At 55.0% G+C, this 115,343-nt stretch carries 106 protein-coding genes (2 of these 106 cut by a window edge); 50 read left to right on the forward strand and 56 right to left on the reverse strand.

Annotated elements, in window-relative coordinates:
• From FQ179_RS14580 to FQ179_RS14620, 9 genes are all read left to right on the forward strand, one after another.
• Nucleotides 1-509 carry the 3' portion of a branched-chain amino acid ABC transporter permease gene (locus tag FQ179_RS14580; RefSeq protein ID WP_149398035.1) on the forward strand. The gene continues 397 nt to the left of window position 1, outside the view, so 509 of the gene's 906 nt are visible here — the last part of the coding sequence; its start codon lies beyond the left edge, outside the window; it ends in the stop codon at nucleotides 507-509.
• Nucleotides 509-1,447, forward strand: coding sequence for a branched-chain amino acid ABC transporter permease (locus tag FQ179_RS14585; protein ID WP_149398036.1), 939 nt, complete (start codon nucleotides 509-511; stop codon nucleotides 1,445-1,447). Before FQ179_RS14580 ends, FQ179_RS14585 begins: the two co-directional genes overlap by 1 nt.
• A gap of 2 nt (nucleotides 1,448-1,449) precedes the next feature.
• Complete coding sequence (locus FQ179_RS14590; RefSeq protein WP_149398037.1) at nucleotides 1,450-2,190, forward strand: ABC transporter ATP-binding protein; 741 nt, start codon at nucleotides 1,450-1,452, stop codon at nucleotides 2,188-2,190.
• 3 nt (nucleotides 2,191-2,193) lie between these two features.
• Nucleotides 2,194-2,919 carry an ABC transporter ATP-binding protein gene (locus FQ179_RS14595; protein WP_149398038.1) on the forward strand — a complete coding sequence of 242 codons (726 nt, stop codon included), beginning with the start codon at nucleotides 2,194-2,196 and terminating at the stop codon, nucleotides 2,917-2,919.
• A 20-nt stretch (nucleotides 2,920-2,939) separates the two neighbouring features.
• Nucleotides 2,940-3,692, forward strand: coding sequence for a glucose 1-dehydrogenase (locus tag FQ179_RS14600; RefSeq protein ID WP_149398039.1), 753 nt, complete (start codon nucleotides 2,940-2,942; stop codon nucleotides 3,690-3,692).
• A gap of 247 nt (nucleotides 3,693-3,939) precedes the next feature.
• On the forward strand, nucleotides 3,940-5,241 hold the full coding sequence (locus tag FQ179_RS14605) for an ABC transporter substrate-binding protein (RefSeq protein ID WP_149398040.1): 1,302 nt from the start codon (nucleotides 3,940-3,942) through the stop codon (nucleotides 5,239-5,241).
• 219 nt (nucleotides 5,242-5,460) lie between these two features.
• On the forward strand, nucleotides 5,461-6,105 hold the full coding sequence (locus FQ179_RS14610; protein WP_149398041.1) for an FMN-binding negative transcriptional regulator: 645 nt from the start codon (nucleotides 5,461-5,463) through the stop codon (nucleotides 6,103-6,105).
• A gap of 451 nt (nucleotides 6,106-6,556) precedes the next feature.
• On the forward strand, nucleotides 6,557-8,761 hold the full coding sequence (locus FQ179_RS14615) for a TonB-dependent siderophore receptor (RefSeq protein ID WP_149398352.1): 2,205 nt from the start codon (nucleotides 6,557-6,559) through the stop codon (nucleotides 8,759-8,761).
• Nucleotides 8,762-8,862: 101 nt separating this feature from the next.
• Complete coding sequence (locus tag FQ179_RS14620; protein ID WP_149398353.1) at nucleotides 8,863-9,582, forward strand: tetratricopeptide repeat protein; 720 nt, start codon at nucleotides 8,863-8,865, stop codon at nucleotides 9,580-9,582.
• A gap of 99 nt (nucleotides 9,583-9,681) precedes the next feature.
• Here the strand turns inward: FQ179_RS14620 and FQ179_RS14625 are convergent, their stop codons facing one another.
• A complete protein-coding gene (locus FQ179_RS14625; protein WP_149398042.1) occupies nucleotides 9,682-10,728 on the reverse strand; it encodes a serine hydrolase in 1,047 nt (348 codons plus the stop codon).
• A 180-nt stretch (nucleotides 10,729-10,908) separates the two neighbouring features.
• Between FQ179_RS14625 and FQ179_RS14630 the strand changes: the two genes are divergently transcribed.
• The 14 genes from FQ179_RS14630 to FQ179_RS14695 all read left to right on the forward strand — a co-directional run bounded on the left by FQ179_RS14630 (nucleotide 10,909) and on the right by FQ179_RS14695 (nucleotide 25,740).
• A complete protein-coding gene (locus FQ179_RS14630) occupies nucleotides 10,909-12,468 on the forward strand; it encodes an ABC transporter substrate-binding protein (protein WP_255475002.1) in 1,560 nt (519 codons plus the stop codon).
• Nucleotides 12,469-12,483: 15 nt separating this feature from the next.
• Nucleotides 12,484-13,401 carry an ABC transporter permease gene (locus FQ179_RS14635; RefSeq protein WP_149398043.1) on the forward strand — a complete coding sequence of 306 codons (918 nt, stop codon included), beginning with the start codon at nucleotides 12,484-12,486 and terminating at the stop codon, nucleotides 13,399-13,401.
• Between the two features lie 3 nt (nucleotides 13,402-13,404).
• The gene (locus FQ179_RS14640; protein ID WP_149398044.1) at nucleotides 13,405-14,316 is read left to right on the forward strand and encodes an ABC transporter permease; all 912 of its coding nucleotides are present in this window, start codon (nucleotides 13,405-13,407) and stop codon (nucleotides 14,314-14,316) included.
• Complete coding sequence (locus FQ179_RS14645) at nucleotides 14,313-15,308, forward strand: ABC transporter ATP-binding protein (protein ID WP_188074622.1); 996 nt, start codon at nucleotides 14,313-14,315, stop codon at nucleotides 15,306-15,308. Before FQ179_RS14640 ends, FQ179_RS14645 begins: the two co-directional genes overlap by 4 nt.
• A complete protein-coding gene (locus FQ179_RS14650) occupies nucleotides 15,305-16,282 on the forward strand; it encodes an ABC transporter ATP-binding protein (RefSeq protein ID WP_149398045.1) in 978 nt (325 codons plus the stop codon). Before FQ179_RS14645 ends, FQ179_RS14650 begins: the two co-directional genes overlap by 4 nt.
• On the forward strand, nucleotides 16,279-17,661 hold the full coding sequence (locus FQ179_RS14655; RefSeq protein WP_149398046.1) for a M20 family metallopeptidase: 1,383 nt from the start codon (nucleotides 16,279-16,281) through the stop codon (nucleotides 17,659-17,661). Before FQ179_RS14650 ends, FQ179_RS14655 begins: the two co-directional genes overlap by 4 nt.
• 111 nt (nucleotides 17,662-17,772) lie before the next feature.
• The gene (locus FQ179_RS14660; protein ID WP_255475003.1) at nucleotides 17,773-18,450 is read left to right on the forward strand and encodes a GntR family transcriptional regulator; all 678 of its coding nucleotides are present in this window, start codon (nucleotides 17,773-17,775) and stop codon (nucleotides 18,448-18,450) included.
• A 39-nt stretch (nucleotides 18,451-18,489) separates the two neighbouring features.
• Nucleotides 18,490-20,202, forward strand: a complete 1,713-nt coding sequence (gene ilvD / locus FQ179_RS14665) for a dihydroxy-acid dehydratase (protein ID WP_149398048.1) — start codon at nucleotides 18,490-18,492, stop codon at nucleotides 20,200-20,202.
• Nucleotides 20,199-21,137: an NAD(P)-dependent oxidoreductase gene (locus FQ179_RS14670; protein WP_149398049.1), complete on the forward strand. Its 939-nt coding sequence runs from the start codon at nucleotides 20,199-20,201 to the stop codon at nucleotides 21,135-21,137. The genes ilvD and FQ179_RS14670 overlap by 4 nt, the downstream gene beginning before the upstream one ends.
• Nucleotides 21,134-21,925, forward strand: coding sequence for a hydroxypyruvate isomerase family protein (locus FQ179_RS14675; RefSeq protein ID WP_149398050.1), 792 nt, complete (start codon nucleotides 21,134-21,136; stop codon nucleotides 21,923-21,925). The genes FQ179_RS14670 and FQ179_RS14675 overlap by 4 nt, the downstream gene beginning before the upstream one ends.
• Complete coding sequence (locus FQ179_RS14680) at nucleotides 21,922-22,914, forward strand: SDR family oxidoreductase (protein WP_149398051.1); 993 nt, start codon at nucleotides 21,922-21,924, stop codon at nucleotides 22,912-22,914. The genes FQ179_RS14675 and FQ179_RS14680 overlap by 4 nt, the downstream gene beginning before the upstream one ends.
• 21 nt (nucleotides 22,915-22,935) lie before the next feature.
• Nucleotides 22,936-23,964, forward strand: a complete 1,029-nt coding sequence (locus FQ179_RS14685; RefSeq protein WP_149398052.1) for a TRAP transporter substrate-binding protein — start codon at nucleotides 22,936-22,938, stop codon at nucleotides 23,962-23,964.
• The gene (locus tag FQ179_RS14690; RefSeq protein WP_149398053.1) at nucleotides 23,964-24,455 is read left to right on the forward strand and encodes a TRAP transporter small permease; all 492 of its coding nucleotides are present in this window, start codon (nucleotides 23,964-23,966) and stop codon (nucleotides 24,453-24,455) included. The genes FQ179_RS14685 and FQ179_RS14690 overlap by 1 nt, the downstream gene beginning before the upstream one ends.
• Nucleotides 24,448-25,740 carry a TRAP transporter large permease gene (locus FQ179_RS14695; RefSeq protein ID WP_149398054.1) on the forward strand — a complete coding sequence of 431 codons (1,293 nt, stop codon included), beginning with the start codon at nucleotides 24,448-24,450 and terminating at the stop codon, nucleotides 25,738-25,740. The genes FQ179_RS14690 and FQ179_RS14695 overlap by 8 nt, the downstream gene beginning before the upstream one ends.
• Nucleotides 25,741-25,815: 75 nt before the next feature.
• Here FQ179_RS14695 and FQ179_RS14700 read toward each other — a convergent pair whose 3' ends face one another.
• The 9 genes from FQ179_RS14700 to FQ179_RS14740 all read right to left on the reverse strand — a co-directional run bounded on the left by FQ179_RS14700 (nucleotide 25,816) and on the right by FQ179_RS14740 (nucleotide 34,672).
• Nucleotides 25,816-26,799, reverse strand: a complete 984-nt coding sequence (locus FQ179_RS14700) for an aldo/keto reductase (protein ID WP_149398055.1) — start codon at nucleotides 26,797-26,799, stop codon at nucleotides 25,816-25,818.
• 157 nt (nucleotides 26,800-26,956) lie between these two features.
• The gene (locus tag FQ179_RS14705; protein WP_149398056.1) at nucleotides 26,957-28,333 is read right to left on the reverse strand and encodes a type II toxin-antitoxin system HipA family toxin; all 1,377 of its coding nucleotides are present in this window, start codon (nucleotides 28,331-28,333) and stop codon (nucleotides 26,957-26,959) included.
• 18 nt (nucleotides 28,334-28,351) lie between these two features.
• A complete protein-coding gene (locus FQ179_RS14710; RefSeq protein WP_149398057.1) occupies nucleotides 28,352-28,669 on the reverse strand; it encodes a helix-turn-helix transcriptional regulator in 318 nt (105 codons plus the stop codon).
• 275 nt (nucleotides 28,670-28,944) lie between these two features.
• The gene (locus tag FQ179_RS14715) at nucleotides 28,945-29,622 is read right to left on the reverse strand and encodes a type 1 glutamine amidotransferase domain-containing protein (protein WP_149398058.1); all 678 of its coding nucleotides are present in this window, start codon (nucleotides 29,620-29,622) and stop codon (nucleotides 28,945-28,947) included.
• A 206-nt stretch (nucleotides 29,623-29,828) separates the two neighbouring features.
• Nucleotides 29,829-30,533 carry a Crp/Fnr family transcriptional regulator gene (locus FQ179_RS14720; protein ID WP_149398059.1) on the reverse strand — a complete coding sequence of 235 codons (705 nt, stop codon included), beginning with the start codon at nucleotides 30,531-30,533 and terminating at the stop codon, nucleotides 29,829-29,831.
• 60 nt (nucleotides 30,534-30,593) lie between these two features.
• Nucleotides 30,594-32,486 carry a cation-translocating P-type ATPase gene (locus FQ179_RS14725; RefSeq protein ID WP_149398060.1) on the reverse strand — a complete coding sequence of 631 codons (1,893 nt, stop codon included), beginning with the start codon at nucleotides 32,484-32,486 and terminating at the stop codon, nucleotides 30,594-30,596.
• Nucleotides 32,487-32,543: 57 nt separating this feature from the next.
• Nucleotides 32,544-32,789: a heavy-metal-associated domain-containing protein gene (locus FQ179_RS14730; RefSeq protein ID WP_149398061.1), complete on the reverse strand. Its 246-nt coding sequence runs from the start codon at nucleotides 32,787-32,789 to the stop codon at nucleotides 32,544-32,546.
• A 510-nt stretch (nucleotides 32,790-33,299) separates the two neighbouring features.
• Nucleotides 33,300-33,971 (reverse strand): GntR family transcriptional regulator, encoded by a 672-nt coding sequence (locus tag FQ179_RS14735; RefSeq protein ID WP_149398062.1) that lies wholly within the window; start codon nucleotides 33,969-33,971, stop codon nucleotides 33,300-33,302.
• Nucleotides 33,968-34,672 (reverse strand): MBL fold metallo-hydrolase, encoded by a 705-nt coding sequence (locus FQ179_RS14740; RefSeq protein WP_149398063.1) that lies wholly within the window; start codon nucleotides 34,670-34,672, stop codon nucleotides 33,968-33,970. Before FQ179_RS14740 ends, FQ179_RS14735 begins: the two co-directional genes overlap by 4 nt.
• Nucleotides 34,673-34,890: 218 nt before the next feature.
• Here FQ179_RS14740 and FQ179_RS14745 point away from each other — a divergent pair, with 218 nt between their 5' ends.
• From FQ179_RS14745 to FQ179_RS14780, 8 genes are all read left to right on the forward strand, one after another.
• Complete coding sequence (locus FQ179_RS14745; protein ID WP_149398064.1) at nucleotides 34,891-35,862, forward strand: TRAP transporter substrate-binding protein; 972 nt, start codon at nucleotides 34,891-34,893, stop codon at nucleotides 35,860-35,862.
• A 44-nt stretch (nucleotides 35,863-35,906) separates the two neighbouring features.
• Nucleotides 35,907-36,464 carry a TRAP transporter small permease gene (locus tag FQ179_RS14750; RefSeq protein WP_255475004.1) on the forward strand — a complete coding sequence of 186 codons (558 nt, stop codon included), beginning with the start codon at nucleotides 35,907-35,909 and terminating at the stop codon, nucleotides 36,462-36,464.
• Complete coding sequence (locus FQ179_RS14755) at nucleotides 36,461-37,765, forward strand: TRAP transporter large permease (protein WP_149398065.1); 1,305 nt, start codon at nucleotides 36,461-36,463, stop codon at nucleotides 37,763-37,765. The genes FQ179_RS14750 and FQ179_RS14755 overlap by 4 nt, the downstream gene beginning before the upstream one ends.
• Before the next feature lie 202 nt (nucleotides 37,766-37,967).
• The gene (locus FQ179_RS14760) at nucleotides 37,968-38,714 is read left to right on the forward strand and encodes a class II aldolase/adducin family protein (RefSeq protein WP_255475006.1); all 747 of its coding nucleotides are present in this window, start codon (nucleotides 37,968-37,970) and stop codon (nucleotides 38,712-38,714) included.
• Between the two features lie 48 nt (nucleotides 38,715-38,762).
• Nucleotides 38,763-39,773, forward strand: coding sequence for a TRAP transporter substrate-binding protein (locus tag FQ179_RS14765; protein WP_149398067.1), 1,011 nt, complete (start codon nucleotides 38,763-38,765; stop codon nucleotides 39,771-39,773).
• 19 nt (nucleotides 39,774-39,792) lie between these two features.
• The gene (locus FQ179_RS14770; RefSeq protein WP_149398068.1) at nucleotides 39,793-40,317 is read left to right on the forward strand and encodes a TRAP transporter small permease; all 525 of its coding nucleotides are present in this window, start codon (nucleotides 39,793-39,795) and stop codon (nucleotides 40,315-40,317) included.
• Nucleotides 40,314-41,594: a TRAP transporter large permease gene (locus FQ179_RS14775; protein WP_149398069.1), complete on the forward strand. Its 1,281-nt coding sequence runs from the start codon at nucleotides 40,314-40,316 to the stop codon at nucleotides 41,592-41,594. Before FQ179_RS14770 ends, FQ179_RS14775 begins: the two co-directional genes overlap by 4 nt.
• Before the next feature lie 10 nt (nucleotides 41,595-41,604).
• Nucleotides 41,605-42,513: an amidohydrolase gene (locus FQ179_RS14780; RefSeq protein ID WP_149398070.1), complete on the forward strand. Its 909-nt coding sequence runs from the start codon at nucleotides 41,605-41,607 to the stop codon at nucleotides 42,511-42,513.
• Between the two features lie 57 nt (nucleotides 42,514-42,570).
• Here FQ179_RS14780 and FQ179_RS14785 read toward each other — a convergent pair whose 3' ends face one another.
• The 10 genes from FQ179_RS14785 to FQ179_RS14830 all read right to left on the reverse strand — a co-directional run bounded on the left by FQ179_RS14785 (nucleotide 42,571) and on the right by FQ179_RS14830 (nucleotide 54,946).
• Nucleotides 42,571-42,909 (reverse strand): c-type cytochrome, encoded by a 339-nt coding sequence (locus FQ179_RS14785; RefSeq protein WP_149398071.1) that lies wholly within the window; start codon nucleotides 42,907-42,909, stop codon nucleotides 42,571-42,573.
• Complete coding sequence (locus FQ179_RS14790) at nucleotides 42,906-44,828, reverse strand: glycosyl hydrolase (protein WP_149398072.1); 1,923 nt, start codon at nucleotides 44,826-44,828, stop codon at nucleotides 42,906-42,908. The genes FQ179_RS14785 and FQ179_RS14790 overlap by 4 nt, the downstream gene beginning before the upstream one ends.
• Nucleotides 44,825-45,943 carry an Mrp/NBP35 family ATP-binding protein gene (locus tag FQ179_RS14795; RefSeq protein WP_223146269.1) on the reverse strand — a complete coding sequence of 373 codons (1,119 nt, stop codon included), beginning with the start codon at nucleotides 45,941-45,943 and terminating at the stop codon, nucleotides 44,825-44,827. The genes FQ179_RS14790 and FQ179_RS14795 overlap by 4 nt, the downstream gene beginning before the upstream one ends.
• Nucleotides 45,944-45,964: 21 nt before the next feature.
• Nucleotides 45,965-46,870, reverse strand: coding sequence for an ethylbenzene dehydrogenase-related protein (locus FQ179_RS14800; RefSeq protein WP_149398073.1), 906 nt, complete (start codon nucleotides 46,868-46,870; stop codon nucleotides 45,965-45,967).
• 10 nt (nucleotides 46,871-46,880) lie between these two features.
• Nucleotides 46,881-47,600, reverse strand: coding sequence for a molecular chaperone TorD family protein (locus FQ179_RS14805; protein WP_188074623.1), 720 nt, complete (start codon nucleotides 47,598-47,600; stop codon nucleotides 46,881-46,883).
• Nucleotides 47,601-47,634: 34 nt separating this feature from the next.
• Entirely contained in the window at nucleotides 47,635-48,615 is a 981-nt protein-coding gene (locus FQ179_RS14810) for a 4Fe-4S dicluster domain-containing protein (protein ID WP_149398075.1), read from the reverse strand.
• Between the two features lie 33 nt (nucleotides 48,616-48,648).
• Nucleotides 48,649-51,408, reverse strand: coding sequence for a molybdopterin-dependent oxidoreductase (locus tag FQ179_RS14815; RefSeq protein WP_149398076.1), 2,760 nt, complete (start codon nucleotides 51,406-51,408; stop codon nucleotides 48,649-48,651).
• A gap of 381 nt (nucleotides 51,409-51,789) precedes the next feature.
• Nucleotides 51,790-52,617: a phosphosulfolactate synthase gene (locus FQ179_RS14820; protein ID WP_149398077.1), complete on the reverse strand. Its 828-nt coding sequence runs from the start codon at nucleotides 52,615-52,617 to the stop codon at nucleotides 51,790-51,792.
• Nucleotides 52,614-53,966, reverse strand: coding sequence for a lyase family protein (locus FQ179_RS14825; protein WP_149398078.1), 1,353 nt, complete (start codon nucleotides 53,964-53,966; stop codon nucleotides 52,614-52,616). Before FQ179_RS14825 ends, FQ179_RS14820 begins: the two co-directional genes overlap by 4 nt.
• A gap of 5 nt (nucleotides 53,967-53,971) precedes the next feature.
• Nucleotides 53,972-54,946, reverse strand: coding sequence for a tripartite tricarboxylate transporter substrate binding protein (locus tag FQ179_RS14830; protein WP_149398079.1), 975 nt, complete (start codon nucleotides 54,944-54,946; stop codon nucleotides 53,972-53,974).
• A 102-nt stretch (nucleotides 54,947-55,048) separates the two neighbouring features.
• On the opposite strand from FQ179_RS14830, the gene FQ179_RS14835 reads away from it, so the two are divergent.
• Nucleotides 55,049-55,990: a LysR family transcriptional regulator gene (locus FQ179_RS14835; RefSeq protein WP_149398080.1), complete on the forward strand. Its 942-nt coding sequence runs from the start codon at nucleotides 55,049-55,051 to the stop codon at nucleotides 55,988-55,990.
• 253 nt (nucleotides 55,991-56,243) lie between these two features.
• Here FQ179_RS14835 and FQ179_RS14840 read toward each other — a convergent pair whose 3' ends face one another.
• Nucleotides 56,244-56,600: a DUF4148 domain-containing protein gene (locus FQ179_RS14840; RefSeq protein ID WP_149398358.1), complete on the reverse strand. Its 357-nt coding sequence runs from the start codon at nucleotides 56,598-56,600 to the stop codon at nucleotides 56,244-56,246.
• A gap of 559 nt (nucleotides 56,601-57,159) precedes the next feature.
• On the opposite strand from FQ179_RS14840, the gene FQ179_RS14845 reads away from it, so the two are divergent.
• Together FQ179_RS14845 and FQ179_RS14850 are read left to right on the forward strand one after the other, a co-directional pair.
• Nucleotides 57,160-58,185 (forward strand): LysR family transcriptional regulator, encoded by a 1,026-nt coding sequence (locus tag FQ179_RS14845; protein ID WP_149398081.1) that lies wholly within the window; start codon nucleotides 57,160-57,162, stop codon nucleotides 58,183-58,185.
• Nucleotides 58,186-58,388: 203 nt separating this feature from the next.
• Nucleotides 58,389-59,300, forward strand: coding sequence for a YihY/virulence factor BrkB family protein (locus tag FQ179_RS14850; RefSeq protein ID WP_149398082.1), 912 nt, complete (start codon nucleotides 58,389-58,391; stop codon nucleotides 59,298-59,300).
• Between the two features lie 135 nt (nucleotides 59,301-59,435).
• Here the strand turns inward: FQ179_RS14850 and FQ179_RS14855 are convergent, their stop codons facing one another.
• The 3 genes from FQ179_RS14855 to FQ179_RS14865 all read right to left on the reverse strand — a co-directional run bounded on the left by FQ179_RS14855 (nucleotide 59,436) and on the right by FQ179_RS14865 (nucleotide 62,383).
• Nucleotides 59,436-60,128, reverse strand: coding sequence for a dienelactone hydrolase family protein (locus FQ179_RS14855; protein WP_149398083.1), 693 nt, complete (start codon nucleotides 60,126-60,128; stop codon nucleotides 59,436-59,438).
• A gap of 109 nt (nucleotides 60,129-60,237) precedes the next feature.
• On the reverse strand, nucleotides 60,238-61,395 hold the full coding sequence (locus tag FQ179_RS14860) for an acyl-CoA dehydrogenase family protein (protein WP_149398084.1): 1,158 nt from the start codon (nucleotides 61,393-61,395) through the stop codon (nucleotides 60,238-60,240).
• A 1-nt stretch (nucleotide 61,396) separates the two neighbouring features.
• Entirely contained in the window at nucleotides 61,397-62,383 is a 987-nt protein-coding gene (locus FQ179_RS14865; protein ID WP_149398085.1) for an MDR family oxidoreductase, read from the reverse strand.
• A 252-nt stretch (nucleotides 62,384-62,635) separates the two neighbouring features.
• Between FQ179_RS14865 and FQ179_RS14870 the strand changes: the two genes are divergently transcribed.
• From FQ179_RS14870 to FQ179_RS14905, 8 genes are all read left to right on the forward strand, one after another.
• Nucleotides 62,636-63,463, forward strand: a complete 828-nt coding sequence (locus FQ179_RS14870) for an aspartate dehydrogenase (protein ID WP_149398086.1) — start codon at nucleotides 62,636-62,638, stop codon at nucleotides 63,461-63,463.
• Between the two features lie 211 nt (nucleotides 63,464-63,674).
• Complete coding sequence (locus FQ179_RS14875) at nucleotides 63,675-64,241, forward strand: carboxymuconolactone decarboxylase family protein (protein ID WP_149398087.1); 567 nt, start codon at nucleotides 63,675-63,677, stop codon at nucleotides 64,239-64,241.
• 55 nt (nucleotides 64,242-64,296) lie between these two features.
• On the forward strand, nucleotides 64,297-65,421 hold the full coding sequence (locus FQ179_RS14880) for an acyl-CoA dehydrogenase family protein (protein WP_149398088.1): 1,125 nt from the start codon (nucleotides 64,297-64,299) through the stop codon (nucleotides 65,419-65,421).
• Complete coding sequence (locus FQ179_RS14885) at nucleotides 65,421-65,585, forward strand: rubredoxin (RefSeq protein ID WP_149398089.1); 165 nt, start codon at nucleotides 65,421-65,423, stop codon at nucleotides 65,583-65,585. The genes FQ179_RS14880 and FQ179_RS14885 overlap by 1 nt, the downstream gene beginning before the upstream one ends.
• Before the next feature lie 2 nt (nucleotides 65,586-65,587).
• Nucleotides 65,588-66,433, forward strand: a complete 846-nt coding sequence (locus tag FQ179_RS14890; RefSeq protein WP_149398090.1) for an ABC transporter ATP-binding protein — start codon at nucleotides 65,588-65,590, stop codon at nucleotides 66,431-66,433.
• A gap of 31 nt (nucleotides 66,434-66,464) precedes the next feature.
• Nucleotides 66,465-67,667, forward strand: a complete 1,203-nt coding sequence (locus tag FQ179_RS14895) for an ABC transporter substrate-binding protein (RefSeq protein ID WP_149398091.1) — start codon at nucleotides 66,465-66,467, stop codon at nucleotides 67,665-67,667.
• A gap of 3 nt (nucleotides 67,668-67,670) precedes the next feature.
• A complete protein-coding gene (locus tag FQ179_RS14900) occupies nucleotides 67,671-68,516 on the forward strand; it encodes an ABC transporter permease (protein ID WP_149398092.1) in 846 nt (281 codons plus the stop codon).
• 192 nt (nucleotides 68,517-68,708) lie between these two features.
• A complete protein-coding gene (locus FQ179_RS14905) occupies nucleotides 68,709-69,635 on the forward strand; it encodes a mechanosensitive ion channel family protein (RefSeq protein ID WP_255475007.1) in 927 nt (308 codons plus the stop codon).
• 71 nt (nucleotides 69,636-69,706) lie between these two features.
• Here FQ179_RS14905 and FQ179_RS14910 read toward each other — a convergent pair whose 3' ends face one another.
• From FQ179_RS14910 to FQ179_RS14980, 15 genes are all read right to left on the reverse strand, one after another.
• Nucleotides 69,707-70,561 carry a putative RNA methyltransferase gene (locus FQ179_RS14910; protein ID WP_149398093.1) on the reverse strand — a complete coding sequence of 285 codons (855 nt, stop codon included), beginning with the start codon at nucleotides 70,559-70,561 and terminating at the stop codon, nucleotides 69,707-69,709.
• 59 nt (nucleotides 70,562-70,620) lie between these two features.
• Nucleotides 70,621-70,908, reverse strand: coding sequence for a DUF1330 domain-containing protein (locus FQ179_RS14915; RefSeq protein WP_149398094.1), 288 nt, complete (start codon nucleotides 70,906-70,908; stop codon nucleotides 70,621-70,623).
• 37 nt (nucleotides 70,909-70,945) lie between these two features.
• Nucleotides 70,946-71,416, reverse strand: a complete 471-nt coding sequence (locus FQ179_RS14920) for an acyl dehydratase (protein WP_149398095.1) — start codon at nucleotides 71,414-71,416, stop codon at nucleotides 70,946-70,948.
• A 192-nt stretch (nucleotides 71,417-71,608) separates the two neighbouring features.
• Nucleotides 71,609-72,886, reverse strand: a complete 1,278-nt coding sequence (locus FQ179_RS14925) for an MFS transporter (protein ID WP_149398096.1) — start codon at nucleotides 72,884-72,886, stop codon at nucleotides 71,609-71,611.
• An 8-nt stretch (nucleotides 72,887-72,894) separates the two neighbouring features.
• The gene (locus FQ179_RS14930) at nucleotides 72,895-73,353 is read right to left on the reverse strand and encodes a MaoC family dehydratase (protein ID WP_149398097.1); all 459 of its coding nucleotides are present in this window, start codon (nucleotides 73,351-73,353) and stop codon (nucleotides 72,895-72,897) included.
• A gap of 52 nt (nucleotides 73,354-73,405) precedes the next feature.
• Nucleotides 73,406-74,572 (reverse strand): acyl-CoA dehydrogenase family protein, encoded by a 1,167-nt coding sequence (locus FQ179_RS14935; RefSeq protein ID WP_149398098.1) that lies wholly within the window; start codon nucleotides 74,570-74,572, stop codon nucleotides 73,406-73,408.
• A gap of 234 nt (nucleotides 74,573-74,806) precedes the next feature.
• Complete coding sequence (dctP, locus tag FQ179_RS14940; RefSeq protein ID WP_149398099.1) at nucleotides 74,807-75,835, reverse strand: TRAP transporter substrate-binding protein DctP; 1,029 nt, start codon at nucleotides 75,833-75,835, stop codon at nucleotides 74,807-74,809.
• A gap of 71 nt (nucleotides 75,836-75,906) precedes the next feature.
• A complete protein-coding gene (locus tag FQ179_RS14945; RefSeq protein WP_149398100.1) occupies nucleotides 75,907-77,193 on the reverse strand; it encodes a TRAP transporter large permease in 1,287 nt (428 codons plus the stop codon).
• Nucleotides 77,193-77,744 carry a TRAP transporter small permease gene (locus FQ179_RS14950; RefSeq protein WP_149398101.1) on the reverse strand — a complete coding sequence of 184 codons (552 nt, stop codon included), beginning with the start codon at nucleotides 77,742-77,744 and terminating at the stop codon, nucleotides 77,193-77,195. The genes FQ179_RS14945 and FQ179_RS14950 overlap by 1 nt, the downstream gene beginning before the upstream one ends.
• A 64-nt stretch (nucleotides 77,745-77,808) precedes the next feature.
• Nucleotides 77,809-78,552 carry an IclR family transcriptional regulator gene (locus tag FQ179_RS14955; protein ID WP_149398102.1) on the reverse strand — a complete coding sequence of 248 codons (744 nt, stop codon included), beginning with the start codon at nucleotides 78,550-78,552 and terminating at the stop codon, nucleotides 77,809-77,811.
• 139 nt (nucleotides 78,553-78,691) lie between these two features.
• A complete protein-coding gene (locus FQ179_RS14960) occupies nucleotides 78,692-79,966 on the reverse strand; it encodes an acetyl-CoA hydrolase/transferase family protein (protein ID WP_255475008.1) in 1,275 nt (424 codons plus the stop codon).
• Nucleotides 79,967-80,003: 37 nt separating this feature from the next.
• The gene (locus FQ179_RS14965) at nucleotides 80,004-81,119 is read right to left on the reverse strand and encodes a CaiB/BaiF CoA-transferase family protein (RefSeq protein WP_149398103.1); all 1,116 of its coding nucleotides are present in this window, start codon (nucleotides 81,117-81,119) and stop codon (nucleotides 80,004-80,006) included.
• On the reverse strand, nucleotides 81,116-82,342 hold the full coding sequence (locus tag FQ179_RS14970; protein WP_149398104.1) for a CaiB/BaiF CoA-transferase family protein: 1,227 nt from the start codon (nucleotides 82,340-82,342) through the stop codon (nucleotides 81,116-81,118). Before FQ179_RS14970 ends, FQ179_RS14965 begins: the two co-directional genes overlap by 4 nt.
• A gap of 126 nt (nucleotides 82,343-82,468) precedes the next feature.
• Nucleotides 82,469-83,362 carry a CoA ester lyase gene (locus FQ179_RS14975; protein ID WP_149398105.1) on the reverse strand — a complete coding sequence of 298 codons (894 nt, stop codon included), beginning with the start codon at nucleotides 83,360-83,362 and terminating at the stop codon, nucleotides 82,469-82,471.
• Between the two features lie 75 nt (nucleotides 83,363-83,437).
• On the reverse strand, nucleotides 83,438-84,115 hold the full coding sequence (locus FQ179_RS14980) for a nitroreductase (protein ID WP_255475009.1): 678 nt from the start codon (nucleotides 84,113-84,115) through the stop codon (nucleotides 83,438-83,440).
• Nucleotides 84,116-84,483: 368 nt separating this feature from the next.
• Here FQ179_RS14980 and FQ179_RS14985 point away from each other — a divergent pair, with 368 nt between their 5' ends.
• Together FQ179_RS14985 and FQ179_RS14990 are read left to right on the forward strand one after the other, a co-directional pair.
• A complete protein-coding gene (locus tag FQ179_RS14985) occupies nucleotides 84,484-87,255 on the forward strand; it encodes an ATP-binding protein (protein ID WP_149398107.1) in 2,772 nt (923 codons plus the stop codon).
• Nucleotides 87,256-87,380: 125 nt separating this feature from the next.
• Nucleotides 87,381-88,592: an ABC transporter substrate-binding protein gene (locus tag FQ179_RS14990; protein WP_149398108.1), complete on the forward strand. Its 1,212-nt coding sequence runs from the start codon at nucleotides 87,381-87,383 to the stop codon at nucleotides 88,590-88,592.
• Between the two features lie 79 nt (nucleotides 88,593-88,671).
• Here the strand turns inward: FQ179_RS14990 and FQ179_RS14995 are convergent, their stop codons facing one another.
• From FQ179_RS14995 to FQ179_RS15005, 3 genes are all read right to left on the reverse strand, one after another.
• Nucleotides 88,672-89,256 (reverse strand): cysteine dioxygenase, encoded by a 585-nt coding sequence (locus tag FQ179_RS14995; RefSeq protein ID WP_149398361.1) that lies wholly within the window; start codon nucleotides 89,254-89,256, stop codon nucleotides 88,672-88,674.
• A gap of 157 nt (nucleotides 89,257-89,413) precedes the next feature.
• Nucleotides 89,414-90,133 carry an enoyl-CoA hydratase/isomerase family protein gene (locus FQ179_RS15000; RefSeq protein WP_149398109.1) on the reverse strand — a complete coding sequence of 240 codons (720 nt, stop codon included), beginning with the start codon at nucleotides 90,131-90,133 and terminating at the stop codon, nucleotides 89,414-89,416.
• Between the two features lie 6 nt (nucleotides 90,134-90,139).
• Nucleotides 90,140-91,303: a CaiB/BaiF CoA-transferase family protein gene (locus tag FQ179_RS15005; RefSeq protein ID WP_149398110.1), complete on the reverse strand. Its 1,164-nt coding sequence runs from the start codon at nucleotides 91,301-91,303 to the stop codon at nucleotides 90,140-90,142.
• 419 nt (nucleotides 91,304-91,722) lie between these two features.
• Here FQ179_RS15005 and FQ179_RS15010 point away from each other — a divergent pair, with 419 nt between their 5' ends.
• Nucleotides 91,723-92,499: a molecular chaperone gene (locus tag FQ179_RS15010; protein WP_149398111.1), complete on the forward strand. Its 777-nt coding sequence runs from the start codon at nucleotides 91,723-91,725 to the stop codon at nucleotides 92,497-92,499.
• Between the two features lie 91 nt (nucleotides 92,500-92,590).
• On the opposite strand, the gene FQ179_RS15015 is transcribed toward FQ179_RS15010, so the two are convergent.
• Together FQ179_RS15015 and glcC are read right to left on the reverse strand one after the other, a co-directional pair.
• Entirely contained in the window at nucleotides 92,591-92,890 is a 300-nt protein-coding gene (locus FQ179_RS15015; protein WP_149398112.1) for a hypothetical protein, read from the reverse strand.
• Between the two features lie 476 nt (nucleotides 92,891-93,366).
• Nucleotides 93,367-94,125 carry a transcriptional regulator GlcC gene (glcC, locus tag FQ179_RS15020; RefSeq protein WP_149398113.1) on the reverse strand — a complete coding sequence of 253 codons (759 nt, stop codon included), beginning with the start codon at nucleotides 94,123-94,125 and terminating at the stop codon, nucleotides 93,367-93,369.
• 344 nt (nucleotides 94,126-94,469) lie between these two features.
• Between glcC and glcD the strand changes: the two genes are divergently transcribed.
• From glcD to FQ179_RS15040, 4 genes are all read left to right on the forward strand, one after another.
• A complete protein-coding gene (gene glcD, locus FQ179_RS15025; RefSeq protein ID WP_149398114.1) occupies nucleotides 94,470-95,969 on the forward strand; it encodes a glycolate oxidase subunit GlcD in 1,500 nt (499 codons plus the stop codon).
• Nucleotides 95,970-95,971: 2 nt separating this feature from the next.
• The gene (gene glcE / locus FQ179_RS15030; RefSeq protein WP_149398115.1) at nucleotides 95,972-97,042 is read left to right on the forward strand and encodes a glycolate oxidase subunit GlcE; all 1,071 of its coding nucleotides are present in this window, start codon (nucleotides 95,972-95,974) and stop codon (nucleotides 97,040-97,042) included.
• Nucleotides 97,043-97,051: 9 nt separating this feature from the next.
• On the forward strand, nucleotides 97,052-98,281 hold the full coding sequence (gene glcF / locus FQ179_RS15035) for a glycolate oxidase subunit GlcF (protein WP_149398116.1): 1,230 nt from the start codon (nucleotides 97,052-97,054) through the stop codon (nucleotides 98,279-98,281).
• A gap of 89 nt (nucleotides 98,282-98,370) precedes the next feature.
• Nucleotides 98,371-99,519 (forward strand): ABC transporter substrate-binding protein, encoded by a 1,149-nt coding sequence (locus tag FQ179_RS15040; protein WP_149398117.1) that lies wholly within the window; start codon nucleotides 98,371-98,373, stop codon nucleotides 99,517-99,519.
• A 130-nt stretch (nucleotides 99,520-99,649) separates the two neighbouring features.
• On the opposite strand, the gene fghA is transcribed toward FQ179_RS15040, so the two are convergent.
• The 11 genes from fghA to FQ179_RS15095 all read right to left on the reverse strand — a co-directional run bounded on the left by fghA (nucleotide 99,650) and on the right by FQ179_RS15095 (nucleotide 112,231).
• Nucleotides 99,650-100,516 (reverse strand): S-formylglutathione hydrolase, encoded by an 867-nt coding sequence (fghA, locus tag FQ179_RS15045; protein WP_149398118.1) that lies wholly within the window; start codon nucleotides 100,514-100,516, stop codon nucleotides 99,650-99,652.
• A 141-nt stretch (nucleotides 100,517-100,657) separates the two neighbouring features.
• Nucleotides 100,658-101,764, reverse strand: coding sequence for an S-(hydroxymethyl)glutathione dehydrogenase/class III alcohol dehydrogenase (locus tag FQ179_RS15050; RefSeq protein WP_149398119.1), 1,107 nt, complete (start codon nucleotides 101,762-101,764; stop codon nucleotides 100,658-100,660).
• A gap of 74 nt (nucleotides 101,765-101,838) precedes the next feature.
• Nucleotides 101,839-103,068, reverse strand: coding sequence for a cardiolipin synthase ClsB (clsB, locus tag FQ179_RS15055; RefSeq protein WP_149398120.1), 1,230 nt, complete (start codon nucleotides 103,066-103,068; stop codon nucleotides 101,839-101,841).
• Between the two features lie 60 nt (nucleotides 103,069-103,128).
• A complete protein-coding gene (locus tag FQ179_RS15060; RefSeq protein WP_149398121.1) occupies nucleotides 103,129-103,992 on the reverse strand; it encodes an alpha/beta hydrolase in 864 nt (287 codons plus the stop codon).
• A 224-nt stretch (nucleotides 103,993-104,216) separates the two neighbouring features.
• On the reverse strand, nucleotides 104,217-105,071 hold the full coding sequence (locus FQ179_RS15065; RefSeq protein WP_149398122.1) for an endonuclease/exonuclease/phosphatase family protein: 855 nt from the start codon (nucleotides 105,069-105,071) through the stop codon (nucleotides 104,217-104,219).
• Nucleotides 105,072-105,093: 22 nt separating this feature from the next.
• Nucleotides 105,094-106,884 carry an aspartate--tRNA ligase gene (gene aspS / locus FQ179_RS15070; RefSeq protein ID WP_149398362.1) on the reverse strand — a complete coding sequence of 597 codons (1,791 nt, stop codon included), beginning with the start codon at nucleotides 106,882-106,884 and terminating at the stop codon, nucleotides 105,094-105,096.
• Nucleotides 106,885-107,041: 157 nt separating this feature from the next.
• Entirely contained in the window at nucleotides 107,042-107,344 is a 303-nt protein-coding gene (locus FQ179_RS15075; protein WP_149398123.1) for an FmdB family zinc ribbon protein, read from the reverse strand.
• 149 nt (nucleotides 107,345-107,493) lie between these two features.
• The gene (locus FQ179_RS15080; RefSeq protein WP_149398124.1) at nucleotides 107,494-108,774 is read right to left on the reverse strand and encodes a putative Na+/H+ antiporter; all 1,281 of its coding nucleotides are present in this window, start codon (nucleotides 108,772-108,774) and stop codon (nucleotides 107,494-107,496) included.
• Nucleotides 108,775-108,831: 57 nt separating this feature from the next.
• Nucleotides 108,832-109,794: a 4-hydroxybenzoate octaprenyltransferase gene (gene ubiA, locus FQ179_RS15085; protein ID WP_149398125.1), complete on the reverse strand. Its 963-nt coding sequence runs from the start codon at nucleotides 109,792-109,794 to the stop codon at nucleotides 108,832-108,834.
• A 54-nt stretch (nucleotides 109,795-109,848) separates the two neighbouring features.
• Nucleotides 109,849-111,048: a PLP-dependent aminotransferase family protein gene (locus FQ179_RS15090; protein WP_149398126.1), complete on the reverse strand. Its 1,200-nt coding sequence runs from the start codon at nucleotides 111,046-111,048 to the stop codon at nucleotides 109,849-109,851.
• A gap of 271 nt (nucleotides 111,049-111,319) precedes the next feature.
• The gene (locus tag FQ179_RS15095; protein WP_149398127.1) at nucleotides 111,320-112,231 is read right to left on the reverse strand and encodes a LysR family transcriptional regulator; all 912 of its coding nucleotides are present in this window, start codon (nucleotides 112,229-112,231) and stop codon (nucleotides 111,320-111,322) included.
• Nucleotides 112,232-112,689: 458 nt separating this feature from the next.
• Between FQ179_RS15095 and FQ179_RS15100 the strand changes: the two genes are divergently transcribed.
• Complete coding sequence (locus tag FQ179_RS15100; protein ID WP_149398128.1) at nucleotides 112,690-114,855, forward strand: malate synthase G; 2,166 nt, start codon at nucleotides 112,690-112,692, stop codon at nucleotides 114,853-114,855.
• Between the two features lie 162 nt (nucleotides 114,856-115,017).
• Here the strand turns inward: FQ179_RS15100 and FQ179_RS15105 are convergent, their stop codons facing one another.
• Nucleotides 115,018-115,343 carry the 3' end of an acetylornithine transaminase gene (locus tag FQ179_RS15105; RefSeq protein WP_149398129.1) on the reverse strand. The gene runs 865 nt beyond the window's last position, so the window shows 326 of its 1,191 coding nt (coding positions 866-1,191); its start codon lies beyond the right edge, outside the window — the gene reads right to left on this strand; its stop codon occupies nucleotides 115,018-115,020.

Below are 115,343 nucleotides of genomic sequence, written 5' to 3' on the forward strand. Positions count from 1 at the left end.
TGGTCAGTCGTCTGGGCAATATCGAATTGGGCGATATCACCTATACAACATACCAACTCGTCGTGGTGCCCGTGACGGCGCTGGTGGCCTATGTCGCGCTGGAGTACTTCTTGAAGCGCACTAATCTGGGCAAACAGACAGTCGCGATTACGCATAATCGCGAGGTGGCTACAGCATTGGGCATCAATGCACGCAAAATCGGATTCATCACCTTTGTCATTGGCGCGGTATTAGGCGTGCTGGGCGGAGCCATGGCGTCGCCCACCACCTCTCTGGTGCCGGGCGCAGGCACAGACATGATTGTGTTGTCTTTTGCCGTAGTGGCCACCGCAGGCCTGGGCCAGGTGACGGGGGCACTGATCGCCGCCTTGCTTATTGGCATCGTACGGTCCATTTCCGTGTATATGGCACCTGAGCTAGAGGTGGCCGTACCGTACATCATCATGGTGCTGGTGCTCATCATTCGGCCTCACGGCCTGTTCACTGTTGCACAAGCGAGGACGATCTGATGTTAGTGCCGGTACTTTCGCTTGCCAGTGCGGCGCTTGCCTTAATCTGTGGCCTGCTACTTCCCTGGACTATCACGCCTATTGTCATCGGCCTGACTTACGCCATCGCCGCTTTAGGCGTATCGGTAATGGTGCGTGCCGGGCAAGTGTCGTTTGGTCATGCCATGTATGCATGCATCTCGGCATATACGGTCGCCTTCCTCGCACGCGCCTTTCCGCAACTGGACGCCATCGTGCTGATTGTGGCGGGTGCAGCAGCCAGTTTGGTATGCAGTGCCATCATCGGTGTGTTCATCGTGCGCTACCGCGGTATTTTCTTTGGCATGCTCAATCTGGCGCTCAGCATGGTGTTGTATGCACTACTGGGCAAGCTCTATCACCTGACGGGCGGCACAGATGGCATACGCCTGAACCGCCCCGAGATTCTAGGTATGGTTCTGGAGCGCGGCCCCTTCGAAATCGCCTTGCTCGTCCTCACACTGCTGCTTTCGCTGGTACTGGCCTGGTGGGTGCAACGCTATTTTCGCTCAGGTAGTGGCGAGGCTCTTTCTGGAATTAAAACCAACGAAACCCGACTCGAGTACTTGGGTTTTTCGGCCTGGTATGTAATGTGGAAAGGCTACCTGCTGTCAGCCGTAGTCGTAGGTTTTTCTGGAAGTTTACTGGCGCTGATGCAGGGCTTGGTCACGCCTGATATTGGTGCCTGGCTAAGGTCGGGCGAATTTGTATTCATCACTATCCTGGGTGGCGCAGGGCATGCGGCCGGCGCATTCTTGGGTGCATTCGGGTTCGAGGCCGTGAAGCTGGTGTCGGCTGCATGGTTCCCTGGGCTGTGGCAGTTTCTGCTCGGCTTTACGCTGGTTGTCGTTATCTTCATCTTCCCTACTGGCTTCGTCGGGCAACTCATGCGGCGCAAACGCACACAGGCGGGGGCATAGCAATGGCAGCGCTAATCCGTACTGAAGGACTGCATCTCACATTTGGCGGTGTGGTCGCGGCCGATCACATTGATTTCGAACTGCACACCGGCGAGCGTCTGGCCGTAATCGGCCAGAACGGCGCAGGCAAAACAACCTTTATCAATATCTGCACGGGTTATCTGAAGCCTGAGGCAGGCCGCGTGCTGCTCGAAGGCGTCGACATTACCGGCATGGCACCGCGCAAGATCGTCCGGCTAGGCGTAGGACGTTCGTTTCAGTTGCCGCAGCTGTTCACTGAGCACACGGTGCGTCAATGCATACAAATTGCTGCCGCTCGTCAAAACAAGGACTTAAGCTGGTTCCGCCCTCTGGCTAGCACAGTCGACGCGCATGAGGTTGAAGAAACACTTGAGCTGGTCGGGCTTCACGCCGATGCCGAGGAGTTATCCAGCGATCTGCCCGAAGGCAAGCGCAAGCTGCTGGATGTGGCGATGGCACTTGCCTTGCGTCCCAAGCTGTTAATTATGGATGAACCCACCAGCGGGGTGGCATCCGAGGACAAGCACGGGCTTATGCAAACGGTAATGCACGCGTTGGACCAGCGCAAGGTTACAAGCTGGTTTGTAGAACACGATGTCGAGATCGTTGCTCGCTACGCCACGCGCGTGGCGGCATGGATCGCAGGGGCCGTGGTTGCCGACGGTACGCCCGAACAAGTGCTTAACAATCCGCAAGTTAAGAGCGAAGTGCTGGGGACTTGATTCATGCTGACGATAACTGATTTAAATGTGGACCTGGCTGGAAATCACATCTTGCGCAACATTAACGCAAGCTTTGGTGCTGCGCAGACGATTGCAATCGTGGGGCGCAACGGGGCTGGCAAGACCACCTTGTTGCGCAGCATCATGGGGCTGACGGGCGTGAAGTCTGGCGTGATCATGTTGAACGATATTGACCTTACGCGCCGGCCAGCACATATTCGCGCCGCCTACAACATTGGCTACTCGCCTGAAGATCGCGTTATTTTCCCAACCATGACGGTCGAAGAAAACTTGCGGCTGCCCTGCATTACGCAAAAGCAATCACGCAAAGAAATCGATGAGCGCCTTGCCGTCGTGTTGAAGGTAGTGCCCCAGATCGAACCAATGCTCAAACGCTCAGGAGCGGCCTTATCAGGCGGCCAGGGCAAGATGGTGGCACTTGGACGCGCCCTCATGGTGGGTACGCGCATGCTGCTGCTTGACGAACCGTTCCAGGGCCTGGCGCCTAAACTCAGCATGGACTACACGCAGGCGCTAAGCCGACTGAAAGTATTGCAGCCCGAATTATGCATCGTGATTACCGAATCGAACATAAAGCTATTAGGCAATATTCCGGATCAGACGTGGACCATAGAACGCGGCTCCATCGATGCCCAGGCAATTACCATGAAGGAAGATGCACTACCAAGACCATCATCAACTTTCACGGCGAGTAATCAACCGTCATGACACGCAAAGGGGAATAGTTAATGGATCAACTCAAAGGCAAGGTCGCTATTGTTACTGGCGGCGGTAGCGGTTTCGGCGAGGGTATTGTTCGTCTGTTTGCAAAAGAAGGCGCAAAAGTCGTCATTGCAGACATCAACGAGCAGGCGGCATCCCGTGTGGCATCCAGCGTTGGCAGTAGCGCGCTCGTCATGAAAACTGACGTCACCAGCCGTGCTGATATTGACAAGCTGGTTGCTGCAACGCTTGAGAACTTCGGCTCCGTAGACATTGTGGTGAACAATGCCGCCATCACTCACAAAAACCAACCTATGCTGGACGTGGACGAAGCGATGTTCGATCGCGTGTTCAACACCAATGTAAAGTCCATTTATCTGATGACGCAGGCGACGGTACCTGTTATGCGCAAACAGGGCAAAGGGGTGATCCTTAACATTGGATCGACAGCGGGAATTCGGCCGCGCCCGGGCTTGTCTTGGTATAACGCGTCAAAGGGTGCGGTTAATGTACTGTCCAAGTCCATGGCCGTAGAGCTGGCTCCTGAGAATATTCGCGTCAATTCAATCTGCCCGGTCATGGGCGTAACCGGCATGTTCGAGTTGTTTATGGGCTTACCTGATACGCCCGAGAATCGTGCCAAATTCCAGTCAACCATACCCATGGGAAGATTCTGTCAGCCATCAGACGTGGCAGCTGCGGCGCTCTATCTGGCTAGCGATGCAGCAGAATTCATTACCGGTGTCGAGCTTCCGGTGGACGGCGGCAGAACAATTTAAGCGTATCGGTTCAAGGCGGTTCACCGCGTCAACATGCAGCAAGGGGGCTTGACCACGTATGCGCCCTCGTTAATGACTACAAGGAGAGGAGGACAAGTTCGTTTATCCATCTATATGTTGATGGGCAAAACCTCCACGCTGGATCCAGCAAACGAAGGATTCGATCACTTGGCATCGGGTAACGGTTTAAGCGACGCGCTTGTTTTCGATTGATGTACACATATAAAACCAAATGAGGAGACACATTATGTTGATGACTAAAATCAGTTCCCTGCTAGGTGCTGTGGCACTGGCTGGGGCAAGTATGACGACGATGGCGGCGGAAAAGCCGCAAACGTTGCAGGTAGGTATTTCGACGTATCTGTCGGGGCCCGCCTCAGTGTTTGGGGTGCCAGCGCGTGATGCTGCTGATCTACTGATTGCCGATATGAATGCCAATGGAGGGATCGACGGCGTTAAGATCGTGCCAACCTATATCGACGAAGGCGGCGGCAGTGAAAAGCTGTTGTCTGAATACCGTCGTTTGGCGGCAGGGGGCACGGATGTAATGCTCTCAGCCATCTCCAGCGGGCATTGCAATATCGTTGCACCGGTTGCCGAAGACCTGAAGATGCTCAATATTCTTTGGGATTGCGGTACCGAAAAAGTACTGGAACAGAAGCAGCTAAAGTACGTGGTTCGTACGGAAGCCAATGCAACCACCGAAATGGTGGCGACGGTGCTGTATCTACTCAAGCAAAAGCCAGACTTCAAGACGCTGGCTATCGTCAACCAGGACTATGCCTGGGGCCGCGACTCACGAGAAATTTTTGTTGCAGCGCTCAAGAAGTTCAAGCCGGACGTAAAGATCGTTGCCGAGATGTACCCCAAGTTTGGCGCGTCAGACTTTTCAACCGAGATCAGCCGTCTGCAGGCACTGCGCCCAGATGTGATCCTGTCGACGTCCTGGGGCGGCGATTTGGATAACTTTGTGCGCCAGTCGGCACAGCGCAATCTGTTCAAAAACTCACTTTTCGTGCTGCCTCTGGCAGAAAGTTCACTGGAACGTCTGGGTAACAGCCTGCCTGATGGTGTAATTATCGGTGCTCGCGGCGACCATTACTTTCTGCATCCTGAGACCAAAGACGATCCTGCACACAAGGCGTTCGTGAAAAAATTCCACGACAAGACGGGCGCATATCCGATCTACTCGGTCTATCACATGGTGCAGGCGCTGTATGGCTTGAAGGCGGGCTATGACAAGGCCATTGCCGACAACAAGGGAGAGTGGCCCAGCACCGAACAGGTGGCAGCTGCAATGCATGACATCGACTTTAAGGGCTTTGGCCGCGAACTGCACCTGCACCGCAAAGACGGCCAGGCACTGGAGGCGCAACTGCTGGGCATCACCAAAACCAGTAGCGACTACCCCTTCAAAGTGCTGGGTAACATGATGATCGTACCCGCAGAGTTGGTGACGCCACCTGAGGGCGAGGCATCACTCGATTGGATCGCGAAGAACGTCGATGCCAAGTTGTTGGACAGCGATCAGCTAACCACCTTTAAATAGCAAGATCTTAGACAGGCGCGGCGCAATTCGCGCCTGTCCGAAGAAACAAGCTGCACTCAGAAAGGTTTGCATACCGCAGTGCCGTACAAGCGTAGACTTTATGCGTCTTACGTGATTAGTCATATCGCTATTCGGTAACCGATAGAACGATTCTTCCAGAAGAGACACATCGACTTAACGTCACCATCAACTTCACATCGATTGTATGGAAGGAACACCATGTACACCCCCGCCCATTTCCAGGAAACAAACCCTGACGAAATCACTGCCCTCATCGACGCGGCGCCCTTGGCCTGTATCGTGGCCCAGACGGCAGAGGGGCTAGTTGCCAATCATTTCCCGCTTTTGATCGGCAGCGACGGTGCACTCATTGGTCACCTTGCACTCGCCAATGACATGCACCGATTGGTTGCTAATGGCCAGGAGGTGCTGGTAATTTTTCAAGGCGACGATGCCTATGTTTCTCCTAACTTTTATCCGAGCAAGCAGGAGCATCATCGACACGTTCCCACATGGAATTATCAGGTTGTCCATATATACGGTGACATTACTTTTCAGCACGATGAACGCGCCAAACGCACAGCGGTCGCACTATTGACGCGCAAACACGAACGGCGTGTAAACGGCGATCAGGCTTGGAAAATGACCGACGCCCCTGCCCAGTATATTGACGAAATGCTGTCCAATATTGTGGCCTTCCGTATTGATATACGCCGGACGCTCGCCAAATCAAAGCTTAGCCAGAACCGGGAAGCGCGCGATTACGTTGGCGCCATCGACGGTTTGCGGGCCAGCGGGCATGACGCGATGGCGGAAGCAATGGCGCAACGCCTTTCCCATTCGGAAGACGCCGATCGCTCGTAACCAACAGCGCAGCCTGCCGTTCGGGAAGCCGACTTCGCGCCATTGTTCGGCGGGCTTAAATCGATCGTTGGCGGCAATATGCCAGCCAAATAGAGTGCTGCCGACTATATCTCCTTATATTTAAAGACGGGCTTGGCAGGCTAAAAATGTCGCCCTGCCCGCGACCACAACTGGCATCAGGCGATCCGAAAATAACAACATTACAACGCGTCACGCACATTGGCTGCGCTTGTGCGCCGCATTCAAGTAACAATCAACACGCGTATAACGAATGAGAATAATTGTTGTTTTTATACAATTATTTTAATATTCAAGTGATTTTGGAAATGCTGGACTATACAATTCATCACCAATAACAATCATTCGCATCTCCATTCTCAGGAACTTTCTCGTGTCCGATCAACACTCTTTAAGCTCATCCAGCAACTTACGGGTAGGCGGCAGCCTTGCCATGGCCTTGGCTACGCCCTCTTTACTCTTGGGCGCTTCAGTGTTTGCGCAGACTCCCTCTACAGACCAGGCCAGCCAATTGGCGCCTATTAAGGTGCGTGGCGAATCGAACAATACCTACGACGTGAAGCAATCTGCCTCGCAGAAATTTACCGCGCCCTTGCTCGACACGCCAAAGTCCGTACAGATCATTCCTCAGGAAGTAATCCAGGACCAGGCCGCATCGTCGCTAACGGATGTGCTTCGCAATACGCCCGGTATAACCTTTGGCGCAGGCGAAGGTGGCAACCCCTTGGGTGATCGCCCATTCATCCGTGGTTTCGACGCGCAAGGCAGCACGTTTGTAGATGGCATGCGAGATATCGGCGCCACCTCACGTGAAGTGTTCAACCTTGAGCAGGTAGAAGTGATCAAGGGCTCAGACGGCGTATACGGTGGCCGTGGCGGTGCGGGCGGCAGCATTAACCTGATTAGCAAGACAGCCAAGCTGGATAATTTTTCAAATGCCAGCCTGGGCATTGGCACAGACAACTACTATCGCGGTACCGTCGATGGCAACTGGATGCTATCGGATACGTCGGCGTTCCGGCTAAATGGTATGTATCACAAGGCAGATGTCGCCGGGCGCGATGTTGTAGACAACAAGCGTTGGGGTATTGCGCCTACCCTCAGTTTTGGCTTGGGCACGCCTACCCGCGTCAGCTTAAGCTACTACCATCTGAATACCGACGATACTCCTGACGGCGGCATTCCGTATAAATTTGAAAAGCCACGCGTCAATGTAATGGGGCCGGTCGACGTAGATCGCGACAATTTCTACGGCCTGACCAGCGATTACCGTAAAACAACGAGCGACATGGTCACGCTGGGCGTTGAGCATGACTTTAACGACACGCTGACGTTACGCAACACCACCCGCTACACGCACTCTGACCAGCGCTACGTGTGGACGCAGCCCGACGATTCCAAAGGCAATGTCGCCAATGGCCTGGTCTGGCGTCGTGCAAACACGCGTGACAGTGCTGTTAAGAGCGTCGCCAACCAAACTGAACTGGTAGGCAAGGCAGTTACGGGCTCCCTCAAGCACAGCTTTAACGTGGGTGTTGAACTGTCGCAAGAAAAAGGTCACAAAGACAGCCTGGATATCGCTCGTGGCACAGGCAGTGGTGCAGACAACGTCTGCAATTTCGGGGCAGGTGCAGCGTCGAGCTATAACTGCACCAGCCTGTACAACCCCAATCCGCGTGACCCATGGGTCAATACCGGCACGGGTGGCCCAACGGGTAATCGGGCTGAAACCGAAATCATCACCAAATCCATCTACGCCTTTGATACGGTTGAGTTCAACAAGCAATGGCAGGCAGGTCTGGGGTTACGTGTAGACGATTACTCCACAAAATTTATTAACACGCCCGCCAATGGTTCCACAACCGTGCGCCGTCACGACACACTTGTTAATTATCAGCTTGGCCTGGTCTACAAGCCTGTAGAGAACGGCAGCATTTATGTGTCGTACGCCACTTCGTCCACACCGTCCAACTCAGACCTGGGTGAAGGCGGTGGCAATAGTTTGGCACCAGGACGCGGCGGCGCAGGGGCTAACGCTAACGACATGGCGCCCGAAAAGAACAAGACCTTCGAAATCGGCACCAAGTGGGATTTGTTCAACGACAACATGACGTTTACCGCTGCCATTTTCCGCACCGAAACCACCAACGCGCGTATCACGTTGCCTGACAACAGCTACGCCATGGCGGGCAAGAAGCAGGTAGATGGCCTGGAGCTGGGCCTTTCGGGCGCGATCACGCCCAAGTGGCATGTGTTTGGGGGCTATACGTACCTGCACAGCAACCTGAAAGACAATGGCCCAGGCAACGCTTCAGCCAACGACGGCAACAACTTCCCGAACACGCCGCGTCATAGCTTCAGCCTTTGGTCGACATATCAGCCAATTTCAAAGCTTACGTTGGGCGCGGGTGCCTATTTTGTAGATAGTCAGTTTGGCGACACGGCCAACAAACTTGAAATACCTTCGTACTGGCGTTTCGATGCAATGGCGGCCTATAAGTTCAGCAAGAACGTGAGCGCACAGCTGAACATACTGAACCTGACCAACAAAACGTACTACGACAAAGCCTACCCGGCTCATTATGCAAATATTGCTCCCGGGCGTAGTGCAATTCTTAACTTGAACCTTGCGTATTAAACGCTCAAGTTAGCGCACCTCTTACAGGAGTGAGCATGCCGGGGCCGGCACATCGTGCAGGCACCCGGCTTTTTCTTTCGATCAACAACACGCACCCAGACATGAAAGAAATTCCCATACGAGATTTCAACAGCACAACGCCTGAACAGTTTCTGGAAATACTGAAAGGCCCTGCTGACGAGGCGGCGCGGTGGCTACATACCGCCGCTGAGCGCGGCATCGTCGAGGCCCAGGTGCATTACGGCCAGATATTGCTGGATGGCACGGGCGTGGGCAAGAACCCGGAACATGCGTTTCAATGGTTTAAATTGGCCGCCAACGAAGGCCATGTGATGGCCATGAATATGCTGGGTCGTTGCTACGAGAATGGCTGGGGTACACAACCTGATATGTTGCTGGCCAATTATTGGTTCAAGCTTGCCGCTGCGGCCGGACTGGATTGGGGTATGTACAACTATGCCACGTCACTGGCGCTGGGGCGCGGTACTGAAATGAACCGCGGGCAAGCGCTGGCGTTGCTGCGTGAGGCGGCAGCCATGGGGCATGTTAAGTCATGGAATCTGTTGGGTGGGTTTTATGAGGATGGCTGGGAGGTAGACATAGACATGGATTGTGCGCTGGACTGCTACCACCGCGCAGCCATAGGGGGTGATTTTCGCGGCCAGTTCAACTACGCCCGGTTATTGATAGCACGAGGCAGACCAGAAGAAGCCTCAAGCTGGATGAAGCGTGCATACCAGCATGCAACTGCTGCTTTCCAGGCAAAGATGCGACAGTTTCTGGCGGAAAGCAGCAACCCTGAGCTCAGAGCGCTTTTATAAAAGACACCCAAACTCACCTGCGGGTCGCCACCATCCGGCCATATATGGAATACCGCTCACCAGACGGAAAGCTGGCTGAACGAACGTGCACGAGTGCGTTCAGGCCTGCTTGGCAGCCTCTAGTATCTGCGCAAACAAAGCATCAGCGTGCGCTGAATCCAGCCAGCGCACGATCACCACCAGCTGATGCTCAGGCTCGACCCAAGTAAAGGAACTACCCGCTCCTATACCGAAAAAACTGCTGGCAGGCAGGCTGGGGAAAATCTTGCGTTCATGGTTAAGCCAGATCAGATAACCGTAGTACGGTGCAATATCGCAAGGCTGGCGCATTTGCGCGATCCATTCTGATGAAAGCACACGTTTGCCGCCCGCCATGCCATCGTCGAGCAGCATTTGCCCAACCAAAGACTGGTCGCGTGCGCTGACTGACATCCCGCCACCCCAATGGGTGCCGCCCGTTACCGATTGAACACGCTTTCCGGCTATATCGACCCAGGCATTGTCATACCCCACCCATTGCCAGTTTTCGCTGGCGCCCACTGGTCGCATAATGGCCTCGCGGAACACGTCGGGAAGCGAACGCTGAAATAGATGCAGCAGCGCAAACGCCAACTGATTGATGCGCACATCGTTGTATTCCCAATAACTACCTGCGGCCTGCAGCGGCCGCGCATCGCCTTTTTTGCCAGCCGGCGGCTCGCCGAAGGTGACAGCGCGGTAGTGATCTGCCTGATCAGGGATATCCCAGAGTGTGCCTTGCCACTCACTGGTCTGCTGCAGCAGATGCTTCCAGGTAATGCGGGCATTGTTGCCCTCGTCAAAACCTATGCCAGGCAGGCGCTTGCCTATTAGCTCATTTACATCAGGCAGCAGCCCGCGATCGAAGGCGACCCCAGCCAGCAGGGCAAGATACATTTTGGCGACACTATATGTAAGGTCTGCCCGGTCTGGCTCGCCCCAAGCCACCAGCTCCTTGCCCTCGCGCAAAATAACACCTGAGGCAGGCCCACGTGAATGAATGGGCCCGTAAAGACGGTTCCAAGGGGGAGGATCGTTCAGGTGTACACCGAATTTTCCTGTGGCATCGCGATCCCAGCTTGATTCATGTGCCTGCGCGAAAGAAATGGCCTGAGCTAGTGTTGTCATGCTTGATTCTTGTCTCTCGTCTATCTGTCGTTTAATGGTATACAAAATTATTATGCATAACCATAATAGGCAAGTCCATCTTGTTATGGCAAGATAGATTTTGAATTTGCCGCAGAGCACATCATTTACAACAGGCCAAAATGGTATACAAGGCCGCCTACCGCTACACGGAGGAAGACAATGAAGACATTGCTACATAAGATGGCCGCCGGCCAGCGAGGCGTCTTGCGCACACTGGCTACCAGCATGGTTATGGCTGGGCTGCTGGGTGCCAGCGTACCTGCCCTCGCCAACAAAGCTGACGACACGCTACGCATGGCCTATGACCAGGCACCCGAAAGCGTGGACCCTTATTTCAACAACGTGCGCATTGGCGTAATCATTGCAGCCAATGTATGGGATACCCTTCTGTACCGCGACCCGCTCACCAATGAATACAAAGGGCAGCTGGCCGAAAGCTGGAAGCAGATCGACGATCGCACCCTGGAGTTCAAGCTTCGCCACGATATTAAATTTCACAATGGCGAGCCTTTCAACGCCGATTCTGTGGTGTACACGCTCAATTTTGTATCTGACCCGGCCAACAAGGCCACGACACAGCAGAACGTAAGCTGGATAGATCGCGCCGAGAAAATCGACGATTACACCGTGCGCATCATCAGCAAGGAGCCCTTTCCGGCAGCCAAGGAATTTCTTTCGACCACAGTGGCCATCCATCCTGCCAAGTATTACAAGGAAGTCGGCCCCAAGGGCATGAGCGCCAAGCCCGTGGGCACTGGCCCCTACAAGGTTATTGAATACCTTCCGGGCAAGTCGATTACGCTGGAACGCAATGCCGATTACTTCAAGGACTCGCCCAAGAATCAGCCCACGATAGGCAAAGTCGTTATCCGCTTTATCCCTGATCGCCAGACCCAGATGGCAGAGGTAATTTCTGGCGGCGAAGACTTTATTATGCACGTGCCCAAAGATCAGGCCGAGCAGTTAAAGACCATGCCTAATCTTCAGGTAAAGAGCGGCAACACGATGCGCATTGTTTTCATGCAGCTGAATATTCGCCCCGACACGCCTACCCCGCAATTAAAGGACGAGCGCGTACGCAAGGCTATTGCACACGCTATCGACCGCAAAGCCATTATTAAAAATATCGTGGGTGAAGGCGCCGAACTGCTTGAAACCATCTGCACGCCATCACAAACAGGCTGTACCCATGAGGGTGCACCGACCTATGATTATGACCCCGCACTCTCCAAAAAACTGCTTGCCGAGGCCGGCTATCCGAACGGATTCGAGGCCAGCATTGTCGCCTATCGCGAACGCAATCAAACCGAAGCGCTCATTAACTATCTGCGCGCTGTAGGTATCGACGCCAAGCTCAACTTCCTGCAGTACGCCGCCATGCGCGACATGATACGGGCGGGTAAGGCATCGATGACGCATCAGACTTGGGGCTCGAATTTGGTAAATGATGTGTCGGCTTCCACACCCGTGTATTTTGGCGGCGGCGCGGATGACGTCACAGAAGACAAGGACGTTCAGGCTCTGTTGGAAAAGGGTGCCGTAACCATCGACGAAGGCAAGCGTAAAGACATCTACAAACAGGCACTCACCCGGATTGCCGACAAAGCGTATGCAATCCCGTTATGGTCCTTGCCGGTGTATTACGTTGCGAGCGGCGATGTGAAGTTCAAACCTTACCCTGATGAGCTTGTCAGGTTCTGGGACATGGGCTGGAAATAGCAACAGGCAGGCAACATGCCAATATATATGCTCAAGCGTTTGGGATTGTCAGTGCTGGTGGCGCTGACAGTTTCCATCATCGCCTATCTGTTGCTGCATTTATCTGGAGACCCAGCCATTGCGCTGGCCGGTGAGGGCGCGCGCCAGGCAGACATTGACATGATACGCAAGACTTACGGACTGGATCGGCCAGTGGTCGTCCAGTACGCTGATTGGCTCTGGCATATTGTGCGCGGAGATTTTGGCACCTCGGTCTATTTCAAGACCGAGGTCGGCCCGCTTATTCTGGAAAAGCTTGCAACAACCGTCAAGCTCGGGATCTTTGCACTGGCGTTTTCTCTGTTCATTTCGATTCCGCTGGGTGTATTGGCCGCTATTTATAAAAACTCATGGATAGACCGCCTGTGTCTGGCCGTGGCGGTATTGGGCCAGGCTCTGCCCAATTTTTTCTTTGCGCTGCTGCTCATTATGCTGTTGGCCGTCACGTGGCGCGTTCTGCCCGTTTCGGGCAGTGGTACATGGAAGCACTTCGTCATGCCCGCCATTGCCTTGGGCTACTACGTGGCACCTGCCTTTATGCGCCTTATCAGGGCCGGCATGATTGAGGTGCTGAGCGCCGACTATATTCGTACGGCCCGGGCCAAAGGTTTGCCCGCCTCAAAGATTATCTTTAAACACGCCTTGCGCAATGCCATTGTGCCGGTCGTGGCCCTGGCGGCTGTCCAGTTGGGATACCTGCTTGGCGGATCAGTGGTCATCGAAACCATATTCGCGCTGGACGGGTTGGGCTATCTGGCCTACCAAAGCATCACCTTCAAGGACTACCCGGTCATGCAATCCATTGTGCTGCTGCTATCAGTCATCTACGTAGTGCTGACGCTCGCTGCAGACCTGGCCAACGCATGGCTAGACCCTCGAATACGGGTATCGTAATTTATGGCCAGCCTACCTCCTGTTACCTCGCCAGCCACGCTTGAAGTATCGCCGGTATTTTATGGACGCCGCCCCCTATGGCGACGCGTGCTAGCCAACCGCGCCTTGTCTGTGGGTGGCGGACTGCTACTGCTGATTATCCTGCTTGCCTTGCTCGCCCCCTGGATTGCGCCCCATGATCCCTATACACAAGATCTGGCCTACCGGAACGTGCCGCCCTTCTGGTATGACAAGGGAACCTGGCTGCATCCACTAGGTACGGACCAATTGGGCAGAGACTATCTGTCAAGAATGCTGTTCGGGGCTCGCATCTCACTAACCATAGGCGCCAGTGTCGCATTGATTTCCGGGCTCATCGGCACATCCATGGGCCTGCTGGCCGGCTATTTCGGTGGCAAGACAGACATGGCGGTTTCCTTTCTGGTTACGACCCGCCTGGCCATGCCTGTAATCCTGGTTGCCTTGGCCACGGTGGCTATTTTGGGTGGCTCTCTTGGCGTCGTGATTGTGGTGTTGGGCCTGTTGAAATGGGATCGCTTCGCCGTCGTCATGCGCGGCGCGACGCAGCAGGTGCGCACGCAAGAATATGTGGCGGCCGCTCAAGCCGCAGGGGCTTCTACATTGCGCATCATCATGACCGAGGTGTTGCCCAATGTCATTCCGCATCTTATCGTCATCGCCACGCTGGAAGCGGCCAGCGCGATCCTGCTCGAAGCGGCGCTGTCCTTTCTTGGCCTGGGTGTGCAACCACCTCTTCCTTCGTGGGGCCTGATGATTTCCGAGGCCAAGGCTTATATGTTCTTCTCCTTCTGGCTGATTGCCATTCCAGGGACTGCATTGGCCGTGCTCATTTTTGCCATCAACCTGGCGGGGGATGGTCTACATCATTTTCTGACACCCGAGGAGCGTGCATGACGTTGGGTAAAGACGATCCCGTATTGAGCGTGGAAGGACTTGAAGTGGATATCCCCACGACAGGCGGCATACTGCATGCCGTACGCGATATCTCATTTGAAGTCAGGCGAGGTGAAACGCTATGCCTGGTCGGTGAATCGGGTTGCGGCAAGTCACTGACCTCGCTGGCGCTCATGGGTCTGCTGCCGCGCCAGGCAAAACGCACGACGCGACGCTTTATGTTTCAGGGGCTGGACATGAGCACTGCCAGCCAACGCCAAATCAATACGCTGCGCGGCAACAAGATGGCTATGATTTTCCAGGAGCCCATGACGGCGCTCAACCCCGCCTACACCATTGGCGACCAGCTGACGGAACACTATATCGTCCATCGCAAGGCGACTCAGACACAGGCGCGCGCCAGAGCGGTTGAACTGCTTGAAAAAGTCGGGATTGCTTCGGCTGCAAGCCGGCTGGGCCAGTATCCGCATCAATTGTCAGGGGGTCTGCGCCAGCGTGTCATGATTGCAATGGCGTTAATGTGCGGGCCCGAGCTGTTAATCGCAGACGAGCCCAGCACGGCGCTGGATGTGACCATTCAGGCGCAGATACTACGCCTGCTGGCAGACCTGCAGGCTGAACTAGGCATTGCGATGATACTAATCACCCACGACCTGGGCATCGTCGCCAGAATAGCGGACCGCGTCGCCATTATGTACGCAGGAGAAATCGTGGAGGAAGGTGAAGCGGTCGATATCTTCAAACAACCTCACCACCCTTACACGCGTGGTCTCATGAGCTGTATACCGGTGCCCGGCAAGACCGAGCCTGGCGGCAGGCTCGGCACCATCCCGGGCACCGTCCCCTCAATGGTCGGCCCCCAACATGGCTGCGCCTTTCGCGACCGCTGCAGTTATGTGCAGCCTCAATGCGCCAGCACCATTCCTATTCACAGCAACGCATCGGGCCAGCGCTGGCGGTGTATTCATGAGCAGTTGGAGACACTGACATGAGCCCCATTCTTTCCACGCATGGCCTGATGCGCGAGTTTTCGATAGGTGGCGGCATGTTCAGGCCACGCAAGACACTGCATGCCGTAAACGGCGTCGATCTTTCGGTGAACCGCGGAGAAGTGCTGGGTATCGTGGGTGAGTCAGGCTGCGGAAAATCCACGCTGGCGCGCATGATGCTAGGCCTCATACCACCCACGCACGGCACCATGAAACTGGATGGAAAAGACATCGCCGGCATGAGCCGCCGAGCCATGTCCCGGCGTGTACAACCTGTATTTCAGGACCCCTATTCATCCTTGAACCCACGGCGCACGGTAGCGCAGATCGTCGCGCTCCCACTGGAAGTTCATGGCATAGGCACGCGTGACCAGCAACGCAGACAGGTCATGGAAATGCTTGAACGCGTCGGGCTGAGTGCACGCCATGCCGGCAGTACACCGGGGCAATTATCTGGCGGACAGCGCCAGCGCGTGGCCATTGCACGCGCTCTGGTCATGCGCCCTGACGTGGTCATTTGTGATGAACCGACCTCGGCACTGGATGTCTCCGTGCAGGCGCAGATCCTGAATCTATTGCTAGACTTGCGCAAGCAGTTCGATCTGACCTATGTTTTTATCAGCCACAATCTGGCCGTGGTCGAGCACATCGCCACTCACGTTGCCGTGATGTACCTGGGGCAAGTCGTGGAGTACAACCTTACCCGCGAACTCTTCCGCGAACCCCGCCATCCCTACACGCAAGCACTGCTGGCTTCTGTACTGACACCCGAGACGGGCCAAGGCCTGCCTGACATCGGGCTCGGGCTGTCTTTTCCCGACCCTATCAATCCGCCCCCGGGTTGTACCTTCCATCCGCGCTGCCCGCAGCGCCTCGCTTATTGCGACCACGTGATACCCCAGCCTGTCACCCGGGACGGGGCCATGGTCGCGTGCCACCTATACCCTGAAACGATTGAAGAAGGACAACCGTCATGACCCGCGAACGTGCCCTTTCCCAGGCTGGTGCCTGCTTTGATGCAGGAGAATTCAGGACGACGTTGGCACGGCGCATCGCCATGCCAACAGAAAGCCAGAACCCCCAGCGCAAACAAGTGCTTGCCGACTATCTGGAAGCGGAAATCAAACCTGCATTTGAATCCATGGGGTTTCGCTGCCAGACACTCACGCACCCCGACGCGCTTGCACCTTTTCTTTATGCTGAACGGTTAGAAGGAGAGGCCCTGCCGACTGCGCTGGGCTACGGCCATGGCGACGTCATTCGCGGGCTGGAGACAGAATGGAAGAATGGCCTGAGCCCGTGGGCACTGACCGAATCAGAAGGCATGTGGTTTGGCCGGGGCATCGCCGATAACAAAGGGCAGCACACGGTCAATATGGAGGCCCTACGCATCGTGCTGCAAACTCGGGGCAAGCTGGGCTTCAACGCCAAGTTTCTGATAGAAATGGGCGAGGAAACAGGCTCACCAGGCTTGCGTCAGATTTGCGCCGAGCACCGCGACATGCTTCAGGCCGACCTGCTGCTGGCTTCAGATGGGCCGCGCTTGAGCGCGCAACGCCCAACCATATTTCTCGGCTCTCGCGGCAGCGTCAATCTGGATCTGGTCATAGCCGCCCGCGAAGGAGGCCATCACTCCGGCAACTGGGGTGGTCTGATCTCCAACCCCGGTATCCAACTGGCCCACGCCATCGCCAGCATTGTGTCCGCCAAAGGTCAAATTCGCATCCCGGAGTGGGTACCCCGAGAACTGCCCGATTCTGTTCGTCGTGCCCTGGCCGATTGCGAAGTGGACGGCGGTGAAAATGGACCAAGAATAGAGCCCGATTGGGGCGAGCCTGGCCTGTCGCCCGCCGAACGCGTTTTTGGCTGGTGTTCATTCGAGGTGCTGGCATTCAAGACCGGCAATCCCGACACGCCGGTCAACGCCATACCCCCTCGAGCCTGGGCACGCTGCCAGTTGCGATTCGTGGTGGGCATAGACCCTGACCAAATTCTGCCGGCCTTGAGGCGGCATCTGGACAGACAGGGATTCCCCATGGTGCGCATCGAATCCACGGGAGAGGACATGTTTCAGGCCACCCGCATCGATCCCGATGACAAATGGGTAAAGTGGACGGCAGATTCACTGGAGCGCAGTACCGGCAAAAAGCCCGCAATTCTGCCAAATCTTGGCGGCTCGTTGCCCAACGATATCTTCACCGACGTGCTGGGCCTGCGCACTGTGTGGGTGCCACATTCCTATCCGGGTTGCTCGCAGCATGCACCCAATGAGCATTTGCCGCCTGCCGTGTTGCGTGAGGGCTTAGTGGGAATGACTGGCATTTACTGGGACCTGGGAGAAGGTGGGCCAGGTTAATTAGTACCCGCCGCTGCATACAAGGCAGCAATGAAATAAGGGCAATCCCTAGCGGCTAAAAATGCAATAATTGTTTACGCTTTGACCTTTGATGTTTGATCAAAGATCAAAGTGACTTCCAACCCTGACCTGACCTGCCTTGAACACACCCCTATCAACGAGGCCGTCTACCGCCGTCTGCGGGATCATCTTATGCGGGGAGACTACGCTGCGGGAGAGGTATTGGGCATTCAGGAACTGGCCAACGCTTTCGGTACCAGTGCGATGCCTGTGCGTGAAGCCTTGCGTCGTCTGGCCGCGCAACGTGCCGTCGAACCCATGAAAAGCCGGTCGATGCAGGTGCCGATGATGTCCAGAGAACGCCTTGAGGACATTCGTCGTGCTCGCGTGTTGATTGAAGGCACGGTTACTGCATGGGCGGTTGAACACATTACTGCCGACGAGCTCGATACCTTACGCGGTCTGGCTAGCCAGATCGGGCAATCTCTTTCTCGGGCAGACTCGATACGGGAAGGCCTGGAGCATAACCAGCGTTTTCATTTCTTCATCTACAAGACAGCACGTTCGGACTCCATGCTGGCCACCATAGAAAGCCTCTGGCTGCAGTCTGGCCCCTATTTGCGCGCAACGCGGCAGCTCATGCATTCTGAAGAACGTCCCATATCAGAATTTCATGCCGCCATCGTCGATGCGATCGCCCGTGGCGATGCACAGGCCGCACAGCAAGCCATGGCGAACGATGTCTGTTGGGCCTTCGACAAGCTTTGGGCTGCATGGCCGCCCCAGTAATCTCGACGCATATTCATTTGATTTATTCAGGAAACAGGCATGACCCTTCATAAACACCGCTCCCGCATGGTCACCGATGGGCTCACGCGCGCACCCCATCGCGCATTTCTGCGAGGTACCGGTTTCGATGACGCTGCCATGCAAAAATCCATAGTCGGTATTGTCAGCACGCAGGGCGATAACACGCCTTGCTCAATGGGGTTGACCCCGCAGGCTGATCGGGCACGTCTGGGCGTCGCCGCTGGCGGCGGGGTGCCCGTCTGTTTCTCCACCATCTCCGTATCAGACGGCACATCCATGAACCACAGTGGCATGCGCATGAGCCTGGTGTCGCGGGAAACAATCGCGGATAGCGTGGAGATTGTGGTGCGGGCCCATGCGTATGATGGCTTGGTGGCTTTGGCCGGTTGCGACAAAACATTGCCGGCCATGATGATGGCGCTGGTTCGCGTTAATGTACCGGGCGTATTCCTTTACGGCGGTGCCACCCTGCCAGGCTTTGCGCTGGGTAAGCAAGTCACCATTCTTGACACCATTGAAGCCGTGGGCAGTGTTCAGCAGGGCGAAATGACGCGCGAGGATCTAAACCTTATGGAACGCAGCTGTCTGCCGTCCACGGGTTCCTGTCCGGGGCAATTCACGGCCAACACCATGGCCATGGTGGGTGAAGCCTTGGGGTTGTCGATGCTGGGTTCCGCCATGCTGCCCAATGTGTATAGCGAACGGTTGTCTATCGCCCAGCGCGCAGGTGAGCAAGTGATGCGCACCATCGCAACGGGCGGCCCGCTGCCCCGCGATCTGGTCACGCGTGCCAGTCTGGAAAACGCCTGCGCTGCCGTCGCCGCCACAGGTGGTTCGACCAACGCCGCCCTGCATATCCCGGCGATTGCTCACGAAGCAGGCATTGCGTTCACGCTTGACGACGTTGCGCGCGTGTTCCAGCGCACACCTCTGATTGCGGATCTACAGCCTGGCGGGCGCTACCTGGCGCGGGATCTGCATGAGATAGGCGGCGTGCCGGTAGTGCTCAAGGCGCTGCTTGAGGGCGGCTATGTTGATGGCGACGTATTGACACTGGATGGACGCACATTGCGCGAGGCCCTGGCAGACGCCCCCGATCCTGACGGAGAGGTTGTGCGGCCGTGCTCGAAAGCAATCCATGCCTCAGGCGGCGTCACAGTGCTGAAAGGCAATCTCAGCCCTGAAGGTGCACTGCTCAAGATTGCCGGGCTCAAGTCGCTTAAATTCTCCGGCCCTGCCCGGGTGTTCGAAAACGAAGATGCCTGTATGAAGGCCGTTTCACAGCATGCCTACGAGCCGGGTGAGGTATTGGTCATTCGCAATGAAGGCCCCAAGGGTGGACCAGGAATGCGCGAGATGCTTAGCGTCACGGCAGCGCTGTATGGCCAGGGCATGGGCGAGAAAGTTGCCCTGCTGACAGACGGACGTTTTTCCGGTGCCACCCGCGGGTTATGCATAGGCTATGTCGGACCGGAAGCCGCAGCAGGCGGCCCCATTGGCCTTATACAAAATGGGGACATCATCCACATCGATGCAGACGTTCAACGACTGGATGTCGAGCTGACCGATGAAGAGCTCGACCAGCGCAGGGCCAGCTACAAGCCGCCTCCTCGCGTCAGGCTGGCGGGTGCACTTGAAAAGTACGCCCTGCTGGTACGCCCCGCCCACACAGGCGCTGTCACGCACTCTGGCGCGGTAGACTGGCCCTACGAAACACCGGAGGCAGAATGAGCGGCGTCGTTGGGTTTTGTGGCACAGGCCTTATGGGTGCACCTATGGTGCGCCGTCTGCTTGCGGCGGGCTATCGCGTGCGCGTGTGGAACCGCAGCCCTGAAAAGGCCCAGGCACTGGCGGCCGATGGTGCCATCGTCGTCGACTCGCCCCAGGCTGCGGCCCAGAACGCAGAAACTGTCTTTCTTTGCCTCACCGATGAAGCTGCCGTGGAAGCCACGGTATTTGGCGACAAGGGCATACAGAATGGGCTGGGCAGCTGGCTGGTCGACCATTCGAGCATATCGCCGGCCGCCACCCGCGTGTTTGCGACACGACTCGCGAAGCGCGGAGGCCGTCTATGGGTCGACGCGCCAGTGTCGGGTGGCGTTGCGGGCGCGTCTGCAGGTACCTTATCTATCATGGCAGGCGGCAGTGAGCAAGCCGTGCGAGCGACGACAGCACACATGCAGGCCTACGCGGGCCGCATCACGCATGTCGGCGAGACAGGCGCCGGGCAGATCGCCAAGCTATGCAACCAGACCATCGTGGCTTCCACCATTAACGCCATCGCCGAAGCCGTTGCGCTCGCACAGAAAAGTGGCATTAATGCGTCCATTCTGAATACAGCGCTGGCTGGGGGCTGGGCCGATTCAGTTTTGCTGCAAACCTTTGTGCCACGCATGACGGGCCCCATCGATCGTCCTATGGGCACGGTGTCCACCATGCTCAAAGATGTGGAAAACATCGCTAACCTGGCTGCTGAAAGTGGAGTCTCGCTGCGTGGCCTTGATGCCGTGCTGGCCAGTTTCCGTGAAGCGGCCAACCAAGGTTTGGGCAGTGCCGATCTGTCTGAAATAGTTCGTGTTGCCTGGCCGGACAAAGCAGGCGCATCAACGCAGCTCGATGAGGCCACTCATCTCAATGTCACGAACAACCCAGGTGCCACACCATGAAACTCGCTGCCAATCTCTCCCTGCTCTACCCCAACCTGCCCATTTCATCGCGTATGGCCTGCGCCGTGCGGGATGGCTTTGCGGGCGTGGAAATTCTGTTTCCGTATGACATCGAGGCAGATGAACTTGCCTATCAGCTAAGAAAGAAACGCCTGACGCTTGCGCTGATTAATACGCCACTAGGCCACAAGGGTGAAAAAGGGCTGGCTTGCTTGCCCGGCCGCGAGGCAGAGTTTATGCGGGCCTTGCGGCGAGCATTGGCAGTATGTGAGGCGACAGGCTGTCGCAGCCTTCATGTTATGGCAGGTATGGTCGAACCAGACGTCAACCGCACACAAGCCCGTCGCACACTGATCCACAACCTGCGACTGGCCGCTACGCTTGCTACAGAATTTGACGTGACCCTTACGCTTGAAGCCCTGAACCGCCACGATATGCCTGGCTATTTCTACTATTTACCCGAGCAGGCCGCCGACATTATTCAGGCCGTTGACCACCCTTCAGTACGCCTGCAGTTTGATTTTTACCACAGCCAATGCGAGGGCCTGGACCTGCCGGCAGAGCTGGATAAACTGCTGCCACTGGTGCACCATGTGCAGTTCGCAAGCCCGTTGGGCCGACATGAACCCGACCTGTCTGACCCGCAAGTGCGAGCAGCCTTAAGCCTGCTGGCAAGCTCAGGCTACGACGGCTGGATTGGCTGTGAATACACGCCAATTATCGACGCCCAAACAGGTCTGGCGTGGCGCGATGACTATTACGCACTGCTTGACGAAGCGCGGCCATGAACATTCTGCTCACCGGCGCAAATGGCTATATCGGCCAGGCCCTGACCGAACGCCTGTGCAGCATGCAAAACCTGCCTGGCCACGGCGCCATTGACCGTATTGTCTTGTGTGACATCGCCTTTGATAAGCCACCCGCCGACCCGCGCGTTTACTGCCTTGCGGGCAACATTGCCGACCCGGCGACGCTGGCGACGGCCATGGATCCCAAGCCCAACGTTGTGTTCCATCTTGCCAGTATTGCCAGTGGTCGTGCCGAACTGGCGTTCGAGCAAGGGCTTGAGACTAACCTGCTAGCCCCGATTCAGTTGCTGGAACATCTGCGCCGACAGGGCAACTGCCCCACCGTGGTGTTTACCAGCAGTATCGCGGTTTTCGGTGCGCCGCTTCCTGATGTGATCAACGACGAAACGCCCCTGGCCCCTGCACTAAGCTATGGGGTACACAAACAGGCTATGGAGATTTTGCTGGCCGACTATACGCGGCGAGGCCATATCAATGGCCGCGCCGTACGCTTGCCAGCTATTGTGCCCAGGCCGCCGGCATCCAACGGTGCATGGTCGCTGTTCTCCAGCGATTTGATCCGGTCACTGCTGCACTCGCAGCCCTGCACCATGCCTGTCAGCCCAGATGCCACGCTGTGGTTGATGTCTTTGCAGTGCTGTGTAAGCAACCTGCTGCATGCGGCCGCACTGGGTGCCCAGCCTGCAGGCGACCGTATCGTCTGGACTCTGCCCGCGTTGCGTGCCTCTATCGCCGAGATCGTGGCCGCGTTCGATGCGCGCACCGATGGTGCATCGTCGCCGCTGGTCAGCTATGCGCCCAAGCCCGAGATCGAAGCCCAATTTGGCCGTTTACCACCTTTGTACACCCCCGCTGCTGACAAAGTGGGGTTTCAAGATGATGCAAGCCTGGACAACCTGATAGATCGCGCCTGCAGTAATGCGCAGGCATTGCAGCACCCAAGTAGCGCAATTCAAACCCATAACTAACAACACACCTGAGGAGACGCCATGTACAAACCTTTTGCTGCCGCCCTGATCGCGGGTGCCACGCTGGCTGCGCCGCTCGCCGTTCATGCAAAGAACGTGCAGTTGACCGTATCAAGCTGGCTACCGCCAACTCACGCCGTCGTCGCGGATTTTCTCGTCCCTTGGGGTGAAGAAATCAAGAAGGCCACGGATGGTCGCGTGACCCTTCGCATTCTGCCAAAACCCGTCACCAACCCGGCCGGCCACTTCGACGCCGTGCGTGATGGGCTGGTCGACATTACGTTCGTCTCGCACGCTTACTACCCGGGCAGGTTCGAACTTACCAAATTCGCCGTCATGCCCTTCTCGGGCGACACAGCGACATCACGCTCCATAGCAACCTGGGACACGTATGAAAAATACCTGCTCAAGGCCGACGAGCACAAAGGGGTACGCTTGCTGGGCATTTATGCACACGGCCCGGGCATTGTCTTTACGACCAGCAAACCAGTCGACAGCATCGATGACTTCCAGGGGTTGAAGGTACGCGTGGGCGGAGGCATGGCTGCCGATGTGGCCAAGGCTGTCGGTGCCAACCCTATTGCCAAGCCTGCTCCTGAGTCTTATGAGCTGCTAAGCATGGGTGTGGTCGATGGCGTGTTCTTTCCTGCAGAATCGCTGGTGTCCTTCAAGCTCGATGCCATCATAAAAAACGCGACGGTGTTTCCCGGCGGACTCTACTCTGATACGCATGCCGTCATCATGAACCCCGACGCCTTTGATAAGCTTTCCAAAGAAGACCAGCAAGCGTTGCTCAAGTTGTCCGGACGCCATCTGGCCGAGCTCGCCGGCAAAGCCTGGGACAAGCATGACGCCGAAGGCCAGAAGATCATGCATAGCGACCAGATCAACCTGATCAAGGCTGACGAAACCTTTGTGAACGCCGTACGCGAGAGAACCAAGGGCTTCGAACAGACGTGGTTAAAAGCTGCTGCGGACAAAGGCATTGATGGCCAGGCTGCGCTGGATTCCTTCCACGCAGAAATCAAGAAGCTTGACGCAGGTACTTGATGCAATGGCTGAATCGCGCCATTGTCGCGGCACTTAAAACCATAGCCGTGCTTGGCCTGTGTGGCATGAGCCTGTTGACGGTGGTCGACGCGGCGGGACGCTATTTGCTGAACCGTCCCGTCTCGGGCACAGTCGAACTGATTGAGCTGATGATGATAACCGTGATTTTTTCGAGTATTCCGCTGATGACGCGGGTACACGGTCACATTACCGTCGACAGCTTCAGCCATTTTATGTCTCCTGCCATGTTGCGGGCCCAGGACAGGCTGGCCGCCGTGATTGCTGCGGTGGTCAGCGGCTTCCTGACCTGGGTCACGCTGCAAAAAGCACGCAGTACGGCAGAATACGGCGACATCACGCCGTTACTGCACATACCGCTCGCTCCTTTCGTGTATTTCATGGCTGTTCTGCTGGCCCTAGACGCTGTCTATCAGCTTATCAATTTATTTTCCCCGCCCGGGCCACTGCAGGACACGCCAACTTATGACTGAATCTTTGATCGCGCTGGCGGCGATGCTTGTGCTGGTTTTTGCGCGCGTGCCTGTGGCCTTCGCCATGGCCCTGGTCGGCTTTATTGGGCTGGGTCTGCTGCGCAACTGGAACTCGGCCTATGCCATGGCAGGGTCTGTCATCTACGAAAGCGGGTTCCAGTATCTGCTTTCGGTGCTGCCGCTCTTTATCTTGATGGGCAACTTCGTCACGAAGTCGCGCATGTCGCGCGAGCTGTATGCAGCCGCCCACGCACTGCTTGGGCATAGACGAGGCGGGCTGGCCATGTCGACGGTGCTCGCCTGCGGCGGCTTTGGTGCCATATGCGGTTCAAGCCTGGCAACCGCCGCAACCATGGCCAAGGTGGCCTACCCTGAGATGCGCAGGCTTGGTTATAGCGAGGAGCTTGCCACAGGCTCCATCGCCGCAGGGGGTACCCTGGGCATTCTGATTCCGCCTTCCATCATCATGGTCGTGTACTGCCTGCTTACCGAGCAAAGCATAGGAAAAATGTTCGCCGCCGGGGTTTTGCCCGGCATCGTTGCCATCTGCTGTTATCTGCTTGCCGTGAACTGGGTTGTGCGGCGCGACCCCAAGGCCGGCCCGAAAGGTGAACGCAGTACCTGGCCGCAAATTCGGCGTGCACTTGCGCGCGTCTGGGCAGTACTTGCGCTCATCGCCATGCTGATGGGCGGCATCTACGGTGGTGTGTTTACGCCAGCCGAGGCCGCAGGCATTGGCGCATTTTTGGGGTTTTTGTTTGCGCTTTTTCGAAAATCTTTGACCTGGGCTGGCTTCGTGGAAGTTGTTGTGGAGTCAGCCAAAACCACAGGCATGATCTTTATGGTGATGATAGGCGCGCTTATGCTCGCCAATTTCATCAACTTTACATCGCTGCCCCAAGACTTACTGGAAGCCGTCGAGCATTTTCAGCTGAACCCGCTGGTCGTAATTGTGATTATTTGCCTGATCTACATCGTGCTGGGATGTGTGCTGGAAAGCATGTCGATGATACTGCTGACCGTGCCGGTTTTTTATCCGCTGGTTCAGGCACTTGGTTTCGATTTGATCTGGTTTGGCATTATTGTTGTTACCGTGACCGAGATCAGTTTTATTACGCCGCCCTTCGGCATGAATGTTTTCGTGTTGCGTGGTGTCTTGCCCAATGTTTCTACACCGACTATTTTTCGGGGCGTCATGCCGTTTGTGGTCAGTGATTTTTTTCGGATCGCCATCTTGATCGCGTTTCCGGCCATCAGTTTGTATTTGCCTTCGTTTGTGCGGTAGACCGTTTTATCTTTTTATTCGTTGCAACCTGACATCGATGCCGCCTGACACGGGTGTGTCAGGCCTCATTGCACATCACTTACCCACGCGTGCCTGCAGGTGTGCAGGGTAACGCTCCCCTTGCACCGCGATCTTCGACACGGCACTGTCGATCTGACGCAAATTGTCTGCGGTCAGTTCGATAGCAGCCGCACCGACATTTTCCTCCAGCCTATGCACTTTCGTCGTGCCAGGGATGGGAACAATCCACGGCTTTTGCGCGAGCAGCCAGGCAAGGGCGACTTGGGCAGGCGTGGCGTTCAGACTGGCAGCAACTTGCTTGATAGCGTCCACCAAACCTTGATTGGCTTTGCGGTTTTCTTCAGAAAACCGGGGTATGCCATTACGGAAATCAGATTGATCGAAGTGCGTTGACGCATCAATGGCGCCGGTCAGAAAGCCTCTGCCCAGTGGGCTGAACGGCACAAAACCAATACCAAGTTCTTCGAGCAAAGGAAAAACCGCTTTCTCAGGTTCACGCCACCATAGCGAATATTCGCTTTGCAGTGCCGTTAATGGCTGTACGGCATGAGCACGTCGGATCGAATCCGCCCCTGCCTCAGACATCCCGAAATGTGCAACCTTGCCCTGCTCAATCAGGTCTTTAACGGCACCGGCAACCTCTTCGACGGGTACATCAGGATCAACACGGTGCTGATAGAACAAGTCAATGCGGTCAGTACGCAAGCGCTTTAAAGAAGCCTCGACAACTTCGCGAATACGCTCGGGCCGACTGTCTTGACCCTTGCTGCTATCACCTTCCTTAAAACCGAACTTGGTGGCGATTACGACCTGGTCGCGAAACGGTTCAAGCGCTTCTCCCAGCAAGGTTTCATTTGCACCCTTTCCATACACCTCTGCAGTGTCGAACAAGGTTACGCCGCGATCGAACGCGGTGCGGATCAGCTTGATCGCATCTTCTTTATTGGCTGCAGGCCCGTAGCCGGAACTTAGCCCCATACAACCCAGGCCAATAGCCGATACCTCTAGCCCACGCTTGCCCAGAGTACGTTTTTTCATTTGATTGTCTCCTTGTCTGTTAATGGCGGAGCGCCGAAAGCCCAGACCCGGGACGCTAGCCCGAACTCGGCACGCGTGTGCGCATGAAAATCATTCTATTCTGAATGTGTGCAACGTGGTCCGCCGACCATGGCTGGACGAGCAGGTCGCCAATGCGTTACGTAATTTTTCGCCGCCTTATCCCCCGTACGACCGGATGCTTGTAAAAATAAGCAAGCAACTTTTCTTTCTGACTCTGCGCAAGCCGACTCTGTTCAATTATGTCTGGCCAATGTTTGACGGCTGCCACAACACAATCAGACACTGCCTTGATGGCAGCAGGCCCGGGCATGTCCAGGGCATTGCAGAATATCCTGAGCACATTGGGCGTAAGGCTTAGCTGGCGCCGACGAGCATTATGCGATTTTTCGTCTGCCAGGGATGTTGGCTCGAAGCTTTCTGGCAGAATCCGCAGGCCATGCCCTCTGCTCGGCGTGTAGACAGTGTGCGCCACAATATCGTAGGCGGGCGAAAGCTGTGGCGTGAATCCATCACCAGGATAACAAAGACCAATATTCTTTAAGTGCATGTCGGGGTTGCCCAACATTTCATTGACCATAATTCGGCGCAGCAATTCCATTACTGCAGGCGTGCCCATGCTGGGATACGAGAGCAAGACTGCAGCCACCTGCAGATAAGAGTAATCCAGCGAGTACTTGTCCTCAGGCATAACACCAAAAACCTGCGCAAAGTCCTCGCACTGGATGCGGGTTCCCGAGGCTCGATCAAAGCGATTCACAGCCAAAAAATTTGTCTCATGCCTTATGTCGCCTAGTTCATATTCATGCTGCGCGGCAAGCTGGCTCAGGGGAGCCAGGTAGGCCTCGCAAACATTGACGCCGGCTACGTGCGCAAGCTGCAGCGAGAGCGCTTCAACTTCTGGCAACAGCGCATACCCCCCGACCGGTAGCTTGGCAATGATGTGAGAGTCATCATTATTGGTGCGACCAACAAAACGTTCACCTTCTTTAATCACCCCCAGCTTGGGTTGAAAGCCAGAGAGCGAGACGCCATCTTCCAAAGGATCAGCCGTCACTGTCATCTCCAGCGCATCGGCGTTCTGCGTAATGAGTCGACCTAACTCAATGCGCGAGAGTTCGATAGGCAGCGCATAGATGTTCCCGGGCAGATCCTTGCCACATGCAGCCAGCAATTCGAAGTGGTCATTGGGCTCGCACTTGCGAGCCCAAGCTAACTGGTTGCGAAAGACACCTTCTGGCAGCAGGTTCTGAAAAAAAGCTGGCAAAAACCAGGACTGGCCGTCTTTGGCCAGCTTTCCATTAAAGGCCTGGCTGTAGACATCGCGCCAGAACATCACCTGCTCTTGTGGTGATTGTGCACGCCAGGAGAGCGACACGATGGGCAAGTTTGGATCCCTGGCCACGTCTTCATCTGCCACAAACCGATTGATCACTGCCCCTGCATCTGGGGCAAATTGAAAGAGCAGACCGATGCGTCGGCTGCCCAAACGAATTTCCAGTGCCTTGATATTCATGTACGTTCTCTTTACCGCTTACTTAGGCTTAGCCTTTGGGCTGGCCAGTTCAAGACGGTTCAACGCGGCCTGCACGCCCGTTAGCACTTTTGGCGCAGTGGGCGACAGATTGGGGTCAATTGCGCGCACAGCTTCTTTTGGGATTAGCACGACGTCCAGGCCCAACTCGTCTGCCACCGCAAGAAGTGTGGATACCTTGAAGTCAGCCTTGCCGCTGAATACATTGGTCATCGTACGCCGCGACAAACCGGCACGATCGCGCAAGGCGTCTTGGGTTGCATTGAGTGCGGACAGTTGCTGACGCAACTTTCCAGAGAGCTTTTGAATAGTAGCCATAACACGCATTAAAGTAGTATTTATCGTTTAAATACTACTTTAATGCGTGTTCAATATCAAATACACAAATTAACAATGCGTACCAAAGTAGTATTATACCCATTTATACTACTTTAATGCGCATTTAAAGGCTTTAGCGGCCCGCTCTGATTACTTATGATTGTGGCACCCCACGCTGATTACTCTGCGTAACGTCGTCATGCATGCGCGCCACTGGAGAGCGTTCGAAACTACAGACTTACTGGCAACGCACGCGAGCCGCTTACGCAATACACTTACCCCAGCATTTTTATCAGTGCTTTGGCTGCAGCCTCAGACGAAGCTGGGTTCTGGCCTGTAATCAAGGTGCCATCCGTGAGCACGTAAGACTCCCAATCGCCAGCCTTGGAATAGACGCCGCCGTTAGCCTTTAGTACGTCTTCAACCAGAAAGGGCACAACCTTGGTCAAGCCAACGGCCTCTTCCTCGGTATTGGTGAAGCCAGTTACCTTCTTACCCTTAACCAGGAAGCTGCCGTCCTTTCCCTTGACATGGCGCAGCACACCCGGCGCGTGGCAAACAGCAGCCACGGGCTTGCCTGCGGCATACATGGTTTCAATGAGGGCGATGGATGATTTATCTTCTGCCAGATCCCACAAGGGGCCATGACCACCTGGGTAAAAGACAGCATCAAAATCGCTGGCGCGTATGTCGGCCAGTTTTAATGTAGCGCCCAGCGCGGCCTGCGCTTTGGGGTCAGCTTTGAAGCGACGGGTGGCGTCGGTTTGGGCATCGGGCGCATCGCTTTTTGGGTCTACAGGCGGTTGGCCACCCTGTGGCGAGGCCAAGGTCAAGCTGGCACCCGCGTCTTTCAGTACATAGTAAGGCGCTGCAAATTCTTCCAGCCAGAAACCGGTTTTTTCACCGGTATCGCCCAACTGATCGTGCGAGGTTAAGACCATGAGTATGTTCATAGGGACTCCTGTTGCAGGAAATGAGTTCAGTGCTCAGCAACATTGATTACAAGCTTGCCGAGGCTGTTGTCTTCAAAAATAGTTATGAAGACGGGGCCAAGACCCCATGGACCGGTACGTGTAGACACGGACTCATCATCAGGGGTGTGGCGACAATTCAGTATAGCGCTCTGGCTTTGGTGCGTTGCGCGTGTAAAGCACACAGCTTACTGCAGCAGCAAGGCGTCCAGGTCGTGGATTCGTATACCGCGCTGCCCTGTTTGCGCTATCCAGCCCTCGTCTTCAAATTCTTTTAAACGTCGGCTGATGGTTTCGGGCGAAGTGCCCAGGTAAGACGCAAGATCTTTGCGGCTCATGGGCAATCGTATATCGCGCGATTTGGCCTGTTCTGACAAGCTTGCAAGATAAAGCACAATACGTGCGTTAATCGACTCGGTTGCAATGGCGGCCGTTTGCTTCTCGCTGCTGCCCAGTCGTTGTGCAAGCTCAGAAAGCAAATGCATACATATTTCTGGGTGCTCCAGCATGAGTGCACTTAAATCGTCACGGCTAATGATGCAAACGCGCGCATCTTCGGTGGCCTCAGCATAAGAATCATGCTGGCCGGGCGAGAACAGTGCAAGCTCCCCCGTGAAGTCACCCGGTTGCAGTATGCGGACGAGTTGCTCCTTGCCGTCTTCGGAAAGCCGGTAAACCTTAACCTTGCCTTGGTGAACAATATATAACTGATTAGAGTGGTCACCCGCACGATGAATGAACTCGTTGCGCCTTACGGTGCGCATCGCCGCTCGATCGGCGATATTGACCAGTTCGTTATGTGGCAGATGATTAAAAATCGGAACGAGCGACACACAGAGCTCACGAAGTGGTTCTGTGTGTCGCTCGTTCGGAACATGGTTGCAGTGTTCCATGGTTTGCTTTAGCTCCGTTTGACGCCTTCCGTCGATAGGCGTCGCGTTGACTTACCTGCTTCAAGCCCTTTGCTGCTGTACCGTAGCAGGCAGCGTGGTGGCCCCAGTGCGTTTGCGCCCAAAGCGGACAAGCCGAATGGCGTTCAGTATGACCAATATCACGCTGACCTCATGGATGAGCATACCCGAGGCCAAGAACACTTTACCCAGCAACACACCAGCCAGCAAAATTACCACCGTGGCCACGGCAAAGAATGTGTTTTGCATCATGTTGCGTACAGTGGCTTTGGAAAGAGCCTGTGCATGCGCAAACTGATCCAGCCGATCAGACATGAGCACGACATCAGCAGTCTCCATGGTGATGTCTGCGCCGCCCGTTCCCATTGCCAGGCCAACATCTGCAGTCGCAAGCGCTGGTGCATCGTTGATGCCGTCACCAACCATGGCAACCCGCAAGCCCTGCGCCTTCAGTTTATTGATCCAGGCCACTTTTTCTTGCGGCAGTAATTCGGCATAGACCGCATCCAGGCCCAACTCATCACCCACCAGTTGCGCGGCGTGGCGGTTGTCGCCAGTGAGCATGTAGATTTTTTCAATACCCTGCGATCTCAGGCGTTCAATGGCGCCACGAGCCTCGGGTTTGATCTGATCAGCGATGCCGATAAGGCCGACAAACACTCCGTCGATGGCAACAAAAATTGCGGTGTTACCGGCCTTTTCGCGCATGACGGCATAGTCTTCTGCAGAGGCGTCAATGGCAATACCACGAGCGCCCAACAGCTTTCTAGTGCCGATGACGAGATGCTTACCGCCGACGGTGGCCGCCATGCCCTGGCCTTCAATAATCTCGGCATTTTCAGGTTTATCCGTAAGCAGCAGCCCGCGTTTCTGGGCCTCCGCAACGATGGTCTGCCCAAGATGATGCTCAGACGCCACCTCGGCTTGCGCGGCCAGATGCAATACCTGGCTTTCATCACCAGCCCATGCTTTTATGTCAGTGACTTCAGGTCGACCTTTTGTTAGCGTGCCGGTTTTATCAAACACCACCATATTGATCTTGGCGAGCTTTTCCATGATCTCGCCGCCTTTGACCAAAGCACCATTGCGCGCGGCGTTGCCGAGGCCCGCCACCATGGAAACAGGCGCGGAGATCACCAGAGCACCAGGACAGGCAATGACGAGAAAGGTCAGGGCCAGCTCCACATCTTGCGAAATGGCATAGACCAACACAGCCAGCACCACAATTGAAGGCGTGTATATATTTGCGAATCGATCCAGAAATTTCTGGGTTTTGGTCTTGGACTCTTGAGCGTCTTCAATAAGCTCCACAATCTTTGAAAACGTGGTGTCATCGCCCACTTTTTCGGCCAACACTTCGATGTAGCCGTTGGTGACGACAGTGCCACTATAAACATGGTCACCCACACGCTTGTCAGCGGGTACAGATTCTCCGGTGATAGCAGCTTCGGTAATTAACGCCTGCCCAGCAAGTACAGAACCGTCGATGGCTACCTTCTCGCCAGAACGGATCAATACACGGTCGCCTTTTTCAAGATCTTCGGCTGGAATCCTGACATGCCCTTCAGGCCGGATAACCGTGGCCTCCGTGGGCGTCATATCGATCAGACTTTTAAGCGAAGAACGTGTCTGCTCCAAGGTGCGCGTTTCGAGATAGGCACCAAAGACAAACAAAAACGTGACCGCAGCCGCTTCGAAGTACTCGCCAATGATCAATGCACCCACCACTGCAATCGTGACGAGAAGCTCGATGCTGAATGCCTTCATTCGCAAAGACTTGAACGCCTTGATGGCGATAAAGTAGCCTGCGAAGATGGACGATGCGATCAAGACATAATTTTTTAGATCTGCCAGACCCAACCAATGCAGTGCAAGGGCGGTCAGCAACAGAAGCCCGGTTGCTCCGGCAATTTGAGAATTTTTAAGCGGAACCATTTTCTTTACCTTCCATCCTTTGGATGGGCCGGCCACCGGCCGGCCAGATCCATGTTGTTAAGCAGTCTCGGTAACGACGTCTTTTGACGTTTTCGTCGAGAGGACGGGATACCCCAACCGAGTGGCCACATCTGCCAGTGCGTCGACGTTCGCAACCGCACTATCGAACTCGATACGAACCTTGCCCGCGTTAAAGAGCACCTTGGCGTGCTTTACACCGTCAACCTTGAGCAGCGTGCCCTCGATTTTTTTGATGCAAGAAGGACAGGTGAAGGGTTCCATGGTGAGGACGGCTTTTTTCATTTGATTCTCCAGATGAAGTTGTTTAGGACAATTTCATGGTAGGCAAAGCACGCCCGGTGAACCTTGATGACCGTCATTTTTGAACTGTGGGTGGCTTGTGTTGTTTGCTCAACTTAAAGCCAGTACCTTCCCAGCAGTTAAGCCGGATGGATTCAACCGATAAGTATGACACCCAATTTTTTCAAATAAGAATGGGGAAGTGTGAAACGATCGATGCTTATTAATCACTAATACGTTCCTGTACTGATGCGGCTGGAATAGCCGCATCAGTACAGGACAAACGAGAGCAATGAGACTAGCTTAGGCGGCAATCCCAAGACAGGGAGTTAACTGAAGGACTTACCCATAAAATTGATAACTTACAGTTTTAGCCTGGAGGTCAAGCAGAGGGCAAAATCGTCTGGACGTAGGATGCACAGCTTAAGCTCGGAGACAGCTAGTCAGTCCTGGCCTGTGACCAGAGGACGTTGAACCGCAAAACTATCGCCAATCACTGCACCGCCCATTGCTTTACTCATGAAGCGACATGCCCGTATGCAAGGCTTCCCAACGCCGCCGTGTGGGCTGCATATGATCAACCACCAGCTGCTTCAGGGTTGCCCTATCCTGCTCCTCAATGGCACGAATCATCGCAGCATGCTCTTCCGTCGCCTGATGCAACCAGTTCTTGACCGCGATGCCATAGGATCGAATGGGGTTAGAAGCTTCCGTATAGTGTGCAATGGCCTTGCATAGCTCCTTGTTTACACACAAGGAAAAAAGGCTTTCGTGGAACTCATCATTCAGCTTATGGATGAGTTTTCTGTCTGCCGCGACACTGACCGCAGCCACATAGCGAACATGTATTTCTTTAAGACTATTCAGTGCTGACTCATCAACAGGCATAGGCATGATGTGGGCGGCCTCGCGCTGAAGCAGTTCGCGCATGTGGTAGATTTCTGCAACCTCAATCGGTGTGAAATCAATAACTCTTGCTGATCTGCCTCTTGGCTTTATAGAGACTCGGCGAGTCACAAGCTCCTGTATCGCAGCGCGCACTACGTGGCGCTTCGACCCAAACCGCCCCATTAAATCGCCTTCGATTAATTCTTCATTCGGCCTTAAAACGCCGAAAATGATGTCCGATTCTAAGCTTTCGACTATGTCGAGGACGACAGGTGACAATCTGCTTTGAGGTGTCATCGAATAATCAGTTCAATTCTTGAAGGATCGTCCCACACCCATCCAGCTTCGGTGCGTCGCAATTCTGGATGATGGCCCGGCACGACAATGTCAGCATTGCCGGCTATCCACTGCAACGTTTCGCTGGAGCGCGCCTTTGGATCAAACTGGTTGGCCGCTTCGGTAAGCGCAAGCTCGCGATAGGTCTTGCAAGAATCACCAGCAAGAACAACGTTTTTCCCCGCAGCGTTGATGTAGTAAAGCAAATAACTCCCTGGGGTGTGACCCGGAGCGTGACGAAAAAACAAACCGGGTACCAGCTCACCTTCGAACTCAGAAAGCAGGTTTAGCTCACGGCCCTTGAGGTATTCGTTCATGCCCTGACTACAGAAAATGTCATCATCTGTAGGACGTTGCGCATATTCCCATTCAGCAGCGCCAAGGTAAATTTTAGCGGAAGGAAAAAGATCGACATTATTGATGTGATCAAAGTGTAGATGAGACAGGAAGACCGAGCCGATGTCTTCCGGCGCCAGGCCTTGCTCGCGGAGGCTGTCCAGCAAAAGCAATCTTGTGGAGTGATGCCCTGTATCAAACAAAATGGGCGGATGGCCTGTTACCCGAATTAACACGACAGCAGAAAACCCAAAAAACCCACCTTTAAAGCTGAGGCTGTTACCTTCAACCAGTGTGTGGTGTTGAACAGACATTATTTTTCTCACTAATTATTGATACTGAAATTAATAATATTTAGCACACATCAGCAAATAAATTGGAGACGAGTCTTGGCTATTTTACGCATATATAACACCAAAAAAACAAGAAAAAGGCCTAAGGGATTACCCCTTGCTATACCTATTATTCTTGTATCGACAATATTATTGATAGTAGTATCACTCGTATTACACAATTCTTTATAAGAAATATTTCGGAGGGTTTCATGCGTTTATACAAGTCACTTTTTGTCGGGTTAGTGATGTCTACCACTGCTGCCGTCGCCCATGCCGAAACATGGGAAATGGCGACCCCTTATCCAGAAAGCAATTTCCATACAAAGAATGTGTTGCAGTTCACAAAAGATATTGACCAGGCAACCGATGGCAAGCTCAAAATCAAGGTGCATGCTGCAGGCTCGCTAATTAAACACCCAGAGATCAAAAACTCGATCAGATCTCGACAAATCCAGATCGGTGAATTCTTCGTCTCTATTCTTGCCAATGAGGATCCCATTTTTGCTTTGGACTCCGTACCTTTTGTCGCGGTATCGTTCGACGATGCTTTCAAGCTTTATCAAGCATCCAAGCCAACGCTCGAAGAAAAGCTCGGCAAGCAAGGTTTAAAGATCCTATACTCGGTCGCGTGGCCACCTCAAGGGCTGTATTCGGATCGCGAAATCAATAAAATTGACGACTTGCGCGGTTTAAAATTCCGCGTTTATAACCCTCAACTGGCACGCATGGCGCAACTGGTCGGGGCGGTATCAGCCCAAGTAGAAGTCCCTGATCTGGCTCAAGCGTTCACCACAGGTCGTGTTAACACCATGCTCACAGCGACTTCGACTGGCGTTGACTCTAAAGCCTGGGATTATCTCAAGTACTTTTACGACGTAAAGGCTTATCTGCCGAAAAATGTAGTAGCCGTTAATCAAAAAGCGTTTGACTCGCTTGAGCCATCAGCGCAAAAAGCAGTGCTCGATGCAGCTGCAGCAGCTGAAAAGCGCGGTTGGAAAATGGCCGAAGCCGACCACTTGGCAAAGCGCAACGTCCTGGAAGAGCATGGCATTAAAGTCAGTGACGGTTCGGAAAACTTGAACGTCGGCCTGCAGAAAGTCGGTGTGCAAATGGCCGAAGAGTGGAGTAAATCAGCTGGAGAAACTGGTGCGGCAATTCTCAAAGACTACCGTTCCCGTTAAATGCCATTCTGGCTCTCACCCCGAAGTTTTTTTACCTAGTAGTCATGATGCGTAAAACTCTTGATTCGCTTTACATGGTCAGCGGCGGCCTAGCCGCCGCGTCGGTGGTTTGTATTGCAGTATTGGTATTTGGGCAGGTGGTTTTTAACATAATTGACTTTGTTTCACTGCGTCTATTTGAGCGAAGCTTTGGTCTGTTAATTCCCTCTTATGCCGTGCTAGCAGGCTACGCGCTTGCGTTCGCTACATTTCTTTCCCTGGCGCTAGGACTTAGAAAAGCCGTACATATACGAGTTACGCTTTTGGAGTCCCGTTTGCCTACGCCAGTCCGACGCGTAACTTTAATACTGGTCGCGACACTGGGCGTTGTGCTTGGCGGAATGTTCACGTATAGCCTTGCAATCCTCACCTACCAATCGTACCAATGGGGCGATCAAGGAGTAGGCTTGTTGAAAATACCGCTATGGATCCCACAAACAGTCATTCTTGTCGGCGTAATCGTGTTTCTGATTGCTGCCATCGACACCTTAATTGACATCTGTCGTGACGGCACTAGCACGGCACTCACCAGTGAGAACAACCTTGAAAAGCCATTGCAATGAGTAGTACCGTCATGGCCGTAACTCTCGTGCTGGCGTTGCTTGGTAGCCTCGCCTTGGGTGTTTGGGTATCCATTGCGCTGTTTTTGACTGGAGCTGTTGGTGTGTTGCTATTCTCCAGTGCTCCGGTCTTTAATGTATTGGGTACGAACATCTGGAGCTCTTCAACTGAATGGTCGCTGGCGGCGTTGCCATTGTTTATTTGGATGGGTGAGATTTTATTTCGATCTCGCATGTCGAAAGACTTGTTCACTGGTCTCGCCCCTTGGATGAGGTCCGTGCCCGGCGGGCTTGGTCATGTTGGGATTTTGGCATCGGGCATATTTGCCGCAGTGAGCGGATCATCCGCAGCCACCTGTGCAACGGTATCCAAAGTTGCGGTACCTGAACTGAAGGCACGAGGCTATGACGAAAAACTTGTGCTTGGCACGATTGCAGGTTCTTCAACGTTAGGCTTGCTTATCCCGCCATCTATCATAATGATCGTGTATGGCGTTGCGGCCGAGCAGTCCATCGCCCGCCTTTTTATAGCAGGCATTCTGCCTGGTCTTGTCATAATAGCCATGTACATGACCTATGTTGCCCTGTGGTCTGTGATAGGACGTGCTCGCATGCCCCCTAAAGAGCCCGCGATGCCCTTTTCCGAAAAACTAAGGGCATCCCGTAGGTTGTTGCCAGTGGTACTCTTGATTGCTGGTGTCGTTGGTTCGATTTATCTTGGTCTGGCTAGCCCGACAGACTCCGCTGCAGTTGGCGTGGTCTTAGCCCTACTAATGACCTGGCTCTTTGGTGACCTCAATTGGAAAACATTCAAAGAGGGGCTGATCGCCGCAACTTTATCGTCGTCAATGATCGCCTTTATTCTGGCTGGATCAGCCTTTTTGACCATGGCGATGGGGTATTCAGGTCTTCCGGCCGACATCGCACGCTGGATCACCGGTATGGGCATGAGCCACTATGCACTGCTAGCAGCTTTAATGATTTTCTTCATTGTCATGGGCTGCTTTCTTGATGGCATATCGATTGTAATCTTGACGACTGCAGTTCTGTTGCCAGCAATCCAGGCATCGGGAATCGATCCCATCTGGTTCGGCGTTTATCTCGTCCTGGTTGTGGAAATGGGTCAGCTGACCCCACCGGTAGGGCTCAATCTATTCGTGTTGCAGGGGGTAAGCGGCCGGGACATCATATACATATCGAAAGCTGCATTCCCCTTCTTTCTGATGTTAATTTTCGCGGCCGCAATTTTTACCGTATTCCCCGATATCGTCATGGTGTTACCGCGGATGATGTATGGAAATTAGGCCACTCTCGCCTGCTTGAGCTAGGCCAAGCGTTTTGTACTTCGTCGCATTTCGAAACACGTAACCCCACATAGCAAATACCCTTGCTTGTGTATTCATTTGTTGCCCCTGGGTTTGTCGCATGAAAGAATAAAGCCGGTGAGCGCTGCAGTTATATCTTGGAAATTCGGGTGGCTTTACCCAATTACTTGGAGCGATAGAAGTGTTGAAAAAATACAGCGACCAGGAACAACAAACCCGTGTCGACTTGGCAGCCTGTTATAGGCTTATGCCTTTGTTTGGCATGAGCGATCTCATATACAACCACATTACGGCACGCGTCCCGGGGTCTGATGACGAAATCCTCATCAATCCCTATGGCCTCATGTATGAAGAGATCACTGCTTCAAGCCTTGTAAAGATCAACTTCAAGGGCGAGATTCTCGACAATCCCACCGAAGAGTTCGGTATCAATGAGGCTGGCTATGTGATCCATAGTGCAGTGCACGGCGCCCGCCATGACGTAGGGTGCGTGATCCACACACATTCCCGAGCCGGTATGGCCGTATCAGCCATGAAGCAGGGCCTGATGCCACTTGCACAAACGTCCATGCGTTTCAGAGATGTGGCCTACCATGATTACGAAAGCGTCGCCATTGATCTGGATGAGCAGGAAAGGCTGGTCGTAGACCTGGGTAAACAGGATGCGATGATACTGCGCAACCACGGACTACTCGTGGCCTCGCCTAGTGTCGCCGAAGCATTCAATGCCATGTACTGGCTGGAGATGGCGTGCCGCGTACAGGTTGATGCCCTGGGCTCTGGCGCAGAACTTGTACTGCCTTCACAAGAAGTTATCGATAAAACCTACCATCGTTATCAGCCACACGTTCGACGCCCCTTCGGCATTTTGGAGTGGCCGGCCATGCTGCGTTATCTGGATCGTCGCAATCCAGGCTACGAAAATTAATCGGGTCACAACCCGGGCTAGAAAAAATAAACACCATCGGAGACAAACATGTTCAAGTCGCGCATTTCGTTGATTCGCAAGCTGGCTTTAGTGGGGGGCGCTCTGACGGTTGCTACCGCCATCAGTGGTGCCGCCATGGCGGAAACCACCTGGAAAATCGGCTGGACCACCCCAGACGCCCCATCAGATCCCTATGCGATGACTGCGCACTATTTGGCCGAGGAGCTTGAAAATGCTGTGCCTGGCAAGTTCAAACTTCAGAACTTCAGCAACCATCAATTGGGTGACGAAACCGAAATGCTGCAAGGTCTGCAGCTGGGCACACTGGACGCCGCCGTCATTACAGGTACTTTCATTGGCAATATAGTGCCTTCCTTCCAGTTGAATGACCTTCCCTTTCTTTATGGATCCTACGAGCAAGCACACAAGGTTCTCGACGGCAAGGCCGGTGACATCATGTTCAAACAGCTCACCGATAAAGGTATTGTTGGACTGGGGTTCGCCCAGGCTGGCTTTCGGCATGTCATCAACAACATCCGCCCCATCAACACACCTGAAGATTTGAAGGGTATCAAACTTCGCGTTCAACCCAGCGATATTTTCCTGGACAGCTTTCGTGCACTTGGTGCCAACCCGGTGCCCATGGCATGGAGTGAGGTTTTCACGGCGGTACAGCAAGGCACCATTGATGGGCTCGAAATTCCAATCCCCGTGATCTATTCGTCGAAAATGACTGAGGTCAACAAGTACCTGTCACTGACCAACCATACGTACAACGCCCTGGCAGTGGTCGTTTCCAAACAAAGTTTTAACCGTTTAAGCAGCGATGAGCAGCAAGCTGTTCGCAATGCGGCGCGCGCGGCCATCACGCGTCAGCGCAAAACCACCTCCGAGAACGAAGCGCAGATTTTGCAAAAAATCAAAGACACCGGCATGCAGGTTAATGAGGTTGCCGACCTGTCTTTGTTCCGCGACCGCGTATCCACTATCTACGATAAGTATCGCAAGACGATTGGAAGCGAAGTAATGGATGCCGCGCTTGCCCAAGTGAAAAACTGACAGGGTAGATTCCCGTCCAATGCCCTCATCCAATTTTTGGTTGCGCCGACTTGAAAGAGTTCTGACAGCGGTGGTTCAGACCCTTACCGTTCTGTCCGCTGTTGTCATGATATTGAGCTTGCTCGTCGGCGTCTTCTTCCGATATGTCATGCAAGATTCTCTGACATGGTCGGAGGAAGTGGCCATGCTGTGCTTTTCATGGCTCATCTTCCTGGCTGCAGCACTCATGGTTCGCGAAAACGGCCATGTACGCATGGAACTGATCGAGCCGGCCATGTCCGCCAAAGCGTATGGTTTGCTTAACCAATTTATCTGGATTCTTATTGCGATGATTGGCGGCTATATGGCATGGACGGGCTTTCAATTTATTCAGCTCACCATGGGCCAGAGCTCTCCGGCCATTCGCTACCCTATCTGGATGCGTGATATCTCGCTGCCTATCGGCGGTATCCTGATCACCTTCTATGCCTTGCTGAACCTATGTGCGAAGCCTGATGGTCAGACATCCGAGTCTGCGCACTCGCGCGTGACACTCGAATCATGAGCGAACTTGCGCTATTCCTTAGCATTGGGCTTATTGTTCTTCTGCTGCTGGGCATTCCTATTGCATTCGTGCTGGCAACGCTCACCATTGGCGGGCTGTATATCGCCGACATCAATCCCATCATCTTTGCGCAACGCGTACTGGCGGGGACCAACGTCAACAGTTTGCTGGCGATTCCCGGGTTTATCCTTGCCGGCGACCTTATGGGGGCGGGAGGCTTGTCCAGACGATTGGTTCGCTTTGCCTCTGCATTGTTCGGCCATTTCACAGGCGGATTAAGCATTGCGACCGTCATGGCAGGAACCTTTTTTGGTGCCATATCAGGGTCGGCACCCGCCACCACCGCCGCCGTGGGTGGCGTCATGATTGATGAAATGGAAAAGCACGGCTACCAGCGGGATTACAGCGCTGCGCTAGCCACCGCCGTGGGGCCGCTGGGCCAGATGATCCCGCCTTCGATTCCCATGGTTATCTGGGGCGTGCTTGCTGAGCAATCCATTGCAAAGCTATTTTTGGCAGGTGTGTTGCCTGGGCTTTTCTCCGCCGCAGGCTTCATTGTCGTGAGCGTCTGGTATGCCAAACGGCGCAATATCCCTGCCGAACGCCGGATGACCGGTGCCGAGCTACGCTTTGCCCTGCGCGATGGCATCTGGGCGCTAATTGCACCCGTGGTCATTTTGGGGGGAATCTATGGTGGGATTTTCACCCCAACCGAAGCATCAATGGTTGGCGTGCTGTATGGCACCATCGTAGGTGTATTCATCTACCGCGAGCTGACTTTGCGCAAATTCATGGAAACCATGCTGCGCAGTATCAAGATGAGCGGAATGATTATGTTCATTATTGCGATGGCCTATGGCTACGCTTTCCTTATGGCGAACGAACGGATCCCGCAACAGCTTGCTGACCTTATGTTGTCGATCACCGACAACAAGATTCTGATTCTGTTAATGATCAACGTGTTGCTGCTCATTCTGGGCGCTGTTATGGATACCGTATCTGCCATGGTCATTCTAAGCTCCGTGCTTACAGCGATTGGGGTACACATCGGTATGGACCCAATTCAACTGGGTGCCATGGTGGTTATCAACTTTGCCGTTGGCATGGTGACACCCCCTCTTGGATATTCGCTGTTCGTCGCATCGGCAATTAGTGGGCTAAAAATTGAAGCCATTGCAGTCAGGCTGCTGCCCTTTATGGTCGTCTTCATTGCACTGATTCTTCTCGTTGCTTTCGTGCCGGCAATGACGCTTTGGTTACCGGCTTTGGTTGGATAAAGGTGTATTAATGACTGACAAGAATCGCTCCATTCCACAACCCGACATCGCACCTCCGGTGACGCATCCCACAGTACCCAAAAACCGTCTTCCGTCCGGAAGCTGTGATTCGCACGCCCACATCTTCGGCCCCGCAGACCGCTATCCATACGTATCGCCGCGAGGCTATACCCCGCACAATGCTTCGCTCGATGACTATGCGGGCCTGCTGCGCCATCTTGGGTTCGACCGGGCAGTATTGGTGCAACCCAGCGTGTATGGCACCGACAATCGACTGATGGCTGATGCGTTGGCCCGAACTCGTGAAGATTCTCTGGGCATAGCGTGGCGCGGCATTGCCGTGCTGGATGACAGCGTGACCGACAGCGAACTGGAAAGGCTGCATGACTTGGGCGTCCGTGGCCTACGCCTGAATCTTCTGTTTCAAGGCGCAGAGGTGGGCTTTGACGAAGGGGCGCGGCTTGCGAATCGCATCGCCCCCCTGGGCTGGCATCTTCAGTTTTTGATTAACATTGCTTCGTTCGAAGACTTCGCAGGGCGCCTGTCACGCTTGCCGGTAGAAAGCGTTATCGACCATATCGGGCATTTCCCGGCCATAAACGGGCCGGACCTTCCTCAGTTTGCCGATCTGAAAGCCTTGATGCGTGAGGGCAGAAGCTGGGTGAAACTAAGCGGGCCAAACCGAATTTCGAGACACGATGCAGCACCGTTTACAGACGCTCAACGGCTGGCCGAAGACCTTATCTCACATGTGCCCGATCGTCTGGTGTTCGGAACCGACTGGCCGCACGTTCAGTTGTCTACCTCAATGCCCGATGATGGCGTACTGGTGGACGAACTCTACCGCTGGTGCGGCGGCGATCAGGCGATGGCAAAACGGATACTGGTAAACAACCCTGAGCGTTTGTATTCTTTTTGAGTACACTTTTTAGCGCCGCCGTAAGCCAACCCAGAAGCACATGGCGGCACAGAAACACTACTTAGGCGTAGCACCCGGATTCTGCTCGCTGTAGTACGCCGCAAGGTCAGCGATATCCTGATCGGAAAGCAAGGCGGCCTGGGGTGTCATCATGGCGGCCATCCCGCCTTGCCGGAGCCCATCGCGATAGGCATGCAAGGAACTGACCAGATATTCGTTTGATTGCCCGGCCAGGCTGGGATATATCGGCGCGAGGGGTTTGGCGCCGTTTCCACCATGACAGGCCAGGCATACGGCCGCTTTGGTCGCTCCGGCCGCTGCATCCGCCTTTATATCGGCCGCGCCCGCAGTCGTCGACATCGCCAGAAGGATTACTGCCAGTGGCAAAATTCTCATTTTTGATCCTTGTTTGAAGATGAATGTCTTTTCAAGATAATGCCCTGATTGCCCGCAGCATAAACAGCGCCATCGGGGCATACACAGATCGCGCGCAGGCCTATTGATGTAGGCGACTCTTCAGGCTGCCACTGCAAACCATCAAAATGCAAAATATTGCCCTGGGTACCCACAGCATAAGGATGACCGCCCGGCATGCCGTCGACCGCCATTAAGTCGTCGCGCGCGCGCGTGGGCGTTAGCGTCCAGCGTTCACCGTCAAAGTGAACCAGCGTACCGGAAAGCCCTACGATAAAAATATTGTTGAGAGCATCGCCCCATACGTCGAACAGAAAGTTCTCTGTACCTGCGTAGAACTCACTCCAGTTTTCACCATTCCAGCGCAGAACCAGGCCGAAATCGCCAACGGCAAGAATATGCCTGTCGTCGTAACCCCAGATGCTGTACAGCGCCGACTTGGTGCCACTGATCATTCGGTTCCATTTTTCACCATTCCAGTGCAAAACCAGGCCTTCATCGCCTACGGCATAAATAGAGTCTGGACCACTACCCCACATATCCAGAATGGTAATGTCCAGATGAAGATCAAAGGCCACCCGCCAGGCGTTACCGTCATAGCAAAATATCTGGCCCATCTGGCCGCCTGCATACAGGCCGGCGTCACCGGCATCCCACAAACAGTGCACCGCCGCCTCATTGATGACCGGCAACGCCTGCCAACGCTGGTCGCAGTAGTGCAGCACCGTGCCGCCATCGCCACAGGCGTAGACCGAACCGTCAGCGGCAGCCCTCAAGCCCCAAAGATTGTGTTTGGTACCTGAATCGAGGATATCCCAGTCAGACTTCTTGACGAGATCGGCCTCATCAGGGGCCAAAGCCTTCACAAAATCGGGTGCGGCGGTCAGAATGGTAGAGAAGTCTCCCACGGTAAGCGCTTCGCCGGTGGGCAAGGGAACAATATCCATCAAATCGTGGCGGCTGTCGGTACGCAACTGATCCAGACGATTGCCCTCCAGATAATACAAATGCCCCTGGTCGCCTGCGATCAACACACCGTTTTTGTAAGCACGAAGTGACCTAAGCCGTGGCATGGCTTTATCTACCTCAACCGCCGTAAAGCAGCCGTCGCGCCAGCGCACAAGTTCGCCCCGAAATCCGCTGGCGTCGATGAAGTATCGCCCGCCGGCCATAAGCAGTTCGTCATCCGACAAAGCCACAACAGCATGAAAGCCTGCGCCTATGGGGCAGTCTAAAGCCTCCCAATGCCCATCACCCGCACTGGTAATAACGGTGCCTTCGCCGCCCACTGCAAACAGGCGACCGCCCGGGGCACGCGCAATACCACGCAAGTTGATGCGCGTAGGGCTGGGTTGATTTTGCCAGGTATGCCCATCAAAATAAACAATGGCGCCGTCGTCACCAACAGCCCAGGCACGGCCGGTTTCATCGCCAGTAATATCAAACAGCGGTGAGTTCTCAACACAAGACGCATAGTGTTGGGACGCCTCATCAATTATGCCGCCCCGTCGATGGTGCCATTGCTCGCCGTCAAAGCTCACCACAGTACCCATCCAGCCCACCGCATGCAGTTCGTTGCGGCTGCGGCCCCAGATGGCATGCAGGGGCAGGCGTGTCGATGAAGGCATGGTTTGCCAGAGGCTGTCTTGGGCATCGGCAGAGCCGTCAAAATGCAGCACTCTGCCTTCATCGCCAACGACGAACGCCTCATGTGCTGTCGCCCACCCTGACCAGAGTACGTCACCCTCTCCCGCTGCCACCTCGAGCACCCTGTGCCAGGGTGCCTTGTGCGGCGCGCTCGGGTCTGTACCTTGAGCAAGCCTGCGGAACAGGCTTCTGCGGCCTTGGTTGACGGGAGGGTTCACCGTATCGAGAGGTTCCGCGTAGGCAGGAGGCTTCATGCTTTATCCATTTCGTTGCCAGACAGGCGTTGCTGCTCAACGGCGAGCGCCTCTTCAAGCGCCCGTCGAATCGCATCGCGCTGCTCAGCAGGCACGTGCTGCAATGACTCTTCAAGCATGGACGAGTCCAGGTTCTGATCAAAGGCATCGTTCAAAGAATGGACGGCGGCCTCTGCGAACTGTTGTTTGGCATGTTCCAGACAGACATCAACAATAGGCATGAACGCGCGGGCGACGGGGCCGTCGGGTCGCGCCAGAACGTCCGGCATGCCCTCATCAGAGCCACGTGCCAACTCGGGGTCGAGTGGAATCTGTGCCAGCGACTCGACGCCGGTTTCTTGCAGCCGCCGCGCCAGCCCTTCTCTTGGAAACAGATGAAACTCTTCACTGCAGTGCGGACAGGTAATGCCTGACATGTTTTCAACAACGCCCAGCACCGGAAGCCCGCGTTCCTGACAGAAGCGCACGGCCTTTAGGCTGTCCATTAACGCGACTTCCTGGGGTGTCGTAACCAGCGCCGCCGATACGTTCGCGCCTTCAAGCATGTCGGCGAGGGTGATCAGCTCATTGCCGGTACCCGGAGGCATATCGACAATCATGAAATCGAGCTCGCCCCAATCGAATGAGCCGATTAAGTGATGCACGAAGTCGTGCTTGTAGGCGTCGCGCCAGACAATGGGTATGTCATCGCGCTCCATCAGAAATGCCAACGACCCGACCTTGATCGGGTGAGCCAGCGTTTCTTCGGTAAAGTCGCATGTGCCCAAGCCTTGGTCGGTTACACGCACATGCGCCCCCGCAAAGCCAAAGAATCGACTCTGGTTGGGGCCATGGATATCGGCATCGGCTACGCCTACGCGATAGCCTCGCGCAGCCAGGCCGGCCGCAAGATTGGCTGACACCGTGCTTTTGCCCACGCCACCCTTGTTCGCCATCACCAGCACAATCTGATCGATGTGTGCCAGACGGCTTTCTATCAACAGTTTTTCGTGACGTGGTTTGTCCAGGCGACAGTCAGGCTCTCGAGGACAGAATTGACAGGCATGACCCAGCCCGCAATCTGGCTGATCGGCCCGGGGCTTGATGTCGTTAAGTTTAATCGTTGAAATTTGCAAGGTTGGCTCCGTTGTACCAGCTCAATAAAACTGGCCGGCCTGTGGCACATCTTTAGACTGAACACCCGGGCTCGCAGGTTTTGCTTGCTCTGGGTTGGAGGGCGTCTGTGACGTGGATGGCGACGGTTGAGGCGCTGGAGGGGCAGGAAGCACATTAACCAGAATCCAGCTGTGGCTGACGCGCTTATTGCCATCTCGCTGCCCCTCAGCACCCTGCCATATGGCAAATGCAATGGGGATAACGCCACTCTTCAAACCGGCCTGATATTCGCCTGCGCTAGCGAGCTTGCGCGACATGACCACATGCCATTCGTTGTCGCTGCTGTTACGTTCGACGTGATAAACCCCTTTGCCCGTTACAAGCTGCTCAGGAAGCATGGTGGTGCTGCCGTAGCCCCCAGCCGCCAGGTCTTCGACCTGTTCCTGGTCTGCACGCCAATACCAAATGTTCACGGGCTTTTTGGGGCCGGTGCCCATCATGTACGAGGTATCCACACCGTTTAGGGCCAGCTGTATCGCTGCGCCGTCCCGAAAGGCATCAACGTCGGTCTTTCGGTTTTCAGTGGGGTCTTGCCAGCGCAAGCGTACATAAAAACGTTCAGATGTACGCGCCAGCTGAAAGTAAAGATACTGAGCCTCTTTGGGCTCAAAGCGAAGTTTGGTCGATGCGTGTACCGGAGGCGCGGCGCTCACAAGCGTACGGTAGGCGGGAATGCGTGCCCAGATGATGTCGTCTGGATCGTTAACTTCTCTTAGATAAATACCGTCGGGCAATTTGGAAGCATGCACGGTATCACCGGCATGCACGTCCAGCACGGTGGGGTCAGGCTCCGTCGTTATTTTCTGGGCGAAGGCAACAGAACTTGTCGCCAACAATAACGTGGCGGCGAGCACAGCCAGCTTTTTGCTCGGGCAAAATCTCATCATGGAGAACTCCTCAATTCCAAAGGTTCTGTGCCACGCTGCGCGGCCGATTCGACACACTGGCTGACGCGTCGGCGTAAGGGCCAACCCGCGCTTCAAGCTCAGCGAGCTGTTGCCGCGTCCACTCTGGAAGATCTTCAAGCATTCTTATGAGTGTGGCATCGAGCGCTAACGCCTTCTGGCGAGCAAGATCATGGTGAATGGCGTTCAGCAAGGGCACCAGGTAACGCTGCAAAAAATCACGTTGTGCGCGCCGATAGGGCGATGGGTCTGCGTCACGTTCCAGCGCGCGAGCCTCAAGATGGCACAGCACCGCCATAAACTCGAGCATGTCGATCACATGGTCAGGCTCTTCTGCCCGGCCCTCGTCTTTGGTCGCTGCATGCAGCCCAAAATGCCGATAAAAGGCCTGGATATTAAGCATGAACACGGGACGGGTTTGCCCGCCAAGCAGGTGTTCGTACTCGCCCGCCAGCAGCGAAATACGCGGCTTGCCACGGCGACCATGAACAAAGGCATCGATATAGCCGGCTTCGAGCGCTGCAAAATCTGCGCTGGGCTCACAGCGAGGCCATTCTCGCCCAGTAACCTGGTGCCAGGGTTCATTAAAAGCCGCATGAAAGCTGCCATCGACAAGCGCCTGCTGCAGTTCTGCCAGCGGATGGCCAAAAGCCACTGCCGCCAGCCTGTAAATGCTGCCTGCAGCGTCGGCACGCTGGGGCGTATTAGCCATAGGAATACCAGAGACCATGTTCGTCACCCTCGCGTTAACTGAGCTTGAACATTTCGGAGTGCACATAGCCGATCAAGGTATCCATCAGCTCGCTTTGCTTGCCTTCGGCCTTGGCCCGTCGTTCTTTTTTAACGGTTTCCAGCGCATCTTTGACGCCATCACCAAACAGGCTTTCCAGGTAGGCCAGCGGCACCCTGGGTTCATCAAGTTCTTCACCGTTTTTGCCGAATTTTGGCGGGGACAGCGGCGGAACATAAAAGACGTTGGGCTGGGTACCCCATTCAGGGTGTAGCGGCAGAGCAACTTTATATTTGTTGACCAGCGTATGTATAGGCCCTTCGGTATCGTCGAGATAGCCTATCCAGCGGATACGACCCACACATTGACGGGCACAGGCCGTAGCCAGCCCTTTTTCAATGCGCGGATAACAGAATATGCACTTCTCCGATTTGGAGATTTTTTCGTTAAAGTACACCTTCTTGTAAGGACAGGCGTTTACACAGTACCGGTAGCCACGACATCTTTCCTGGTCCACCAGCACAATGCCATCTTCCTGGCGCTTGTAGATGGCGTTGCGCGAACAGGCTGCCAGACAGGCAGGGTTGGCACAGTGATTGCACAGTCTTGGAAGATAAAAGTAGTAGCTGTTAGGGTAATCGCCCTCGCCCTCGTCTTCATCCCAGTTGGCACCCCACGTGGGTTTTACATTGGGTCGCAGCCAGGGGTCGGTACCTGTCATCAGGGCTTCGGTGTAGTTGTATTCCCACGGAACGCCATAGTCGTCCATGCTGGGCTGCTTGCTCAGCTTGAGCGCGCCGTCTTTGTCGAAACCGCCGCCCATTTTTTCGTAGTCGCGCGGATAGCCTTTACCCGGCTTGGTCTCGACGTTGTTCCAGTACATGTATTCTCGGCCATTGCGGTTGGTCCACATCAACTTGCAGGCCGAGGTACAGGTCTGACATCCGATACACTTGTTCAGATCCAGAACCATGCTGATTTGGCGTGTGACTGCCATTGTGTTCTCCCTTGTAAGCACCCCTCAGGCTGCTCAGCTGTAATCGCCCAGATCTTCGGGTCGGGCCAGTTCAATGTCATAGCTACTTTCGTGGGCCACCTGATTGGCATTCCACATGGCGTACTTGAACGAGAGATGACCCCATCCACCAACCAGCTCCAAGGGCTGCAAAAACGTAGCCATTGAATTGTTCATAGGCTTGCGCTGAATGTACTGATGCGGCTCCCAACCGTGCTCCATCATGATGGAGTTGACGGGAATGCTGGGGTAGAACTTGGCTTGCGCAAAGAACTCACCGGTGCCGTTAAACATGCGCACGTGATCGCCGTCTTTGATATTGCGTTGGTGCGCCAGCTGCGGGTTTATATAAATATTGGGCTCGCCACGCTGCAGACGCAGCATAAATTTATTGGAGCGCCAGTTTGAATGTATGCCCCAGCGCGCATGCGGCGAGTAAAACTCCAGCGGGTATTTTGAAGCTTCTGGCCCCGCATGCTGACGCGCCGTCGGCACGGTAGCCCCCAACTTCATGAAGCGCGGGTGATCACAGTAAAACGTGATCCGCCCCGTCAGCGTGTCATACGGGTTTTTGCTTTCAGTCTGGTTGGTAAACGGGTTGTATGGCTCATCTTTGACCAGCGGCTGGTTGGTACCTGCATGCTCGTTCATCACGATAAAACCACGCTCAGCAGCCTCTTCCAGGGTCACGCCACCAAACTCTGGCGAGTTTTCCACCATCCATTTGGTAACGTCGTAATCCGTCATGAGCTTGCCATTCATGGTGTAGTCATCATGAATGGTGTGCAGATCGCGGGTAACGTCTCCATCCGGGTACGACGACACTCCACGCGCAATGGCCCGCTCCTGAATCTTTTTGGTAAGCAGCGCCATGATGTCCCAGTCTGGCTTGGAGTCGCCCACGGGCTCCACCGGGCGGGTGAACACATTACAGAAACGGTGAAAGCCCTGCGTGCGAAGATCCCATGCCTCGTAATGGCTGGCGGCGGGCAGTACATAGTCGGCCCACTCGGCGGTTGAATCCATGCGCACGTTAACGTTTACATAAAGCTCGCTGGCCTGTTCAAGATGCGCCTTGCGGTAAGTATCGGCCATCTTGTTGCGCCGGAACGTATTGTCCGCCACCGTGATCATGCCCTTGATTTCGCCGTAGTAAGGCATCCAGCCCTCATCGATGGATTCCTTGATCATGGCCTCCATTTCATCGATGTTAAACCCCACGCGCTCCTTGAGCTTGACGGGGTCAAAGTGCTGACGTGCGCCGTCAATCATATTGCCGCGCAGAAACTCGCCCAGACCACCGGCTTCGTAGCGCGGCAGTTTCTTGCCGCCAAAGTTGGCCAGCTCAGTCCAGCGTGGATGGTTCCAGACCACCCACGACGTGTCCAGGCCGCCGGTCTTGCCACCGTGGCCGGTTAACGCCATGGCAAGCGCATAAGACCAGCCTGTATACAGACAGTTGGAATAACGCGAAATGATATAGCCCAGCATCACAATGGCCTTGCGCGCATTGGCCATGCGGCGCACCTCTCGGCGCACCATCTCTGGGTCGAGATCGGTGAAGGCGCGTGTTTTTTCTGGTGGAAACTTGGCAGCTTCTTTTTTAACCTGCTCGAAAACTGTGGTGACGGCAATGCCGTTCACCGTAAACTGGCCCTCGAGTGCAGGATCAACGTCACCCAGTTTCAAGGTTTTGGTTTCCGACCCCATAGAGCCGTTGACCTTGACCGCCTTGCCGGTGTTCAAGTCCCAATGGTAGAAAACCTCATCTGAGCCAGAGGCTTCCAGATCAGATTCTCGCAACAGCTTTTGATTATCAACACGCACAAGAATCGGCAAGTCGGTCTGTTCTTTCATGAACGCCGGCTTGTACAGCTTTTCATCGATGATGACATTAACGAATGACATCGCCAGATAGGGATCGCTGCCTTGCTTAATGGGCATCCACAGATCGGCATGAATAGAGCTGGGGTTCATGTCGGGTGCGGTAGAAACAATGCGCGCACCGTTATGCTGTGCTTCCCATATGTAATGCGCATCCGGAATCCGGGTGGCGTTGGGGTTAATCATGCCCAGCATGATGTAATCGGCATCAAACCAGGCATCAGACGTAAAGCTTTCAAGCGGATTACCGTAGGCCAGATGCGCGCCGGTATTAAGGTCGCCCACAGTGGTGAAACCATCAAGCTGAATGCCGCCAACCAGCGAGGCAAAGCGGTTGGGACCAGACTGGCGCACCATAGACTGGTTGCCAGACCCTTGGTGCGTCTTGAGCTTTCCAGGGCCGTACTTTTCGAAGATGTCGATGATCTTGTCAGCGATCTCTTCCGTTGCCTGATCCCACGAAATGCGCTGCCACTTTCCTGCACCACGTTCGCCTGCGCGCTTGAGCGGATAGCGAATGCGGTCTGCTTCGTACATAGAGGTAGAGTGGATTGCGCCCTTTTGGCACCCTCGCGGGTTGGCATCTGGCACCTTTGCGTTAACGGCCGGGTACTTGGCGATCTGCTCTTCACGTATCACGATGCCGTCTTTGACGAACACATCAAATGCACAGTTACCCATGCAGTTAATACAGTGCGCAGCGTGGCCTACCTTGTCCCATGTCCATTCGTTGCGATAGAGGTCTTCCCAGCTGCGGTAGGGGTAGTCCTGATGCAGGGTGTCTCCAATAGGCTCGAGACGGTTAAGCGCCCAGGCGTTGCTGCTGCTAATAACGCCCGTCCCGGCTGCGCCCAAACCCTTTAAAAAACTGCGACGATTCAGTTGCACCATGTCTTGCATCCTTTACTGGGTAACCTGCAGTTCAACGCGAACCGTTCAGGCTCGAGTAGATGGCTGTTTCCAAAGGCTGACTGGCACGTTAGGCAAGAAAATAACTCAGCCTGGCTCAGAACGCGGTTGCATCGACGTTAACGCCAACTTCAGGCGCGTTCCAACGTCGCCTCATCCTAGGCCATTTTCAGGCAGTCAACAACAGAGCAACGATAGGACGAGCGAGAAGAGGCTGGGTTGATGTACATCAAGCTTGCAGCGGCTTCTCGTTAAAGATACAAGTTGAGAGGTCCTTCCTCGTCGTTCGGGGTTCGGGACAGTAGTTCGCAGCGAAGACAATAGACTCGTTGCTTTCCTCCAGTTAAGAACGCTATGACACCATCAGGCGGGAAAGTTCTTGAATAATGAATAACCCACAGCCCGGCCTATGCCGCGCCGTAAACCCTCCAGGCGCAGTGCCTGTCCGAGGGTAATATTGGCAAGATTTACATCAGCACCAAAATCATCAATCAGGGTCGCGTGCTGGCTGGGAAATCGATACGGATCTGCCTCGATCAGGATACGATTGAACCAAGAACTCGCCTTGAGCGCTTGTATTTCATCCGCAGAAGTGGCGGCCAACAAATCCAGTTCCGATTGTTCGAGAGTGATATGTTCAATGCCAAGTTCGGTCATGTCGTCTACGATAGAGCTCAATTCGTCGAGCTTCATGGGGGCCTCGGGATCTTTGGCCCCGAATTCATAAACGACCTGTATTCCTTTGCGTTGCAGGCTGCCAATAGCATGCATCCGTTCATCGCGACTCAATGTGACGCAATTTTCAGAGACCTCCAGCGCGTCGAGTCCAAGGCTGCGAAGGAGACGCGCCATGCCGTCAAGTTCGTTGCGTCGCCAAGCATATTCGAACAGAATTCCTCCTGCGTAAACGGAGACGCCAAAGTCCTTATAACAACGAATAGCTTTCTGCATGGTCGGGGCAGGCACGAGCAGAGTATTTAGGGCAAAAATTTTTGCATAATCAATAAAGTCTGCCGCACACTCAAGGGCATTACGTATGCCTGACTCACTACCTCCCCAGCCGAAGGTGTCTGGGCCAAAATCGATGATTGAAGTTATACCGCGCTTGCGTGGCTTGACTTCACGCAACGGCAAAGTCAACAGTGCGCCTTCTTCGATTGGAGTATTTATAGTTGGTCTTGCGGGATTCATTTTTTTTCCTTTGTATTCTGCGGCTGATGTGTCTGATCGAAAAAGCCGAATGTAGCCTGTTGTGTCCGGTGGTTTTCTATAAAGGCCAGTGCTCTATCTACCGCCTGCGGTGCCAGTCCGATATAGGTACGATGATCGAGCAACTCAATAATCTGTGCATCACTCAGGTGTCGCGAAATTTCAGGGCTGTCCAGAAGTACCTGTTTGAAAGCGACATGGCGGTCCCGACTCTGATTGGCCGCTTCGCGTACCAAGGTATGGGCCTTATGTTTTCCAATCGAACCGCCCAACGCGAACATGACGCGCTCGGCCATGATGAGGCCGTCAGTCCGACACAAATTTCGTTCCATATTCTCGGGGTTGACGATAAGGCCGCCCAGCAAATCTTCAGCAGCGCAAAGCAACTTGTCCATGTGAAGGGCAATATTTTCGAGCGAACTGTCATTGCTAATCTGATCCCGCTCGTAGATCGAGACCATCCAGTCTAAGAGCACACCTGATTCATGACAGATCTGACGGGACAGACCAATGATGGCGGTTGCTTTCCTAGGGTTAGATTTGTGCGGCATGGTACTGGAACCGACCTCCTGATTACCTTCGTCCAGCTCACCGAAATCGTCGCCTTGAAGTAGAAAAACATCCTGAGCAAAACGTGCCATGCTTTTGGATGTGATGGCGATGAGACAACCCCATTCCGCGTGCTTGTCACGGGTTCCCTTCCAGTCTGCAGGCTCTGGAGCCTCTAGGCCCAACTCGGCCATTGTCTGAGCCTCAACGTCGAAGCCACAATTGCCCAGCGCCGCATAAGTACCGACAGCGCCTGCCAGCACGCCAGTGTTCGTCCGCCTCAACCAGCCTTGTATGCGTTCAATATTGCGACGATTCTCCAGCATCCAGGTCGATGTTTTTAGACCGAAAGTAATCGGCAAAGCATGCCGCCCGACCGTTCGGCCCATCATAGGCGTAGCGCGATATGTTTCGCAAAGCCGCATAAGAATGGCCTCAATCCGCAGCATCTGCGCGAGAAAGCGTTCCATGGCTCGTCGCATCTGGATAATTTGCGTCGTCAACCTTATATCAGGCGTGGTTGCTCCAAAGTGCAAATAAGCGGCAGCATCATCGCCAAGCGCAACCGACCAGGTTGTGAGCAAAGCCACCAGCTGATGACCGACGCACTCAGCATTCTTTCGTATTTCTGGTTCGGGTGCAAAGTTCGGATGGGCTTTTGCGTTAATTGCGTCAGCCGCGGCCTGAGGAATAATGCCTTGAGCTGCCTGTGCACGCGCGAGGGCAGCCTCGATCTCCATAATTATGGCGACGGTCGCGCGTTCTCCAAAAATATCATTCATGGCGATCAGTCTTTTGGTAAATCCAGCTTTTTGACAACCTCTGCCCAGCCTTGTTGCTGCTGAATCATCCAGCGGCCAAATGGCGTGGGGTCCTCTGTCACAGGTTTAAAACCGATTTCCGTAAGGTTTCTCTGAACCTCTTCATCAGAGAGAAACTGAGTGATGGCCTGCTGCAAGCGCTTCGTGATTTCAGGCGCTATGTCTTTTAAGCCGACGAGGCCAATCCATAACTCGACGTTGAAGTCTCCGTAACCAGCCTCACTGAAGGTAGGTACATCCGGTGCCTGGCTATTCCGTGTTTCGCCTGTCTGTGCGAGCGCGAGAAGCTGACCACTGCGAAGTTGGCTTAGCACAGGGGCCAACCCGATAAAGCCCACGTCTACACGGCCCGACACCATATCAACGATAGACTGGCCACCGCCCTTATAAGGAATATGCTGCATATCGATACCAGTTTGCTGTTTGAACAATTCGCCAGCCAAATGATGCACTGAGCCTGTACTTGAAGCTGCATAAGACAACTCGCCAGGTTTCGATTTAGCCAGCTCGACGAGCTCTCGCACTGACGAAGCGGGGACTTTCGGATTAACTACGAGTACCTCCGGCGAGGTCGCGATCTTTGCCACGGGAGCGAAGTCAGTCATCTTCCACTGCAACGACTCCTTAAGGATCGGTTGAATAGGGATTGAGTCTGTGATCAGCGCAAACGTATATCCGTCCGGCTTTGAGCGAGCGAGCTCATTCATGCCCACTGCACCTGCAGCACCACCCCGATTCTCGACAATAAAGGTCTGTTTGAGGATTTTGCCCAGCTGGTCTGCGACGATGCGGCCGACGATATCCGTCGCCCCTCCCGGTGCGAACGGCACGATCAGAGTTACGGGCCTTTCTGGCCACTGTGCCGCCTGTACCGAGGTAAGACTAAACCCCAACGTTAAGGCCAACGCAATGGAAGCGGTTGTAAATCGTCTGCGATTCATGAAGGTGTCTCCTCGTATTAAGAATATGGACTAAGTATGCCCATGTCAGCTATAAGTGAAAAATAGAAACATACACTCATGTGATAACTACTGGCTCTCACAATGGACCAATTCTCTTCATTTCGGATTTCCCAACTCAGATTTCGCAATCTGCGCCTGCTGCAACTAATTCAAGAATGCGGGTCGGTACGCAAGGCAGCTGAACGACTGCATGTCACGCAACCAGCGGCTAGCGCCATGCTGCGCGAGATTGAGCAGGCACTAGGACTCACGTTATTCGTGAGGTCGCGCAGTGGAATGACTCCAACGCCAGCGGTCAAGACCTTGCTTCGTCGCGTTCAAGTCATAGGCAACGAGCTTAGCGCGATCGAGGCGGAGGCAATCGCACTGGCTACCCGTTCGCGTGAACTCTTTCGCGTTGGTGTACTGCCCCGCAGTATGCAAAACATCATGCCTGGCGTCTTGGCGCGCGTAGTGCAGCAGAACAAGGGCGTGGAGATATCGCTGACCGAGGCCACCTCTGACGTACTGCTTGACGCGTTAGCCAGAGGCGAACTGGATTGCGTAGTGGGCCGACTTACTACCCGTGAAGGCAGACAATCAGCAGGAGGCAATCCTTTTCTGCTGGAAACACTTTATGAAGAAGGAATGTGCGTCGTGGTTGCCAGGGAGCACCTTTTGGCAAAACGCAAAAAGCTCACGCTGACCGATCTCTCAAACTGCAATTGGGTTTTGCCTCCACCAGGGTCCGTAACCCGCAATTTATTGGTCGATGAGTTCCTCCATGCGGGTTTGATGCCGCCTTCACCCGTCATCCAGTCGTCCAGCTTTCTATCGAACTTGAGCTTGGTGGAACAAGGTGGTTTGGTGACCATATCGCCCATCTCTGCCGCGCGAAAATATCAACAGTTTCGAGGTATAAAAATTCTTAACATTACGTTAAGTATGCCATTGCCGCCAATATCATTGATCTGGGGCCAAACCAGAGCAATGGAAGGCACCTTGCAGATAATACGGGACGAACTTCGCATTCAGGTGCAGTAGATTCGCTCTATCAACTTGTCTTAATCTCCTTGACGACTCAGCGACGCCCGCATACCCCCTACGTGATTCTCTAGACGTCGAATCTTGACCGCTCCGTGCGTAATTCTCCAACCTTACAAACTAAGTCAGATATAGTTGAAATCAACAAATTTCAACGCTGGCCATGCCGCAACTGATGCACTCAGCGTTGAAACTTGTATAGATTACGCATTTCGGAGACCTGCTAACTGGGCACAGCGAAACAAGCGTATGTTTACGATGCAACAACGTAGTTAAGTTCACCCTCCCTCAACTGGCCAGCAGCCCTTGCCTCAGCCAGCTCTTTCAGCACTTGTGCACGGGGCACCTCTGAAGCCGGGCCTGCCGCAGGAATATGATTATCCGACTCGCCCTGCCAAATCAGACCTGCGGCCCTGGCAGATTGAAACGCCTGAACCACCTCGGCCCGGGTTTTGGGATGCTGGAACGGCACAATGGTAGAGTCAGGCTGTTCCACCTCATCGTTAAACTGATATTGAGACGTCGGCATGTCTTGCTGAATGCCGTGTGCGTATGCGCCGCCCGCAAGAAGAATGCTCGTGGCGAAGATGATGGTTTTAACTGCTTTCATGATGTACTCCCGTTGGGATGAGCCATGTAGCGCTCAGAATTTCAGTGATGTGGTCAGTGTTTGCAAGACACCCCATAAGACAAATTCTAGGCACGCATTTAACGGAGCGGTAGGCACGCAAAGGGTGCCATCGTGTTGCCTTGAAGGCACCAATAAGCACGTGTTGAAAGCATCCGCGCGAGCCTGTGTCGCATCTCTCTTGCGTCGATCCACGGCAAAGCGCTGTTGCGTTTTTTGGCCTCTGAGCAATGATTCTCGATATAACAGTCATACCCATACATCGCCGGAATGGCGGAAACGACTAGAGATCCATGCGGATACGCATCATCATCCGCGACGCTCTCAGCACGGGTGCCTGAACGCGAAGACCTCTCAGGAATCAAGAGACCGTTGAGCGACGATATGGCACCCATGGAAGAAGATGACGGCAGGATAATCCATTTTTTCCGCATCCGCGCTTGGCGGAAGATATAACCCTATAAAACAAATCCGCTGACGGTGTCACGCATTGAGGCTTCCATGCATCTAATCTTGTATAAAAACCTCGGCGTGTACTGCAATGTCTAATAATCTTCTTCAACACATTCCCTCCGGCGCGCCCGACGCCCTCGCCGGCAGTTTTGTCACCAGCTATGCGGGCGTGGTCGCCTTTCTGGCTGTCGCCGACGAGGGCAGCTTTTCCAGGGCGAGTGATCGTCTTGGCATAGGCCGCTCTGCCGTCAGCCGCAGCGTGCAAAAGCTGGAGACGCAACTGGATGCACGCCTGTTTCACCGAACCACGCGAAGTACCTCGCTGACGCGAGAAGGCGAACTGTTTTATAAAAACTGCCAGCCGGGCGTAAAGCGTATTGTTCACGCCCTGGAAGACATGCGCGAGCTGCGCGATGGGCCACCACACGGCCATCTATGTCTGCATGCGACGCCAGGCTTTGGCCGCAAGGTGATCGGCCCACTTCTGCAGGGCTTTCATGCGCAATTTCCGGACATCACCCTGGAACTCTTGCTAGACGACCGACGGGCGGACTTCACGGCAGATCGCATCGATATCTCTTTTCGTGATGGCCAGATGGAAGACAGCGACATCGTAGCGCGACAACTGATCCCCATGCGGCAGGTTGTATGTGCATCGCCGCTATACGCAAAGACCACAGGCTTGCCGCGTCACATTGATGATTTGAACGCGCACCATTGCATCAACTTTCGGACACCGTCGGGACGCATCAGGGACTGGGAGTTCAAGGTGGGTGGCATCGAACAAAAACACCCGTTGTCAGGCCAATATATCTTTAATGATCTTGACCTGGTGCTGCAAGCCGTGCTGCAGGGTCAGGGTCTGGCACAACTGCCCGACTACCTGGTGAGCGATTTATGCAAAACCCAGCAGCTGCTTACCTGCCTGGATCAGTATGCACCCGATACTGGCGGCCACTATCTGTGTTATTTAAGCCGCAAACAGCTTCCTGCCAGAATCCGCGTATTTATTGACTATATTATCGAACAAACACGAACGATGAATCTGCAATGCCTTGCCGCGCAGGCTCAAAACTTTTACGCGTCGTTACCTCTGGAGCTGCAAATAAATTAAAGGCATGGCACGCTATTTGCCTGCTGTTACGGCGTGTGTACTGAAACAACGTGCGCCTGGCGAGATGGCGCAACAAAAGAACAAGCTCATGGCACGAGACAACCAAACGCACCCTGTGTGCAGGGGCTAACACTCGCTCTAAAGCAACTGCCAAGTAGGCGAGATCCGCGTCTCATACTTAACTGCATTAAATGGTGGCCCCTATGTTTCTGACCCCCAAACAGTTTTTTAATCTCGCAAAGTGCTCCTACAAGGCATGGAGCGACGACTACGCCTCGAGCATGGGCGCAGCCATCGCGTTCTACACCGTATTTTCCATAGCGCCTTTGTTAATCATCGTCATCGCCGTGGCAGGTTTCATCTGGGGCCAGGATGCCGTGCGCGGAGAAGTCATCCAGCAGCTGGGAGGCCTGGTCGGTCAGGACGGCGCCGAGAGCGTGCAGGCGCTCATTCGCAGTGCAGACAAGCCCACCCAGGGCATTACCGCGACCATTATCAGCGTCATCATCTTGATCGTAGGGGCCACACGCGTCTTTGCCGAATTGCAGAGCGCACTTGACCGCATATGGCAAGTGCCGGCGTCGGTTAAGGTCGGCGGCTGGTGGCGCATGCTGCGCGCAAGATTGCTTTCATTGGGGCTGGTGCTGGGCCTTGGTTTTCTGCTTCTGGTGTCCCTGGCCGTAAGCACAGGCTTGGCGGCATTGGGTAATACCATGGTCGGGCTGTTCCCTGGCTGGGAGGTGCTGATGCAAGGCCTGAATGCACTCGCCTCACTTTTTATTTCAACCATACTCTTCGCGCTGATCTTCAAATATATGCCTCAGGCCTCAATCGCCTGGCGCGATGTCTTTATTGGCGCACTCGTCACGGCGGTTTTATTTGAGATTGGCAAGGTGCTGATCGGCCTGTATGTGGGCAAGAGCGCCACCATTTCATCACTAACTGCCGCCGGCTCACTCGTCGTGGTTTTGATCTGGGTTTACTACGCCGCGCAGGTGTTCTTGTTGGGCGCCGAGTTCACGTGGTTTTATGCGAACCATCATGGTTCGCGGCGTGATGTGTCTGGGCAAGGGCGTGAGAACGCTCAGGTTGGCGGCGACATTGATCAGAAGTGAATCTTGCCCCAATGCCATGCGGCGAGTCGTCGCATGGCAAATACTGACATTCGCCTCTCTGAATACAACACCCAGTTTGTCCCTATGGACAACCAAGGTATATAGCCATCATGCAGGCACCGCCACCTTCAAGCCTTAAGCAGTGTGTTGCTGCATAAACGCAATTGAACGATCTTCTGCCATCTTGGCAGCCGCTTCATCGGCATGCACACCGCCTGGTCGGGCGAAAGCATGATCACAATCTGCATACACGTGTGCTTCCCAACCCGGCCTGCCTTTAATTGCATCAAGAATCGTTTCGCGCACGGGTTCCGGCACGTAGGCATCAAGCGCAGCGATATGCAACAGCGTAGGAACCGCTGAAGCAGGCGTCGCAGGAATAAGCTGCTGCAACCCCACACCGTAATAGCTCACTGCACAGTTGATGCCGGCATCGGCGGCCATGCGAACCACAAGCCGACCGCCCCAGCAGTAACCCAGGCCAGCAATACGGTTGTTACCGATTTTATGAGACAGCCAGGTGCGCGCCACCTCCAGGTCGGAGACGGTTAAATCTTCGTCCATGCTTTGCATGAACTCAACACCACGCGCAAAATCTTCGGGGTTGGACGGTTCCAGTTCGACACCGGCCTCTTTGCGCCAGAACAGATCTGGGCATATAACGTTATAGCCAAGACTGGCCCAACGCTCAGCGGCGGTGCGCATGGCGGCGTTAATGCCGAAGATCTCCTGCACCAGCACGATACCGGGTGCGTTTATGGTGGACGCTTCGACGAAGTAGGCGTCAAACTCTTTGCCTTCTTTACTAATCAGGGTGACGTGACTCATATCCTTAACTCCTTGTGTTGTAGGCACGTAAGGCAATGCCAACGGTTATCGGCATCACGATGACGTTGTCGAGATAGCTCTCGGCAAGCCGCTTATAGTCGGACAAACACTAAGACTGATGCACCTTGCGCAACTGGCGCACAATGCGCTCATTCATCATTTCAGGTGTGCCATCGGTATAACAAAACGCCTTGGCCCAGGTAAGCATGCGGTCCAACCCGGCCTGTGGTGTCAGGCCATGAGCACCCATGGCCTGCATGCAGGTTGATATCGCCTGAAGCGTGTGATCGTTGGCATATTTTTTTGCCATGGCTGCGATACCCTGCGCATCTTGCCCGGCATCAATGACCTGCGCACCGGCATAGGCAAGCAAACGCATGGCCTCCAAATGTGTCGCCACACCGGCAAGCGACCAGCTTAATCCCTGAAACGCCATCACTGGTTTGCCAAACGCCTGCCTTGATTCACTATAGCCGCAAGCCGTGCTCAATGCGGTATCGAGCATGGCAGCATTTATGGCGGCCACATGTACCCGTGCCTGGTTCACCCCGCGCATCGCAGCATAAAAGCCGTCACCGGGCGGGTACAGCAGCCGCTCTTCGGGGATAAAGCAGTCAGTCAGACCAAACTCACCTACCCCCATGCCCTCAGTGCCAGCTACTGTGCAGGCAGGCCCGCGCTTAAACCCCGGGTCGTCTGCAAAGACAATAAACCCGCCCACCCCTTTGGCACCCGCAGTGACATCAGTTTGTGCATAAACAAGAAACACATCAGCCAGGCTGGCATTGGTTATCCAGGCCTTTGCGCCATTGAGCAGCCAGCCATTGTCGTGCGGCACAGCTGTGGTCTGCAGGGCGGTAAAGTCACTGCCAGACTGGGGTTCGGTCATGGCGGTGCAGCCTATGTGTTCCCCCGCCAGCATCAGGGGCACCAGACTGTCTCGCAAAGCAGGCTGCCCCGAGTGTGCAACCCGCGAAACAATGTTGTGATGGTTGACCAATGAGAACGCAAACCCGGCATGGTGGCGCGCCAACTCTTCGCACACCCTCATTCTGGTAGAGAAAGACGCCGAGGCGCCCCCCATTTGTACCGGCACTTCAATACCGGCCAGCCCCTCATGACAAGCACGGCTTAGCAGTTGCCGGTGTTCGTCACTGTTAGCGAGCGTCGCTTGCGGCAATTGCCGGGCCGCAAAATCACGCGCCTTGATAATGAGCGTTTGCTCGGATGATGTCAGTGCCGCGTCGAAGCGTTCACACGTCTGCATGTCAGGCCGCCAGATCGACGATGAGGCGTCCCTTTACCTGGCCCTCCAGCAGTTTATGGGCGGCATCCACGCACTCTTCGAGCGATAGCGTATGCGTGATCGCCGATAGCATGGCCGTATCTGCTTCCTGTGCGAGGCAATTCCATGCCTGCGTGCGCAAGGCTTCAGGCGCATAAACGCTGTCGATACCGACCAAGGCAATGCCTCGCAAAATAAACGGGGCAACCGTAGCAGAAAAATCTAGCCCTTGCGCCAGACCACATGCGGTCACTGTGCCGCCGTAGCGCGTCTGTGCACACACATTGGCAAGGGTATGGCTGCCGACGCAATCTATGGCACCCGCCCAATGTTCTTTCTGCAAGGGCTTGCCTTTTTCAGACAGCTCGGCTCTGTCGATAACGGTGTGCGCACCCAGCGACTTCAGACGTTCGGCCTCTGACATACGGCCTGTTGACGCATGCACCTCGTAGCCACGTTTGGCCAATAACGCCACAGAAAAACTGCCCACACCGCCATTGGCTCCGGTAACCAATACTGGGCCGTCGCCTGGCTTTACCGCCTGGCGCTCAAGCGCAAGTACCGACAACATGGCGGTATAACCAGCCGTACCTATGCCCATGGCATTCTTTGCGCTCAAGGCCTGTGGCCTGCGCGTCAGCCAGGCGGCTGGAACGCGTGCACGTTGTGCCAAACCACCCCAATGCAGCTCGCCCATGCCATGGCCATTGACGATGACCTCGCTTCCTTCAGGAAAGTTGGCATCGCTACTGTGCACGACGGTTCCGGCCAGATCAATGCCAGGCACCATGGGCCATTTTCTGACGACGGGGCTACGCCCGGTGATAGCCAGACCATCTTTGTAATTGAGCGTGGAATAAGCAACCTGAATTTCCACCTCACCTTCGGGCAAGTCAGCCGGATCGACCTGCTCTATGCCTGCAAGGGTTGATCCATCTTCTGCTTTACGCAACATAATTGCTTTGAACACGATCGAAATCTCCTGAACCAAACTAGTCTGAGTATTGAATAAAAAATTTCTATGAGGCCAGGCTGACAAAAAAACAGCTGGCAAACAGGTGCATGGGTTGTGAGCAGCCTAGACCAGTCTATTAGTAGGGTCAAGCAAGGCCAGCGTATCACTTCGCCGCATTCACCATCACTCAAATCTGGCTTACACACTGTGCTCAGGGCCACCCGGTATCATAGGGCAGTCCATCACATCATCAATGCGTCTAAATTCATGAATACACAGCACTCGCCCACATCACGAAAAATTGCCCTCATTGGTTTCGGCTCCATCGCCCAAGACGTCTGGGCCGGCCTGGAGCAATTCGATCCACTTCCCACCGACTGGGCGGTCGTTTTGCGCCCCACAAGCAGTCGCCGTAGCGAAGTCCCACAAACCATAACAACGCTCGGCACATTGGATGAGCTGCTGGCCTGGAAGCCAACCCTCGTCATTGAAGCGGCCAGTCAGGGGGCAGCATGTGAGCATGTTCCTGCGCTTCTTGAGCATGGTATTGACGTGTTGATGACCTCGGTCGGCGCACTGGCCGACAGTGCAACCTACATGGCCATGGTTGACGCGGCCCGCAAAGGCCAAAGCCGGTTGATTATTCCTGCGGGTGCTGTCGCATCACTCGATTATCTGGGCGCCCTGGGCAATATCGCGTCTGTCAGCGTGGAATATGAATCACGCAAGCCTGTGGCCGCATGGCGCGAAGAGCTACGTGCACTTGGCATAGACCCCGACACGCTGAATGAAGAAGTTGAACTGTTTGCAGGCAGCGCCAACGAGGCCGCCCTGCGCTACCCCAAAAACCTGAACGTTGCGGCCACGCTCGCACTCGCTGGTGTAGGCATGGCACAAACACGGGTACGCGTGGTTGTTGATCCGCGCGCAGCAGGCAACCAGCATCGCGTCAAGGTACAGAGCGCATTGGGCACACTGGAAACCACACTGGTCAACAACCCCTCACCAGGCAACCCGAAAACATCCTGGATTGTGTCGCAAAGCGTTATTCATGCGGTCAGGCGCCAGTTTGCTACGGTGCTTATTGGCGGGTAAAAAACGTGCGACCTCGTGTTGTTTGCAGTTGGCGTCCGTGCCATGGCGAATCTGCACCGGGTCGATATTGATATTCGAGCGAAGAGCGATCGCTAATAACTGACACCCATAACGTCATAAGGTTATCTTCGTTCCATAAACACCGGTTGGCTCATTAGAATCTGTATACCGATGCTTCCCTTGTTGAGGCGTCCAACCTATAGGTCTTTCAATGAGCCGTCTTACCATCCACACTGCCGACTCGGCCCCTCAAGAATCTCAGCAGCGTGTTGCCGGTGCCCTCAAGGCTAACGGCTTCTTGCCCAACCTCATCGGCGTGCTGGCCAATGCCCCCGCTGCACTCGAAACCTACCAGGTGGTTGGCGCCATCAACGGCAGCACAAGCCTGACACCCGCAGAGCGTGAGGTGGTTCAGATTACCGCCGCCACGCTAAATGATTGCGGTTTCTGCGTCGCCGGCCACACCAAACTGGCACTCAAAAAACTGCACATGCCTGAAGATGTAGTGGACGCGTTGCGCTCGACCGAAGCGCTTAGCGACCCTAAACTCGATGCACTCGCCCGGTTTACCGTGGCCATTATTCAAAAGAAAGGCCAGGCGTCTGATGAAGAGCTGGCCGCATTTCGTGCTGCTGGCTACAACGACCAGCAGGCGCTGGAAGTTGTGCTGGGCGTGAGCCTGGCCACGCTGTGCAATTACGCAAACGGCCTGGCCCAAACACCCATCAACCCCGAGTTGCAGCCCTTTGCCAACGCCGACCTGAAAGCCTTCGCCTGAGGGCGACTGCCCAAGCCCGACGGCCCTTTACCTGCATACACGCAAGGAAAACGCAGTGAGCAATAAAGCCCAGGCCACCGGCCTACTTGATTCCGTTATAGCGCTGGTCAAGACCGATCTGGCTCCGCTGGCTAGCGCCATTGATCAGCAAGGCGTCTACCCGGCAGACTTTCTGCACAAGCTGGGTGCCCTGGGCGGTTTTGGCGCCACCGCGCCTGCCGAGCTCGACGGCTCTGGTCTGGGCCTGGCCACGCAAAATGACATCATTACGCAAGTAGGCCAAGAGTGCGGCTCTACCGCCTTTCTGGTGTGGTGCCAAACCGCCTGCGTCGGCTATCTGCTGCATACATCCAACCTAACCGCACGCACACGTTATCTGCGTGCAGTGGCCAGTGGTGAAAAATTATCCGGCACCGGCATGTCCAACGCCGTAAAGCACCTGGCAGGCATTGAACGCATACACCTGAACGCCAGGCGTGACGGCGATGACTACATCGTTACCGGGTCGCTGCCCTGGGTTTCCAACGTGGGGGAAGAACATCTCGCCATGGTGGCTGCTGCTGTGGAAGACGGCGGGTATGTCATGCTCGTGGTGCATGGCAATGCCGAAGGGGTCAGCCTGCATCCATGCCCTGAGTTTGCAGGGCTGGAAGGCACCCAAACGCTGAACATTCGCCTGAAGAATGCGCGCATCGACGCTGGCGATGTCCTTGCACACCCAGACCAGTTTAACCACTACCTGTCGCGCATCAAGCCAGGCTTTGTACTTAGCCAGACAGGCATGGGCTTTGGCGTAATCCAGGCTTCACTCAAAACAATACGTGAAAGCAATGCCGCGACCGCTCACGTAAACCAGTATCTGGATGATCAGGGCGACGACCTCTCCCACGCCCTGCAGCAATTGCACGAACAGGCACACACACTGGCCGCGCAGGCCGACGTCGGACGGGCTGCTGTTCTTGATGTGTTGAAACTGCGGGCAGCCACGTCTGAGCTCACACTGCGCGCTGCCAATTCGGCAATTTTGCATGCGGGTGCCAAAGGCTTTTTAATGCGCCATCCGGCCCAGCGCAGGCTACGCGAAGCGGTGTTTGTTGCGATTGTCACGCCCGCACTCAAGCACCTGCGCAAAGAAATCGCCGCTCTCGAAGCAGACCACTTGCAGACTGAGGCGGCCTGATGCAGCAATGGATGTGCAGCCCTTGCGGCCTGATCTACGATGAGGTCACAGGCATGCCCGAAGAAGGCATTGCGCCAGGCACCCGTTTTGAAGACATCCCCGATGACTGGGTATGCCCCGACTGCGGGGTCAGCAAGACCGAGTTTTTCTTGATACCGGCGTAACCATGACCACGCCAAAAATTTCACAGACCCGGGCTGTACTCGAGGCCCGGCATATCCAGCTAAGCTATCTTCGTTCGGGTGAAGCACCCAACATCGTGTTGCGCGACTTTTCCATACACCTGGCCGCAGGAGAGGTTGTTGCCATTTTGGGGCCAAGCGGTGTGGGCAAATCGTCGTTGCTGCGGGTGCTTGCAGGCTTGCAAACGCCTGATCAAGGCACCGTACGTATACAGGGCGAAATGTTGCATGGGCCCCACCCCAGATCCAGCTTTGTGTTTCAGGACCCAAGCCTGCTTCCCTGGCTGACGCTGGAAGAAAACATAGGGTTTGGCCTGGATTTCAAACATCAGCCTCTTATCGAAAAAACCCAGAAGCAGGCCCGCGTGCAGGCAGCCATAGAAGAAGTGGGCCTGGTTGGCGCAAATACACGTTACCCCTCTGAGTTATCGGGTGGCATGGCACAGCGCACCGCGCTGGCTCGCAGCCTGGCCCGCAGGCCCGAAATTCTGCTGCTGGACGAACCCTTTAGCGCGCTCGATGAGCTTACCCGCAGTGATATGCAGCAGTTGCTCAGACAGATCATCGACAAGCATGAGGCCGCCGCCATCCTGGTTACCCACGATATTGACGAAGCGCTGGTTCTGGCCGACCGTATTCTGCTGATCGGCGACTACCCCGGAAGACTGATCGGCGAATGGCAGATCCAGCAGCCTTACCCACGTGATCTGATCGACCCGGCGCTTACCCAGATCCGCATCGAGATCATGAAGTTACTGAGAACACATCGGCGTGGCGCATCGCGTGTGCACAACACCGATGCCGGGCAACAGCTCGCCACAATGGCCTGAGGGCCGCTCTTTATATTTGCAAGGAACCGCAATGACCACGCCCAGTTCAACAGGCAACCATTCTGACGCAAGACGCCAGTTTCTCAAGCTCTCGAGCCTGTTTAGCGTCATGGGTGCCCTGCCGCTGCTGCAAATGCATAATGCAGCGCGCGCTGCTGAACCGAACGCGCCACTGCGCATAGGCTACTTGCCCATCACCGACGCGACACCACTGCTCGTGGCACATCACAACAATATTTTCCAGGACCAGGGGCTGCAAGTAGAAAAGCCACGACTGTTCCGCAGTTGGGCACAGTTGGTCGAAGCCTTTCTTGCGGGGCAAGTAAACGCTGTTCACCTGCTCTCGCCCATGACAATATGGGCCCGCTATGGCAGCAAGTCGGGCGCCAAGGTCGTGGCATGGAACCATATGTCGGGGTCAGGGCTAACCGTGCAGCCTCAGATAAACAGCCTTACCGACCTGGGCGGCACAACCGTCGCCATCCCTTTTTGGTATTCACTGCACAACGTCGTGCTGCAACATCTGCTCAAAAGCCAGGGCCTCGAGCCTGTAAGCGACGGCGACCCGGGGCCGAAACAGGTAAAGCTAGTAGTGATGGCGCCATCCGACATGGTGCCGGCGCTGGCAAGTAAGCAGATTTCAGGATACATCGTTGCCGAGCCTTTCAACGCCAATGCAGAAGCCCTGAAAATCGGCAAACTGCTGCGTTTCACGGGCGATGTCTGGAAAGACCACGCCTGTTGCGTGGTGCTCATGCACGAGCAAGACATAAACCAACGCCCTGACTGGACACAAAAAGTGGTGAGCAGCATTGTGCAGGCACAGCTGTGGATTCAGGAAAATCGTCAAGAAACAGCAAAGATACTTTCACGCGAAAACCCTCAGAAATATACCCCGCATACGTATGAGTCGCTGGTCAACGTGCTGGACCCCGCCCGCATGGACCTGGCGCTGTATGAAGGCGCAGGTGCCATCATCAACAAAGACTGGAACGAAAAGCGCATAGACTTTCAGCCCTACCCATTTCCCAGTTATACCGAAGAACTGGTACGCAAGCTAAAGACCACCCTGGTATCAGGCCAGAATACGTTTCTGCAAAATCTGGATCCGGCATTCGTTGCCACAGACCTGGTCGACGACCGTTTCGTCAAGAAAGCAATTATCGACAACGGCGGCATGGCGGCTTTCGGCTTGCCCGAATCGTTCGTGCGTCAGGAAACCATTACGACTTAGACCATGCGCTCATCTATTGCACAACAACCTCTTCATGAACTACCACGCAGGGCCACCCAGACCAAGGTTGCCAAAGCACACACATCCAAGACCTACGCAAAAGCAGGCTACAGCCTTGCGGGCCTGTTGGTTCTGGTGGTTTTATGGAGTCTTGGCACACGCTGGCTGCAATCCAGCATTCCCCTGGCCGCACAGTTGGGGCCACAGCAAACGTTTGCCAGCCTATACGAGCTGATTACAAGCAATCAACTGACGACACATACCGTCGTCAGCCTGCAGCGCGTTCTGACAGGGCTGCTGCTCGCGCTGGTAATAGGCGTGCCCACCGGCCTGGCAGTGGGTGGCTCGCGCCTGCTGGAAAACGCCACGGGCAGCGCCTTCCAGTTCCTGCGCATGATTTCGCCGCTATCGTGGATGCCCATTGCCGTAATGGTGTTCGGTATTGGTGATGCGCCCATCTATTTTCTGCTGACCTTTGCGGCGGTGTGGCCCATCATGCTAAACACCGCAGCTGGCGTGCGCCAGCTCGACCCCAAGTGGCTGATGCTTGCACGCAGCCTTAGCGCAACGCGTTCAGAGATACTCTTTCGCATCGTCGTGCCCGGCATCCTGGGCCACATACTGACCGGCGTGCGGCTGGCCATCGGCATTATCTGGATCGTACTGGTGCCTTGCGAAATGCTCGGGGTCAGTTCAGGCCTGGGTTATTTCATACTTGATACCCGCGACAGAATGGCTTATTCAGAACTCATGGCCGTCATCGTGCTCATCGGCGCACTGGGCTTTATGCTGGACACCGTTGCGCAAAAAATTTACCAGCACTGGTCGCGCAAGCCCGGCAGCCGTTAGCGGGGCCACCCACATCCCCACCTTTGCCAGCCACATCAACTGTTGAATTGACGCCAGCATCGCCACCCGGCGTATGACTCAGTACCGACCAGATGGCCGCCTCTATCATCCGCATCGGCGACTGAAGTAGCTGTGCGATATCTGAAGCTTTCCTGAAAAGACGGTACTATCCGTGAAAACAGGAGGGTTGACGTGGTATTAGGTGCACGAATCGTATGGTTGCTGTGGCCGGCATTGCTCTGCATCGCCTCGGTGCTGGCGTACGCATTCCATTCATATCTGTTCGAGCACTATCTGCCCCGCTCCAACCCCGAAGCCATTGCCCGCTTTAGCACGATCATCGCGTTCTATTCATTTGCGTGGCTGCTGGCGCGCATCGCTGCGCTGGCCCTGGCGCCCAAGAACAAGCAAAAACGCCGAACACCCAAGCTATTGCGCGAAATGATTTCGGCCACCCTGTTCACAATTGCTACGGTCGCAACCATAGGGCTTTTCTTGGGGCAATCGGCCGGTGGCGTGCTGGCGAGTTCAGGGCTGATTATTGCAATTTTGGGTTTTGCCATTCGCAACGTGCTGGCAGACGTGCTGTCGGGAATTGCCATTGGCGTTGAAGCACCCTTTCGCATTGGCGACTGGGTTGAGTTTGACTCAACAACTCAGGGGCGTGTGACCGAAATTGGGTGGCGCACCACGCGTATTTTGACGCCTAACGATACCTACATGATTTTGCCCAACAGCCAGATCTCGCGCCAGATGCTCACCAACTACAGTGCGCCCCGCAAGCATTTTCAGGCTGATCTAGAAATCATACTGGGGCATGATATTTCTATTGCAGAAGGCAAGCAGTTGCTGTTTGATGCCGCCATGTCTACAACCCCCAAAGACGAACTCGGCTCTTGGCAAAAGCCTCTGGTACGCGCTACCGCTTATGCCGTCGAGGGTGTCACCTACACCATCAAATACTGGGTGCCACGGTTTTCTGACAGCATAAATTGCAAAGACGCCATGCTGGTTGCCATCGACAATGCCATACGCGAGAAAGGTCTGACACCACCTGTTAGCCGTGCCAAGCTCATGATTAACAAAGCGCTAAAAGGTTCTGATGAGCAGAATACGTAAAACCGAGGGTTTGAAATCACGCGTTTGATAGGCAGCAAGAAGGCATTGATCCCGGCATCCTTGGCCTACGGCTAAGTGGCGTGATTGTTGTCGCGACGCCACCGCACCACCCTCACATCTACCGTCACCGTCAACGAGGTCAATGCCAGCGCTGCCTTACGGCCTTCGGCGCTGGCGCGGTGTAGGTGCGGCGTCATGGCAAGCAGGTCAGTAATCTGTTCGTTACCCGTAATGGTGAGCGGATACTGAATGGTGTCGACCGCCTGTAACGAAAACCCTTGGGGTGCAGACGCTTCTGCGCTGCGAGCCGGCTTGAGCGTGGGGTAAATGATTTCACGCAACTCTCGCAGATGATCGGGCCCCGCATCTACCTGCACCAGAACACCACCTGGTTTTAGCACTCTTGAAAACTCCGGGTAAACAGGAAAGCCGAACACGCACAGCACGCGATCAATGGAGGCGTCGAGTATGGGCAGGTTGGCATTGCTACCCACCACCCAGCGAACGTGTGTGCATTGCTTGGCTGCCGCCAGAACAGCCCATTTGGAGATATCAAGCCCAACGACAGCAAGGCGCTGACGCGGGTTTAACTGGCTTGCGAGTTGGCGCAGGTAATAGCCCTCGCCGCACCCTGCGTCCAGAAGCGAGGTGGCGGCATCGAGTGGCAGGCCTTCCAACGCAGCAGCGGCGGTTGAAATGGCTACCGCGTGGTAGCCACCGGTATTTAGAAACCGCCTGCGAGCGGCGACCATTTCTTTGCTGTCACCCGGATCGCGCGAGCGCTTGTTTTGAACAGGCAGCAGATGGGTGTAGCCCTGGCTGGCAATATCAAAGCTGTGGCCCGCATTGCATCGCCACGTTTTACCGTCGCAATGCAATGCATTGCCATCCAGCGGACAGGCAAGCGCCTCAAAGGGTGTCATCATGAACACGTATCAGAAAACCGCCAGTTTATTAGGTTTTCTGACGCGATAGGGTCATGACACTAAACCCCTTGAACCACAATGGCATTTGTCGATGCGGCAATGTGTCTGAGCGCACGGGCCTGAGCATACTCAGGGGAGTCAAGCCACTGCCGGGCTATTTCAACGGACGGAAACTCCAGCATCACAATACGGCGCGGCGACCACTCTCCCTCCAGCACTTCTGGCTCGCCCCCGCGCACTACAAACTTTCCGCCGTATGCAGCGATCGAAGGCGGCACCAGTTTTTTGTATTCGTTGTACTGCTCGGCGTCGGTCACATCAACATCAAAAATGGCATAGGCAGTCATGCTCGGTTCTCCTGGTTGTGGGCAAATACGCAAACGCTCAGACAGCCTCTGGGCGCAACTTCATCATGCGCAAGGGGTTGTACTCGATGACGGTTTCGCCATGTTGGTTAATGATCTTGTTCAGTGTTCTGGCATGACCACGATGACCACTGGAGGCTTTGCGCAGTTCAATGACCTCACACTCAACATGAATGGTGTCGTCAACCAGTGTAGGCCCTTTTACATCGATTTCAGCATTAAGAAATGCCAGACCGGTATGCTGCATACTGGGTGTAAGCAAGCCCTCAGCATATGCATACACCAGGGCAGCCGGTACCGGTCGCCCCCGTATGGCCATGCCCTCACGTGCGTGCGCGTTTGCAAACAGTTCTTCGTTCAGCCAGCTGATGTTCACGAAGTTAACCAGATCAGCCTGGGTAATTGTGCGCCCAATGGTCTTGAACTTAAAACCCAGCTTTAAATCATCCCAATAAAAGCCGTACCCAATTGTGGTGATGTCTTGTGTCATGCAGTTATGCCTTTTATACAGTGTCAAAGTAAAGTCAAACCAATGCGGTGAACGGTGCGGGTCGAAACGTTAGCCGCTGTTGCTGTTGCTGTTGCTGTTGCTGTTGCTGTTGCCGTTGCCGTTGCCGTTGCCGTTGCCGTTGCCGTTGCCCAATCAGCGTATGCGTAATTGCAATCTGCTGAGACGTGCCAACTACCGACGCATGGCCAGCGCCGCCTGCTTCAGCGAAGATGATGTCCAGAACGGAGCAATCGCGATCACAACGCACACCATGGAAAACATAAAACCCGCCCGATAGCCACCGGTAACGTCGTGCAAAACCCCAGAAACCAACGACCCCGTGGCTGCGCCCATCGACATGCACGCATAGATCACGCCATAAATAGTTGCCAACCCGGCGCCGGGAAAAATTTTCGCGCACAGGCCCGATACCACGGGGCCACGAGCGCCTTGCGCGATACCAAAAAATCCAATAAACGTAACGAGCAACCAGGGCGAGGGGTTATGCGACAACCCTAGCAATGACGCAATCCCAATCAGGGTGAACACAAAGCTGCCCGCTACGGTACGTCGATACCCTATGCGATCAGCCAAAGCCCCTGATGCCATCACGCCGCCAACCGACAGCATCCCGGCCACCCCGTATGCACTGGCCGCCTGTAACGGTGCCATGCCGGTTTCAACAAGAAAGGCGATGGTCTGAACCAAAATGGTGTACATGGCCAGCCCGGTAAAACCAAACACTTGCGCCAATGACCAGAAGGCCGGCGTTCTGATGGCCGCACGCAACGTACCTTTGGCTGAGGCGGCTTCGTGTTTGCGCGCCTGCGAGAAGTCGGCAGTGTGCCCCCCGACGCCAGGCCCGGCCCATAATGCCTTCCACGGAATCAGCACAATAAACGGCAAAAGCACCAACAACACACCACCAAGAACATGGTACGCATCTCGCCACCCAACCGATACGCTCATGTACTGCGCCAGCGGAACGATTAATAGCGTGCCGCAACCCAGCCCGGCATAGGCGACGCCCAAGGCTGTTCCTGTGTTGCCACGAAACCAGCGGCTAACCAGGCTGGCCGCAGGAACCATGCCCAAAGACGCTACGCCCAGGCCGCCCGCAACGCCTACGCAAAGGTAAAACTGCCAAAGGTGGTTAAGACTGCCTGCCGTCACGTAAGCCAGCCCTAAACAGCCCAAGCCGCATGAGTAAACAACACGTGGCCCGAATCGATCAAACAGCATCCCCACAAACGGTGCGGACAAGCCCGTGGCCAGCATGTAAACAGAGTACACGCTGGATATTTCAGATCGATTCCATCCGAACTCAGCAGAGAGCGGAAGAATAAAGACAATATAGGTGTCGCCTACCCCACGACCAATGGCATTGAAAACGAAGCCAAGCAACAGTGCCAGCCCCGCCATGCGCGCATTTGAACGTTTGTGGTCGGTGTTTGCCGCGGTGAGCGTCATCGTGTTCTTTAAGGATTGACGGGAAGCCGCTTCATGAACGCCGTGCGAATACACAGACAAACGATTTCACCACGTTGATTTATGCCCTTGTGCTCGAACTCGATAATGCCTGCGTCGTTGCGCGATTTGCTTGCACGCGTCGATATCACTTTCGTCTCGACCCTAATGGTGTCGCCATGAAATACAGGATGGGGAAACCGAACGTCTGACATACCCAGATTAGCAATCGTAGTACCCAAGGTGGTGTCGCTGACGGTGAGGCCAATGACCAAACCCAGCGTAAACAGGCTGTTGACCAGACGTTGTCCAAATTCTGTTTTGGCAGCAAACTCGGCATCCAGATGTAAAGGTTGCGGGTTCATGGTCAACGTCGAGAACAGCGTGTTGTCCATTTCGGTAACCGTGCGCGTAATGGCGTGTGTAAACACATGCCCCACTTCAAATTGTTCGTAGTACAGCCCAGACATTTCATTCTCCTTGAACCAGCTCTTATGCTTCACCTACCGCCAAAGGTCATCATCAATACGATTTGGGCAGGCCAAGCACACGTTCGGCGATGTAACACAGAATAAGTTGTGGGCTGATCGGGGCGATGCGTGGAATCAGTATTTCGCGCAGATAGCGCTCTACGTGATACTCCTTGGCATAGCCGAAACCACCATGCGTCATCACCGCTGTTTCGCAGGCCTTGAAGCCCGCCTCGCCTGCCAGGTATTTGGCCGCATTCGCCTGAGCGCCCGCCGGCAGCCCTTTGTCATAAAGTGAAGCGGCGTTAAACATCATCAAGTTTGCCGCTTCAAGCGCCATCCAGCTTGCCGCAAGAGGGTGTTGAATGGCCTGATTCTTGCCAATAGGGCGTCCAAAAACAACTCGCTCATTGGCATAGTTTGTTGCACGCGCTATGGCAGCGTGACCCAGGCCAACAGCTTCAGCGGCAATCAAAATACGCTCAGCGTTCATGCCGTGCAGAATGTAGGTAAACCCTTTGCCTTCTTCACCAATACGATCCTCAACAGGCACCTTGAGACCGTCAATAAAGAGCTCGTTGGAGTCCACACATTTGCGCCCCATTTTGTCGATTTCCTGAACCCTGACAAAATCCCGATCGAGGGTGGTGTAGAAGAGGCTAAGGCCTTCAGTGTGTTTTGTGACTTCTTCCAAAGGCGTAGTTCGCGCCAGAATCAGCATTTTCTCGGCAACTTGAGCGGTAGATATCCACACTTTGGCGCCGCTCAACACGTAATGATCCCCCTGGCGTTCGGCTTTGACTTTCAGTTGTGTTGTATTGAGCCCGGTGTTGGGCTCTGTGACAGCAAAGCACGCTTTCTCAATGCCCTGAACCAGGGGTGGCAACATGCGTTGCTTTTGCTCTTCAGTGCCAAACTGCACAACCGGGTTCAAGCCAAAAATATTCATGTGTACTGCCGATGCACCGCTCAGCCCCGCCCCCGATCGGCTAATGGTTTGCATCATAATTGCCGCTTCGGTAATACCCAGGCCTGACCCACCATATTCTTCAGGAATGCAGATTCCCAGCCAGCCATCCTTCGCCAATGCCTGATGAAAGTCATACGGAAAGCCGCCGTGTGTGTCTTTCTCGAGCCAGTATTGGTCATCAAAGCGTTCGCATATTTTTGCAATCGCGTCGCGTATGGTCTCTTGCTCGGAACTGAGGGAAAAATCCATGGTGTTCGTTTCCAGGTAATTTGTGATTGATAACGCAACCGTCTTCGCGCCAGGGCGCACTAACACACGCTTGCCCACGGCCAAGGCAAGCGTGCTAGCGGTCTTTACTTACTTGTTTGCCAAGGCAGCCTCAAAGCTTTTAAGCACTTCGGTGCCAGGCTTGCCGCGCTCGTCGAACGCCTTCGCCCAGTGCAATCAAAGCCAGCGGAACCACTCGCGCCAGGTGCTTTACTTTCATTTAAGCGCCCCTTTGTATGCGTCGAGCACTTCTGTTCCTGCTTTACCACGCTTGTCCAGCGCCGCTGCCCACTCTTGACCCACGGAACTCATCAGGTCGTGAACCTCTTTCTTGTCATCAGCCGACAGCGTCACAAGCGTATCGCCTGCTTTTTCTATCGTCTTCATGTCTTCTTTTTCCCGCTCTTCAGAGACCTTGCAGCCCTTCTCGGTCATCTCGTGGCCGACCTCCATCAATGCGTTCTGCACCTCGGGCGACAGGCTGTTCCAGCTCTTGTCGCTGATTACGTAGTTGACGACAAAGCTTCCAAAGTTTTCACCCACGGTAGAGTGCTTTACCAAACCCTGCAGGTCGTAAGAGATGATGCTTGAATAGGGGAAAAGCATGCCATCGATGGTGCCGCGGGATAATGCCTCGCGCACCTCGGGGGTAGCCATTTGAACGGGTACCGCCTTCAGCTTGCGCGCCGCGATATCCTTGGCTCCGCCGCTGGTACGAATCTTCAAACCTTCCAGGCTTTTCAGATCTTTGAATTCACTCTTTCCAAGAAAAACCTGGTACGGCGGCAACACCAAGGTAAACAGCACGCGAACGCCCAGCGGCTTGAACTCTTTTTCATCGAGAATTCCGCCCTTTTTCACCAACTCCCAATATGCTGCCGTACCCTGACATGACTCGCTGAAATTGCCTGGCAGCTCTGCCACCGCCGCTAAAGGCATTTTGTCACTGACAAACGATGGGGCCACATAGGCGATATCGGTAACCCCTGACTGCGTTAACGACAACATATCCTTAGCCTTACCGAGTTGTTCGGCCGGATAGTATTCAAACTTGACGGCATTGTTGGTGCGCTTGGCGACTTCATCCATAAATGGCTTGGTCAATGCCTTAGGTATGTAATGCCCTGCAGGGAAAGAGTCTGCCACCCTCAGCTTCACGGCATCAGCGGCGCTGCCTGACTGCGATACACCCAATAGGGCCGCCATAGAGACGGCCAAGAGTGCATGTTTTTTTACGTGTTTCATTTTTTGTCTCCTCATTTAATCCAACGAATTCTGCCTACCCCTGGCGGAGTGGGCAGACCGACCAGCCAGGCCTATCTCATGGTTGAAGGCAACCACAAAACAATCTGGGGAAATGCAACAAACAATGCGATGACGAGAATATGCGCGAAAACATGGGGCATGACGCCCATGAATATTTCTGACAAAGGTCGCCCCGTGTAACGCGCCACCACAAAGGCGTTCAAACCCACCGGCGGGGTTACCATTCCGACCTCCGCCGTCACAACAACCACCACACCAAACCACACCGGATCAAAGCCCATAGACACCACAAGAGGCAGCACCACTGGCACGGTCAGAATCAGTATTGCGATCTGATCCATGACGCACCCCAGTATCACGTACCCCAACAGGATGAATGCCATAATCACCCAACGCGAGGTGTCCAGATCACCCACCCAACGCACCAGATCTTGCGTGCTTTGAGTAAGCGTAAAGAAATACCCAAATATGTGGGCGCCCAGAATAATCAGCACGATCATGCAGCTTGTATGCGCAGCGCGTGTCAACGACGCATAGGTTGTTTTCAGCGTTACCTTGCGTGCATTGCAGGCCAATAAAAACGCACCAAATGCACCCAGCCCCGACGCTTCAGTTGGCGTTGCCACACCGGTGTAAATCAACCCCGTAACGGCAAAGAACAGAAACAGCATCGCCCACACTACCTTTAGCGAAGATAGCTTTTCACGTAGCGTGTATGAGCGCCCGCGCGGTGCACGCGACCGGTCTTGCATCACCAGAAAATAAACCGTGCCCATAATTGCCAAGGTGACCAGGATCCCCGGGATCACGCCGCCGACCAGTAGTTGCCCTATGCTGACATCAGCAATAATGCCGTACAGAATCAATGCAATGCTGGGAGGAATCAGCATGGCCAGCGTGCCCGAGATAGCCACAACACCGCAGGCAAGCTTGGGCTCGTAGCCCTGCTTGAGCATGGCGGGGATGGTGGTAGCCGACAGCGTTGCTGCTGACGCCGTGCTAGAACCGGAAATAGCGCCAAACCCTGCACCGGCTAGTGCAGTGGCCATACCCAGCCCACCCGGTATACGGCCGACGCAGGTTGCCGCCGCTTTGAACAGGTTATCAGCCACGCCACTCAAAATAACGAACTCAGCCATCAACAAAAACATGGGAACAGTGATCAGTTCGTACGAGCTGGCTGCAGAAAACGGACTGGTCTCAAGAATACCCAAGACCATAGGCAACCCGCCCATGCCATATAAACCTGCCGCACCCGCAACCGCCATGGCCAGGCCCACTGGCGTACCGCTGGCAAGCAACACGACCAGAAATAACAAAACAAAAGTAACCAGCATCAGTTAGCCCCTTCAGAACCTGAAACCGGCGGCAATTCGATGACCGATCGATCGGCGATTAAAGAAAGGGTGTGCCCTACGAAACGATGCAACATGCGCAACAGCATGAGCCCAGCGCCAATTGGCACGGCGATATTGGAAAGCCAGGTCGGCCAGGGGATGCTTCCGGCAATGACGTCGTGATCAATAAAGCTTACATAGGTGCGCTGAACCGATACGTAGACAATGGCGGCAAAGACGAGGCTTGCACACCCATAGCCCAGCATGTCTGCGGCATGACGTAGACGCAGCGGCATGTATTTATGAAGAAGATCCACGCTGACGTGAACGTTCTCCCTGAGCGCATCAGAAAGCGTGAAGAAGAAAAGCCCTACCATCAGGTACAAGGAAATCAGCTCGTATGACCACGCTAACGGCGAGTTAAAAAAGTAGCGCAGCATAACGTCCATGACGACGATTATCATGATCAGGAACATCATGATGACGGCAACGCCATTCATAAAACGTTCGCAGACAGTCAACACACGGCTGAATCTTTCCAGCAGGCTCATCGGGTCTCCTCCTTTATCAATTTATTATTAGTCGCTTCTGTAGCCGTGCAAGGCCGCACATTTTTCAATGCGGCTCATCCATCTCTTCGATACGTTGCCTGGCGTGCAGCAGGGCTTTCGCATAAAAATCCAGCGTGGGAATAATGCGGTACTCGGGGCCCACAATTGAAATACCATAGCGATCGTTGCCTACCTCTGCGGTGACGGCGACCCCGACCAGATCAACAACGCTTTCACTGATATTCGTGTACCACCCCCGCTCACGCGACAATCGCAAGTCGGTCTTTAATGCCTTGCGGGTCGTGAGGGTATGCGGTGTCAGGCCTGTGAGCTTAAGACGGCTCAGTGTTTTGTCCAGTTCTGTATCGGTCAAAGCACCAAGAAAGGCTTTGCCAACCGAACTGCTGTGCATCATTTTGAATTCGCCAGCGGTGCTGTAATAACGAATACTTTTTTCTGAGTTACAGACATCCAGGTAAACAATTTGGTCGCCCTGGCGCTTACTGATCACTGCCGTTTCACCTGTTACGTCGCGCAACTCAGTTAAAACGGGCCCGACCCTTTCAAGCACCACATCACTGGCGGCAATTGTGTTGGCGACATCAAGAATGCGTCGGGTCGGGTAAATATCCTTGCGAGTGGCCATCATGTACAAATAGCCACGACTTTCCAGCGTACGCACCAAGGCAAAGCAACTGGACACGGGTATATCTAGCTCGTGAGCCAGCTCAGACAGGTTGAGAGGCTTCTGTTTACTCGCAAACACCTCAAAAACATCAAGGGTGCGGCCCGCGGTTTTAACATTCATCGTGGCTCATAGTTTTCTCATACATAAATATAGTTTGCCCTAACGGAATTTCATGTCAACAAAAGTTACGTGAATTACGGACAAACCCTAGTCGAATCAGGCGACTAACACACACGTGGCTGCCTACGCGCCCCTGCGCTCACTGCCTTAAATGGCTGGCTTGCTGTGCTAACGCTTCGCGATGAGCTGGGTGCGCGATGGCGATCATTCGCCGCACCCGCTCGTTCAGCGATTGCCCCTTAAGCTGAGCAGCCCCCCACTCCGTCACAAAGACATCGGCGTCAGTGCGCAAGGTCGTGACCGCCCCACCAAGCGTCGGCACAATCCGGCTTGTGGCTCCCTGTTTTGCCGTTGAGGGCAAAGCAATCATGGAGCGCCCATTTTTTGCTGCCAGGGCACCACGCACAAAGTCGACCTGCCCTCCGACGGCGCCCACATAGCGCCCCGCTAAACACTCTGCATTGACTTGGCCGGTAAGGTCTACCTCTATGGCAGAGTTGATCGCGGTAAAGCCATCTATGCTCGCGAGCACATTATGGTTGTGCGTGTAGTTGGCCGGACGTACCTGAATACCTCGGTTCTGTCGGGCGAAGTCGTACAAGCGTTGAGAGCCGAGCAAAACGCCCGCAACCGTAACGCCGGCATCGATTGATTTCAAGGCATTGGTTACGGCCCCTGCCTCAATCAAGCCCACCACACTGTCACCAATCATGCCCGAATGAATACCCAAGTCACGCCTGTCGCCCAAGGAAGCCAGAATGGCATCAGGGATGCCACCGATACCCATTTCAAGCACCGCACCATCGCCAATAAACTCCGTCGCATAATGAGCAATGCGACGCTCTGTATCGGTAATGGTGCCTGGCGCAACTTCCAGTAGTTCACGCGAGCTGTGCACCACGGCGTCAATACGCACACCATCGAGGTCGCTGCTGCCGTATGTCCAGGGCATTTGGTCGTTCATTTCGGCGATGACAACGCGGGCGCTCTGTGCCGCTGCCAGCAGATAGTCATGACCAATACCCAGGCTCGACTTTCCGTCGGGCCCCGGCCCGCTCAAATGAAGAAAAACCACATCGCACGCAATTACACCGTGGCTAAAGAATGCCGGTAGTTGTGAGCAGTGAGCCGGGATTATGTTAAGTACGTTAGCGTCAACCAGCCGCCGGTTTTGCGCCAGCCCGCAATAACTTGAGAAAGACAGATGATCGGTGTGAGCTGGCCTTAACGTGGTTGAGTGCGTAATGCCGACAAACACCGTAGAACCTGTAAAGGCAGATCGTTGCTGAACAAATGATTCCGTCAGCGTTAGAGGTTCTGCCGTCCCCTGGCTCCACACAATATGGTCACCCGGCCTGATGTAATGGCCAAGCTCTTCGGGTTGAATAATCTTGGGCCCACCCTTACTCGGCACAGCGACTCCTTGACGGAATGAACAAGGTGAACCTCAGCTATTTGAATGACTGCAGCGATTCCAGAAAACGTTGAGTATCTGATCCCAATGCCGGCGCACAGTGCTCAACCGCTGGTCTTTTGTCGCCATCGACCGTAACGGGAAAGGGCACATAACGTCGACCCGAATACTCTGCGACACGCCCACGGCTTTGCACATGATCGGAGCGTGCTGCCTGTGCCGGCGTCACACACACTTCAAATGGCACGTCACTGCCTTGCAGCCGCGTACACCACTCATCCACGCTATGGCTCAACATCAGTTTTCTTAGAATTGTTGTGAGTTCGTCGCCCTGCCTGTGCCTGTCGGCAGCGGCGGCGAATCGAGCATCCGCCAGATCAGGCGCATCAACCGCCACCACGCGACAAAAGGCCGCCCAGAACTGATCCTCTACCAACCCCAGAGATAGCATGCCTCCATCGGCGGTTTCATACACATCATTACCGGGAAACAAGTGGGCTGACGGGTCTGTGTCATCGTCCAGCCCATGCCGCATTGCGGTGCAGAAGAAGGCTGACTCGAAAAGGCTGAGGTCAAGATGAACAGGCTGATTTTTCTGCTCGCACTCGCGCAAGGCCGCCAAAATCGCACTGGCCGCCAACCCTCCGGCAACAATATCTGCAATGGGCACACTCGATCGCGCCGGCTTCCCGCCCCAGGAGCCCGGGAAGGCAAGCGCACCGGCTGCGGCAAGGTAGTTCAAGTCGTGTCCCGGCTTGTCCCGCCATGGCCCATCTTGCCCATAACCCGATAACGAGCAATACACCAGCCGTGGGTTTATGGCAGACAGCGCATCAAAGCCTATGCCAATGCGATCAGCTACGCCCGGACGAAACGTTTCGATCACCACATCAGCCCAGCGTGCGATGCCTTCAACCTCGCTGCGGCCTGCTTCACTTTTCAGATCAAGCACCACGCTGCGCTTGTTGCGGTTTACCGATTCAAAAAGTTCAGGAAGAATCGCTCGGGCTGCGTCGCCGCCTGGTGGCTCGATCTTTACGACGTCAGCGCCCAAATCGGCCAACACGACGGTAGTCAGCGGGCCGGGCAGCAACACCGAAAAATCTGCCACCTTCACGCCGGCAAGCGGCCTCCATGCGTTGGGGGCTTTCATGACGCGTGCTTCGCAGTATCGTTAGCCACGCCGCAGGTAACCCCTTTTTGTATCAACGCATCAATTTCCTCGAGGCTGTATCCCGCCTCGCGCAATACCTCTATGCTGTGCTGACCAAATTCAGGGGCGGAACTGCGGGGTTCGGGCTGAGAGTCTGACCATTTCGTTGGCACACCTACACGACGTATACGCCCTTCGGTGGGGTGATCTTCCCACTGGAACAGGTCAACGGCTTTAAGATGCGGGTCGTCAAAAATCGAAGTGAGCGTATGCAGAGGCATGCATGGCACATCAACCTTTTCAAGCAGCTCCAACCACTCTTTGGTCGTGCGCTCGAGAAATATCTCGGAAACCATTCTCTGCAATTCATCAATGTGGCTATTGCGAGTATCCAGGTCTTTAAACCGCGGGTCATTGTCGATTTCCCCCTCGCGGCCTATTGCCTTGTAAAACGATGCCCACTGCTTGTTGTTGTAAATGACGGCACAGACATAACCATCACTGGTTTTGTAAGGGCGCCGCTCTGGCGCCAGAAGGCGCGCATAGCCCGGTGCACCTAATGGAGGATCATAGGTAGCACCACCAATATGATCTCCCAATAAGTGACTGACCATGGTTTCAAACATAGGAATATCGATGCGCTGCCCCCGGCCGGTTTTTTCCCTGTGATACAGCGCAGCACACAGCGACGAGACCGCAAACACGCCCATGGTTCGGTCCACGATGTTTGCGGGAACATAGCGAGGCACGTCAGATCCTGCCTGTTGAATCAGCGAGGGCAGGCCTATTGCGCCCTGTATCAGGTCGTCAAACGCGGGCTTGGCAGCGTAAGGGCCTTCCTGGCCAAACCCGAATGTGCCCACGTACAGAATGCGCGGGTTTACTGCGGCCACGGTTTCGTATGAGAGGCCCAGCCTATCCATGGACTGCGGCCGTATGTTGTAGAGCAGGACATCGGCATCGGCAACAAGCCGCAATAGGGCTTCGCGCCCTTCAGGCTGTTTGACGTCCAGCATGATGGCGCGCTTGCTGCGATTAACATGCAAAAACAGCGCCCCCATATGCTTGTGGCGCATAGGCCCCAGATCACGCACCAGGTCACCTTGAGGCGACTCTACCTTAATGACGTCAGCGCCCATATCGCCCAGCATTTGCGATGCGTAAGGCCCCATCAACACCGTTGTCATATCAATGATACGTACGCCTTCCAGCGGTCCACTCATGTCTACTCTCTTTTTTTAAGCGCCATCGTTACACGTATGTGCCTGCGCACGCACGTCTGGGTATTCAGGCCAAACCTGCCCGCTCTTGCCACAACAAACCGCTATGTGCACATGAGCCAGTCAGTGTCATGCCTGAGACACCGGGCCTGAGGCCGCCAGAATTCGTCTGGCCAACTTCAGATGCGGAAGGTCCAGCATTTTTCCATCCAGTGTTGCCACACCCACTTCCGTGTTCTGTTCAAACGCCGCCACAACACTACGGGCCCATTCTTGCCGTTCAACGTCAGGCGTCATCCCCTGGTTAATAACCGGTACTTGCCCCGGATGAATGGCGGCTTTGGCTGTGAACCCGTCCCGGTACGCGCGCTGTGTCTGCAACAGCAGCCGCTCGGGGTTGTTGATTTCAGTGGGTACGGTATCGATGGCCTGAACACCCGCCGCCGCGGCGGCAAACAAACACAAGGATCGGACCAGCGTAAAGGGATCCGTCCAGCCCGAGGGGCTCGCTTCATCAGTATTGGCAAGCGCACCGATGTCACCGGAGAGGTCTTCTGCACCCCACATCATTCCAGCCAGTCGAGATGAAGACCCGCGGTATTCATTCAGACCAGCCAGTGAATCAGCCGTTTCAGTCACTATGGCGATAATAGAGGTGGGCGCAGGCTGAGGCGACGGATATATATGCTCGAAGACATCCAAATACGATGACAGCAGCCGCAAATCCTGAGCGCCACGGCACTTGGGCAGCACGATGCCGTCAGGGCTGTAAGGCATGACTGCTGCCAGATCAGAGAGCGTCATGCCAGTATCGAGCGCATTAACGCGCACAAACAGCTTGGGGGTTGCACGACCGGTATTACCTGCCTCAGACAAGAAGCGGCGCAATTCTCTACGCCCTTCAGGCTTTCTTGCCTGAGACACTGCGTCTTCCAGATCGAAAATCAGGGCATCTGCCCCGCTGATCAGCGACTTTTCCAGTTTACGCGGGCTATCAGCAGGAACAAAAAGATAAGAACGCATGGACTATTCCTCAAGTGGCATGGCGACATGCGTTACGCGTCACGTCGTCGAAAAGTTTCAAGACGAAGCCTTAAATCACACGTAAAACTTGGCAAAATCATCAACCGCTACACGCGACGCCCTGAACTGGTTTGCCGCGCAATCGGGGTCTTCATAACCCAGCGAGATTGCACATACCACGACCTGTTCTTCGCCTATACCCAGATAGCGCTTGATAACCTGAGGGTAATTTGCCACAGCAGCCTGCGGGCAGGTGTGCAAGCCACAACCTCGCGCTGCCACCATAATGTTTTGCAGGAACATACCGTAGTCGAGCCAACTGCCCTTCTCGAGATCACTGTCTATAGTAAAAATCAAAACAACTGGCGCGCCAAAAAACTTGAAATTCATGCCATGCTGTTCTGATGAGGCCTGCCTGTCGCCTTTTTTTATTCCCAGTGTCTGATAAAGACCCCAGCCTGACTCGCGACGCCGCTCAATATAAGGCGTGCGCCACCGCACCGGGTAATACTCATACTCGCGGGTAGAGGGCTCTTGCTTGTTAAAAGCCCCAAGCAACAGGTTGGATAGTTCGTCCCGCCGCTTGCCCATCACAACATGCACTTGCCATGGCTGAATATTGCTGCCACTGGGCGCGTAAGAAGCTACAGACAAAATTTTGTTGATCGTGTCGATGTCCACGGGTTTGGGCAAAAAGCCTCTGACGCTTCGACGCGACTGCATTGCCTTGGCGACTATGTCGAACTCAACCACGTTTTGTCTCCTGAGCACGTTGCGGCACGCGACTGCGTTTACGTCGAGCATGGAGCTGCGCCCATCATGCTGCTCTCGCTCTGCCTGTGCTTATATTTTTTAAATTAATCGCACTTTGTTTTCACAAGTGCGTATTTTGTTTCACCACTGAGCAAAGAATATCAAAGAGAATCTTGAAGGGCAAGTGGTTGTTTTGTGCAGCTTTCTCAGAAAAAGCAGGACCAAGAGACCTGCTTTGCCTGCGGAACAATCGCATACAGGCTATATTGCAGAGTCTTAAATGAGCAGATAAATCATCACCCGATACGTTGGTGTATTTTTGTATGCCAGGCAAATTTGGACAATACAGTAGATAAAGCGGTTATTGCGTGGCTCAAATCAAATATTGGTTGTTCGCAGGTTTCCTGCTCGCATTGGTGCTTATTGGAGCATTCAACCCCGCTCGCGCCCAGGCCATAGACCTTGCTCCTTTTGATGCTGGCCAGCCGCTTATCGGTGGCATGCAAATACTTAAAGAGCAGCCGGGCAGGGCCTTGAGCGTTGCCGATCTGGCAAACGCTCACGGTTGGCAGCCGGCCTCACCCGGCAATGTATCGTCCGTGCTGCGCGCTTCCACGACCTGGCTCACAGAGACAGTCAGCAACAATAGCCCCGAGCCAATTACGCGATGGATTAGCGTGGGGTACTGGCGGCTTGCCGATGTGCAAATGTTTTTGCTTGACCCTTTAACGGGCCAGGTACAGTCACACATGCATGCCGGGCTGAAGCAACCAGGCTCAGCACGCCCCTTGACTTTGCCGACAATGGAATCGGTGTTTCCCATTGAGCTTGAGCCAGGCCAGCAAGTTCAGATGGTGCTGCGTGTTCAAAGCGGCGGTTGGCGCACCATCGCGGTTGAATCATGGTCGCCATCCAGTTATCTGAGCGCCCTGCAGCAAACACGCATGCTGCACAGCGTAATAGCCGGCATAGCACTAGCATCAATTTTTTTATTACTGCTCTCCCGACAACGGCTATATGTACTGTTGGCTACGTGGCTGGCGATTGCAATAGCCTCCGTTACGCTCAACCTTGGGTACGGGATACCGGTGCTGTCGGCCTGGCTGCCCGGCAAGTCGCTGTCGGCACTGGTTGCGACACTGGCGTTCTGGAATAGTTTATTTCTGGTTCTGATATCCGCTGTCATCCTGGGCTTAGATAAAAGAGATTTCTGGCGTCGCGTACTGGCTGGCATCCTCGTCATCTCAGTGACATGCTCGGCACTGTTCTTTTTTATAGACACACTTTGGGTCAGGCGCATTCTGACCATTGCGCTGTTGGCATTATTGGCCGTATTGCCTATCATGCTGTGGTCGGCGCGTCACCGCATACCTCACTCCAGCAGCCGTCTCATGGTAGTGCTGCTGGGCCTGGCATGGGCATCACAGGCCATTCGCGTCGTGGCATTTGCTACAAACTGGCTTGTAGATTACGAAAAGCCCATTTATCTGGCCAATGTTTACAGCCAGGTGGCAATATTGCTGCTCATCATTGGTCATGTGGCACAGCGTCAGCGAGAGCGCGAGCGACAGATGGAGCACCGGGCAAAATCTCTGGAGCGCGATCAGCGCGTGCAGCTTGAAACGCTGGTCAGGCAACGCACAACCGAGCTTGAGCACAGCATGCTGGCCGCCCAAGAAGCCACTAAAGCCAAGACCGAATTTTTAAGGCATGTTGGCCACGACTTACGCTCACCGATGGCAACCATTATGGGCTACACAGAGATGCTGCAGGCCAGAATCGTGACAGGGAGCGAAGCGAGCAGACTGGCTGTAATTCATCGCACGACTGATCACATGCTTAACGTAATTGATGATCTTATCGACTATACCCATGATGCCGGCAAAGACCGTATTGATCCACAGCCTGTTTACACAGGCTGGCTCATTGACTTGATTGCACAGCAGGCCAGAGCCTTGGCAGAGACCAATGCCAACCAGTTTGTGCTGAAGGTAGAAAATGCCTTGCCTGCAGTCATTATTGTGGACGGCAAACGATTACGGCGCATACTTTTAAGCTTGCTCGACAATTCTGCCAAATTTACCCACGATGGCCAAATTGTGCTCCACATACGATGCCAGCTTGGCGCCAATCCCGATCAGGTCAGTATGCATTTCATGGTCGGTGATACGGGTTGCGGCATAGATTCAGATGAGCAAGCCAAACTCTTCCTACCGTTCTTCAGAGGCCGCAGTAGCCAAGGCTCGCCAGGCCTGGGTCTGGGCTTGCGCTTAGCATCGACGTGGGTACAGCACATGGGTGGCACGCTCCATGTAAATAGCCAACCAAACCACGGCACCGAAGTCACCATCGAGCTGTCTTTCCCTATTGGGCAAGAGCGTGACGTCCAGCCGTCCGAGACCTTGGGTTTGCCTCCGGTCGACATCAAGGGTAACGGACGCAGACTGTGGCTGGTCGAAGATATACCCGAGGTGCGTGAGTTTCTGGCCGATTGGTTAAATCGCCACGGCTTTGTCGTGCTCCAGTCACCCGATGGGGCGGCATTTATTAAGACAATGCAGACAACAGCCGAGGCGCCCCCCAGCGCGGTGCTGACAGACTATTCCATGCCCGGTGCAGGCGGCGACGCCGTACTGGCCGCCGTGCGCCTGCACTGGCCTGATGTGCCGGTACTGTTGCTCTCGGCACACATCACAGCGCGATCGTCATCCGATCAGGCGCTGACACCGGGTTTCGACGCGTTCCTGCCCAAGCCCATTGACTTCAGCATACTGGCCGGCGAACTCTCCAGACTACTAGACCCCGACAACACGTTGCTCAAGCCATCTTCAAAAGACGTGCTACTCACGGATGAAAGCACCAACCATGAAAGCACACCGTCACACGTAACCCCGCAATCACCTCACAGTCAACACACGCGTGCCACAGCGGGCGCGCAGCACGATGCAGCACCGCCCCAAGCCCGGCTGGCCGAGCTGTCCCGCCTTGTCGAAGAAGGGGCCCTGACCGACATTGAGGATTGGGCACAAACACTGCGTACTGACTTACCTGAGCACGCACAGTTTGCTTTGGAGGTGGAGCGTCTGGTCGAAGACCTGGACCTGCACGCACTGAATAAGCTTATTGCGCAAAGCCAATAAGGACGCGGGTTTAGTGGGGATAACCCGAGGTACACTGCCTTATCGTCGATGATACGATCAAACTTGAGCCCGGCCATTTCGGGCTCTCTGCATTTATCCCACAACTAAAATTTCTGGAGACATGTATGTCCCGTCTTGGCACCTTGCTATTGGGTTGCTCGTTGGCCTTGTCCGCGTTTTCTGTACACGCCAATACCCCCTTGAAACCACGTATTGGCATTCTCACTGACATGTCGGGCACGTACTCTGATATTTCCGGAAAAGGCTCGGCCGTCGCCGCACAAATGGCTGTCGAGGATTTCGCCGCCCAATACCCCGACGTGCAGGCAGACGTCGTATCGGGCGACCACCAGAACAAAACCGACGTAGGCATGAGCTTGGCGCGTGACTGGATCGACAACCAGGGCGTCGACGTTATTGCAGAGCTGACGACTTCTTCGGTTGCACTTGCAGCACAACGCCTCACTACAGACAAAGACAAGCTGCTACTGATTACCGGCGCAGGGTCATCAGACCTTACGGGAAAAAGCTGCACGCCCAACACCATCGCCTGGGTCTATGACACGTTCGCCACCGCAAACGGCACAGGCCGCGCCGTCGTCAAGCAAGGCGGAAAAACATGGTTCATGCTAACGGTCGACTATGCCTTTGGCGAAGCGCTGGAGCGTGATGCGGTTGACGCCGTAACGTCTGCTGGCGGCACCATTGTGGGGTCGGCGCGGCACCCGCTCAGCACCTCTGATTTGTCTTCTCAAATTTTCTCGGCCATCGCTTCAAAAGCCCAGATTATCGGCCTGGCTCATGCGGGCGGCGACCTGATCACGGCCATCAAGCAAGCCAAAGAATTTGGCGTGGCCAAAGCAGGGCAAAACCTTGCCGCACTGCTTATCTATATCTCAGACGTGCACGCCATCGGGCTGGACGCAGCGCAAGGCCTATATCTGACCACCGGGTTTTACTGGGACCAGAATGATGAGTCACGCGAGTGGTCCAAGCGATTTTTCGAACGCACTCAGCGCATGCCAACCATGGCGCAGGCGGGTGTGTACTCAGGCGTTATGCATTACCTGAAGGCGGTACAAGAAACCGGCACCAAAGATACAGCGACAGTGCGCAAGAAAATGGGCGACACGCGCATACACGACATGTTCACCAAAGATGGCTACATCCGTGCAGACGGTCGCATGATGCATGATCTGTATCTGGCACAGGTAAAAACGCCGGAAGAGTCCAAATACCCATGGGATTACTACAACATCGTGGGAACGATTCCTGCCGAAGATGCTTTCCGCTCAGTAGAGAAAAGCGAGTGCGGCTTGCTGGCCAAGGCGAAGTAAGGCCTGGACGACCCTAACAGGGGTGGGGCTGCAATAGAGCAGCGCCCACCCATTTCGCAGACTGCTTCGGGGTGATCGGTCAGACTTGGCTGGCCCACAAATTGGGCACCATGGCGTTTGAGTAGCCGGACACAAACGCTTTCTGCGCCCCCGTGTCCGCGTCGTACACACTGCGTTGTATACGGCCGATATTGCCGCCATACAAATGGATGCTGATCGACACCTGGTCATCATAAGCATTGCTGACCCGATGAATATCGCCTATTGAAGGCGACACACAGGCGACCTCACCCGGCTGCAATATGTGCTGTGCACCGTCAGGCTCAATGCCTTGCCCAGTCAGGCGAAAAGGCTCATTGACCTCAGCGCCACGCAACATACCAATAACGCCCCAGACCGTATGGTCATGTATTGGCGTTGTTTGCCCCGGCCCCCATACAAAGCTGACCAGCGAAAACCGATCTTGCGGATCTCCGTACAACAGTTGCTGCTGGTAGTACTGGGGGTGTGGAAGCGCCATATCTGCCGGCAGCCAATCGTCTTTAGCAACCAGTGCGGCAATTAGCGGCACGGCCTGTTCGAGTAGCTGAGGTTCATTCAGGTTGCCTTGCTCGACCAGCGCACTCAAGGCTTCAACGGTATCGAGCAGTTTCGTGTTTTCCATATTGCCTCCTGGCATGTCGGTGTCTGTGTCAGTGTCTGTGTCAGTCGGGTTGGCCGTGGCTGTGCTCTGCTGGCGGCAGTTCCAGTTGCGGTTGCGGTTGCGGTTGCGGTTGCCTCCATGATGAGCGGTCGCGCCCTCAGCCATGTCGCCTGCAAACTTAGCCGCCCAAATATTGACGTATGCGAGCTTTGAAACCAGGTTGTGATGCCGAACGCACCAGAGCAGCCATATCAGCATCATCGTTATTGATATCAAGAGCCCGGTAAAGGCTTGCGCGAGTCGTAGCGTCGAGTTCAACGGCCTGCTGCGCCGCCTGCGCGATCAAAGCCGGCCAGTCGCTTTCAACCGCAGCGCGCTCAACAAAACCATAACGCATGGCTTCATCGGCACCAAAACTGCGCGCCGACCCCAGTATGTACAAGGCATTGCCCGGCCCCACACTATTGCGAAAACGGCGCGTACCCAGCACAAGACCAAATTTAAGCCCTGGCATGCGAAAGCTGGCGTCAGGTGTGCAATAGCGCAGTTTGCAGGCAGCAAACAAGTCTACCCCTGCACCAAAGTTGCGCCCGTGTGCCAGGCCCACCGTCAGCGCATTGCTGCCCGCCACCTTCTGCAGCAGGGTTTCGATGCGCACCATGCGCAATACCAGATCGCCTTCGCTCTGCGTTTCATAGTCGGTAAAGTCAAACCCGGCACTCAGGTTTTTACCTTCTCCACGAAACACCAGCAGTGGTATGTCAGCCTTATGCGCTTTATCGACCTGTTCAATCAAGGCCTCGACCAGTGCCGCCGACAGTGCATTGCGCTTTTCGGGTCGCGAAAGCGTAAACGTCCAGCAATTGTTTTGCTTGTCGGTTTTGAGACACTCACCCATTATTTGTCACTCCACCACGTCAGCACGCGTCAGCGCGCCGAGAATCTCTTCGTTATGCTCGCCCAAACTGGGTGGGGGCCGCATAACGCCAGCAGTGCGTTCGTTAAACCTGATGGGCGAAACAAATGTTTTAGTCTGGCCACCACCCGGCAGTTCCAATGGCTGAACCCACTGCATATGCTCGACCTGTACATCGGCCAGTACGTCAGAATACGTGTTGACCGGAGCGCAGGGCACACCCGCTTGACGAAACCGCTCCAGCCAGACTTCGGCAACATCAGCGATGAAAATATCTTCAAGCATGTCACGCAGCGCTTCCTGATGCGTCGCCCGGTTTATCGTGGTATTAAACCGCCCGTCTTGCATGAGATCTTCGCGCCCCACAACAGAACACACGGCCTTCCATAATGCGTCATTACCCGCCGCCATACCAAAGTAGCCGCTCTTGCAGCGAAATACCTGATAAGGCGCATTGCGCGGGTGGGCCGAACCTAGCTTGACGGGATCTTGGCCGGTGCCAAAGTATTGAGACGTTTGCAGGGCAGCAATACCCAACGTGGCACCCAGCATGGAAACATCAATATGTGCGCCCTCACCGCTGGCCTCAGCCTGGCGCAGCGCCGCAGTAACGGAGAATGCGCCATACAGGCCGGCCGTAAAATCGCACACTGGCACGCCGCACTTTACCGGAGCGCCACCGGTTTCCCCTGTAACACTCATAAGGCCGCTCATGGCCTGCAGGGTAAGATCAAAACCACCTTCCTGGCTGCGTGGCCCGCTTTGTCCATAGGCGGAAATTGAGCAATACACCAGCTTCGGGTTTTTTTCTCTCATGGCCTCATAGCCCATGCCGAGCCGGTCCATGACACCAGGGCGATTGTTCTCGATCAGCACATCAGCCTGTGCAACCAACGCGATGGCCTGTTGGCGCTCTTCCTCAATTTTAAGATTGAGGGTTACCGACCGCTTGTTGCGGTTGAGAGACGCGAAATTTTCGCTATACCCATTGGTAATAGGCGACCAGCTGCGCAAGGTATCGCCGGTGCCTGGTTGTTCTATTTTGATAACATCGGCACCCATATCGGCAAGCAACATGCCACAGAAGGGGCCTGCGGCCACATTACAAATTTCAATAACGCGTACGCCTTTCAGCGTGGATTCCTGATTCATGTATCCCCCTGGATTCGGTTGCGCGGCCAGGCCAAGACTACCACCGCGATAACCCATTTGTTCTGAAAGCTGACGACTGCTCCGGGCAACCATACCACCACTATACGGAACCCTGTATGTAGATTACATGAACCTGTCAAACAAGGCATGATGGCATCTTGCGTAACGATTCACGACATACGCCAGCGTATGTAATTTTGGACTTTTTAGTAACGAAAGCGAAGAAGCCAGCCGCAACAAGGCCAGGCATATTTATAATTTGACGGCCGCTCAAACGCTCACATACTCGTTCACATGCATCAAAAACGTTGTAGTCCGTCATTCAATTGGCCTGCACCGATTACCCCTCTGCACCACAAATAGCCCTTACTGTCGGCAACTGCGCGTCGCCGGTAACAACCATCCACCTTTCATCTTCAATGCTCAAGTCGACCAGTACACATGTTCGCCCTGCCGGCAGGGCTCTGGCTTTTTTGCTTGGCATAGGCACTGTGCCGGCAAGTGCCGTCACGCTGCAGATTTCACCGGTCACTGTAGAGCTGGCCCAGGGGCAGAACGGGACCATTTTTACCTTATCCAACCCCGGCCAAACCCCTATCCATGGACAACTACGCGTGTTCAATTGGGACCAGGTAAACGGTGAAGACGTTTTATCGCCTGCAGAACACATAATCGTCAGCCCCCCCATGACACAAATCGCCGCCGGCCAATCTCAGCTTGTGCGGTTGGTCCGGACGGGCCAGGATAAACGCCATAAAGAAGCCAGTTACCGGGTGCTAATTGACGAAATCATTGATCTGCATACCCAGCCCCCTAACGGTGTTATGGTTCGCATGCGTTATTCAGTGCCTATCTTCCTTGACAATGGGCTCACCCCAGATGATCGCTCAAACCTGAACTGGACACTGCTTTGCAGGCCAAAACATTGGCAGCTACGCATTGAAAACAAAGGTAATCGACGAGCCCGCATCAGCAACGTGGCGCTTGAAGATGGCAAAGGGCGCAAGTATGTAATTCAGAAGGGGCTACTTGGGTATGCGCTATCTGGACGTTATCGCACGTGGGATCTCGACATCCCCGTGAACACAGTGTTTGGCGCTCAGGCTATTGTCAAAACCACCATCAATGCCAAAGAAAGTATCAATAAAGCCTACGTGCAATGCCCGGCCGCGCCGGCACCAAGAAAGGCCCGGTAAATACCAAGCGCCAACGCCAGCCGTGCAGCAGGTTGATCAAACAGGCGGCAGCCCACTCATGCAATGAGCAAGTGCTGGCCAAGATAGCGTACTAAAACTCTATCGTCCACACGGGTGTTTTTAGGCGCGTATCGTCCACAGTCACCCTCATGGGCGGGGGTGTAGAAGGGGAATTGGGCGGCACAATGCGATAGCTACGTTTGTGCGTACAACTTACACCGGGTGCAGCATGGCGCGCCGGCGTAACTGAACGCCCGCTGCTCACCTCGCACATATGTTTGACAACGATACCTACTTCAAACCTGGCGACATTGCCCGCTTGGGCCGCCGTAGCAGCTGCAATGGCCATCATGGCCAGTGCACCGCAAATGACCTGACTGGGCTTCTTCATGAGCATCTCCATGCACAACCGAGGTCAATGTGACGTGAACCATAGCTTCTGATTCGTATCGATTCTATTACCGAAAAACTGTAACCCGGGAATTAACCGGATGTGACCTGGGGTTAATACCATAGTTGCAACAGAATGACGTTGTGGAGATGCCAACCCCATGCTTCGTGCCTCGATCATTTGTATCTTAATGACGAGACCCATTTCAAATTAAGGCAATGCTGGCCGCCTAAACCGACGTGCTCGCAGCAATGGCCAATGCGGCCAGCAACCCATTATCGGCCCGTTGTGGCTTCATCATGAAATATTGTCATGCACAACATGATCGACATGCGCTAAGTTGTCGTCTCTCAAAGAGCAAAGACACAACTTATTGCCAAAAAATTTACATTCTATTCACAATCATCTAAATTGAAAACAAATGTTAACAGCAGCTAGGGTTAACCATAGCAAATCAGCTCACCAAACTACGAATATCAACCGCCGTCTCCTGCCTCAAGCCGCAGGGTGGCGCGTATCTCGCGCTGTTCTTCCTGCTCAATATCCTGAAGATTGTGCCGTATGCTGCGCACATGGTGTTGGGCAGCCTTGCGCGCCTGCTCGGGAAGCTTACCGGTTACGGCGTTGAACAGCCTGGCATGCTGCCTGTCTATTTGCTGCTTAAGTGGCTTGCGATGATAAAGGTGATCTACCGACGTCATAACCGAACTGAGCATCACATCATTGAGCGCACTCAAGGTATGCACCAGCATGGGGTTGTGCGAGGCCTCGCATATGCTCAGATGAAATGCATGATCAAGCCTGGCATGCTCGGCCCTGCTGGTTTCCGTGTCATGCGCCGCGCGCAGCTCCTGGTAGCGCCGGCCAATCAGCACAAAATCGGCAGGTGTGCCACGCTCGGCGGCCAGGCGTGCGGCTTCGCTCTCCAGCAGTTCGCGAACCTCAAGCAAGTCATACAGCGTACGGGGCTGCGATCCCAATAAATGCATCATGGGCGTCTGCATAGTGTGTGACATAAGGTTGGCCACAAAAGACCCTTTACCTTGCGACGTTTCGATCAGCCCCCGCGCGCGCAGCAACTTCAAGCCTTCACGTAATGCTGCCCTGGACACGCCCAGTTTTTCAGTAAGACGCCGCTCCGACGGCAGCGCCTGCCCAGGTTTGAAAACACTATCTGTAATCAGGCCCTCTATGCGTTCTGCCACTACATCGGCCACCTGACGATGGATTTGCATGTGCTCTCCTTGAGCTTACTGGTCAGACCAGTTTGTGCGGCCATACCCACATAGCGCTAATTTTCTGCTCTTAATGCTTGATTGCTGTAAATTATAAGGTGTAAGGTTTTTCTTCCCAACTTAAAAACTGGTCAGACCAGTATAAAGTATGCTGGACAATTACCTCATAATCGGCGAGCATCAGGCCTCAGATCGGGTTATGCCGCTTTTCGTTCATGCTACGGCGCGCCCGCCTATACGTCGGGCATTTGCTTTCCTGGCCTATCGCCAACGGTGCCAGTCTTGCCCTTCCCTGCCAGGGGTTAGCTGGCGGGCAATCTGATCCCCCTATACAGAGGACAACAATGAGCATTCTTTACGACGAGCGCGTCGACGGCATATTGCCTCAGGTCAATAAAGACGAAGTGCTTGCCGCAATACGTGAACGCATTCCAGCCATGCAGGTATTGCATCAAGAAGAAGCCTTGCGGCCTTTCGAGTGTGATGGCCTGGCTGCCTATCGCACCATGCCAATGTTGGTGGTTTTGCCTGATACGGTCGAGCAGGTGCAAGACTTGCTCAAGCTTGCCAGCCAAATGAACGTGCCCGTGGTGGCGCGCGGGGCGGGTACGGGTCTTTCGGGTGGTGCACTGCCACTCGAAAAAGGCATTTTGCTGGTCATGGCAAAATTCAATCGTATTGTGCATGTCGACCCGGACGCAGGCATTGCGCGGGTGCAGCCCGGCGTGCGCAACCTGGCCATATCACAAGCCGTAGCACAGCATGGGCTTTACTATGCGCCCGACCCGTCCTCGCAGATCGCCTGTTCCATCGGCGGTAATGTGGCCGAAAACGCGGGGGGTGTGCATTGCCTCAAGTATGGGCTTACCTTGCACAACATCCTGAAGGTCGAGGTGCTAACCATAGACGGCGAGCATCTAACACTGGGTTCTGAAGCGCTCGATAGCCCCGGCTTTGACCTGGTCGCGCTGTTTACCGGGTCGGAAGGCATGCTGGGCATTGTTACCGAAGTAACCGTCAAACTGCTGACCACGCCCCAAACTACCAAAGTCGTCATGGCGTGCTTTGATGACGTAGAAAAGGCGGGTGCTGCAGTAGCGCAAATTATCGGCGCAGGCATTATCCCCGCCGGGCTTGAGATGATGGACAACCTCACGATCCGCGCCGCCGAAGACTTTATCCGCGCCGGCTATCCCATTGACGCCGAGGCCATACTGCTTTGTGAACTCGACGGCGTCGCATCGGATGTGGCGGAAGAGATCGAACAAGTAAACGCCATCATGCGCGACGCGGGCGCCACCGATGTCAGCGTGGCCAAAGACGAAGCCGAAAGACAGCGCTTCTGGGCCGGACGCAAGAATGCGTTTCCGGCTGTGGGTCGTATTTCTCCCGACTACTACTGCATGGACGGCACCATACCGCGCCGCCAGCTTCCCCATGTATTGCGAACCATCGCGAAGCTGTCCGAAGAGTTTGGGCTACGGGTCGCCAATGTATTCCATGCGGGCGATGGCAATATGCACCCGCTTATCCTGTTCGATGCCAATGCCCCCGGCGAGATGAAACGCGCTGAAGACCTGGGTGCCCGCATACTTGAGCTATGCGTCCAGGTGGGCGGAACCATCACCGGCGAACACGGCGTTGGTCGCGAGAAAATCAACCAAATGTGCGCGCAATTTAACAGCGATGAGCTTACCTGCTTTCATGCCGTCAAGGCCGCCTTCGATCCGCGAGGCCTGTTAAACCCCGGTAAGAATATACCCACGCTGAACCGTTGTGCCGAATTCGGCTCCATGCACATCAGCGGTGGCAAGCTGCCATTTCCTGAACTGGAGCGCTTTTAATCATGAGCCCTACACTACCCCTCGACGACAGCGCCCGTCTGCTTGATGAGGTTCAGGCGGCGCTTGCCAGCCAGACTCCACTAAAAATTCGCGGCGGCGACAGCAAGGCCTTTCTTGGGCGCACCGCCAAACCGCAGGCCAACGAAATTGACACGCGCAGCCACTGCGGTGTCGTCGAGTATGACCCCACTGAACTCGTCATTACGGTCAGAGCCGGAACAACCGTCTCTGCACTCAATCAGATACTCACAGAGCAAGGGCAAGTACTGGCCTGTGAGCCGCCTGTGTTTGACGGAAAGGCCACTGTGGGTGGCATGGTTGCCAGCGGTCTGGCTGGCCCCCGCAGGCCGTGGGCAGGCTCCGTACGCGACTTTGTACTGGGTTGCCGCATTATTACCGGCCATGGCAAGCATCTTGCATTTGGCGGGCAGGTCATGAAAAACGTGGCCGGCTACGATGTATCGCGCCTTATGGCAGGCAGCCATGGCTGCCTGGGCCTGCTTACCGAGCTTTCGCTCAAAGTACTGCCACGCCCACGTGCTGCACAAAGTCTGACCCTAGCAGTCGATGCATACAGCGCACTCAACTCGCTGACGAAGTGGCGCCGTGCTGCGCTACCCGTCACGGGTGCATGCCACGCTGACGGCGTGCTGCACCTGCGCCTTGAAGGCGGCGAAGGCTCCGTAAAGGCAGCCGTTCAAACAATAGGCGGTGACACGCTGGACGCGGGCTTCTGGGATCTTTTGCGCGAACAGCAGCTACCTTTTTTCGAAGACACTCGGCCCTTATGGCGTTTGTCCCTGCCCACTAACACACCGGTGCAAAATCTGCCCGGCAAGGCGCTGCTCGACTGGGGTGGCGCACAGCGCTGGCTCAAGAGTGATGCACCGGCAGAAGAGTTACGCGCACTGGCCCAAAGCCTGGGCGGGCACGCCACCTGTTTTACGCCCCCTAGCGATGTAGAGCCTTTTCAGCCGCTCTCAGCACCCATGCTGCGCTATCAGCAACAACTGAAGCACGCGCTTGACCCACACGGTATCTTCAACCCCGGCCGCATGTACGCAAGCTTATAAAGAGACATCATGCAAACCAATCTCAGTGAACACGCCAAGACCCTGGCACGCGCAGAAGAAGCCGAAAGCATTTTGCGCACCTGTGTGCATTGCGGCTTCTGCAATGCCACCTGCCCCACCTACCAGCTGCTGGGCGATGAGCTGGACGGCCCGCGTGGCCGCATCTACCAGATCAAGAATCTGCTGGAAGGCGGCGAAGCGACCACCGGCATGCAATTACATCTGGATCGCTGCCTGACCTGCCGTAATTGCGAAACCACCTGCCCCTCTGGCGTTAATTACCACGCCTTACTGGACATTGGCCGCGCCGAAGTTGAGCAGCAACTTGGCAGGCCCTTTAAGCAGCGCATGCTGCGCAACAGCCTGCGCGCTGTAATTCCAGAGCCCACCGTGTTCAGCACGCTGCTCAAGATCGGCCAGGCCGTGCGGCCCGTGTTGCCGGCAGCTCTGCGCGACAAAATACCCCAGAAAAGCCTTGCCGCCCAGCCCCGGCCTGATGTCCGGCACGTACGCAAAGTATTAATGCTGGAGGGCTGTGTTCAGCCTTCACTGGCTCCCAACACCAATGCCACAGCGGCCCGGGTGCTGGACCGCCTGGGCATCAGCGTGACGCCCGTGCGTGAAGCCGGCTGCTGCGGAGCGACCGATTATCATCTGGACGCTCAAGAAAAAGGCCTGCAGCGCGCGCGCCGCAATATCGACGCCTGGTGGCCCGCCATTGAAGCAGGCGCTGAAGCCATTGTGCAAACCGCCAGCGGCTGTGGTGCTTTCGTCAAAGAGTACGGGCATTTGCTGCAAAGCGACCCTGCCTACGCACACAAGGCCAAGCGTGTCAGCGAACTGGCCAAAGATCTGGTCGAGGTACTGCGCGACGAGCCGCTCGAGTCCCTTCGCTGTGACCCCGAAAAAGGCAAAAAACTCGCATTCCACTGCCCCTGTACCTTGCAGCATGCCCAGCAACTGAGCGGCGCCGTGGAAGCCACCTTGCGACGTCTGGGTTTTGACCTGACAGCCGTACCCGACGGCCATCTGTGCTGCGGGTCAGCCGGCACCTATTCCATTACCCAGCCCAAGCTGTCAAAACAGCTGCGCGACAATAAAATGGATGCCCTTGAAAGCGGTCGGCCTGACATTATCGCAACGGCCAACATAGGCTGCCAGACACACTTGGATGGCGCTGGCCGTACACCGGTGCGTCACTGGATTGAACTGGTAGATGAAGCACTTTCCATGCAGTAAGCCGATAGCCTGAGACGTGAGGCTACGCATTCGGCCTCACTTAGGTTATCTTTACGGATTCTATCCAAATATTTCTCCCGAGGCTTACCATGCGATTTACGTCATTTGTGGCCGCCACAGCGCTATTTGCGGCGCTGGGCGCTGCGCCCGCTCAGGCACAAGTCAAGATTGGCGTCATTACGTCGGCGACCGGGCCCACCGCCATGGTGGGCATCCCCCAGAAAAACGCGGTTGCCTTGTTGCCCAAGAAAATCGGCGATTACACCGTCGAGTACATTTCCCTTGATGACGGCAGCGACCCAACACAAACGGTGACCAGCTTTAGAAAACTGATCAGCGAGCAGCACATCGATGCCTTTATCGGGCCAACGGGTTCACCCAACGCCATGGGTATTTTGCAATTTGTCGCCGAATCGGGCACACCCATGCTCGCGCCGGTTGGAACGGCTGACGTCGTTTTGCCCATGACCGAACAAAAAAAATGGGTGTTCAAAACCACACAAAACACTGGCATTATCGCCAAAGCTCTCGTCGAGCATATGGTGAAGCATCATGTAAAAACGCTTGGTTTTATTGGCTTTAATGATGCCTACGGTGAAGACTGGCTTAACGTGACATCAAAACTGGCCAAAGAAAACGGCATAGACATCGTCGCTACCGAGCGCTATCAGCGTTCTGACAGCTCGGTCACGGGGCAGGCACTAAAGATAAAATCTGCCAACCCGGATGCCGTGCTGGTTGCCGGTACAGGCACAGCCGCAGTGCTGCCGCAAGCCACCCTGGTCAAACAGGGCTACAAAGGCACGTTTTACCAAACACACGGTGCCGCTCTACCAGCCTTTCTGAAGCTGGGCGGCAAAGACGTTGAAGGCACAATACTGGCAGCCAGCCTTATGCTTGTAATGCCGGAAATCGCCGATTCCAACCCATCGAAAGCCATCGCACAAGACTTCATCCAGCGCTATGAGGCCATTTACAACGAACGGCCAGCTACCTTCGGCGCCAATGTGTATGATGCCGGCTTGCTGCTTGAGCGCGCCATTCCTGAGGCGGCCAAAACCGCCAAGCCAGGCACGCCAGAGTTTCGTTCAGCCTTGCGTGACGCGCTCGAAAGCACTAAAGAGCTCGTGGCAACACAAGGGGTTTACACCATGACACCTGAAGACCATAGCGGTTTTGATGAGCGAGGGCGTGAGCTCATAACCATTAAAGACGGCCAATGGCGTCTGGCTAAGTAGCCTAAAACGACAGCACCACAGTGATAAAGGGCGGGCCGCAATAAAGCGAGCCCGCCCTTTCCGTTTTCAGTCTGGCCGTGCGGTCCGGGCTATGCCCGCACCGAACGGCGCGACAAGACCCGTTTACCCTTCACGCACTGCTGCCCAGACGCTCGGCATGAAAGGCCATGTGGTCTTCCATAAACGTCGAAATAAAGTAATAGCCGTGGTCATAGCCCTCATGGCGGCGCAGAACCAGAGGTTGTTGCGCCTGAGCGCATGCAGCCTCAAACGCCTCAGGCAGTAACTGCTGCTGGGCCAGGAATGAATCATCCATACCCTGGTCAATCAGAATGCCTTGCGGAAACGGGCGTTGTGACTGCTCCATGAGCAAGCTGGCGTCATGGCTGGCCCAGGCCTGGCGGTCTGCGCCCAGATAAGCCGTAAACGCCTTTTCACCCCAAGGGCAACGCGAGGGTGCCGAAATCGGCGCAAACGCTGACACCGACTGGAATTTTTCGCGGTGACGCTGTGCAAGCACCAGCGCACCATGGCCTCCCATAGAGTGGCCAAAGATGCCGGCGCGCGCCACATCGCCGGGAAGCTGCTCCGTCACCAGGCTATACAGTTCGGACGTAATATAGGTTTCCATGCGGTAATGACGGCTCCAGGGCTCTTGCGTAGCATCCACGTAAAACCCGGCTCCAGTACCCAGATCCCAGTTTTCATCTTCCCCTTCTACACCCGCACCGCGCGGGCTGGTATCAGGAGCGACGAGCATCATGCCATGCTGAGCAGCAAACCGTTGCGCGCCGGCCTTGATCATGAAGGTTTCTTCAGTGCAAGTCAGCCCCGCCAGATAAAACAGCACAGGCACCTTGTTTTCTTGGGCCTGCGGCGGCAGAAACACCGAAAACCCCATAGGCAGCCCTATCGTGCTGGAGTGATGGCGATAAAAACGCTGTATGCCATCGAAGCAGCGATGTTCGCTAATGAGTTCAAGACTGGTGTCAGTCATTGGTATACGTCCTCCGTAATGATGCATTCCGGCCAGATAGCTGGAGTTTCTCCGCCACCGTTCCGGGGAGCCTTGGGCTCCAGAAATTACTGCCACACCCGGCCTCTCTCCTAAGGACGAGGCCTAGGCTTAGCCGCGTGGTCAGTACAAAACAACCGAACGTATCGACTCACCGCTCTTCATGAGATCGAAGCCTTCGTTGATACGCTCGAGCGGCAATGTGTGCGTGATCAGGTCGTCGATGTTGATCTTGCCGTCCATGTACCAGTCAACAATTTTTGGCACATCGGTACGGCCACGCGCACCACCAAAGGCCGAACCCGTCCAGACGCGGCCGGTGACCAGCTGGAACGGACGTGTAGAAATTTCAGCGCCTGCTTCGGCTACGCCAATAACGATAGACTTGCCCCAGCCGCGATGACAGCACTCAAGCGCCTGGCGCATAACCTGGGTGTTACCTATGCATTCGAAAGAATAATCAGCACCGCCGTCAGTCAGCTGAATAATATGATCAACCACATTTTCAACCTCATTGGGGTTGACGAAATGGGTCATGCCAAACTTACGTGCCATGGCCTGACGCTCGGGGTTAATGTCAACCCCGATGATTTTGTCAGCACCCACCATGCGTGCACCCTGGATGACGTTCAGGCCAATGCCGCCCAGTCCAAAAACCACCACATTGGCACCCGCCTCAACCTTGGCGGTAAACAGCACTGCTCCCAGGCCGGTAGTGACGCCGCAGCCGATATAACAGACCTTGTCAAAAGGGGCGTCACTGCGGATTTTTGCAAGGGCGATTTCGGGGACGACTATATGGTTGGAAAACGTCGACGTGCCCATGTAATGATGCACAGGCTTGCCGCCCACGGTAAACCGTGACGTGCCGTCTGGCATTACACCCTTTCCTTGCGTTGCGCGTATGGCGGTGCAAAGATTGGTTTTGCGCGAAAGACATGACTTACACTGACGGCACTCTGGCGTATATAGCGGGATGACGTGATCGCCTGCCTTGAGCGACGTTACACCACTGCCCGTCTCGAGTACGACACCGGCACCCTCATGCCCCAAAATGGCCGGGAAGATGCCTTCTGGATCTGCACCCGACAGGGTGTAGTAATCAGTATGGCAAATACCGGTTGCCTTGATCTCAACCAGCACCTCGCCTGCACGGGGGCCTTCGAGCTCGACATCTTCAATGGTCAGTGGCTGGCCAGCCTGCCAGGCGACGGCGGCTTTAGTTTTCATTTACTTCTCCGTGAGTGTTAGGGCAACCCGACTAAAATCCGGGCACGCCGGACTCTGTCGAGTGTAACGAATATTCAGTACTCCTTCGACTGCCCGGTTATGGCGACACCCATGCGCAACATAAAGTACGCCAGCGCATCTGCCCAGCGCCCCAGCAAGCTGCGATGCAAGAGCGTCTCTGACGTAACACGTGCGGAGTGATCGCGTATTTCCTGTTCAAGAACTGCCCTGAGCTGGTCTGCAAAACCCGAATCCTGGATATACACATTGGCCTCGCGCGCCAGCAACAAACTGAATGGATCCAGATTAGATGACCCCACCATGGAACAGCTATCCATGACCGCCACCTTGGCATGCAGATAACTGGCCATGTACTCGTAAATCTCCACGCCGTCATCCAGCAGCTCACAATACATATAGCGACAGGCCCGATATTGCATGGCGTATTCGGCATGCCCCTGCAGCAGCAAGCGCACCCGCACGCCGCGCCTGGCCGCCTCCCGCAATGCCTTGCGCAATCGCCTGCCTGGAAGAAAATAGGCATTGGCAATCAACATATCCGACGTGGTGCCAGCCATGGTTTCCAGGTAAACATTTTCAATGGTCTGCCGGTTGCGAACATTGTCACGCTGCAACAAGGCTGCGCGAACCCCTGCTTCATGGTGGGGCTGGCTGTACTTGCGCCGCGCCTGACGCCATTTACCCCACTGTTTCAGCCGCTGGTAAAACAGCGACCAATTATCGCGACGCCGCCACGCCATGCGCAGCCACAACGCACGCTGTGCGCGGGCCACATCGTCCACAATTGGCCCACGCAGGCTTATTGCAAAATCAAATCGCGGCGCGGGCTCTTTGCCGTTATCTGGAATATCTACAAAATCATCAAGAATATTGATGCCGCCCACAAAGGCAAGCGCTTCATCGATCACCGCAGTCTTTCGATGCAGGCGTCGCAGGCGCCTCAAATTGAAACGCACCGAGCTCACGCCCACCGGCTCTGGCCTGTAGACCCGATACTGCGCCCTCATGTCAACCAGATGGCGCACCACTTCCTGAGCGGTTTCGGCGCTGCCAAACCCGTCGATTACAACCCGCACCTTAATACCGCGCTTGCATGCATTGCGCAGATGCTGCAGCACACGTCGGGCAGTATCATCCATGCTGAAAATATAGGTCTCAAGATGCACGGTCACCTTGGCCGCATCAATCGCCTCGCACAGCGCATCGAAGAAATCAGCCCCATTGTGCAATAGTGTGATCTGGTTGCCCTCAGTCCAGTTCAGGCGCAAGCGGCTACCTGGCATGGCGTCCCGACTGTCTGGATATCAACTCGTTGACCAAGATCATTGATTCAAACATAAGCATTACAGCCCCATTAATTCGAAAATCGAACGGCTCAGCGCCGACTCTGCATCGCGCAGCTGCATAAGAATGTTGAAATGGTTGGTGCCGGCCACTTCAAGACAGCGTACTGGGTACCCGCGCTCCGCCCACGCTTGTGCATACATGGCGCTCTGACGCTTGAACTCGTCTGTTTCATGCTCACCCCAGGCAAGCAGCATGGGGCAACCTGCCGAAGGCAAGTGAAACACCGGGCTTAGGGACCGGGCAGACTGCACATTCATATGTGCCCATGCGTTGATATGTGTGCGCACCAGCGGGCGCAGGTCAAACAAACCACTGATGGGGCTGGCACTTTGTATGACATGCTCAGGCACATCAAGCTGTTCTTTCCAGCCTGGCGCCAGCAGCATGCCCACCAGATGCCCACCCGCCGAACTGCCACTGACATGAATACGCGAGGGGTCACCGCCATATCGTTCAATATTCTTGTACACCCACGCCAGCGCCCTTCTGCACTGATCCACAATGTCAGACAAAGAAACACCCGGCGCAAGCGAATAATTTACGGCCACCACCGTGGCACCGTGCCCGACAAAAGCCGGGGCCATAAAGCTGCTGTCATCCCTGGACAATGCGCGCCAATACCCACCATGAATAAACAGGTACACCGGTGCCAAACCGGCAGCCGGAAAAATATCGAGTGTTTCATCAGGGTGCGGCCCATACGGCACCCCCAGCTCGCCGGCTATCTTGAGACGTGCCTGCGCGCTGTAGTCGGCATATTCTTTCAGGTAAGGCAGACAATCAGGCACAGAAGCCCGTGCATTGTATTGTCGGTCAAGCTCGTCGGACGCATACCCCACGGGGTTGTCGTTGGGATCCATACAGGCCGTCTCCACATATGTTGTATACGCCAGACTACGTTGATATGGCAGCCCGGCCCCACGGCCGCCAAAGGCGCTCGCGCGGAGGTACGTTTGTGCAAATATACTACCAGCCAAACCGCGTGCGCGTGTCAACCCTGCGCGGTCAGCAAACCGCACAGGCCAACAGGCGCTATGTGCAATATCAAGAAAAACGTATCAGCCCAGAAAATGCCGCTGCGACATCAGGGGAGTTCAAGCTCGGCGTACAGCGGCGCGTGATCAGAAATCTGTCGCCATGGCAGGCCCTGAAGCACCCGCGCCTTACGCACGGCGAACCCACGCTGATAAATGCGGTCTAGCCGCAGCCAGGGAAACGCTGCTGGAAACGTACGCGGCGGTGGTGCCAGTCGCGCCCCACCATGCATGCCCAACTCATGCACGTTTTGCACCAACGGTTTTTGAGTGGGTACCAGCAGCCCGCTGCGCAGCCGTTGCATTGAGTTTCGTAAAAGTTTCGGACCAGTGTCAGAATGAGGGGCAAACGAAAATACTTCGTACAGACCCAGTTGTTTTACAAACAACGGTGCCAAGCGGTTATTCCAGTCGTTGAAATCACCCGCGATCAGCATGGGTTCGCCTTCTGGAACCAGGCGCTTAATACGCTCAACCAGCGCTGCCACCTGACGTGAACGCCCCTTTGCGAACAAGCCCAAGTGCACGACCAGACAGTGCACCGGCACGTCGTCGATATTAACTTGCGCATGCAACAGACCACGCTGTTCCATTCGATGGTCTGAGATATCCTGGTTTTCGTGGTGAACGATAGGAAAACGCGACAGCAATGCATTGCCGTGATCAGTCTGCGCGCGTATGGCGTTACAGCCATACGCCGCATTCATGCTGAGGGCCGCGCCCAGCGACTCGTGCTGGGCATTGAGGCTGATGCGCTGCTCATTGCGGCCCTGAACTTCTTGCAGAAACAGCAGGTCAGGGTGCAGGCCATACAGCCCCAGGCGCAAGTCTGACAACGACTCGCGGGCACCCGTGGCTGAGCGCCCTTTGTGAATGTTGTAGCTTACGACCCTAATGACGGACACGCACGTCCTCCCTATAACCCCTTTACTTTACATCAACGGCGCGCAGACGGATATGAAGTTCCTTCAACTGCTTTTCGTCGACCACTGAAGGCGCATGCGTCAGCAGACACTGTGCGCGCTGCGTTTTTGGAAAAGCAATAACGTCACGGATGGAGTCTGCCCCAGCCATCATCGTGACCAAACGGTCAAGGCCAAACGCCACACCACCATGCGGTGGCGCGCCATACTGCAGCGCATCGAGCAAGAAGCCAAATTTTTCGCTGGCCTCTTCGTCATCAATATTGAGCGCCCTGAAAACCTTGCTTTGCACGTCGGCGCGGTGAATACGCACCGACCCGCCGCCTAGCTCCCAACCATTGAGTACCATGTCGTAGGCTTTAGCAATGGCACGGCCCGGGTCGGTGGTGAGAAAGTCTTCATGACCATCTTTCGGGCTGGTAAACGGATGGTGGGCGGCAAAATACCGACCTTCTTGCTCATCGTACTCGAACATGGGAAAGTCAACGACCCAGAGGGGCTTCCAGCCTGCCTCGAACAAACCATGCTCGCGACCAAACTCGCTGTGGCCGATCTTGACCCGCAGCGCACCAATAGCGTCATTGACGACTTTGGTGCGGTCAGCGCCAAAAAAGATCAAATCGCCGCTTTGTGCCCCGGTACGGTCAATCAGCTGACGCAGAGCATCGACATTTATGTTTTTGACGATGGGTGATTGCAAGCCTTCGGGTATAGCGGCAGCATCGTTGACCTTAATATAGGCCAGCCCTTTAGCACCATAAATGCCCACAAACTTGGTGTAAGCATCAATTTCGCTGCGGGGCATGACGGCACCGCCAGGCACACGCAAGGCCACTACGCGACTGCCTGGGTCATTGGCCGGTGCAGAGAACACCTTAAAATCGACTTCACGCATGAGGTCGGCCACATCAACAAACTCGAGCTTGACACGCAAATCGGGTTTATCAGACCCAAAACGGCGCATGGCTTCTTCCCAGGTCATGGTCGGAAACTGCGCCGGCAGCTCAGCCTTTTGCACGGCAACAAACACCTGACGGATCATGCCCTCGAAGATTTCACGAATCTGTACTTCGTCGAGGAAAGAAGTTTCACAGTCTATCTGCGTAAACTCTGGCTGGCGGTCAGCACGCAAGTCTTCATCACGAAAGCACTTGGTAATCTGATAATAGCGGTCAAAGCCAGCCACCATAAGCATCTGTTTAAAGAGCTGCGGCGACTGCGGCAGTGCGTAAAATTCGCCGGCATTTACCCGCGAAGGCACCAGGTAGTCACGTGCACCTTCAGGCGTACTCTTGGTAAGCATGGGGGTTTCAATATCGACAAAGCCCAGCGCATCAAGGTATTTGCGCACTTCCATGGTGACACGGTAGCGCAGCATAAGATTGTTCTGCATTTGCGGGCGGCGCAAATCAAGCACGCGGTGCGTCAGCCGTGTTGTTTCGGACAAATTGTCGTCATCAAGCTGGAACGGCGGCGTAACAGACGGGTTAAGCACCTCGATTTCGCGACACAAGATTTCGATTTCGCCCGAAGCCAGATCAGTATTACGGGTACCCTCGGGGCGCATGCGCACCAGACCTGTAATACGCACGCAGAATTCATTGCGTATGCTTTCGGCAGTGGCAAACGCCAACTCGTTATCCGGGTCTACGACAATCTGGGCCAGACCTGCACGATCACGCAAATCAATGAAAATGACCCCGCCGTGGTCACGGCGACGATGAACCCAGCCAAACAGGGTGACTGTCTGGTCGAGATAGTGAGTGTTGACCTCGCCGGTATAGCAGGTACGCATCAAGGATTACTCCGTATATAAATATCTTGGGTTGAAACCGAAGCGGGCCATTGAAAGCCCGCTTTCTGGTTACCGGAACAGGGCATGCCAGGTTTTACGGCACGTACCCCCCGGGCACGACATCATTGTTTGGGCACATCGCCCCGCACAGCAGCCATCAGGTCGATGACTTGGGAGCAGGTGTTGGCGCAGGAGCGGGGGTGGAAGCAGGTGCCGACGCGGCGGCCGTCTGGCCACCGCCTTCGCCCGACGACGTGGCCGGGTTGGGAGCTGAACCGTTATTGCGAAAATCAGTAACATACCAACCCGTGCCTTTCAGCTGAAAGCCTGCGGCGGTAACCTGCTTTACGTAAGTTGCCTTGCCGCACTCAGGGCAGTCTGTGAGTATGGGATCAGATAGTTTTTGCAAAACATCCTGGGCATGGCCACAGGTGCTGCATCGATAAGCATAAATAGGCACGACAAAATCCTAGCGAAAATGTCCAGAAACTGCGCCCCGCCGCAGGCAAACCCGGGCACGCGGCCCTGAGCAGCTTTGATGAGCAACGAAGCAAAAAGAAGCCAATTTTAGCCCTTTTTGCAGCCCCGTACCCGGTACGGGGCTGCAGTTTAAAAGCGGCCGAACAAGATGAACATCATTGCGGCCACCAAAGTAGGCACCGCCGCCGACAGCAAGAGCTTGAGCGGCGAGATCGCGCCATCGGGAAAGCATCGCTTCAAAATGGAGAACCCGGCCGGGTTGGGTGCATTGGCAATCACCGTCAAACCACCACCTGTAACCGCCCCGGCGACCAGCATGTAGCGCCAGACTTCGTCGGTTCCTTCGACCAGCGAACCCAAATAGGTCAACGCAGCATTATCGGTAAGCGCCGTCAGTGCCGTGGCACCCCAATACAGCACAATCGGGGAAAGCCCGGCAAGCAGCTCTTGCAACCACCATTTTTGCAGACCACCCAACACCACCAAACCGGCCAGAAAGAACCCCACCATCAAGCCTTCACGGATCAGCAGCGCGTTCTGGTGACGGCTATAGGCGTGGGCATAGCCAATGAACAGCATTAGCAGGCCCAGGAATATTGCCGCATGGTGAGCCGACATCACAATACCCACCAGGAAAAGCACGTGAACAGCAATGACGGAAAGCGGAACTGGGGGGCGAACCTTGCTACCCTCTTCAGCCGGCAAGGCACCAAGCGAGCCATCCAGCAGGTGTTTGCGAGAGATAAAGGTAAGCAGGCTGGCGTTGATGATGACAGCGACCGCTGCGCGCCAACCGAAATGCGTGGCCATGTAGGCCGTGTCCCAGCCAAAGGTGCCAGCCACCATGAGCACAGGCGGTGCGGCATAGGCAGTAAGCACGCCGCCTATGGATATGTTGACGAACAGCACACCCAGGGTCAGGTATTTAAAGCCTGCCTGACCCGGCCTGCTGAAATAGGCATCGCGCAGCAGCAGCGCCGCAAGCGTCATGGCTGCCGGTTCGGTAATAAAGGAACCGGCCAGCGGCACGAAGGTCATGGTGACAAAAAACATGGCCAGCGCATTGGGCATGGGCATAATGCGCGCAATGCCTTTTACGAACATGTTTACCAGCTCAATAATGGGTCGACTGGCAGCCACAACCATAATGGCAAATACGAAAGCAGGCTCGGTAAAGTCGCGCGTATCGACGTAGGCGACCATTTCATCTACATTGACCAGCATCGCCATGCCAAACAGCATGACGCACGCCCAGACGCCAAATACAGCCTCGACTTCTGACAGCATATGCCACAGCCCGGCATGCGGGCCATTGCGATTAGCCAGGCGGGCGAAAACGGGCACGGAGAAAGTGTGGATGATGGCAATCGCAAAAAGCGCTGTTGCCACATATTCGATAATACTTGTCATCTTCCAGTCTTTTTTTTACTAGTAAGGCAAAAAGCCACTTATCAGAAAGGCGCTGTCTCACAGAGGCAAGACAGTACCCGCAAGTGCAGCCACAATCAACATTACGCCAACTGTAATGTTTGCGCGAAACAGCATAAAGCTGCGATCTGGTCGCGCAAGATCAAAAATACTGATCTGCCAGGCAAAGTGCGCGCCTATGGCGGCAATTACTACGTAATAGGGCCAGTTCATGCCCATGGCATAGCCACCCCACAGCCACAGGATCACCGTAGCTGCGTAAAAACCGCCTATCCACACACGCCCGTTGTCACCAAACCGCATGGCGGCAGACCGCAGCCCAAGCTTGAGATCATCGCGCAGATCCACATACGCGTATACCGAATCGTACCCGACTTGCCACAACACTGCGCCCAGCCACAAAGCGATCGCTCCCAAGGGCACACTATTTTGCGTGTCGGACCACGCCATAAGCATGCCCCAGTTAAACCCTATGCCCAGTACAACCTGGGGCCAATACGTAAAGCGCTTGCACAGAGGATAAACAATAACAATAGGCACCAGGGCCACGGCCAGCCATCGGCTATACGTGTTAAGCGCGAGCAGTAACAAGGCACAAACGGCAAGCTGAGCGAACACAAACCACAGCGCGTTTTTCAGACTAAGCTGGCCACTGGTCAGCGGACGAAATCGCGTGCGCTCAACCTGACTGTCAAAGTTGCGGTCAAAAATATCATTAAAGCAGCAACCTATACCCCGCATCAGCAAGGCGCCCAGAGAAAAAATAACCAGGCGAAACAAAGTAGGCCAGCCATCAGCAGCCTGAACCAGCGCCGCCAGACAGGGCAGCAGCGTAAGCCAGGTACCTACGGGCCGGTCAAGGCGGCACAGCCGAGCATAAGGCCCCCAGGAACGCGGCAGCCAGCGTTCTACCCAGTCGTCGGGCCGCATGTCGGCGAGGTCTGGCGTGCCAGGTGCCCGTTCAGACAGACGCTGATGTGAAGAGTTACTGGAAAAAGTCATTACCAAATAGCGAAGATTGCGAATACGCACAAGGCGCAATGCGCGCCTTGTGGCTTAACTTTGTTTGATGAGTTCGCCCAAAATAGCGATACCCTCGCGGATTTTTGCTTCTGAGACCGTAACGAAACTGAGCCTGAGCGTATTGTCTTGCCGCCCCTCACCCGCAAAAAACGGAGCACCTGGCACAAAAGCAACATTGCGGGCAACGGCCTGTTCGAGCAGCTTGCTGCCATCAATATGCGCCGGCAACGTCACCCAGATAAACATGCCGCCGTCGGGCTTCGTCCATGAACAGGTGCTGGGAAAGTGCTCTTCAATAGCATCGAGCATGTAGCCGCACTGCTCTTTATAGAGCTGGCGCACGACGGGCAGATGAGTATCAAGAAAACCATCTTTAATGGTTTCGTAGACAGCCATCTGGGTGAGCGATGCCGTATGCAGGTCAGTAGCCTGCTTGATCTGCACCAGCTTTGAAATAATGGGGCGTGGCGCCACGATATAGCCCAAACGCAAGCCAGGCGCGAGCACTTTTGAAAACGAGCCCAGGCGAATAACTGTTGCACCCGCAGCACGCCCGAGGCCCAAAAGACCCGGCAGCGCTTCGCCAGCATAACGAAGCTCACCATAAGGGTCGTCTTCGATAATAGGCACTTGCAGCATCGCACATCGCTCTACCAACGCCTTACGTCGCTCAAGACTTAACGTAAGCCCGGTCGGGTTGTGAAAATTAGGCAGAGCATATAGAAAACGCGCACCCGCAGCCGTTTCAGGCGTGAGGCTCTCGGGAATAAGGCCACCCTCATCGGTGGGCACAGAATGATAATCAGGCTCGAACAACGAAAACGATTGCAACGCACCCAAATAACTGGGCGCCTCAACCAACACCTTGCTGCCCGGATCAATAAACAACTTGCCCAGCATATCAAGCGCCTGCTGCGAACCCGAAACAATAAGCACCTCTTCAGGTGAAACGTCGCCAGCCCCAGAGCGCTTGAGATCTTGCGCCACCCAGGCACGCAACGGTGCATAGCCTTCAGTAGGGCCGTATTGCAGCGCTGACTCGCCCTTGCTTTCAAGTACGAGATCAAAGGCCTGCTTCATCGCCTGAATGGGAAACCCCTTAGGTGACGGAAGCCCCCCGGCAAATGAAATAATTTCAGGCCGCTCAGTAACCTTGAGAATTTCTCGAATGGTTGAGCTGGTTAGCAGCTGGGCGCGTTTGGAAAATGTGTAGGAAGATGAGTACGAATCCATGATTCAAGCCTGAACGCCCCAAGAAAGCGCATAAAAAGAGAATCCGCTAGATTACCGCAAGTCGCGCCAAAATGCAGCGAAATGCAAATAAGCGTGGCAAGCGGCCGGCCCGACGTCTAATCTGCGTATACAGCGAAGTACTAGCGCGGGGGAAGTCGTGCATCGCCCGACCGGATGACGGCCGGAAAACAGCCTCAACCCGCACGAAGGCGTCAAAAGAACCACGCGCAGCAAAATGTCTCTCGCGATTGAGAAGACAAAACCTCAACCATCACCCCTCCTCACCCCAATACCCCTCCACGTTATAAACCCCTCTCAAAAACTCAATAAACGCCCGCACCTTCGCCGGTAAATACCGCTGCTGCGGATACACCGCCTGAATGTCATACCCCGGCAGCGCAAACTCATCCAGTACCGTCACCAGCTCTCCGCGCCGCAACTCCGCCTGAATTTCCCACGTAGACCGCCAGCCCACCCCCAGCCCCTGCTTCACCCAGTCATATAGCAGCTCGCCATCATTGCAGGCCAGGTTCCCATCTACCCGCACTGCAAAAAGCTTACCCTCACGCGCAAACGTCCAACCCTGCTGCTGTCCACCCTGAAGATTGAACGCCAGACAATTATGATCGGCCAGATCCTCAGGGCTACGCGGTACGCCGTACTGCTCAAAATACGCAGGCGTACCGCACACCACCCGCTGATTAGGAAACAGCCGCAGCGCTACATAGTTAGGGTCGCGCACCTCGCCAATACGAATGCCAACGTCATACCCCTCGCGCACCAGATCGGCCACACTATCCGTAAAATTAAACGACAGCCGCAAATCAGGGTACTGTTCCCGAAACGCTGCTGCGTGCGGGCCAACATGGCGCCGTCCGAACGCAGCAGGCGCAGACACCACCAAATGCCCCCGTACCGCAGAGCGCCCCGAACTGACGCTATCTTCAGCCGCGTCAAAATCGTGCAGCAACTGCTGACTGCTCTCGAGAAAACGCTCGCCCAACTCTGTAAGCTTGAGCCCACGCGTAGACCTATGCAGCAACTGCACACCCAACCTGCGCTCCAGCGCAGTAAGACGCCGCCCCATAACCACCGGCGTCACCCCTTCGACCAGCGCGGCTGCCGCAAAACTACCCTTTTCGGCTACCAGTACAAAACTGCGCACGGCGGTATAGCGATCCATACGGTACCTTTTATATAGAAAACCCCAACAATTTCATGCATTGAGCCATTTAACCCGTTACAGAATATACTAAAAGTATCGACAGTAACGACATCCGCGGGGATTCAAAACCAAGCCAAATTCGCCTATGCTGACTACAAACGACGCCTGCCATCATTGGCTGAAACGCAGTCATCATGGTGAAAATAAGCACTGGGAGCACACGAAAACTGTCCAAATGCTTAATACGCCATTACCAACTCTTATGTCTTATAAAAGAGTCGTAGCCTATAATGGGCGTCGATAATGGCGCGTCAGATAACAACAGCCAGCCATTACCCCGGGCAAGTGGCCACCCGCTGGCTTTCGCGCGCTGCCCACACTACGGCACGCCTTGCGCATTGCCCACCAAGTATCCCAACGGCATACAGCGGCCACACATCATCTTCTTTTTCAGAAACTTTTAACGAGGAAACCACATGACAGAGCGTACGTCTTGCAAACGGCTAAAAGTCGCAACTGAACTGTTTGAATTTGTCGAGCGCGAAGCGCTGCCTGGCACAGGTGTCGCCTCGGACGCGTTCTGGGCCGGCTTTGATGCCTTGATCCATGACCTTACCCCACGCAACCGCGAGCTGCTTGAGCACCGCGATCGCCTGCAAGCTCAGCTTGACACCTGGTACCGCAGCAACCCCGGCCCTATTGCCGACATGGCGGCCTACCAGGCCTTTTTGCGCGAAATCGGCTATCTGACCGACGCCCCTGACACGGTGGCCATCAAAACCGAAAACGTAGACACTGAAATTTCTGCGCAGGCTGGCCCACAGCTTGTTGTTCCCATTACCAACGCCCGTTACGCCCTGAACGCCGCCAATGCGCGCTGGGGTAGCCTGTACGATGCCCTGTATGGCACCGATGCTATTTCGGAAGACGGTGGTGCCACCCGCGCTGGCGGTTACAACCCCGCTCGCGGCGAAAAAGTCATCGCCTTTGCCCGTAAGTTTCTGGACGACAGCATTCCCCTTGCAACAGGTTCGCATGCCGACGCCACGGCCTATGTGGTCAGCAACAATACCCTGCAAGTAACCCTTGCCGACGGCAGCACCACCAAACTGGCTCAGCCTGAGCTGTTCCTGGGCTATCGCGGCGAGCCAGCTGCTCCTGAAGCGCTGGTGTTTCGCCATCATGGTCTGCACTTTGAAGTCCAGATCGACAAGTCTAGCGCCATTGGCAAGCAAGACAAGGCCGGCGTCAAAGACGTACTGCTCGAGTCTGCCATTACCACCATTATGGATTGCGAAGACTCCGTGGCTACAGTTGATGCCGCAGACAAAGTGCAGGCCTACCGCAATTGGCTGGGCCTGATGCAGGGCACGCTAAGCGAAGAAGTATCCAAGGGCGGTAAAAGCTTTACCCGCACGCTCAACCCCGATCGCGAGTACACCGGTACCGACGGCAAAACACACACACTGCATGGCCGTTCGCTGATGTTCATTCGCAACGTCGGTCACCTCATGACCAACCCGGCCGTACTCGACGAGCAGGGCAACGAGGTGCCAGAAGGCATCCTCGACGCCGTCTTTACCTCGCTGATGGCCAAGCATGACCTGCAGCACAAAGGCAACTCGCGCGCCGGCTCCATTTACATCGTCAAGCCTAAAATGCATGGCCCTGACGAAGTGGCCTTCGCCAACGACTTATTCGCCCGCACCGAAGCCCTGCTGGGCCTGGCACCTAACACCATCAAAATCGGCATCATGGACGAAGAGCGTCGCACCAGCGTCAACCTCAAGGCCTGCATTGCCGCCGCGCACCAGCGTGTCGCCTTCATTAACACCGGGTTTCTGGACCGCACTGGCGACGAAATGCACACGTCGATGGAAGCCGGTCCCATGGTCCGCAAGGGTGACATGAAGAAAAGCGTCTGGATTGACGCCTACGAGCGCAACAACGTGCAAACAGGTCTGGAGTGCGGCCTGCGCGGCCACGCCCAGATCGGCAAAGGCATGTGGGCCATGCCTGACCTGATGGCTGACATGCTCGAGCAGAAAATCGGCCATCTGAAAGCCGGTGGCAACACCGCGTGGGTGCCTTCACCCACTGCCGCCACACTGCATGCTCTGCACTACCATCAACTTGACGTGCAAGAAGTGCAGCGCGGCATGGAAGGCAAATCCGAGCCATTGCTCGAGAAAATCCTTACCATCCCCGTGGCCACCGACACCAACTGGAGCGCCGAAGAAATCCAGCAAGAGCTCGACAACAACGCACAAGGTATTCTCGGCTACGTGGTGCGCTGGATCGACCAGGGTATCGGCTGCTCCAAAGTGCCTGACATTCATGATGTCGGTCTGATGGAAGATCGCGCCACACTGCGTATTTCGAGCCAGCACATGGCAAACTGGCTGCGCCATGGCATTGTGACTGAAGAGCAGGTTCGTGCAACCTTGGAACGCATGGCGGCCGTGGTCGACAAGCAGAACGAGGGCGATCCTCTCTATCGCCCCATGGCAGGTAACTTTGATACCTCGTACGCGTATCGTGCTGCATGCGATCTGGTGTTCAAAGGCCGTGAACAGCCTAGCGGTTACACCGAGCCACTGCTGCATGGCTGGCGCCTGAAGCTCAAGGCCGCTGCGCACTAAGCCAGGCCAGTAAAAAGCGCCCCGTAACAGGGGCGCCTTGTAAGTTAAAAGCTGCCGGTTCGCCGGCAGCTTTTTTACTTGTTGCTTGTGTGATCGGTGCCCTATTGCTTGAGAGCCCCACACTAAAGAACCCAGGCCTACTGTGCCCGGAGTATTGTCTGCTCAACTGCGAACGCGGGCTACGACCTCTTCAAGTTGCGCCAGCATCTGCGTGATTTCTTGCTCAGTCACATTAAGTGCAGGCATGAAACGCAGCAAGTTGGGACGAGGTGCATTCAACAACAAGCCTTGGGGTTCCCAATCACGCGCCGCCTCGACAATGGCTGGCCCGTCATCACGGCCAAGCATGAGCGCCCGCAGCAGGCCGTCGCCACGCTCGCCCTGCATGCCCCATTTGTCAGACAATGCATTCAGGCCATCGGACAGTTGTTTAGCCCGGGCATTAACGGCGTCAAGAAAACCGGGGGCCATTAACGCATCAAACACGG

The organism is Pusillimonas sp. ANT_WB101, from assembly GCF_008369125.1.
Classification (GTDB): Bacteria; Pseudomonadota; Gammaproteobacteria; order Burkholderiales; family Burkholderiaceae_B; genus Allopusillimonas.

What these genes read in the sequence shown, in the direction of transcription:
- glcD (WP_149398114.1), top strand. Translation starts at nt 94,470, where the DNA reads ATGAGCATTCTTTACGACGAGCGCGTCGACGGCATATTGCCTCAGGTC.
- FQ179_RS14655 (WP_149398046.1), top strand. Translation starts at nt 16,279, where the DNA reads ATGACCCGCGAACGTGCCCTTTCCCAGGCTGGTGCCTGCTTTGATGCA.
- aspS (WP_149398362.1), bottom strand. Translation starts at nt 106,884, where the DNA reads ATGCGTACCTGCTATACCGGCGAGGTCAACACTCACTATCTCGACCAG.
- glcC (WP_149398113.1), bottom strand. Translation starts at nt 94,125, where the DNA reads ATGCAAATCCATCGTCAGGTGGCCGATGTAGTGGCAGAACGCATAGAG.
- FQ179_RS14620 (WP_149398353.1), top strand. Translation starts at nt 8,863, where the DNA reads ATGAAAGAAATTCCCATACGAGATTTCAACAGCACAACGCCTGAACAG.
- FQ179_RS15000 (WP_149398109.1), bottom strand. Translation starts at nt 90,133, where the DNA reads ATGGGTGAGTGTCTCAAAACCGACAAGCAAAACAATTGCTGGACGTTT.
- FQ179_RS14970 (WP_149398104.1), bottom strand. Translation starts at nt 82,342, where the DNA reads ATGAGTGGACCGCTGGAAGGCGTACGTATCATTGATATGACAACGGTG.
- FQ179_RS14755 (WP_149398065.1), top strand. Translation starts at nt 36,461, where the DNA reads ATGAGTAGTACCGTCATGGCCGTAACTCTCGTGCTGGCGTTGCTTGGT.
- FQ179_RS14605 (WP_149398040.1), top strand. Translation starts at nt 3,940, where the DNA reads ATGTTGATGACTAAAATCAGTTCCCTGCTAGGTGCTGTGGCACTGGCT.
- FQ179_RS15005 (WP_149398110.1), bottom strand. Translation starts at nt 91,303, where the DNA reads ATGAATCAGGAATCCACGCTGAAAGGCGTACGCGTTATTGAAATTTGT.
- FQ179_RS15015 (WP_149398112.1), bottom strand. Translation starts at nt 92,890, where the DNA reads ATGAAGAAGCCCAGTCAGGTCATTTGCGGTGCACTGGCCATGATGGCC.
- FQ179_RS15050 (WP_149398119.1), bottom strand. Translation starts at nt 101,764, where the DNA reads ATGAAAACTAAAGCCGCCGTCGCCTGGCAGGCTGGCCAGCCACTGACC.
- FQ179_RS14910 (WP_149398093.1), bottom strand. Translation starts at nt 70,561, where the DNA reads ATGATGACACCCTTTGAGGCGCTTGCCTGTCCGCTGGATGGCAATGCA.
- FQ179_RS14680 (WP_149398051.1), top strand. Translation starts at nt 21,922, where the DNA reads ATGAACATTCTGCTCACCGGCGCAAATGGCTATATCGGCCAGGCCCTG.
- dctP (WP_149398099.1), bottom strand. Translation starts at nt 75,835, where the DNA reads ATGAAACACGTAAAAAAACATGCACTCTTGGCCGTCTCTATGGCGGCC.
- FQ179_RS14675 (WP_149398050.1), top strand. Translation starts at nt 21,134, where the DNA reads ATGAAACTCGCTGCCAATCTCTCCCTGCTCTACCCCAACCTGCCCATT.
- FQ179_RS14995 (WP_149398361.1), bottom strand. Translation starts at nt 89,256, where the DNA reads ATGGAAAACACGAAACTGCTCGATACCGTTGAAGCCTTGAGTGCGCTG.
- FQ179_RS14710 (WP_149398057.1), bottom strand. Translation starts at nt 28,669, where the DNA reads ATGGCTACTATTCAAAAGCTCTCTGGAAAGTTGCGTCAGCAACTGTCC.
- FQ179_RS14640 (WP_149398044.1), top strand. Translation starts at nt 13,405, where the DNA reads ATGGCCAGCCTACCTCCTGTTACCTCGCCAGCCACGCTTGAAGTATCG.
- ubiA (WP_149398125.1), bottom strand. Translation starts at nt 109,794, where the DNA reads ATGACTTTTTCCAGTAACTCTTCACATCAGCGTCTGTCTGAACGGGCA.
- FQ179_RS15095 (WP_149398127.1), bottom strand. Translation starts at nt 112,231, where the DNA reads ATGGATCGCTATACCGCCGTGCGCAGTTTTGTACTGGTAGCCGAAAAG.
- FQ179_RS14945 (WP_149398100.1), bottom strand. Translation starts at nt 77,193, where the DNA reads ATGCTGGTTACTTTTGTTTTGTTATTTCTGGTCGTGTTGCTTGCCAGC.
- FQ179_RS14715 (WP_149398058.1), bottom strand. Translation starts at nt 29,622, where the DNA reads ATGAACATACTCATGGTCTTAACCTCGCACGATCAGTTGGGCGATACC.
- FQ179_RS14820 (WP_149398077.1), bottom strand. Translation starts at nt 52,617, where the DNA reads ATGAATCCCGCAAGACCAACTATAAATACTCCAATCGAAGAAGGCGCA.
- clsB (WP_149398120.1), bottom strand. Translation starts at nt 103,068, where the DNA reads ATGCCAGGTAGCCGCTTGCGCCTGAACTGGACTGAGGGCAACCAGATC.
- glcE (WP_149398115.1), top strand. Translation starts at nt 95,972, where the DNA reads ATGAGCCCTACACTACCCCTCGACGACAGCGCCCGTCTGCTTGATGAG.
- FQ179_RS14800 (WP_149398073.1), bottom strand. Translation starts at nt 46,870, where the DNA reads ATGATGAGATTTTGCCCGAGCAAAAAGCTGGCTGTGCTCGCCGCCACG.
- FQ179_RS14890 (WP_149398090.1), top strand. Translation starts at nt 65,588, where the DNA reads ATGACCACGCCAAAAATTTCACAGACCCGGGCTGTACTCGAGGCCCGG.
- FQ179_RS14885 (WP_149398089.1), top strand. Translation starts at nt 65,421, where the DNA reads ATGCAGCAATGGATGTGCAGCCCTTGCGGCCTGATCTACGATGAGGTC.
- FQ179_RS15040 (WP_149398117.1), top strand. Translation starts at nt 98,371, where the DNA reads ATGCGATTTACGTCATTTGTGGCCGCCACAGCGCTATTTGCGGCGCTG.
- FQ179_RS14625 (WP_149398042.1), bottom strand. Translation starts at nt 10,728, where the DNA reads ATGACAACACTAGCTCAGGCCATTTCTTTCGCGCAGGCACATGAATCA.
- FQ179_RS14745 (WP_149398064.1), top strand. Translation starts at nt 34,891, where the DNA reads ATGCGTTTATACAAGTCACTTTTTGTCGGGTTAGTGATGTCTACCACT.
- FQ179_RS14805 (WP_188074623.1), bottom strand. Translation starts at nt 47,600, where the DNA reads ATGGCTAATACGCCCCAGCGTGCCGACGCTGCAGGCAGCATTTACAGG.
- FQ179_RS14830 (WP_149398079.1), bottom strand. Translation starts at nt 54,946, where the DNA reads ATGAATCGCAGACGATTTACAACCGCTTCCATTGCGTTGGCCTTAACG.
- FQ179_RS14825 (WP_149398078.1), bottom strand. Translation starts at nt 53,966, where the DNA reads ATGAATGATATTTTTGGAGAACGCGCGACCGTCGCCATAATTATGGAG.
- FQ179_RS14720 (WP_149398059.1), bottom strand. Translation starts at nt 30,533, where the DNA reads ATGGAACACTGCAACCATGTTCCGAACGAGCGACACACAGAACCACTT.
- FQ179_RS14925 (WP_149398096.1), bottom strand. Translation starts at nt 72,886, where the DNA reads ATGACGCTCACCGCGGCAAACACCGACCACAAACGTTCAAATGCGCGC.
- FQ179_RS15060 (WP_149398121.1), bottom strand. Translation starts at nt 103,992, where the DNA reads ATGGATCCCAACGACAACCCCGTGGGGTATGCGTCCGACGAGCTTGAC.
- FQ179_RS14705 (WP_149398056.1), bottom strand. Translation starts at nt 28,333, where the DNA reads ATGAATATCAAGGCACTGGAAATTCGTTTGGGCAGCCGACGCATCGGT.
- FQ179_RS14915 (WP_149398094.1), bottom strand. Translation starts at nt 70,908, where the DNA reads ATGACTGCCTATGCCATTTTTGATGTTGATGTGACCGACGCCGAGCAG.
- FQ179_RS14840 (WP_149398358.1), bottom strand. Translation starts at nt 56,600, where the DNA reads ATGAAAGCAGTTAAAACCATCATCTTCGCCACGAGCATTCTTCTTGCG.
- FQ179_RS14930 (WP_149398097.1), bottom strand. Translation starts at nt 73,353, where the DNA reads ATGTCTGGGCTGTACTACGAACAATTTGAAGTGGGGCATGTGTTTACA.
- FQ179_RS15090 (WP_149398126.1), bottom strand. Translation starts at nt 111,048, where the DNA reads ATGGATTCGTACTCATCTTCCTACACATTTTCCAAACGCGCCCAGCTG.
- FQ179_RS14610 (WP_149398041.1), top strand. Translation starts at nt 5,461, where the DNA reads ATGTACACCCCCGCCCATTTCCAGGAAACAAACCCTGACGAAATCACT.
- FQ179_RS14950 (WP_149398101.1), bottom strand. Translation starts at nt 77,744, where the DNA reads ATGAGCCTGCTGGAAAGATTCAGCCGTGTGTTGACTGTCTGCGAACGT.
- FQ179_RS14815 (WP_149398076.1), bottom strand. Translation starts at nt 51,408, where the DNA reads ATGGTGCAACTGAATCGTCGCAGTTTTTTAAAGGGTTTGGGCGCAGCC.
- FQ179_RS14990 (WP_149398108.1), top strand. Translation starts at nt 87,381, where the DNA reads ATGTCCCGTCTTGGCACCTTGCTATTGGGTTGCTCGTTGGCCTTGTCC.
- FQ179_RS14770 (WP_149398068.1), top strand. Translation starts at nt 39,793, where the DNA reads ATGCCCTCATCCAATTTTTGGTTGCGCCGACTTGAAAGAGTTCTGACA.
- FQ179_RS14860 (WP_149398084.1), bottom strand. Translation starts at nt 61,395, where the DNA reads ATGCAGACGTGTGAACGCTTCGACGCGGCACTGACATCATCCGAGCAA.
- FQ179_RS14895 (WP_149398091.1), top strand. Translation starts at nt 66,465, where the DNA reads ATGACCACGCCCAGTTCAACAGGCAACCATTCTGACGCAAGACGCCAG.
- FQ179_RS14955 (WP_149398102.1), bottom strand. Translation starts at nt 78,552, where the DNA reads ATGAATGTTAAAACCGCGGGCCGCACCCTTGATGTTTTTGAGGTGTTT.
- FQ179_RS14585 (WP_149398036.1), top strand. Translation starts at nt 509, where the DNA reads ATGTTAGTGCCGGTACTTTCGCTTGCCAGTGCGGCGCTTGCCTTAATC.
- FQ179_RS14725 (WP_149398060.1), bottom strand. Translation starts at nt 32,486, where the DNA reads ATGGTTCCGCTTAAAAATTCTCAAATTGCCGGAGCAACCGGGCTTCTG.
- FQ179_RS14615 (WP_149398352.1), top strand. Translation starts at nt 6,557, where the DNA reads ATGGCCTTGGCTACGCCCTCTTTACTCTTGGGCGCTTCAGTGTTTGCG.
- FQ179_RS14630 (WP_255475002.1), top strand. Translation starts at nt 10,909, where the DNA reads ATGAAGACATTGCTACATAAGATGGCCGCCGGCCAGCGAGGCGTCTTG.
- FQ179_RS14935 (WP_149398098.1), bottom strand. Translation starts at nt 74,572, where the DNA reads ATGGATTTTTCCCTCAGTTCCGAGCAAGAGACCATACGCGACGCGATT.
- FQ179_RS14870 (WP_149398086.1), top strand. Translation starts at nt 62,636, where the DNA reads ATGAATACACAGCACTCGCCCACATCACGAAAAATTGCCCTCATTGGT.
- FQ179_RS14775 (WP_149398069.1), top strand. Translation starts at nt 40,314, where the DNA reads ATGAGCGAACTTGCGCTATTCCTTAGCATTGGGCTTATTGTTCTTCTG.
- FQ179_RS14835 (WP_149398080.1), top strand. Translation starts at nt 55,049, where the DNA reads ATGGACCAATTCTCTTCATTTCGGATTTCCCAACTCAGATTTCGCAAT.
- FQ179_RS14975 (WP_149398105.1), bottom strand. Translation starts at nt 83,362, where the DNA reads ATGCGTTCTTATCTTTTTGTTCCTGCTGATAGCCCGCGTAAACTGGAA.
- FQ179_RS14920 (WP_149398095.1), bottom strand. Translation starts at nt 71,416, where the DNA reads ATGACACAAGACATCACCACAATTGGGTACGGCTTTTATTGGGATGAT.
- FQ179_RS14855 (WP_149398083.1), bottom strand. Translation starts at nt 60,128, where the DNA reads ATGAGTCACGTCACCCTGATTAGTAAAGAAGGCAAAGAGTTTGACGCC.
- FQ179_RS14735 (WP_149398062.1), bottom strand. Translation starts at nt 33,971, where the DNA reads ATGACACCTCAAAGCAGATTGTCACCTGTCGTCCTCGACATAGTCGAA.
- ilvD (WP_149398048.1), top strand. Translation starts at nt 18,490, where the DNA reads ATGACCCTTCATAAACACCGCTCCCGCATGGTCACCGATGGGCTCACG.
- FQ179_RS14875 (WP_149398087.1), top strand. Translation starts at nt 63,675, where the DNA reads ATGAGCCGTCTTACCATCCACACTGCCGACTCGGCCCCTCAAGAATCT.
- FQ179_RS14645 (WP_188074622.1), top strand. Translation starts at nt 14,313, where the DNA reads ATGACGTTGGGTAAAGACGATCCCGTATTGAGCGTGGAAGGACTTGAA.
- FQ179_RS14845 (WP_149398081.1), top strand. Translation starts at nt 57,160, where the DNA reads ATGTCTAATAATCTTCTTCAACACATTCCCTCCGGCGCGCCCGACGCC.
- FQ179_RS14685 (WP_149398052.1), top strand. Translation starts at nt 22,936, where the DNA reads ATGTACAAACCTTTTGCTGCCGCCCTGATCGCGGGTGCCACGCTGGCT.
- FQ179_RS14850 (WP_149398082.1), top strand. Translation starts at nt 58,389, where the DNA reads ATGTTTCTGACCCCCAAACAGTTTTTTAATCTCGCAAAGTGCTCCTAC.
- FQ179_RS14635 (WP_149398043.1), top strand. Translation starts at nt 12,484, where the DNA reads ATGCCAATATATATGCTCAAGCGTTTGGGATTGTCAGTGCTGGTGGCG.
- FQ179_RS14790 (WP_149398072.1), bottom strand. Translation starts at nt 44,828, where the DNA reads ATGAAGCCTCCTGCCTACGCGGAACCTCTCGATACGGTGAACCCTCCC.
- FQ179_RS14700 (WP_149398055.1), bottom strand. Translation starts at nt 26,799, where the DNA reads ATGAAAAAACGTACTCTGGGCAAGCGTGGGCTAGAGGTATCGGCTATT.
- glcF (WP_149398116.1), top strand. Translation starts at nt 97,052, where the DNA reads ATGCAAACCAATCTCAGTGAACACGCCAAGACCCTGGCACGCGCAGAA.
- FQ179_RS14595 (WP_149398038.1), top strand. Translation starts at nt 2,194, where the DNA reads ATGCTGACGATAACTGATTTAAATGTGGACCTGGCTGGAAATCACATC.
- FQ179_RS14810 (WP_149398075.1), bottom strand. Translation starts at nt 48,615, where the DNA reads ATGGCAGTCACACGCCAAATCAGCATGGTTCTGGATCTGAACAAGTGT.
- FQ179_RS14690 (WP_149398053.1), top strand. Translation starts at nt 23,964, where the DNA reads ATGCAATGGCTGAATCGCGCCATTGTCGCGGCACTTAAAACCATAGCC.
- FQ179_RS14590 (WP_149398037.1), top strand. Translation starts at nt 1,450, where the DNA reads ATGGCAGCGCTAATCCGTACTGAAGGACTGCATCTCACATTTGGCGGT.
- FQ179_RS14965 (WP_149398103.1), bottom strand. Translation starts at nt 81,119, where the DNA reads ATGAAAGCCCCCAACGCATGGAGGCCGCTTGCCGGCGTGAAGGTGGCA.
- FQ179_RS14780 (WP_149398070.1), top strand. Translation starts at nt 41,605, where the DNA reads ATGACTGACAAGAATCGCTCCATTCCACAACCCGACATCGCACCTCCG.
- FQ179_RS15080 (WP_149398124.1), bottom strand. Translation starts at nt 108,774, where the DNA reads ATGACAAGTATTATCGAATATGTGGCAACAGCGCTTTTTGCGATTGCC.
- FQ179_RS14750 (WP_255475004.1), top strand. Translation starts at nt 35,907, where the DNA reads ATGATGCGTAAAACTCTTGATTCGCTTTACATGGTCAGCGGCGGCCTA.
- FQ179_RS14600 (WP_149398039.1), top strand. Translation starts at nt 2,940, where the DNA reads ATGGATCAACTCAAAGGCAAGGTCGCTATTGTTACTGGCGGCGGTAGC.
- FQ179_RS15010 (WP_149398111.1), top strand. Translation starts at nt 91,723, where the DNA reads ATGCTCAAGTCGACCAGTACACATGTTCGCCCTGCCGGCAGGGCTCTG.
- FQ179_RS14670 (WP_149398049.1), top strand. Translation starts at nt 20,199, where the DNA reads ATGAGCGGCGTCGTTGGGTTTTGTGGCACAGGCCTTATGGGTGCACCT.
- FQ179_RS14650 (WP_149398045.1), top strand. Translation starts at nt 15,305, where the DNA reads ATGAGCCCCATTCTTTCCACGCATGGCCTGATGCGCGAGTTTTCGATA.
- FQ179_RS15100 (WP_149398128.1), top strand. Translation starts at nt 112,690, where the DNA reads ATGACAGAGCGTACGTCTTGCAAACGGCTAAAAGTCGCAACTGAACTG.
- FQ179_RS14695 (WP_149398054.1), top strand. Translation starts at nt 24,448, where the DNA reads ATGACTGAATCTTTGATCGCGCTGGCGGCGATGCTTGTGCTGGTTTTT.
- FQ179_RS14730 (WP_149398061.1), bottom strand. Translation starts at nt 32,789, where the DNA reads ATGAAAAAAGCCGTCCTCACCATGGAACCCTTCACCTGTCCTTCTTGC.
- FQ179_RS14785 (WP_149398071.1), bottom strand. Translation starts at nt 42,909, where the DNA reads ATGAGAATTTTGCCACTGGCAGTAATCCTTCTGGCGATGTCGACGACT.
- FQ179_RS14765 (WP_149398067.1), top strand. Translation starts at nt 38,763, where the DNA reads ATGTTCAAGTCGCGCATTTCGTTGATTCGCAAGCTGGCTTTAGTGGGG.
- fghA (WP_149398118.1), bottom strand. Translation starts at nt 100,516, where the DNA reads ATGACTGACACCAGTCTTGAACTCATTAGCGAACATCGCTGCTTCGAT.
- FQ179_RS14900 (WP_149398092.1), top strand. Translation starts at nt 67,671, where the DNA reads ATGCGCTCATCTATTGCACAACAACCTCTTCATGAACTACCACGCAGG.